This is a genomic window from Massilia sp. PWRC2, assembly GCF_049896725.1.
Lineage (GTDB): Bacteria > Pseudomonadota > Gammaproteobacteria > Burkholderiales > Burkholderiaceae_D > JAFCUW01.
Genome location: NZ_JAFCUW010000001.1, coordinates 631,698 through 745,613, shown reverse-complemented (window position 1 = coordinate 745,613; position 113,916 = coordinate 631,698). Strand labels below are relative to the sequence as shown.

The 113,916-nt window shown below is 60.8% G+C and carries 105 protein-coding genes and 1 tRNA gene (1 of these 106 cut by a window edge); 58 read left to right on the top strand and 48 right to left on the bottom strand.

The annotated features are described in order from the left end of the window. The first annotated feature begins 2 nt into the window (after window positions 1-2). From cysT to epsC, 7 genes are all read left to right on the top strand, one after another. On the top strand, window positions 3-872 hold the full coding sequence (cysT, locus tag ACP7BZ_RS03350) for a sulfate ABC transporter permease subunit CysT (protein WP_426110228.1): 870 nt from the start codon (window positions 3-5) through the stop codon (window positions 870-872). Further along, window positions 869-1,819, top strand: a complete 951-nt coding sequence (gene cysW / locus ACP7BZ_RS03345; protein ID WP_426110227.1) for a sulfate ABC transporter permease subunit CysW — start codon at window positions 869-871, stop codon at window positions 1,817-1,819. The genes cysT and cysW overlap by 4 nt, the downstream gene beginning before the upstream one ends. After that, window positions 1,816-2,889, top strand: a complete 1,074-nt coding sequence (locus ACP7BZ_RS03340) for a sulfate/molybdate ABC transporter ATP-binding protein (RefSeq protein WP_426110226.1) — start codon at window positions 1,816-1,818, stop codon at window positions 2,887-2,889. The genes cysW and ACP7BZ_RS03340 overlap by 4 nt, the downstream gene beginning before the upstream one ends. Further along, entirely contained in the window at window positions 2,886-3,842 is a 957-nt protein-coding gene (locus ACP7BZ_RS03335) for a CysB family HTH-type transcriptional regulator (protein ID WP_426110225.1), read from the top strand. Before ACP7BZ_RS03340 ends, ACP7BZ_RS03335 begins: the two co-directional genes overlap by 4 nt. Before the next feature lie 183 nt (window positions 3,843-4,025). Further along, entirely contained in the window at window positions 4,026-5,411 is a 1,386-nt protein-coding gene (locus tag ACP7BZ_RS03330) for a pyridoxal-phosphate dependent enzyme (protein ID WP_426110224.1), read from the top strand. After that, complete coding sequence (locus ACP7BZ_RS03325; protein ID WP_426110223.1) at window positions 5,408-6,601, top strand: trans-sulfuration enzyme family protein; 1,194 nt, start codon at window positions 5,408-5,410, stop codon at window positions 6,599-6,601. Before ACP7BZ_RS03330 ends, ACP7BZ_RS03325 begins: the two co-directional genes overlap by 4 nt. 41 nt (window positions 6,602-6,642) lie before the next feature. Continuing rightward, window positions 6,643-7,575, top strand: a complete 933-nt coding sequence (gene epsC / locus ACP7BZ_RS03320; RefSeq protein WP_426110222.1) for a serine O-acetyltransferase EpsC — start codon at window positions 6,643-6,645, stop codon at window positions 7,573-7,575. A 45-nt stretch (window positions 7,576-7,620) separates the two neighbouring features. Here the strand turns inward: epsC and ACP7BZ_RS03315 are convergent, their stop codons facing one another. From ACP7BZ_RS03315 to ACP7BZ_RS03295, 5 genes are all read right to left on the bottom strand, one after another. Continuing rightward, complete coding sequence (locus tag ACP7BZ_RS03315; RefSeq protein WP_426110221.1) at window positions 7,621-8,667, bottom strand: aldo/keto reductase; 1,047 nt, start codon at window positions 8,665-8,667, stop codon at window positions 7,621-7,623. Next, on the bottom strand, window positions 8,664-9,728 hold the full coding sequence (locus ACP7BZ_RS03310; RefSeq protein WP_426110220.1) for a quinone-dependent dihydroorotate dehydrogenase: 1,065 nt from the start codon (window positions 9,726-9,728) through the stop codon (window positions 8,664-8,666). Before ACP7BZ_RS03310 ends, ACP7BZ_RS03315 begins: the two co-directional genes overlap by 4 nt. A 48-nt stretch (window positions 9,729-9,776) precedes the next feature. Next, window positions 9,777-10,505: an arginyltransferase gene (locus ACP7BZ_RS03305; RefSeq protein ID WP_426110219.1), complete on the bottom strand. Its 729-nt coding sequence runs from the start codon at window positions 10,503-10,505 to the stop codon at window positions 9,777-9,779. A gap of 84 nt (window positions 10,506-10,589) precedes the next feature. Further along, window positions 10,590-11,357 (bottom strand): leucyl/phenylalanyl-tRNA--protein transferase, encoded by a 768-nt coding sequence (gene aat / locus ACP7BZ_RS03300; protein WP_426110218.1) that lies wholly within the window; start codon window positions 11,355-11,357, stop codon window positions 10,590-10,592. Window positions 11,358-11,360: 3 nt separating this feature from the next. Beyond that, a complete protein-coding gene (locus ACP7BZ_RS03295; RefSeq protein WP_426110217.1) occupies window positions 11,361-11,954 on the bottom strand; it encodes an NUDIX hydrolase in 594 nt (197 codons plus the stop codon). A gap of 168 nt (window positions 11,955-12,122) precedes the next feature. On the opposite strand from ACP7BZ_RS03295, the gene ACP7BZ_RS03290 reads away from it, so the two are divergent. Continuing rightward, window positions 12,123-12,199, top strand: a tRNA-Met gene (locus tag ACP7BZ_RS03290). A gap of 158 nt (window positions 12,200-12,357) precedes the next feature. Next, complete coding sequence (locus ACP7BZ_RS03285; protein ID WP_426110216.1) at window positions 12,358-12,762, top strand: DUF1851 domain-containing protein; 405 nt, start codon at window positions 12,358-12,360, stop codon at window positions 12,760-12,762. Between the two features lies 1 nt (window position 12,763). Here ACP7BZ_RS03285 and ACP7BZ_RS03280 read toward each other — a convergent pair whose 3' ends face one another. Both ACP7BZ_RS03280 and ACP7BZ_RS03275 read right to left on the bottom strand, forming a co-directional pair. After that, window positions 12,764-13,678, bottom strand: coding sequence for a DNA-3-methyladenine glycosylase 2 (locus tag ACP7BZ_RS03280; RefSeq protein WP_426110215.1), 915 nt, complete (start codon window positions 13,676-13,678; stop codon window positions 12,764-12,766). 51 nt (window positions 13,679-13,729) lie between these two features. After that, window positions 13,730-14,752, bottom strand: coding sequence for an XdhC family protein (locus tag ACP7BZ_RS03275; protein WP_426110214.1), 1,023 nt, complete (start codon window positions 14,750-14,752; stop codon window positions 13,730-13,732). A 50-nt stretch (window positions 14,753-14,802) separates the two neighbouring features. Between ACP7BZ_RS03275 and ACP7BZ_RS03270 the strand changes: the two genes are divergently transcribed. Then, window positions 14,803-14,937 (top strand): hypothetical protein, encoded by a 135-nt coding sequence (locus tag ACP7BZ_RS03270; RefSeq protein WP_426110213.1) that lies wholly within the window; start codon window positions 14,803-14,805, stop codon window positions 14,935-14,937. A 56-nt stretch (window positions 14,938-14,993) separates the two neighbouring features. Here the strand turns inward: ACP7BZ_RS03270 and ACP7BZ_RS03265 are convergent, their stop codons facing one another. The 11 genes from ACP7BZ_RS03265 to ACP7BZ_RS03215 all read right to left on the bottom strand — a co-directional run bounded on the left by ACP7BZ_RS03265 (window position 14,994) and on the right by ACP7BZ_RS03215 (window position 26,484). After that, a complete protein-coding gene (locus ACP7BZ_RS03265; RefSeq protein ID WP_426110212.1) occupies window positions 14,994-16,109 on the bottom strand; it encodes a M48 family metalloprotease in 1,116 nt (371 codons plus the stop codon). Window positions 16,110-16,125: 16 nt separating this feature from the next. Beyond that, window positions 16,126-16,584 (bottom strand): dUTP diphosphatase, encoded by a 459-nt coding sequence (gene dut / locus ACP7BZ_RS03260; protein ID WP_426110211.1) that lies wholly within the window; start codon window positions 16,582-16,584, stop codon window positions 16,126-16,128. 23 nt (window positions 16,585-16,607) lie between these two features. After that, window positions 16,608-17,834: a bifunctional phosphopantothenoylcysteine decarboxylase/phosphopantothenate--cysteine ligase CoaBC gene (gene coaBC / locus ACP7BZ_RS03255; RefSeq protein WP_426110210.1), complete on the bottom strand. Its 1,227-nt coding sequence runs from the start codon at window positions 17,832-17,834 to the stop codon at window positions 16,608-16,610. A gap of 24 nt (window positions 17,835-17,858) precedes the next feature. After that, window positions 17,859-18,374 (bottom strand): signal peptidase II, encoded by a 516-nt coding sequence (gene lspA / locus ACP7BZ_RS03250; protein ID WP_426110209.1) that lies wholly within the window; start codon window positions 18,372-18,374, stop codon window positions 17,859-17,861. A gap of 54 nt (window positions 18,375-18,428) precedes the next feature. Beyond that, entirely contained in the window at window positions 18,429-21,323 is a 2,895-nt protein-coding gene (gene ileS, locus ACP7BZ_RS03245) for an isoleucine--tRNA ligase (RefSeq protein ID WP_426110208.1), read from the bottom strand. 101 nt (window positions 21,324-21,424) lie between these two features. Beyond that, window positions 21,425-22,408 carry a bifunctional riboflavin kinase/FAD synthetase gene (locus ACP7BZ_RS03240; protein WP_426110207.1) on the bottom strand — a complete coding sequence of 328 codons (984 nt, stop codon included), beginning with the start codon at window positions 22,406-22,408 and terminating at the stop codon, window positions 21,425-21,427. Window positions 22,409-22,588: 180 nt separating this feature from the next. Then, a complete protein-coding gene (locus ACP7BZ_RS03235) occupies window positions 22,589-23,818 on the bottom strand; it encodes a tetratricopeptide repeat protein (RefSeq protein WP_426110206.1) in 1,230 nt (409 codons plus the stop codon). 70 nt (window positions 23,819-23,888) lie between these two features. Beyond that, window positions 23,889-24,323: an ExbD/TolR family protein gene (locus ACP7BZ_RS03230; protein ID WP_426110205.1), complete on the bottom strand. Its 435-nt coding sequence runs from the start codon at window positions 24,321-24,323 to the stop codon at window positions 23,889-23,891. A 65-nt stretch (window positions 24,324-24,388) separates the two neighbouring features. After that, window positions 24,389-24,817 (bottom strand): ExbD/TolR family protein, encoded by a 429-nt coding sequence (locus ACP7BZ_RS03225; protein WP_426110204.1) that lies wholly within the window; start codon window positions 24,815-24,817, stop codon window positions 24,389-24,391. A 3-nt stretch (window positions 24,818-24,820) separates the two neighbouring features. Further along, window positions 24,821-25,738, bottom strand: a complete 918-nt coding sequence (locus tag ACP7BZ_RS03220; protein WP_426110203.1) for a MotA/TolQ/ExbB proton channel family protein — start codon at window positions 25,736-25,738, stop codon at window positions 24,821-24,823. A gap of 86 nt (window positions 25,739-25,824) precedes the next feature. Beyond that, entirely contained in the window at window positions 25,825-26,484 is a 660-nt protein-coding gene (locus tag ACP7BZ_RS03215; protein WP_426110202.1) for an energy transducer TonB, read from the bottom strand. 481 nt (window positions 26,485-26,965) lie between these two features. Here ACP7BZ_RS03215 and ACP7BZ_RS03210 point away from each other — a divergent pair, with 481 nt between their 5' ends. Next, window positions 26,966-27,109: a hypothetical protein gene (locus tag ACP7BZ_RS03210; protein WP_426110201.1), complete on the top strand. Its 144-nt coding sequence runs from the start codon at window positions 26,966-26,968 to the stop codon at window positions 27,107-27,109. 33 nt (window positions 27,110-27,142) lie between these two features. Here the strand turns inward: ACP7BZ_RS03210 and ACP7BZ_RS03205 are convergent, their stop codons facing one another. The 3 genes from ACP7BZ_RS03205 to ACP7BZ_RS03195 form a co-directional block, all read right to left on the bottom strand. Continuing rightward, window positions 27,143-28,669: a SpoVR family protein gene (locus ACP7BZ_RS03205; protein WP_426110200.1), complete on the bottom strand. Its 1,527-nt coding sequence runs from the start codon at window positions 28,667-28,669 to the stop codon at window positions 27,143-27,145. 19 nt (window positions 28,670-28,688) lie between these two features. After that, window positions 28,689-29,957 carry a YeaH/YhbH family protein gene (locus tag ACP7BZ_RS03200; protein ID WP_426110199.1) on the bottom strand — a complete coding sequence of 423 codons (1,269 nt, stop codon included), beginning with the start codon at window positions 29,955-29,957 and terminating at the stop codon, window positions 28,689-28,691. Window positions 29,958-30,043: 86 nt separating this feature from the next. Next, complete coding sequence (locus ACP7BZ_RS03195) at window positions 30,044-31,966, bottom strand: PrkA family serine protein kinase (RefSeq protein ID WP_426110198.1); 1,923 nt, start codon at window positions 31,964-31,966, stop codon at window positions 30,044-30,046. A 595-nt stretch (window positions 31,967-32,561) separates the two neighbouring features. On the opposite strand from ACP7BZ_RS03195, the gene ACP7BZ_RS03190 reads away from it, so the two are divergent. From ACP7BZ_RS03190 to ACP7BZ_RS03170, 5 genes are read left to right on the top strand one after another with little or no spacing between them, the layout of a single operon-like run. Further along, window positions 32,562-33,569 (top strand): adenosine deaminase, encoded by a 1,008-nt coding sequence (locus tag ACP7BZ_RS03190; protein WP_426110197.1) that lies wholly within the window; start codon window positions 32,562-32,564, stop codon window positions 33,567-33,569. Between the two features lie 33 nt (window positions 33,570-33,602). Next, window positions 33,603-36,134 carry an ABC transporter permease gene (locus tag ACP7BZ_RS03185; protein WP_426110196.1) on the top strand — a complete coding sequence of 844 codons (2,532 nt, stop codon included), beginning with the start codon at window positions 33,603-33,605 and terminating at the stop codon, window positions 36,132-36,134. Window positions 36,135-36,186: 52 nt separating this feature from the next. Then, on the top strand, window positions 36,187-36,573 hold the full coding sequence (locus ACP7BZ_RS03180; RefSeq protein WP_426110195.1) for a group II truncated hemoglobin: 387 nt from the start codon (window positions 36,187-36,189) through the stop codon (window positions 36,571-36,573). Then, window positions 36,573-37,937, top strand: a complete 1,365-nt coding sequence (gene rmuC, locus ACP7BZ_RS03175) for a DNA recombination protein RmuC (protein ID WP_426110194.1) — start codon at window positions 36,573-36,575, stop codon at window positions 37,935-37,937. The genes ACP7BZ_RS03180 and rmuC overlap by 1 nt, the downstream gene beginning before the upstream one ends. Window positions 37,938-37,955: 18 nt before the next feature. Beyond that, window positions 37,956-39,488: an acyl CoA:acetate/3-ketoacid CoA transferase gene (locus tag ACP7BZ_RS03170; protein ID WP_426110193.1), complete on the top strand. Its 1,533-nt coding sequence runs from the start codon at window positions 37,956-37,958 to the stop codon at window positions 39,486-39,488. Window position 39,489: 1 nt separating this feature from the next. Here ACP7BZ_RS03170 and glp read toward each other — a convergent pair whose 3' ends face one another. The 3 genes from glp to ACP7BZ_RS03155 form a co-directional block, all read right to left on the bottom strand. After that, the gene (gene glp / locus ACP7BZ_RS03165; protein ID WP_426110192.1) at window positions 39,490-41,367 is read right to left on the bottom strand and encodes a gephyrin-like molybdotransferase Glp; all 1,878 of its coding nucleotides are present in this window, start codon (window positions 41,365-41,367) and stop codon (window positions 39,490-39,492) included. Between the two features lie 33 nt (window positions 41,368-41,400). Then, window positions 41,401-42,522, bottom strand: a complete 1,122-nt coding sequence (gene moaA / locus ACP7BZ_RS03160) for a GTP 3',8-cyclase MoaA (RefSeq protein WP_426110191.1) — start codon at window positions 42,520-42,522, stop codon at window positions 41,401-41,403. 363 nt (window positions 42,523-42,885) lie between these two features. Next, on the bottom strand, window positions 42,886-46,266 hold the full coding sequence (locus ACP7BZ_RS03155) for an Rne/Rng family ribonuclease (RefSeq protein WP_426110190.1): 3,381 nt from the start codon (window positions 46,264-46,266) through the stop codon (window positions 42,886-42,888). Between the two features lie 697 nt (window positions 46,267-46,963). Here ACP7BZ_RS03155 and ACP7BZ_RS03150 point away from each other — a divergent pair. The 4 genes from ACP7BZ_RS03150 to ACP7BZ_RS03135 all read left to right on the top strand — a co-directional run bounded on the left by ACP7BZ_RS03150 (window position 46,964) and on the right by ACP7BZ_RS03135 (window position 50,151). Then, window positions 46,964-47,944 (top strand): RluA family pseudouridine synthase, encoded by a 981-nt coding sequence (locus ACP7BZ_RS03150; RefSeq protein WP_426110189.1) that lies wholly within the window; start codon window positions 46,964-46,966, stop codon window positions 47,942-47,944. A 78-nt stretch (window positions 47,945-48,022) separates the two neighbouring features. Beyond that, entirely contained in the window at window positions 48,023-48,682 is a 660-nt protein-coding gene (locus tag ACP7BZ_RS03145; RefSeq protein WP_426110188.1) for an HAD-IA family hydrolase, read from the top strand. After that, window positions 48,682-49,065, top strand: coding sequence for a Rieske (2Fe-2S) protein (locus ACP7BZ_RS03140; RefSeq protein WP_426110187.1), 384 nt, complete (start codon window positions 48,682-48,684; stop codon window positions 49,063-49,065). Before ACP7BZ_RS03145 ends, ACP7BZ_RS03140 begins: the two co-directional genes overlap by 1 nt. 99 nt (window positions 49,066-49,164) lie before the next feature. Beyond that, window positions 49,165-50,151, top strand: coding sequence for a S49 family peptidase (locus ACP7BZ_RS03135; protein ID WP_426110186.1), 987 nt, complete (start codon window positions 49,165-49,167; stop codon window positions 50,149-50,151). 285 nt (window positions 50,152-50,436) lie between these two features. Here ACP7BZ_RS03135 and ACP7BZ_RS03130 read toward each other — a convergent pair whose 3' ends face one another. Next, the gene (locus ACP7BZ_RS03130; RefSeq protein ID WP_426110185.1) at window positions 50,437-50,736 is read right to left on the bottom strand and encodes a hypothetical protein; all 300 of its coding nucleotides are present in this window, start codon (window positions 50,734-50,736) and stop codon (window positions 50,437-50,439) included. Window positions 50,737-50,990: 254 nt separating this feature from the next. Between ACP7BZ_RS03130 and ACP7BZ_RS03125 the strand changes: the two genes are divergently transcribed. The 10 genes from ACP7BZ_RS03125 to ACP7BZ_RS03080 all read left to right on the top strand — a co-directional run bounded on the left by ACP7BZ_RS03125 (window position 50,991) and on the right by ACP7BZ_RS03080 (window position 63,136). After that, window positions 50,991-51,701 carry a pseudouridine synthase gene (locus ACP7BZ_RS03125; protein ID WP_426110184.1) on the top strand — a complete coding sequence of 237 codons (711 nt, stop codon included), beginning with the start codon at window positions 50,991-50,993 and terminating at the stop codon, window positions 51,699-51,701. Between the two features lie 496 nt (window positions 51,702-52,197). Continuing rightward, entirely contained in the window at window positions 52,198-54,114 is a 1,917-nt protein-coding gene (locus ACP7BZ_RS03120) for an SLBB domain-containing protein (RefSeq protein WP_426110183.1), read from the top strand. Window positions 54,115-54,166: 52 nt separating this feature from the next. Next, window positions 54,167-55,399 carry a GumC family protein gene (locus ACP7BZ_RS03115; RefSeq protein ID WP_426110182.1) on the top strand — a complete coding sequence of 411 codons (1,233 nt, stop codon included), beginning with the start codon at window positions 54,167-54,169 and terminating at the stop codon, window positions 55,397-55,399. A gap of 164 nt (window positions 55,400-55,563) precedes the next feature. Further along, window positions 55,564-56,706 carry a glycosyltransferase gene (locus ACP7BZ_RS03110; RefSeq protein ID WP_426110181.1) on the top strand — a complete coding sequence of 381 codons (1,143 nt, stop codon included), beginning with the start codon at window positions 55,564-55,566 and terminating at the stop codon, window positions 56,704-56,706. After that, window positions 56,699-57,919, top strand: coding sequence for an oligosaccharide flippase family protein (locus ACP7BZ_RS03105; protein WP_426110180.1), 1,221 nt, complete (start codon window positions 56,699-56,701; stop codon window positions 57,917-57,919). The genes ACP7BZ_RS03110 and ACP7BZ_RS03105 overlap by 8 nt, the downstream gene beginning before the upstream one ends. Next, window positions 57,916-58,974, top strand: coding sequence for a glycosyltransferase family 2 protein (locus ACP7BZ_RS03100; protein ID WP_426110179.1), 1,059 nt, complete (start codon window positions 57,916-57,918; stop codon window positions 58,972-58,974). The genes ACP7BZ_RS03105 and ACP7BZ_RS03100 overlap by 4 nt, the downstream gene beginning before the upstream one ends. Before the next feature lie 6 nt (window positions 58,975-58,980). Next, window positions 58,981-60,171 (top strand): glycosyltransferase, encoded by a 1,191-nt coding sequence (locus ACP7BZ_RS03095; RefSeq protein ID WP_426110178.1) that lies wholly within the window; start codon window positions 58,981-58,983, stop codon window positions 60,169-60,171. Beyond that, on the top strand, window positions 60,161-61,432 hold the full coding sequence (locus ACP7BZ_RS03090) for an O-antigen polymerase (RefSeq protein ID WP_426110177.1): 1,272 nt from the start codon (window positions 60,161-60,163) through the stop codon (window positions 61,430-61,432). The genes ACP7BZ_RS03095 and ACP7BZ_RS03090 overlap by 11 nt, the downstream gene beginning before the upstream one ends. Next, a complete protein-coding gene (locus tag ACP7BZ_RS03085) occupies window positions 61,422-62,156 on the top strand; it encodes a glycosyltransferase (protein WP_426110176.1) in 735 nt (244 codons plus the stop codon). The genes ACP7BZ_RS03090 and ACP7BZ_RS03085 overlap by 11 nt, the downstream gene beginning before the upstream one ends. A gap of 50 nt (window positions 62,157-62,206) precedes the next feature. Continuing rightward, window positions 62,207-63,136, top strand: coding sequence for a glycosyltransferase (locus tag ACP7BZ_RS03080; RefSeq protein ID WP_426110175.1), 930 nt, complete (start codon window positions 62,207-62,209; stop codon window positions 63,134-63,136). Between the two features lie 86 nt (window positions 63,137-63,222). Here ACP7BZ_RS03080 and wbaP read toward each other — a convergent pair whose 3' ends face one another. Beyond that, entirely contained in the window at window positions 63,223-64,710 is a 1,488-nt protein-coding gene (wbaP, locus tag ACP7BZ_RS03075) for an undecaprenyl-phosphate galactose phosphotransferase WbaP (protein ID WP_426110174.1), read from the bottom strand. A 534-nt stretch (window positions 64,711-65,244) separates the two neighbouring features. On the opposite strand from wbaP, the gene ACP7BZ_RS03070 reads away from it, so the two are divergent. Continuing rightward, entirely contained in the window at window positions 65,245-68,049 is a 2,805-nt protein-coding gene (locus ACP7BZ_RS03070) for a YjbH domain-containing protein (protein ID WP_426110173.1), read from the top strand. 59 nt (window positions 68,050-68,108) lie between these two features. On the opposite strand, the gene ACP7BZ_RS03065 is transcribed toward ACP7BZ_RS03070, so the two are convergent. Then, a complete protein-coding gene (locus ACP7BZ_RS03065; RefSeq protein WP_426110172.1) occupies window positions 68,109-68,465 on the bottom strand; it encodes a diacylglycerol kinase in 357 nt (118 codons plus the stop codon). Between the two features lie 105 nt (window positions 68,466-68,570). Further along, window positions 68,571-68,789 (bottom strand): hypothetical protein, encoded by a 219-nt coding sequence (locus ACP7BZ_RS03060; protein ID WP_426110171.1) that lies wholly within the window; start codon window positions 68,787-68,789, stop codon window positions 68,571-68,573. 314 nt (window positions 68,790-69,103) lie between these two features. On the opposite strand from ACP7BZ_RS03060, the gene flhB reads away from it, so the two are divergent. The 12 genes from flhB (at window position 69,104) to ACP7BZ_RS03000 (ending at window position 81,260) form a co-directional block, all read left to right on the top strand. Next, a complete protein-coding gene (flhB, locus tag ACP7BZ_RS03055; protein WP_426110170.1) occupies window positions 69,104-70,327 on the top strand; it encodes a flagellar biosynthesis protein FlhB in 1,224 nt (407 codons plus the stop codon). Next, window positions 70,324-72,426, top strand: a complete 2,103-nt coding sequence (gene flhA / locus ACP7BZ_RS03050; protein WP_426110169.1) for a flagellar biosynthesis protein FlhA — start codon at window positions 70,324-70,326, stop codon at window positions 72,424-72,426. The genes flhB and flhA overlap by 4 nt, the downstream gene beginning before the upstream one ends. Before the next feature lie 197 nt (window positions 72,427-72,623). Then, window positions 72,624-73,703 (top strand): dTDP-glucose 4,6-dehydratase, encoded by a 1,080-nt coding sequence (rfbB, locus tag ACP7BZ_RS03045; protein ID WP_426110168.1) that lies wholly within the window; start codon window positions 72,624-72,626, stop codon window positions 73,701-73,703. Beyond that, the gene (gene rfbA, locus ACP7BZ_RS03040; RefSeq protein ID WP_426110167.1) at window positions 73,700-74,593 is read left to right on the top strand and encodes a glucose-1-phosphate thymidylyltransferase RfbA; all 894 of its coding nucleotides are present in this window, start codon (window positions 73,700-73,702) and stop codon (window positions 74,591-74,593) included. The genes rfbB and rfbA overlap by 4 nt, the downstream gene beginning before the upstream one ends. A 2-nt stretch (window positions 74,594-74,595) precedes the next feature. Then, complete coding sequence (gene rfbC, locus ACP7BZ_RS03035; protein ID WP_426110166.1) at window positions 74,596-75,141, top strand: dTDP-4-dehydrorhamnose 3,5-epimerase; 546 nt, start codon at window positions 74,596-74,598, stop codon at window positions 75,139-75,141. Further along, entirely contained in the window at window positions 75,138-76,010 is an 873-nt protein-coding gene (gene rfbD / locus ACP7BZ_RS03030; RefSeq protein WP_426110165.1) for a dTDP-4-dehydrorhamnose reductase, read from the top strand. The genes rfbC and rfbD overlap by 4 nt, the downstream gene beginning before the upstream one ends. 204 nt (window positions 76,011-76,214) lie before the next feature. Further along, complete coding sequence (flhF, locus tag ACP7BZ_RS03025; RefSeq protein WP_426110164.1) at window positions 76,215-77,510, top strand: flagellar biosynthesis protein FlhF; 1,296 nt, start codon at window positions 76,215-76,217, stop codon at window positions 77,508-77,510. Beyond that, window positions 77,503-78,354, top strand: a complete 852-nt coding sequence (locus ACP7BZ_RS03020) for a MinD/ParA family ATP-binding protein (RefSeq protein ID WP_426110163.1) — start codon at window positions 77,503-77,505, stop codon at window positions 78,352-78,354. The genes flhF and ACP7BZ_RS03020 overlap by 8 nt, the downstream gene beginning before the upstream one ends. Window positions 78,355-78,373: 19 nt before the next feature. Continuing rightward, a complete protein-coding gene (locus ACP7BZ_RS03015; protein WP_426110162.1) occupies window positions 78,374-79,102 on the top strand; it encodes an RNA polymerase sigma factor FliA in 729 nt (242 codons plus the stop codon). Continuing rightward, window positions 79,084-79,830, top strand: coding sequence for a flagellar motor protein (locus tag ACP7BZ_RS03010; protein ID WP_426110161.1), 747 nt, complete (start codon window positions 79,084-79,086; stop codon window positions 79,828-79,830). Before ACP7BZ_RS03015 ends, ACP7BZ_RS03010 begins: the two co-directional genes overlap by 19 nt. Window positions 79,831-79,846: 16 nt before the next feature. Continuing rightward, window positions 79,847-80,605: a flagellar motor protein MotD gene (gene motD, locus ACP7BZ_RS03005; RefSeq protein ID WP_426110160.1), complete on the top strand. Its 759-nt coding sequence runs from the start codon at window positions 79,847-79,849 to the stop codon at window positions 80,603-80,605. 73 nt (window positions 80,606-80,678) lie between these two features. Continuing rightward, the gene (locus tag ACP7BZ_RS03000; RefSeq protein WP_426110159.1) at window positions 80,679-81,260 is read left to right on the top strand and encodes a hypothetical protein; all 582 of its coding nucleotides are present in this window, start codon (window positions 80,679-80,681) and stop codon (window positions 81,258-81,260) included. Window positions 81,261-81,467: 207 nt separating this feature from the next. Here the strand turns inward: ACP7BZ_RS03000 and ACP7BZ_RS02995 are convergent, their stop codons facing one another. The 3 genes from ACP7BZ_RS02995 to flgA form a co-directional block, all read right to left on the bottom strand. Then, window positions 81,468-81,932 (bottom strand): flagella synthesis protein FlgN, encoded by a 465-nt coding sequence (locus ACP7BZ_RS02995; RefSeq protein ID WP_426110158.1) that lies wholly within the window; start codon window positions 81,930-81,932, stop codon window positions 81,468-81,470. 6 nt (window positions 81,933-81,938) lie between these two features. Then, entirely contained in the window at window positions 81,939-82,241 is a 303-nt protein-coding gene (gene flgM, locus ACP7BZ_RS02990; protein ID WP_426110157.1) for a flagellar biosynthesis anti-sigma factor FlgM, read from the bottom strand. A 105-nt stretch (window positions 82,242-82,346) separates the two neighbouring features. Further along, window positions 82,347-83,036 (bottom strand): flagellar basal body P-ring formation chaperone FlgA, encoded by a 690-nt coding sequence (flgA, locus tag ACP7BZ_RS02985; protein ID WP_426110156.1) that lies wholly within the window; start codon window positions 83,034-83,036, stop codon window positions 82,347-82,349. A 171-nt stretch (window positions 83,037-83,207) separates the two neighbouring features. On the opposite strand from flgA, the gene flgB reads away from it, so the two are divergent. The 14 genes from flgB (at window position 83,208) to ACP7BZ_RS02915 (ending at window position 97,422) form a co-directional block, all read left to right on the top strand. Next, window positions 83,208-83,627, top strand: coding sequence for a flagellar basal body rod protein FlgB (gene flgB, locus ACP7BZ_RS02980; RefSeq protein WP_426110155.1), 420 nt, complete (start codon window positions 83,208-83,210; stop codon window positions 83,625-83,627). 2 nt (window positions 83,628-83,629) lie between these two features. Continuing rightward, window positions 83,630-84,031 (top strand): flagellar basal body rod protein FlgC, encoded by a 402-nt coding sequence (flgC, locus tag ACP7BZ_RS02975; protein ID WP_426110154.1) that lies wholly within the window; start codon window positions 83,630-83,632, stop codon window positions 84,029-84,031. Window positions 84,032-84,050: 19 nt separating this feature from the next. Further along, window positions 84,051-84,758 (top strand): flagellar hook assembly protein FlgD, encoded by a 708-nt coding sequence (locus ACP7BZ_RS02970; protein ID WP_426110153.1) that lies wholly within the window; start codon window positions 84,051-84,053, stop codon window positions 84,756-84,758. Between the two features lie 38 nt (window positions 84,759-84,796). Beyond that, window positions 84,797-86,329: a flagellar hook protein FlgE gene (locus ACP7BZ_RS02965; protein WP_426110152.1), complete on the top strand. Its 1,533-nt coding sequence runs from the start codon at window positions 84,797-84,799 to the stop codon at window positions 86,327-86,329. A gap of 36 nt (window positions 86,330-86,365) precedes the next feature. Next, complete coding sequence (gene flgF / locus ACP7BZ_RS02960) at window positions 86,366-87,106, top strand: flagellar basal-body rod protein FlgF (RefSeq protein ID WP_426110151.1); 741 nt, start codon at window positions 86,366-86,368, stop codon at window positions 87,104-87,106. Between the two features lie 65 nt (window positions 87,107-87,171). Then, on the top strand, window positions 87,172-87,954 hold the full coding sequence (gene flgG / locus ACP7BZ_RS02955; protein ID WP_426110150.1) for a flagellar basal-body rod protein FlgG: 783 nt from the start codon (window positions 87,172-87,174) through the stop codon (window positions 87,952-87,954). Continuing rightward, window positions 87,951-88,616, top strand: a complete 666-nt coding sequence (locus ACP7BZ_RS02950) for a flagellar basal body L-ring protein FlgH (protein ID WP_426110149.1) — start codon at window positions 87,951-87,953, stop codon at window positions 88,614-88,616. Before flgG ends, ACP7BZ_RS02950 begins: the two co-directional genes overlap by 4 nt. Before the next feature lie 11 nt (window positions 88,617-88,627). Then, window positions 88,628-89,749: a flagellar basal body P-ring protein FlgI gene (locus ACP7BZ_RS02945; RefSeq protein ID WP_426110148.1), complete on the top strand. Its 1,122-nt coding sequence runs from the start codon at window positions 88,628-88,630 to the stop codon at window positions 89,747-89,749. A 9-nt stretch (window positions 89,750-89,758) separates the two neighbouring features. Next, window positions 89,759-90,688, top strand: a complete 930-nt coding sequence (gene flgJ, locus ACP7BZ_RS02940) for a flagellar assembly peptidoglycan hydrolase FlgJ (RefSeq protein WP_426110147.1) — start codon at window positions 89,759-89,761, stop codon at window positions 90,686-90,688. A gap of 105 nt (window positions 90,689-90,793) precedes the next feature. Further along, a complete protein-coding gene (gene flgK, locus ACP7BZ_RS02935; RefSeq protein ID WP_426110146.1) occupies window positions 90,794-92,767 on the top strand; it encodes a flagellar hook-associated protein FlgK in 1,974 nt (657 codons plus the stop codon). Window positions 92,768-92,779: 12 nt separating this feature from the next. Next, complete coding sequence (gene flgL, locus ACP7BZ_RS02930; RefSeq protein ID WP_426110145.1) at window positions 92,780-93,997, top strand: flagellar hook-associated protein FlgL; 1,218 nt, start codon at window positions 92,780-92,782, stop codon at window positions 93,995-93,997. A gap of 251 nt (window positions 93,998-94,248) precedes the next feature. After that, a complete protein-coding gene (locus tag ACP7BZ_RS02925) occupies window positions 94,249-94,461 on the top strand; it encodes a hypothetical protein (protein ID WP_426110144.1) in 213 nt (70 codons plus the stop codon). Beyond that, on the top strand, window positions 94,461-96,014 hold the full coding sequence (locus tag ACP7BZ_RS02920) for a hypothetical protein (RefSeq protein WP_426110143.1): 1,554 nt from the start codon (window positions 94,461-94,463) through the stop codon (window positions 96,012-96,014). The genes ACP7BZ_RS02925 and ACP7BZ_RS02920 overlap by 1 nt, the downstream gene beginning before the upstream one ends. A gap of 1 nt (window position 96,015) precedes the next feature. Continuing rightward, window positions 96,016-97,422 (top strand): class I SAM-dependent methyltransferase, encoded by a 1,407-nt coding sequence (locus ACP7BZ_RS02915; protein ID WP_426110142.1) that lies wholly within the window; start codon window positions 96,016-96,018, stop codon window positions 97,420-97,422. Between the two features lie 12 nt (window positions 97,423-97,434). On the opposite strand, the gene fliR is transcribed toward ACP7BZ_RS02915, so the two are convergent. The 13 genes from fliR to fliF all read right to left on the bottom strand — a co-directional run bounded on the left by fliR (window position 97,435) and on the right by fliF (window position 108,767). Further along, window positions 97,435-98,253 carry a flagellar biosynthetic protein FliR gene (fliR, locus tag ACP7BZ_RS02910; RefSeq protein WP_426110141.1) on the bottom strand — a complete coding sequence of 273 codons (819 nt, stop codon included), beginning with the start codon at window positions 98,251-98,253 and terminating at the stop codon, window positions 97,435-97,437. A 13-nt stretch (window positions 98,254-98,266) separates the two neighbouring features. Beyond that, the gene (gene fliQ, locus ACP7BZ_RS02905; RefSeq protein ID WP_426110140.1) at window positions 98,267-98,536 is read right to left on the bottom strand and encodes a flagellar biosynthesis protein FliQ; all 270 of its coding nucleotides are present in this window, start codon (window positions 98,534-98,536) and stop codon (window positions 98,267-98,269) included. Between the two features lie 20 nt (window positions 98,537-98,556). After that, window positions 98,557-99,306, bottom strand: a complete 750-nt coding sequence (gene fliP, locus ACP7BZ_RS02900) for a flagellar type III secretion system pore protein FliP (protein WP_426110139.1) — start codon at window positions 99,304-99,306, stop codon at window positions 98,557-98,559. Window positions 99,307-99,312: 6 nt separating this feature from the next. Further along, on the bottom strand, window positions 99,313-99,870 hold the full coding sequence (gene fliO / locus ACP7BZ_RS02895; protein WP_426110138.1) for a flagellar biosynthetic protein FliO: 558 nt from the start codon (window positions 99,868-99,870) through the stop codon (window positions 99,313-99,315). Next, entirely contained in the window at window positions 99,867-100,283 is a 417-nt protein-coding gene (gene fliN, locus ACP7BZ_RS02890; protein ID WP_426110137.1) for a flagellar motor switch protein FliN, read from the bottom strand. The genes fliO and fliN overlap by 4 nt, the downstream gene beginning before the upstream one ends. Before the next feature lie 60 nt (window positions 100,284-100,343). Beyond that, window positions 100,344-101,324, bottom strand: coding sequence for a flagellar motor switch protein FliM (gene fliM / locus ACP7BZ_RS02885; protein ID WP_426110136.1), 981 nt, complete (start codon window positions 101,322-101,324; stop codon window positions 100,344-100,346). 41 nt (window positions 101,325-101,365) lie between these two features. Next, on the bottom strand, window positions 101,366-101,857 hold the full coding sequence (gene fliL, locus ACP7BZ_RS02880) for a flagellar basal body-associated protein FliL (RefSeq protein WP_426110135.1): 492 nt from the start codon (window positions 101,855-101,857) through the stop codon (window positions 101,366-101,368). A gap of 229 nt (window positions 101,858-102,086) precedes the next feature. Continuing rightward, entirely contained in the window at window positions 102,087-103,448 is a 1,362-nt protein-coding gene (locus tag ACP7BZ_RS02875; RefSeq protein WP_426110134.1) for a flagellar hook-length control protein FliK, read from the bottom strand. 41 nt (window positions 103,449-103,489) lie between these two features. After that, on the bottom strand, window positions 103,490-103,930 hold the full coding sequence (gene fliJ / locus ACP7BZ_RS02870; RefSeq protein WP_426110133.1) for a flagellar export protein FliJ: 441 nt from the start codon (window positions 103,928-103,930) through the stop codon (window positions 103,490-103,492). Between the two features lie 34 nt (window positions 103,931-103,964). Continuing rightward, window positions 103,965-105,386, bottom strand: coding sequence for a flagellar protein export ATPase FliI (gene fliI, locus ACP7BZ_RS02865; protein WP_426110522.1), 1,422 nt, complete (start codon window positions 105,384-105,386; stop codon window positions 103,965-103,967). A gap of 41 nt (window positions 105,387-105,427) precedes the next feature. Beyond that, the gene (locus tag ACP7BZ_RS02860) at window positions 105,428-106,039 is read right to left on the bottom strand and encodes a flagellar assembly protein FliH (protein ID WP_426110520.1); all 612 of its coding nucleotides are present in this window, start codon (window positions 106,037-106,039) and stop codon (window positions 105,428-105,430) included. Between the two features lie 55 nt (window positions 106,040-106,094). Further along, entirely contained in the window at window positions 106,095-107,090 is a 996-nt protein-coding gene (gene fliG, locus ACP7BZ_RS02855; protein WP_426110132.1) for a flagellar motor switch protein FliG, read from the bottom strand. 9 nt (window positions 107,091-107,099) lie between these two features. Further along, the gene (gene fliF, locus ACP7BZ_RS02850) at window positions 107,100-108,767 is read right to left on the bottom strand and encodes a flagellar basal-body MS-ring/collar protein FliF (RefSeq protein ID WP_426110131.1); all 1,668 of its coding nucleotides are present in this window, start codon (window positions 108,765-108,767) and stop codon (window positions 107,100-107,102) included. A gap of 252 nt (window positions 108,768-109,019) precedes the next feature. On the opposite strand from fliF, the gene fliE reads away from it, so the two are divergent. After that, window positions 109,020-109,379, top strand: a complete 360-nt coding sequence (fliE, locus tag ACP7BZ_RS02845; protein WP_426110130.1) for a flagellar hook-basal body complex protein FliE — start codon at window positions 109,020-109,022, stop codon at window positions 109,377-109,379. Window positions 109,380-109,435: 56 nt separating this feature from the next. Here the strand turns inward: fliE and ACP7BZ_RS02840 are convergent, their stop codons facing one another. The 4 genes in view from ACP7BZ_RS02840 to nirB are tightly spaced (at most 26 nt apart) and all read right to left on the bottom strand, a layout consistent with a single transcriptional unit that may run on beyond the window. Then, window positions 109,436-112,135 carry a molybdopterin-dependent oxidoreductase gene (locus tag ACP7BZ_RS02840; protein ID WP_426110129.1) on the bottom strand — a complete coding sequence of 900 codons (2,700 nt, stop codon included), beginning with the start codon at window positions 112,133-112,135 and terminating at the stop codon, window positions 109,436-109,438. Between the two features lie 10 nt (window positions 112,136-112,145). Beyond that, window positions 112,146-113,390: an NAD(P)/FAD-dependent oxidoreductase gene (locus ACP7BZ_RS02835; RefSeq protein WP_426110128.1), complete on the bottom strand. Its 1,245-nt coding sequence runs from the start codon at window positions 113,388-113,390 to the stop codon at window positions 112,146-112,148. 20 nt (window positions 113,391-113,410) lie between these two features. Continuing rightward, on the bottom strand, window positions 113,411-113,761 hold the full coding sequence (gene nirD, locus ACP7BZ_RS02830) for a nitrite reductase small subunit NirD (protein ID WP_426110127.1): 351 nt from the start codon (window positions 113,759-113,761) through the stop codon (window positions 113,411-113,413). Window positions 113,762-113,787: 26 nt separating this feature from the next. Further along, a protein-coding gene (gene nirB / locus ACP7BZ_RS02825; RefSeq protein ID WP_426110126.1) for a nitrite reductase large subunit NirB crosses the window boundary here: on the bottom strand, window positions 113,788-113,916 show its 3' end. The gene runs 2,403 nt beyond the window's last position; 129 of the gene's 2,532 nt are visible here — the last part of the coding sequence; the start codon falls outside the window, past its right edge; its stop codon occupies window positions 113,788-113,790.

Genomic DNA, 113,916 nt, shown 5'->3' with positions numbered 1-113,916 from the left:
GTATGCCCCCTGTTTCACTTTCCCCGCCCGCCGTGCGCGGCGCGCCGTTTCGCGTCATGCCCGGCTTTGGCCTGTCGCTCGGTTTCACGGTGTTTTATTTGAGCCTGATCGTGCTGATCCCGCTGTCGGCGGTGTTTTTCAAGACGTTCACCATGACCTGGGAAGCGTTCTGGCACGCCGTCACTTCGGAGCGCGTGGTCGCCTCCTATAAATTGTCGTTTGGCGCTTCGCTGATTGCCGCAGGCATTAATGTGATTTTCGGTGGCATCGTCGCCTGGGTGCTGGTGCGCTACAAGTTTCCCGGCAAGCGTTTTGTCGATGCCCTGGTCGATCTGCCGTTCGCCTTGCCCACCGCGGTGGCCGGCATTACCCTGACCGCCCTGTATTCGCAAAACGGCTGGATCGGCCGCTACCTCGAACCGCTGGGCTTGAAAATTGCCTTTACCCCGCTCGGCGTGGTGGTGGCACTGACGTTTATCGGGCTGCCGTTCGTCGTGCGCACGGTGCAACCGGTGCTCGAAGAAGCTGAACGCGAACTGGAAGAAGCCGCCGCCAGCCTGGGCGCGAGCTCGTGGCAGATTTTTGCCCGCGTGGTGTTCCCCACCATCATGCCAGCGCTGTTGACGGGCTTTGCACTGGCCTTTGCCCGCGCCACCGGTGAATACGGTTCCGTGATTTTCATCGCCGGCAATATGCCGATGGTGTCGGAAATCACGCCGCTGTTCATCATCACCAAGCTCGAACAATATGATTACGCCGGCGCCACCGCGATCGCCGTGGTGATGCTGCTGGCCTCGTTTGCCATGCTGTTGATGATCAACCTGCTGCAGGCGTGGACGCGCAGCCGCAGCGGTGGCGGGAGGAACAAATGAGCACCGTCGCCGCCGTCGTGCAGCCAGCCGTTGCCCTGAAAGCGCCCGTCAAACAGGTGCGCCGCGGCGAATTGCCGAGCAGCTCGAACGTGTTCGAGCCAGCCTGGATCCGCGTCTCGCTGATTATCGTTGCGCTGCTGTTTTTGACCCTGTTCCTGTTCGTGCCACTGGTGGCGGTGTTTGCCGAAGCCTTCAAAAAGGGCTGGCAGGCCTATCTGGCGGCGATCACCGACCCCGACGCCGTCTCCGCCATCAAGCTGACCCTGATCGCCGCCGTCATCGCCGTGCCCCTCAACCTGGTGTTCGGGATTGCGGCCTCGTGGGCGATTGCCAAGTTCGAGTTCCGCGGCAAGAGCGTGTTGCTGACCCTGATCGACCTGCCGTTTTCCGTGTCGCCCGTCATTTCCGGCCTGATTTATGTGCTGATGTTCGGCGCCCAGGGCTGGTTCGGGCCGTGGCTGCAGCAGCATGACATCAAGATCCTGTTTGCCGTGCCCGGCATCGTGCTGGCGACCGTGTTCATCACCTTTCCGTTTGTTGCGCGCGAACTGATTCCCTTGATGCAGTCGCAGGGCAATGAAGAAGAAGAGGCGGCGCTGGTGCTGGGCGCCTCCGGCTGGAATACCTTCCGCCGCGTGACGCTGCCGAACATCAAGTGGGGTTTGCTCTACGGCGTGATCCTGTGCAACGCCCGCGCCATGGGCGAGTTCGGCGCCGTCTCGGTGGTGTCCGGCCACATTCGCGGCGAGACCAATACCATGCCTTTGCAAGTGGAAATTTTATACAACGAATACAACTTCGCCGCCGCCTTTGCGATCGCCTCGCTGCTGGCCCTGCTGGCCCTGGTGACCCTGGCCATCAAGTCCATCATCGAATGGCGCCTGCACCAGTCGCAACACAACGACGACGATATCAATACCGCCAGCATCGAGGAGCACACCGCATGACGATCGAAGTCCAACATATCCGCAAGCAATTCGGCCAGTTCAAGGCGCTCGACGATGTCTCCCTGAATTTTCCCAACGGTGAATTGACCGCCTTGCTGGGCCCCTCCGGCTGCGGCAAGACCACGCTGCTGCGCATTATCGCCGGCCTCGAGCATCCTGATTCCGGTCAGGTGCTGCTCGACGGCGAAGATGCTTCCAGCCGCCACGTGCGCGAGCGCCAGGTCGGCTTCGTCTTTCAGCATTACGCCCTGTTCAAGCACATGACGGTGTTTGAAAACGTTGCCTTTGGCCTGCGCGTGCGGCCGCGCAAGGAGCGCCCGTCGGAGCAGCAGATCCGCCACAAGGTCAAGCAACTGCTCGAACTGGTGCAGCTCGACTGGCTGGCCGACCGCTATCCGCCGCAACTGTCGGGTGGCCAGCGCCAGCGCATCGCCCTGGCGCGCGCACTGGCGGTGGAGCCGCGCGTACTGCTGCTCGACGAGCCGTTCGGCGCCCTCGACGCCAAGGTGCGCAAGGAATTGCGCCGCTGGCTGCGCCGGCTGCATGATGAATTGCACGTCACCAGTATTTTTGTCACCCACGACCAGGAAGAGGCGCTCGAAGTGGCCGACCAGGTGGTGCTGATGAACAAGGGCAAAGTCGAACAGCTGGGCGCCCCCGCCGCCGTCTACAACGCGCCGGCCTCGCCCTTTGTCTATGGTTTCCTCGGTAACGTCAATCTGTTTCATGGCCGCATCCACGATGGCGTGCTGGCGACAGGGGACGCCAGTTTCAGCGTACCCGACCATGCGCTGGTGCAGGACAGCAAGGGCATCGCCTATGTACGTCCGCACGACCTCGACATCGATCGCGAAGCCGTTGGCGTCGATGGCATCGTGGTGCGCCTGCGCCGCGCCCATGCCATCGGTCCGCTGGCCCAGCTCGACCTTGAACGTGCCGACAATGCCGAGATGATCGAAGCGGTCATTCCCAACGAGCGCTTCCGCCAGCTCGGCTTGAAGGAAGGCGAAACGCTGGTGGTGCGGCCGCGCCGCATGCAGGTGTTCGTCGATCAGGGAGCGGCAATATGAACTTCCAACAATTGCGCTCGATCCGCGAAGCGGCGCGGCGCGGCTATAACCTGACCGAAGTGGCGCACGCCCTGTTCACTTCGCAACCGGGGGTAAGCCGGCAAATCCGCGAACTCGAAGACGAGCTGGGCGTGGTCATTTTTGAACGCAACGGCAAGCGCCTGACCGGGCTGACCGAGCCGGGCAAGGGCATTTTAAAAATCGTCGACCGCCTGCTGGTGGAAGCGGAAAACCTGCAACAGGCCAGCCTCGAATACGCCGGCCAAAAAACCGGCACGCTGTCGGTCGCCGCCACCCACACGCAAGCGCGCTATGCCTTGCCGAAGGCGGTGCAATCGTTTCGTAGTGCCTTTCCCGACGTGCGCATCGCGCTGCAGCAAAGTTCGCCCGAGCACATCGCCGAGTGGGTACTTTCCGGCAAGGCGGATATCGGCATCGCCACCGAAGGCTTGTCGCAGTTTCCCGACCTGGTGTCGTTTCCCTGCTACCGCTGGAGCCACCTGATCGTGGTGCCCGATGGCCATCCGCTACTGAACCACTCGCCCATCCGCCTGCAAGACCTGGCCCTGTATCCTCTGATCACCTACGACGTCGGTTTCACCGGACGCGGCCACATCGATGCGGCCTTCCTCCATGCCGGCCTGGCGCCCGATATGGTGCTCACGGCGATGGATTCCGACGTCATCAAGCAATATGTGTCGCTGGGGCTCGGTGTCGGGCTGGTGGCGTCGATGGCGTTTGACCACGGCCGCGACAAGGGCCTGCGGGCGGTCGAAGCATCGCACCTGTTCGCCCCCAATGTGACGCGGCTGGCGGTGCGGCGCGGCGCTTATTTGCGTTCTTATGCTTACCATTTTATCGAGCAGTTTGCGCCGGAATTGACGCGCGGGGTCGTCGATGCGGCCCTGCAGGTGGCGGCCGACAATGGCAACCAGGGCACGGCTCATCAATAACGCGCCACCAAAAAACTGCTAGTGTGAGCGGGCTGCCGCCCGTCGCCGGGCGCCCCGACCTGAGGACGAATTTCGCATAAGCTTGCACAAAAAAATTCGTTCGCCTGCTGGCCGCTGGCGCCTACCATCCGCACCTTTGAACGACGGCCGCCGCGCCCTTGTGCCCGTTCCCAGGAGAATGCCATGTTCAGCCCCAGCCCCAGTTCCACCCCCGCCCTGTATGGATTGATCGGCAACACGCCGCTCATCGAAGTGACCCGGCTCGATACCGGCCCCTGCCAGTTATTCCTCAAGCTGGAAGCGAACAATCCGGGCGGCTCCATCAAGGACCGCATCGGCCTGTCCATCATCGAAGCGGCCGAAGGCGCCGGCCAGCTGCGCCCCGGTGGCACCATCGTCGAAGCCACCGCCGGCAATACCGGACTGGGCCTGGCACTGGTGGGACGGCTGAAAGGCTACCGCGTGCTGCTGGTGGTGCCCGACAAAATGTCGACCGAAAAAGTGTTGCACCTCAAAGCGCTGGGCGCGGACGTGCGCATGACGCGCTCCGATGTCGGCAAGGGCCACCCGGCCTATTACCAGGACTATGCGGCGCGATTGGCGGCCGAGATTCCCGGGGCGTTTTTTGCCGACCAGTTCAACAATCCCGCCAACCCGCTGGCGCACGAAATGACCACCGGCCCGGAAATCTGGCGCCAGATGGACCACGATGTCGACGCCATCGTGGTCGGCGTCGGCTCGTCCGGCACGCTGACCGGGCTGACCCGTTACTTCCGGACGGTGGCGCCCGAACTGGCCTTCGTGCTGGCCGATCCGGCCGGTTCCATCCTCGCCGACTATGTCAACAGCGGCCGCGTGGCCGATACCAGCGGCTCGTGGGCGGTCGAAGGGATCGGCGAAGACTTTATTCCGGCGATCGCCGACATGCGCGGCGTGCGCCACGCCTATAGCATCAGTGACCGCGATAGTTTTGAGCATGCCAGAGCGCTGCTGCGCGCCGAGGGTATTCTGGGCGGCTCGTCGACCGGCACCCTGCTGGCGGCCGCCCTGCGCTACTGCCGCGCGCAGACGCGCCCGCAGCGGGTGGTCAGCTTTGTCTGCGACACCGGCACGCGCTACCTGTCGAAGGTCTACAACGACGGCTGGATGCACGACCAGGGCTTGCTCGAGCGGCCGCCGACGGGCGACCTGCGCGACCTGATCGGCCGCCGCTACGACCGCGATGAAGTGGTCAGCGTGGCACCCGACGACAGCCTGCTGGTGGCGTTTAACCGCATGCGCGCGGCCGATCTGGCGCAGCTGCCGGTGATCGAGCAGGGCCGCCTGGTGGGCATCATAGATGAATCGGATGTGCTGCTCGAGGTGGCGCCTAACAGCGCCCGCTTTGCCAGCGCGGTCGGCGCGAGCATGACGGCGCGGGTCGAAACGCTGCACCCAGGCGCCGGCCTGGCGGTGCTGCGCGCGACCCTTGACCGTGGCTTGACCGCGGTGGTGGCCGACGGCCCCATTTTTTATGGTTTGATCACCCGTTTTGATTTGCTCAACCACTTGCGCCGGAGCCTGCCATGAAGTCTGCCGACAAACCTGCCGACAAGCCTGCACTGCAGCTGGCCACCCGCGTGATCCATGGCGGCCAAGGCGTCGATCCGTCCACCGGCGCCATCATGCCGCCGATTTACGCCACCTCTACCTATGTGCAGTCCAGTCCCGGCGTGCACCAGGGACTTGACTATGGCCGCTCGCATAATCCCACCCGCTGGGCGCTCGAGCGCTGCGTCGCCGATCTCGAAGGGGGCGCGCAAGCGTTTGCCTTCGCGTCCGGCCTGGCGGCGATTGGCACCGTGCTCGAACTGCTCGATGCCGGCGCCCACATGGTCGCTGGCGACGATATGTACGGTGGCACTTACCGGCTGTTCGAGCGGGTGCGCCGGCGCAGCGCCGGCCTTTCAGTCAGTTACGCCGATTTGACGGACCCTGCCAATCTGCTGGCGGCCCTGCGTCCCGAGACGCGCATGGTGTGGGTGGAAACGCCCACCAATCCCATGCTCAAGCTGGCCGACCTGGCGGCGCTTGCCCGCATCTGCCGCGAACGCGGCATCATCGCCGTCGCCGACAACACCTTTGCCAGCCCGCTGTTGCAGCGCCCCCTCGAACACGGCTTCGATATCGTCGTCCACTCGACCACCAAATACCTCAACGGCCACTCCGACATCATCGGCGGCATCGCCATCGTCGGCGCCGAACCACACCAGCAGCGGTGGCGCGAGCAGCTCGGGTTTCTGCAAAATGCGGTGGGCGCAATTGCCGGGCCGTTCGACAGCTTTCTGGCCCTGCGCGGCATCAAGACGCTTGCCCTGCGCGTGGAGCGCCACTGCGCCAGCGCGCTCGCTCTGGCACAATGGCTCGAAGCGCAGCCGCAGGTCGAGCGGGTGTTTTATCCAGGCCTGCCGTCGCACCCCCAGCACGAGCTGGCGCGGCGCCAGATGGACGGTTTTGGTGGCATCATCTCGATCAATCTGCGCACCGATCTGGCTGGCGCCCGCCGCTTCCTCGAGCACTGCGCCATCTTTGCGCTGGCCGAAAGTCTCGGTGGCGTCGAAAGCCTGATCGAGCATCCGGCGCTGATGACGCACGCGTCGATTCCGCCGGAACAGCGTGCGCGGCTGGGGATTGGTGATGGCCTGATCCGGCTGTCGGTCGGCGTCGAGCATGTCGACGATTTGCGTGACGATCTGCGGCAGGCGCTCGCTGCCATCTGAAGGCCTTCTGCTGAAAGCTGTCAAATAAAAGGATAAACCGTATGGCCACGTTCGATATCGCCGGCATTGCGCAACAGTTACGCGCGGCGCGCATGGCATGGCGCGAAGCGCAAAGTGGCGTCAGCACGCCGGGCGGCCGCGAATTTCCTTCGCGCGACGCGGTCGCCGGCATCGTCGAGGCGCTCAAGGGGGTGCTGTTTCCGATGCGCCTGGGGCCGCCCGACCTGCGACAGGAAAGCGAGGATTATCACGTCGCCCACGCGCTCGACGGCGCTCTGCACGCCTTGTTAAAGCAGGTGGTGCGCGAACTGAAATACGTGGCCGCCCGCCGTGGCGATGGTGGCGCCGCCATCGATGCCGAGGCGCTGGCGGCGGTGCGCAGTTTTGCGGCGGCGCTGCCGGCCATCCGCACCCTGCTCGACAGCGATGTACTGGCCGCCTACCAGGGCGACCCGGCCGCGCGCAGTGTCGACGAGGTGCTGCTGTGCTATCCGGGGGTGCTGGCGATGATCCATTACCGGCTGGCGCACCAGCTCTATTTGCTGGCGCTGCCACTGCTGGCGCGTATCGTCGCCGAGCTGGCGCATGGCGCCACCGGCATCGATATTCATCCCGGCGCGACCATCGGCAGCGGCTTTTTCATTGATCACGGCACCGGCGTCGTCATCGGCGAGACCGCCGTCATCGGCGAGCGCGTGCGCCTGTATCAGGCGGTGACGCTGGGCGCCAAGCGCTTTCCGCTCGATACCGACGGCAGCTTGCAAAAAGGCTTGCCGCGCCATCCGGTGGTGGAGGATGACGTCGTCATTTATGCGGGGGCGACGATTTTGGGGCGCATCACCCTGGGCAAAGGTGCTGTGATTGGTGGCAATGTGTGGCTGACCCACGATGTGCCGGCGGGCGGGCGGATTGCGCAGGCGGAATCGCGTTCGGGGACGCCGGATAATGGTGTTGGTGGCGTTACTGGCGCTTGAGGCTCGGTCCATGGGGACAGACGCCGGCGCCAGTCCCCGCGCGCTTTATTGGCCCGGGTTGGGCAGGCGGGCGTGGATGGCATCGATCGCCGTGACCAGCTCGGCCGGCAGCACCAGTGCGGCCGCATCGATGTTTTCCTTCAGCTGCGCCAGGCTGGTGGCGCCGATGATGGTCGAGGCGACGAACCAGCGCGAATAACACCAGGCCAGCGCCAGTTGCGCCGGGCTCATGCCTTGCGCGCACGCCAGCGCCGCATACTCGGCGACGGCGGCCAGCACGGTGGGGCGCAGGTAACGGGGACTCCAGGTGGGCGGGAACAGGGTCAGGCGGCCGCTGGCGGCCGGATCGTCGAGGTATTTGGCAGTGAGCTGGCCGAACGCCAGCGGGCTGTAGGCCAGCAAGGCCACCTGCTCGCGGTGGCAAGTCTCGGTCAATAGCGCCGTCTCGTAGCCGCGCGCGGTCAGGTTGTACAAATTCTGGATGGTGGCGATGCGCGGCAAGCCATGCTGCTCGGCCGCGTGGGTGAAGGCGCTCACGCCCCACGCGCTTTCATTGGACACGCCAATATGCCGCAGCTTGCCTTGGTCGACCAGCCGCCCCAGCGCACCGAGGGTGTCTTCGACCGGCACGCAGGGGCGTTCGTTGGCCGGATCGAACACGCTGGCGCCAAAGATCGGCACGTTGCGGCTCGGCCAGTGCAGCTGGTAGAGGTCGATGTAATCGGTTTGCAGGCGGCGCAGGCTGGCCTCGACGGCGGCGCGCAGATTGGCTTCATCGAGATTGTGGGCAGCGCCGCGGATCCAGTCCTGGCCCGGATTGGGGCCGGCAATTTTGGTCGCCAGCACGATCTCGCTACGCCGTCCCGACTGCTTGAGCCAGCTGCCGAGGAAGCGCTCGGTGGCGCCCTGGGTGGCGGCGTTTGGCATCACCGGGTACAGTTCGGCGGTGTCGATAAAATTGATGCCGCGCTCGAGCGCATAGTCGATCTGGCGGTGGGCGTCCGCCTCGCTGTTTTGTTCGCCCCAGGTCATCGTGCCGAGGCAGACGTTCGATACCTGCAGGTCGCTGTTGCCCAACATCGTCATTTTCATGCGCTCACCTTTTGCGCCGCACCAGCAGCAGCGATGGCAGCGGCGCACTCGCGCACCAGTGCCGGACCCTTATAAATCAAGCCGCTGTAGAGCTGCACCAGGGCCGCGCCGGCCGCCATTTTTGCGGCAGCGTCGGCACCTTTCATAATGCCGCCAACGCCGATGATGGGAATGGCGTCGCCGAGTTCGGCGCGCAGGGCGGCAATCACGCGGTTCGACAGTTCGAACACGGGCGCGCCCGACAGGCCGCCGGCTTCCTGGCCATGCGCCATGCCGTCGACGGCGCTGCGCGCGAGCGTGGTATTGGTGGCGATGACGCCATCGATGCGGTGGCGCAGCAGCGCAGCGGCGATTTCCTTGACCTGCTCACCATCGATATCGGGGGCGATTTTCAGCGCCAGCGGCACGTAGCGTTGATGCTGCTCGGCCAGGCGCGACTGCGCCTGTTTCAGTTGCGCCAGCAGCGCGTCGAGTTCGGAGGCGCCCTGCAGCTGGCGCAGGTTCTTGGTGTTGGGCGACGAGATGTTGACGGTGACGTAGCTGGCGTAGGGGTAGACCTTGCGCAGGCAGGCGAGATAATCGTCGGCCGCCCGTTCGATCGGGGTGTCGGCATTTTTGCCGATGTTCAGGCCCAGCACGCCTTCCTTGTTCTGATAGAACTTCGAGGCCTGGACGTTGGCGACAAAGGCATCGACGCCGCCATTATTAAAGCCCATGCGGTTGATGATGGCGTTCGCCTGCGGCAGGCGGAACATGCGCGGCCGTGGATTGCCGGCCTGGCCACGCGGGGTGACGGTGCCGATTTCGATCGAGCCAAAACCCAGGGCAGCGAGGCCATCGATGTAGGCGCCATCCTTGTCCAGGCCCGCCGCCAGCCCGACCGGGTTGGGAAAGACGATGCCCATCACCGTGCGCGGATCGGCGGCCGGCCGCGGCAGCACGGCCGTCAAGCCCAGCGCGCTGGCGCGGCGCAGGGCGGGCAGGGTCAGGTTATGGGCCGTTTCGGGGTCGAGTGCAAACAGCAGGGGGCGGGCAAGGGCGTACAGCAAAGATGCGGGCATGGGCGGCGATCGAAGAGGAATGCGCCATTTTACCGAAAGCGTGCGCGCTTATCGATCGAGTAATCCCCATTGGCCATCGATGCGTGCTTCGAGCGGCCTGAAATTGGTTTTATAGGCCATCTTCGGGCTTTGTTCGATCCAGTAACCGAGGTAGACATACGGCAGGCCCAGCTCGTCTGCCTGGGCGATCTGCCACAGCACGTTGTAGGTGCCGAACGAAGCGCCGGGCACGTCGGGATCGAAAAAGGTATACACCGAGGACAGGCCGTCAGCGAGCACATCGATGATCGACACCATGCGCAAGGTGCCGTCGGGGTCGCGGAATTCGACCAGCCGGGTATTGACGCGGCTTTGCAGCAGGAATTGCGCGTACTGGTCGCGGCTGTCCTGGTCCATGCCGCCGCCGACGTGGCGGGTGCTCTGGTAACGCAGGTAGAGGGCGTAGTGCTCGTCGGAGAAGCCGAGGGTGGCGACGATGGCGGCCAGGCCCGCATGGCGGCTGGCGGCGCGCCGCTGGCCGCGACTGGGCTTGAACTCGCGCGCACGCACGCGCACCGGGATACACGCCTTGCAGCCATCGCACAAAGGACGGTAGGTAAAGATGCCGCTGCGCCGAAAGCCGCTTTTTACCAGCTCTGAATAGACGTCGGCATTGATCAGGTGCGACGGCGTGGCCACCTGCGAGCGCGCCTGGCGGGCGTCAAGGTAGCTGCACGGGTACGGTGCGGTGGTGTAGAACTGCAGCGTCGAGAAGGGCAGATCGTTCAGGTGCGTCATGCAGAACTCTCGCGGGGTGACGGGTTGCGCGGTGCTGCTGTGGCTTGCGCGGGCGATGCAGCCGGGGTTTTTACGATTTACGATTTACGTTTTCAGCAGATATTTTAACGAATCTTTGGGCGCAGAAGTAAATGGTGTGAGCGGGTCGATGGGGTGCCAGCCGGTGATGGCCGGCTGGCCGATCGCCACCCGCACGTGTTGCAGAAACTGTGCGCGGCTCACTGGAGCCGCCCCCAGTGAGGCCAGGTGCGAGGTCTCCTGCTGGCAGTCGATCAGCGCCACGCCGTGGCTGCGCAGGAAGGCCACCAGGTAAGACAGTGCGATTTTTGAACCATCGCTGACGCGCGCGAACATCGATTCGCCGTAAAACATGCGGCCGATGCAGACGCCATAGGCACCGCCGGCGAGCTGGCCGTCGACCCACAGTTCGGCCGAATGGGCATACCCCATGTCGAACAGCGCGCTGTAGCCGGCGATGATGTCGGGCGAGATCCAGGTGCCGGGACCGTCCTTGCGCGGCGCCGCGCAGGCGCGCATGACGGCGTCGAACGCGGTGTCGAAGCGCACCTGCCAGCGGCCGCCCTGCAGGCGGCTTTTTTCCACCTTGCGCAAGGTCTTGCGCAGGCTGTCGCTGATGTGGAAGTGGCCGGTATCGAGCACCATGCGCGGATCGGTGCTCCACCACAGGATGGGCTGGCCCTCGGAAAACCACGGGAAAATGCCGCGCCGGTAGGCTGCCAGCAGGCGCTGCGGCGACAGATCGGCGCCCGCTGCCAGCAAGCCCGGCGCGTCCGTCGTCAGGGCGCTGGCAACGTCGGGAAAAGGCGTGTTCGCTTCCAGCCAGGGAATCATCGCTTACGCTATATCGTGGGCCGCATCCGATGGTGCGCGCATCGGCCGGGTGATGTCATGTTCGTGAAAGCCGTAGCTGCCCCCTTCGCGCACTTTTTTGCGGTCGGCGAAAAACAGCTCGAGGGTGGTGCGGATGGTGGGGAAGGCCAGGTCGGCCCAGGGAATGTCGCGCTCGCTGAACAGTTCGACCTCGAGGCTTTCGATGCCGGCGGCGTAATCGAGGTCGACCAGCCGCGCCAGGTAAAACAGGTGGACCTGGTGCACATAGGCGACGTTGAGCATGGAAAACAGCGGCCCCAGCTCGATGTTGGCGCCCGCTTCTTCCACCGTTTCGCGGATGGCGGCGGCGCCCGTGGTTTCGGCATTTTCCATGAAGCCGGCCGGCAATGTCCAGTAACCGTAGCGCGGTTCGATGGCGCGTTTGCACAGCAATATTTTCAATTCGCCATCGTGCTCCCATACCGGCAGCGAGCCCACCACCAGCTTGGGATTCTGGTAATGGACGGTGCCGCAAGCGTTGCAGACGAAGCGCGGGCGGTTGTCGCCTTCAGGAATGATCAACGCGACCGGTTGGGCGCATTCGGAGCAAAATTTCATAGATAGCCGCAGAGAAGAGTTTTGCTTACTTTACACCGATTACCGCGCTTTCGCCGCATCGGCGCACGCTGCCAGGGGACTGATCTGGCGATTGCATGCTGCTATCGTAATTTAGCTGGAGATTGATATTGCCTAAAGACCTTGTAAGCCCTATAATAACGGCACAGACGCGGGGTGGAGCAGTCTGGCAGCTCGTCGGGCTCATAACCCGAAGGTCACAGGTTCAAATCCTGTCCCCGCAACCAATTTTAAAACCGTCGATACGTGCAAGCGTGTCGGCGGTTTTTTCTTGTTGGCTGCGCATTTCGGTGCCCGTTCGATTCCCCTCAATCTTTATACAAGCAGGCGTGACAATGACGGCGCCGCGCGGTCTATCCCGTACAAGCGATGGGAGGGCAGGGCGATGGCATCACTGGCAGAGATCAACGAATTTTGGGGCTGGACGGGTTTGCACGCCGTCGAAGTGCTGGGCGAGAACGATTTCGGCAACCTGATGCTGCGAGGCGCCGATGGTGGCTACTGGTGGCTGTGCCCGCAGGAACTGTGTTGCCAGCGGGTGGCGCCGCACCGCGCCGCGCTGCGGCAACTGTCATACAACCAGCAATTTTTGCAGCACTGGTATGCGCCCGAACTGACGGCGACGGCGCGCGCCGCGCTCGGTCCGCTGGCGGCCGGTCGCAAATACTGCATGACGGTGCCGAGCGCGCAGGGCGGTGCGGCCGACGCGGCCAACCTGGCGACGGCGCCGTGGTCGCTGCTGCTGCGTTGTTGCGGGGAGGTCGCTGAAGCGTTCGACGACGCGTTGTAGTTCAGGCGGCCGGTGCCAGGCTGGCCCACAACAGCGCCGCTGCCATCGTGCGGTGCGGCGCCCAGCGTGCCAGCAGCGCTTCGGTGCGCGCCAGGTCGGGTTTGCTGTCTTCGGCCAGCAGGCGTTGCAGGGCAGTACGGATGGCGACGTCGCCGTGCAGCGAGCAGTCGGCATAGCCAAAGCCGCGCAGCAGGGCGTAATTGACGGTCCACGGGCCGATACCCTTGATCGCCAGCAGGGCAGCGCTGGTGCTGGCGAGGTCGGCGTTCCGGTCGAGCGACAGCGTGCCATCGTCGACCAGGCGCGCCAGCCGCAGAAGCGTGTCGGCCTTCGCGCGCGAGAATTTTTGGCGCAGCAGCGCATCGATGTCGATACACGCCACCTCGCGCGCTTCCGGATAGCACCACAAGCGGTTGCTGTGGCGCACGCCCGCCTGCACAATCAGGCTGCGGCGCAGGGCAATGGCGAAGCCGAGATGGATTTGCTGGCCGATGATGGCCCAGGTCAGCGCCTCGAACACGCTGGCCGACTGCACCACCCGCAGCGCACTGTGGCGGCGTGCCAGCGGCGCCAGCAGGGGATCAGCGCGGGCCACTGCCAGGAACGGCGCCGGGTCGATGCGCAGGCCCAGCACATTGTGCAGGGCATCCTGCGCCATCGTCGCCGCAGCCGGCGTGATGGCTGCATCGGCGACGATCTGGCAGTGCGCGTGTGACGGCGTCAAGGCGATGTCGAGCAGCAGCGGTACGCCGTCGAGCAGCACCGCCTTGCGCAGCCGTTGTTCGCTGACTTGTCCGCTGACCTGTTCGCTGACCTGCTCGCTGACGGCTTCGACGTCGCGGCTGTGAAACGCCAGCACCGGACCGACGTCGTAGCCGGCCGGCAGCGGCAGCACCAGTTCCATGGTGGTGCTCATGTGGTGCTCATGTGGTGCTCATGGGCTGCTCATGGGCTGCTCATGTGCTACTCACGCGCGCACGCAGGCGGCGCTCGAAGCGTCGGCGCCGGCCTGGTTGAGCGCGGCCGCATGGTTGAGCTGCTGCGAGGCCGGCACGCCGTTTTTGACGGCCGTCATTTCAGCGAGGATGGAGATGGCGATTTCGGCCGGCGTCTTGCTGCCGATGTACAGACCAACCGGACCATGCAGGCGGGCCAGCTGGGCGTCGCTGACATCGAACAGTTTTAAACGCTCGCGCCGGCTGGCGTTGTTGGCGCGCGAGCCGATCGCGCCGACATAGAAGGCGTCCGATTTGAGCGCTTCCATCAGCGCCAGGTCGTCGAGCTTGGGGTCGTGGGTCAGGGCGAGCACGGCGCTGCGGTGGTCGAGTGAGGATTCGAGCACCAGGTCGTCGGGCATCATGTGCACCACGCGCACGCCGGCCACTTGCCAGCCGACACGGTATTCCTCGCGCGGGTCGCACACGGTGACGTGGTAATCCATGGCGGTGGCAACCTGAGCGACGAAGCGCGACAGCTGGCCGGCGCCGATAATGAACAGGCGCCAGCGGGGGCCGTGCACGCTGGTTAGCGCGGCCTCGTCCAGTTGCAGGACGACGCCGGGCGGGCACGGCGAGAGCGTCACGGCGCCGCTGTGCAAGTCGAGGCGGCGCGCCACCAGCTCGTGGCGGTCGAGCCGCTCGAGCAGTTCGGCGACGCCGCTGGCGACCCCGAGCGGCTCGATGGCCAGTTCGATGGTGCCGCCGCAGGGCAGGCCGAAGCGGTGCGCTTCGTCGGCGCTGATGCCGTAGCTGACCACTTCCGGCAGCGTGCGGGTGATGCCGACCCGGCGCACTTCGGCGATCAGGTCATCCTCGATGCAGCCGCCCGACACCGAGCCGACCACCTGGCCGGTTTCGCAGATGGCCAGCAGCGCGCCGATCGGCCGCGGGCTCGAGCCCCAGGTTTTAACCACGGTGACGAGCTGGCAGCGCAAGCCGGCGGCAATCCAGCCGGCCGCGGTTTTTAATACTTCAAGATCAATACTGTCCATGGGATCGCATATACTGGGGTTGACAGCCACGCACGCAACGGGATGAGCGAATGAAGAGCGACCATGATACAAAAAAAGCCGACGCGACGCCGAAGTTCGGCCGCCTGCTCATTGTGCTGGTGGCGGCGGTGGCGTTTTGCGGTCTGCTCACTTACGTGATGGGCACGCTGTTTCCCGACTTTTGACATGAACGGGGCCGGATCATTCGACCCGGCCCCGTTATTCTTGGACGGCGCAATGCTCAAGGCATCAGGGTCTTTTTGGTCGACTGCTTCGACTTGATTTCCGCCGTGGTTTTTTCCATCGCCGCCACCCGCGCCGGTGTGGCCGGGTGGTTGGCGACAAAGCCGTTGAGCACCGTCGCCGGATAGTTTGCCGCCAGCCGCTTCCAGAACGGCGCGGCGCCATCGATGTCGTAGCCGGCGCGCGCCGTCAGGTACAGCGCCAGACGGTCGGCGGCGATATCGGTGTCGGCGCTCATGGCCTTGATGCCGCCGCTGCCGATCAGCATGGAGGTATCCGGTTCTACCTTGACGAGGTTGTCGATGATGCCACCCACCGTGCCAGCGTAGCGCTGCGAAGCCGGGTGACCCAGCAGGCTGTGCGCCATGCCGGTGGCCAGCAGGTAGGCCAGTTCATCGTCGCTGCGCACGAACGCCAGCATGCCGCGGGTGACCATCACGCGGCTGCCGTCGTTGTAGGCATTGACATTGTCGGCGTTGCCCAGTTCGATGCCGAAGCCGCAGGCGCGGGTGACCGGGACCGTGATCGAGCGTTTGTCGCCATCGCGTTCGATGCCGATCGGCAGCGACGTAGTGGCCGTCAGCAGGGGGCCGAATACGCCACCGGCAGTGGAGGGGGCATTCGCGCCGGTCGGCAGCTTTTTGCCGCCTGCCGTCAACAGGCGGTCGCCGCGTTGCAGGCCAGCCTGGGCGGCGCCGCTGCCGGCCAGCACACCCGTTACCTGCAAGTGCTCGCCCATGCCAAAAGCGACGTGGGCCGCTTCGTTGTAGTCGCCCGGGTACGAGTAACGGTTCTTGGCAGTAAAGCCGAGCAGATTTCTGGCTTGCGCCTTGCACAGGTCGACGTTGTTGATCAGCAGCGGCGCGGCCACCCGGTACAGGCGGTCGAGCTGGCTGGCCATGCGGTTGAGCAGTTCGGCGTCCTGCGCCATTTGCGGCGTCAGCGCTGGCGCTGGCGTTTCTCCGGCCGTGGCGGTGGGACGCTCGGTTGCTGCCTGCGGGCGCACGGGCGGGGTGCTACAGGCGCCCAGCAACAGGGAAAAGCTGATCGTTGAAAGTGTGGCAAGGGCATATGACATGGTTGCGCCGCGGCGCAAGGCGTGGATATGCTGCATCGAAATTCTCCTGTTTTTATTGTTTGCCGGTGCTGCCGAAGCCGCCAGCACCGCGCTCGCTGTGCTGGCCAGCGTCGAACTCGTCAACGACCTCGAATGCCACCTGCATTACCGGCACGATGATCAACTGCGCCAGTCGTTCCATCGGCTGCAGGGTGAATGCCTGCTGGCCACGGTTCCAGGTCGAAATCATCAGCTGACCCTGGTAATCGGAATCAATCAAGCCTACCAGATTCCCCAAAACGATGCCGTTCTTGTGACCCATGCCTGAGCGCGGCAAGATCATTGCGCAATAGCCGGGATCGGCGACATGAATGGCCAGGCCGGTGGGGATCAAAACGGTCGCGCCCGCTTCGATGACGATGGCATCATCGATGCAGGCGCGCAGGTCGAGACCGGCGCTGCCAGCGGTGGCATAGGCTGGCAACAGGGCGTTCATGCGCGGGTCAAGGATCTTGAGCTGCAGAGTTTTCATGCGTGTTTCATTTCTATAGTTGTTTATCGGTGCGGGGTGCCCGGTGCGCCCAGGCGGGCAGCGATGTCGCCGATCAGCTGGCGCGCCAGGGTCAGCTTGCCGGCCCGCGGCAGCACCGTGTGGCCGGCGGCATCGAACACGATGACCGTGTTGTGATCGTCGCCGAAGGTCTGTGGTCCGATATTGCCCACGAGCAAAGGAATGCCTTTTCGCAGGCGCTTGGCGGCGCCGTAGTCGATCAGGTTTTCCGATTCGGCTGCAAAGCCGACGCAGTAAGGCCAGCCCTCCGGGTTGCTGGCGGCCGCCTGCGCCACGGCGGCGAGGATGTCGGGATTTTCGGCAAAGGTCAGCTGCGGCGCGCCGCTGGCGGTTTTTTTCATTTTATGGGGGCTGGCATTGCTCACCCGCCAGTCGGCAACCGCCGCCACCCCGATGAACAGGTGCTGGCCCGCCAACTGCCCCATGACGGCGTCGTGCATCTGCCGGGCGCTCAGGACGTCGATGCGGCGCACGCCCTGCGGCGCTGCCAGCGCGGTCGGTCCAGACACCAGCACCACCTCGGCGCCCGCTTCACGCGCCGCGCGTGCCACCGCATAGCCCATTTTGCCAGACGACAGATTGGTGATGCCGCGCACCGGATCGATGGCTTCGAAGGTGGGGCCGGCGGTGATCAGCACGCGCCGCCCGGCCAGTACCTTCGGCTGGAAGGCGGCCACCAGTTCGACCAGTAATTGGTCCGCCTCGAGCATGCGGCCGTAGCCCGTTTCGCCGCAGGCCTGGGCGCCGGCGGCGGGGCCGAACAGGGTGATGCCGTCAGCGCCCAACCGGGCGACGTTGCGCACGGTGGCGGGGTTTTCCCACATTTCGACGTTCATCGCCGGGGCGATGAACAGCGGCAGGCGGCGCGGGCGCGCCACGCACAGCGTCGAGAGCAGGTCGTCACACGCGCCGTGCGCCAGTTTGCGGATAAAGTCGGTCGAGCACGGCGCGATCAGGATCGCATCGGCGTCGCGCGTGAGGTCGATATGGGCCATGTTGTTGGCCACCCGCGCGTCCCATTGATCGGTATAAACGGTATGGCCAGACAGGGCCTGCATGGTGACGGCGCCGATAAAATGGCTGGCCGCTTCGGTCATCACCACCTGCACGCTGGCGCCCTGTTTGACCAGGGCGCGGCACAGTTCGGCTGCCTTGTAGCAGGCGACGCCGCCAGTCAGACCGAGGACGATTTTTTTGCCTGCTAAATCCATGCTGCTCTCTCCTTGGCTTGATTCCTAATTGCGATTGACGCGACGCAGCTCGTCGTAGACGAACAGCATCACGCCAATGCTGATGGCGCTGTCGGCGATATTAAAGGCGGGGAAGTGACCGACGCCAGCGAGGTGGAAATCGAGAAAATCGATGACGTGGCCGTAGACCAGGCGGTCGATGACGTTGCCGATGGCACCACCCATGACCAGCGCCAGCGCCCAGCAGAACAGGCGCTGGCCAGCGTGCTTGCGCAGCATGTAGATGATGAAGCCGACTGCGATGACGCCGATGGCGGTGAAAAAGTAGCGCTGCCAGCCACTCTCGTTGGACAGAAAATTGAAAGCAGCGCCGCGGTTATACGCCAGCACCAGGTTGAAAAAGCCGGTGACCGCTTTCTCCTGGCCCAGCACAAACATCTTGGTGATGGCAATTTTCGACAGCTGGTCGAACAGGATGACGATGGCGGCGATGCCGAGCCACGGCATCAGCGAGCCGCGGTGTTTGGAGGTCGAAAACGTGCTGGTTTTTTTAGTGGCCATGGGCGGTAAAGTGAAGGGTGGCTCGGTGGTCTGGGTAAAATATGCTCTGCTTGATCAGGCGAAACGACGGGTTTCGCCGGCGCCGAACAGGTTGCCGTAACAGCGCTCGCACAGACCCGGATGATCGGCATGGTGGCCGACGTCAGGGCGGTAGTGCCAGCAGCGTTCGCACTTCGGCGCGGTCGACGCGCTGACCACGATCGCCTGTTCTTCAACGCTGGCGACCTGTTCGACACGTGCCTGCGAGGTGATGAAGACAAAGCGCAAGTCATCTTCGAGGCTGGCCAGCAGATGGTAGGTGTCGGGCGCTGCCTTGATGGTCAGCTCGGCCTGCAGTGACGAACCGATGGCGCCTTGCCCGCGCAGTTCTTCGAGCTCCTTGGTGACATCGGCGCGCACGGCGCGCAGCTGCGTGTACTTGGCCAGCAGGGCGGCGGCGTCGTCCAGTTGCGGCAGTTCCCAGTAGGTCTGCGTAAAAATGGTGTCGTCGCTGGCGGCGTAGGCGGCCGGCGTGGCAAACGCCTGCCATGCTTCTTCGACGGTAAAGGTGAGGGTGGGCGCCATCACCCGCAGCAGGCTCTGGGCGATATGCCACAGCGCCGTTTGCGCCGAGCGGCGTGCCGGCGAATCGACGGCGGTGGTGTAGAGCCGGTCCTTGAGGATGTCGAGATAAAAGCCACCCAGGTCTTCCGAGCAGTAGTTTTGCAGGCGCGCGATCACCGGATGGAATTCGTAGCGCTCGTAGTGGGCCAGGATGTCGGTTTGCAGCGCCGCCATCGAGGCGATCGCGTAACGGTCGATTTCGAGCAGCTCGGCGGTCGGCACGGCGTGCGTGAGCGGATCGAAGTCCGAGGTATTGGCCAGCAAAAAGCGCACCGTGTTGCGCAGGCGGCGATACGATTCGGTGACCCGCTTGAGAATCTCGTCGGAGATCGACAGTTCGCCGCTGTAGTCGGTCGAGGCGACCCACAGGCGCAGGATGTCGGCGCCGAGGGTATCGGAGATTTTTTGCGGCGCCAGCGTGTTGCCCAGCGACTTGGACATTTTCTTGCCTTCGGCGTCGACCGTGAAGCCGTGCGTGAGCAGCGCTTTATAGGGCGGCACGCCATTGAGCATGGACGAAGTGAGCAGCGACGAGTGGAACCAGCCGCGGTGCTGGTCCGAGCCTTCCAGGTACAGGTCGGCCGGGAACGCCAGCTCGTTCTTGTGTGAGCCGCGCAGCACGGTCTGGTGGGTGGCACCAGAGTCGAACCAGACGTCGAGGGTGTCCTTGTTCTTGACGTACATGGCGGCGTCGTCGGCGCTGAGCAGATCGGCCGGTTGCAGCGTCTGCCAGGCATCGATGCCCTGTTGTTCGAACAGCTGGGCGATGCGCTCGATCAGCGCAGGCGTGTCCGGGTGCAGCTGGCCGCTTTCCTTGTGCAGGAAGAAGGCCATCGGCACGCCCCACTGGCGCTGGCGCGACAGGGTCCAGTCGGGACGGTTGGCGATCATGCCATGCAGGCGCGCCTGGCCCCAATCGGGGAAGAACTTGGTATTTTCGATGCCGGCCAGCGCGGTCTCGCGCAGGGTGGCACCGCCATCTTTTGGCGTCACATCCATGCCGGCGAACCACTGCGAGGTGGCGCGGTAGATGATCGGGGTTTTATGGCGCCAGCAGTGCATGTAGCTGTGATCGAACATTTTCACTTCGAACAGGGCGCCGGCGGCGGTCAAGGCCGCGCAGATCGGCTTCGAGGCTTCCCAGATGGTCATGCCGGCAAACAGCGGCAGGGTCGCCGCAAAGCGGCCGTCGCCCATCACCGGGGTGAGGATGGCGTCATCCTGCATGCCGTGTTCTTTGCACGAAATAAAGTCTTCGAGGCCGTAGGCAGGCGCCGAGTGGACCACGCCGGTGCCGCTCTCGGTGGTGACGTAATCGGCCAGGTACATGGGAGAGAGGCGGTCGTAAAACGGATCGGCCTGGTACAACGGGTGATGAAAACTGATGCCGGCGAGTGCTGCGCCGAGGCAGGTGGCGAGCACGGCGCCTTCCAGCTTGTAACGCGCCAGGCATGCTTCGACCAGCTCGGCCGCCAGGATCAGCAGCAGCGGCTTGCCGTCGCGCACGGTTTGCACCAGCGCATAAGTCACTTCGGCGTTGGCGTTGAGGGCCTGGTTCGACGGGATGGTCCATGGCGTGGTGGTCCAGATGACGACAAAGCCGTCACCCGGCGGCAGCGCCGGCAGGCCGAAGGCCCCCGCCAGCTGTTCCGGCTGGGCGAACGGGAAGCCGACATCGATGGCGGGGTCGCGCTTGTCCTGGTATTCCACTTCCGCTTCGGCCAGCGCCGAGCCGCAATCGAAGCACCAGTTGACGGGCTTTAAGCCGCGGTAGACATAGCCCTTGTCGAGCAAGGTGCCGAGTGCGCGCAGTTCGTCGGCTTCGTTTCCGAAGGCCATGGTCATGTAGGGGTTGTCCCATTCGCCCAGCACGCCCAGGCGGATGAAGCCGGCGCGCTGGCGGTCGATCTGTTCGTAGGCGTAGGCGCGCGCTTTGGTCAATACGTCGGCGGTCGGCAGATTTTTGCCATACAGTTTTTCGATCTGGATTTCGATCGGCATGCCGTGGCAATCCCAGCCCGGTACATACGGGGCATCGAAACCGCCCAGCGTGCGCGCCTTGACGATCATGTCTTTCAAGATCTTGTTGACGGCGTGGCCCAGGTGGATATCGCCATTCGCGTACGGCGGGCCGTCGTGCAGGATAAATTTCGGGCGGCCGGCGCTGGCCTTGCGCACGCGCTCGTACAGTTTCTTGTCCTGCCACTGCTGCACCCAGCCCGGCTCGCGCTTGGCGAGGTCGCCGCGCATGGGGAAGGCGGTGTCGGTCATATTGACCGGGTATTTGCTTTCCGGCTTTTTGGCGGCCTTGGGCGCTTTTTGATCGACAGGTTTGTTATCGGACATGATTTTTCTTTACATTAGAAACTGGTGGACGTTGCCGCATATTCATCCCGCTGTGCGTGGCTGCTGCGGCGCGCACCGGGTGATCGTCGTTCAGGACGGCGTCAAATTCGGTCGGTGGCAGTAATGGCGGTGGCGCTTGCGCCGGCCAGGTCGGCGAACCAGTCGCGCGCGCGCATGGCGTCGCCGTTGATGGCGGCGGTCAGGCTCGCCAGGTCGGTGTATTTTGCTTCGTCACGGATTTTTTCGAGGAACTCGACTTGCACCAGTTTGCCGTAGCAGTCGCCCGTGAAGTCGAACAGGTGCACTTCCAGCAGCACGCGGCCGGAATCGTCGACGGTCGGGCGCACGCCCAGGCTGGCCACTGCCGGCAGGGCAGTCGGGCCCAGACCGTGCACGCGCACGATAAAAATACCGGACAGGGCAGCGCGGTGGGCGACCCGCAGGTTGAGCGTCGGAAAGCCGAGGGTGCGACCGAGTTTCTGGCCGTGGATGACGTGGCCAGAGATGGCGTAATCGTGCCCCAGCAGCTGCTTGGCGTGCGGAAAATCGCCGGCAGCCAGCGCTTCGCGCACGGCCGACGAAGAAATACGGCGCTCGCCATGGGTGACGGTGGGCAGTGTTTCAACCTGGAAGCCGTGCCGCTGTCCCGCTTGCTTGAGCATGGCAACGGTGCCGGCGCGGCGGGCGCCATAACAGAAATCGTCGCCGACCATCAACCAGCGCACGTGCAAGCCTTCGACCAGTACGCGCGTAGTAAATTCTTCGGGCGACATGGCGGCAAACTGGGCGTTGAAATGCTCGACGATGACGCGGTCGATGCCGGCGCCTGCCAACGAGCCCAGCTTGTCACGCAGATTGGCGATGCGACTGGGCGCGCGCGCCATGTCACCGGCGCGGGCAGCGAAAAACTCGCGTGGGTGCGGCTCGAACGTCATCACGGCCGCTTCCACGCCGAGGCGGCTGGCGGCATCGCGCACGCGCGCCAGCAGGGCCTGGTGGCCGCGATGGACGCCGTCGAAATTGCCGATCGTCAGGGCGCAGGGCGCGCGCGCGCGATCATTGGGTAGTCCCCGGAATACCTTCATGTGATATCTGCTGCCTATTGCTGCAAGCTAAATAGTGAATTATACGGTCAAGTTGCGGCTTTCACACCCCATCCTGCCTTTGGGGCCGTTTGACAACGCCAGCGCGGCGATGAAATGACGCCGAAAAAAAAGCGCTGCCAACGGCAGCGCTCTTGATTGAGCCAGTCAATCCGGCTGCAATCAACCCATCGGGTGATTGATGGCCATGATCCAGTAGCGCGCCAGATCGGCAGTGCCGTCGGTGCCGCCCACGCCTTTGAGCGTGGTGAGTGCCTGCGCCTTCTTGCCGGCCACCGCCTGCGCTTCACCGAGGTGCAGCTTGGCATCTTCAGGATTGCGCAGACCGCCTGCCTTGATGGCGTCCTGCATCATCTGCAAGCCCTTGTCCGCCTGACCCGCTTGCACCAGGCCATAGCCCATCGCCAGCAGGCCATCCTGGTCCTTGGCCTTGATCAGCGCTGCTTCGTCGACTGCCTGGGTCTTGCGGTCTTCCGCCAGATTTTTTTCTGCCAGATCTTTCAGGCGCTGGTGACGGGGCGCTTCGGCGCCGACGCCGAGAATGCCAGCCTTGTAACCCTTGTCCAGCACTTTCAAGGCTTCAGCCGGCGCTTTTGCCTGCAGCACCAGTTGGGCCATCTCGACAAATTCGCTGGGCTTTTTCAGCAGGTTGTTGGCCAGCTTGAGGCGGTAGATATCGACCGTCAGGCGGTTTGAGTAGCCGGGCTTGGTGACCACGCGGTTGAGCAGGTCAGTCCAGTACGACACTTTTGGATACGATGCCGCCAGTTTTTCAATGGTACCAACGTAGCCAGCCTTGTCGCCTTTTTTCAGCTGGATATTCGCCAGCAGGCCCAGCTGGTCTTCGTTGAGCTTGCCGCCTTTTTCGATATTCCGCAGTTCCTGCTCAGCCTGTGCCAGGTTGCCGGAGACATAGTAATTTTGGATCAACAGCTGGCGCAACGCCGGGTTGTCGTGGTCCTTGAGCTGACGGTTGATGGCAGCGTTGGCCTTCGGGTAATCCTTGGCGCGGATGTACAAGCCAACCAGACCTTCCGAGAATTTGTCCTTTTCACCAGTCGACAGTTTGCCCGAGGCGATCAAGGTTTCAAACGACTTGGCGGCCGCTTCATTGTCGCCGGCAGCCGATGCCGCCGCCGCGCGCACGCGCTCGATCAGGTAGCTCTCGTTGGCGGTCTTGTTGCCGACATTGTCGGCGTCGCGCAATTTGGCAAGCGCTTCACGGTTCTTGCCCTGTTTCATCAAGGCCTGGGCGGCCTGCAGGGGATTGCCTACTTCAGGACGCAAGGTTTCTGCGGCCATGGCGGTCGACAGGCCGATGACAGGGGTAGCGGCCGTAAAGCCGAGAGCGGCCATCACGAGGCCGAGGTGCGCGAGACGGAATGTTGGCATTGTGTGGAATTCTTTCTTCAAAATGAGAAACGGCAGGGGATACCTGCCGTGTTCGTTCTACAAATTACGATTACTGAAACTGCTCGTTGCCGACCATGCCGATCTTGGTCACGCCGAGACGCTGGGCCGAAGCCATCACGCCTGCAACGTACTTGTATTCGACCAGCTTGTTCGGACGCAGGTGCACTTCCGGCTGATCGGCCTGGGCTGCCACGCTGGCCAACTTCGCTTCCAGCGCTGCACGGTCAGGCACAGCCACGTTGTCCCACAAAATCGTACCGTCGAAGTCGACGTCGATGGTGACGACGACAGGTTCGGTGGTCGGTGGCGGTGGATTGCCAACCGGCATATTCAGATTGACCGAATGGTTCTGTTTCGGAATCGTGATAATCAACATGATAATCAAGACCAACATAACGTCGATCAAGGGTGTCATGTTCATTTCCATCATTGGTTCCGGATCAGCGTTTGCGCTGCCGGAACCTGAACCGACGTTCATACTCATGGTGTGTCCTTTAGAAATGTCGGGGTCCCGCAGCGCCTGCTTGTGCAAGACGCTGCGGGAGGGGATTAGCCCTTGTCAGGCGGTTCGGTAATAAAACCGACCTTCTGGACCCCAGCACGTTGTGCCGTGTAAATCACCTTGCCGATGAACTCGTACTTGGTTTCCTGGTCACCACGTACATGGACTTCTGGCTGTGGCAATTTGACGGATTCCTTCTTCAGGAACTCGAACAATTCATCCGTGTTCGCCAGTTTCTTTTGGTTCCAGTACATATCGCCGTCTTTGTTGACCACGATATTGACGTCTTCCGGCTTGGTCTTGGCAGCCTGGTTGGTTTCGGTTGGCAGATTAATTTTCTGCAACTTCAACACGACCGGGCTGGTAATCAGGAAGATGATCAGCAGAACCAACATGATGTCGACTAGCGGCGTCGTGTTGATTTCTGACATGACTGCATCTTCTTCTCCGCTATCGGAGCCGACGCTCATCGACATAATTTATCCAATCTTTTTGGTCGCACCTGCCAGGCGGCCAGCTTCGCTGGTCGACATTGCGCCCGAGATCAACACCGAGTGCACGTCAGCCGAGAACGAACGGACGTCTTCCATGGCGCTCTTGTTACGACGCACCAGCCAGTTGTAACCCAGCACGGCTGGAACGGCGACGAACAGGCCGAAGGCGGTCATGATCAGTGCTTCGCCGACTGGACCTGCGACCTTGTCGATCGAGGCGTTACCGGTCATACCGATGTTGGTCAGCGCGCCGTAAATACCCCAGACGGTACCGAACAGACCGATAAACGGTGCGGTCGAACCGACGGTTGCCAGGAACGACAGGCCATCTTGCAGACGCGATTGCACTTTTTCAACAGCGCGCTGGATCTGCATGGTCACCCAGGTCGACAGGTCGATCTGCTCAAGCAGGGCGCCGTCGTGGTGCTGGGTGGCTTTGGTGCCGGTTTCAGCGATGTAGCGGAAAGGCGAGCCGTCTTTCAGGGCAGCCGAACCAGCAGCGATCGACGACGCTTTCCAGAATTTAGCCTGGGTTTCTTTCGATTGCTTGAAGATTTTCATCTGGTCGAGCAGTTTCGTGATGATGATGTACCACGAACCCATCGACATCAGCGACAGAATGATCAGGGTAGCGCGTGGGACGAAACCACCGGCCCAGACAGCCTGGATACCGAACGGGTTTTCAACTTCTTCTTTGGCACCTGGAGCAACAGCAGCCGGGGCAGCAGCGTCAGCAGCAGGAGCGGCAGCCGGCGCAGCAGCATCGGCAGCGGGAGCGGCAGCTGGGGCTTCAGCAGCTTTTGGCGCATCGGCAAACGCTGGTGCGGACACCAGGGCGCTCGCTGCGGTGAGGGAAAACAGGACAGCCGCCAGAACTGCGGACAAACGGGTATTTTTAAACATGCTTCCTCCAAATATATAAAATAATCAGTTCGCTGAACATAAAGACAACGAAAAATCACAGGTTGGGACGGTTGATTGTCCCGGGTTTATTCCAGCGTCCAGACATATTGCATTTGCATCCATGCCTTCTCAGGCTTGCCGTCGGTGGTGCCCGGCTTGAAGCGGCATTTGCTGATACCCGTCACAGCGGCCTTGTCGAGGTCACGGAAGCCGCTCGATTTCAGGATCTTCGAATCGGCAACACGGCCATCTTCGGCGATCAGGAATTGCAGCGTCACAGTACCGGTCTCTTCGTTACGCAGGGAAGCCTTCGGCCACTCTGGTTTTGCGCACGTATTGAAATCGGCTACTGCGGCAACGCGCGTAGGGTTCGGGTTGGCAGCCGGGGCAGGCGCTGCAGCAGCAGGAGGCGCTTTTTGCAGTTCAGTGGTGGCCGGTTTGGCCGCCGACGAAACGGCGATGGTGCTTTGCGGCGGCGGTGGTTGCTGCACGTTCACCTCGACTGGCGGGATGAATGGCGGCGGCGGCGCCTTCATTTCTGGTGGCGGTGGTGGGGGCGGAATTTCTTTCGGTGGGGGAGGCGCCTTCTCCTCAATGATCTTGGTCTCTACCGCTTCAGCCATCTTGGTGACCATGCGCTTGCCGAGACCGGTAATGATCCCGTAGGCAACCAGCACGTGCAAGAGGATGACAATGGTAATCCCAGTGACATTCTTCCCGGGCTGCTTATCATGCGAAAAATTCATGCCTGCTTTCTCCAATACCAACTCTTTTGTTCCTACTAAACCCACAAAACACGGCGGGACCTGCGACCGCGTCCGGGACATCGGCGAATTATACCTACGAATTCTTTTTTGCACATACATTTTTCATGCTGCAAACGTCTGTTATCTCACAGGGAAAATGATGTTTACCGCCCCCTAATTTACATGCTTCGCTGCGGTGCAGCATTCTTCAATATGCCCAAAAAAAGCGCTGCATTTCACGCATATTTGCACCAAACCAGTGCAAGTTAGGCGAATGTCAATTTTAAGAAACTTTCGCTAACGAAAAACCGTGATCGGCGTACAGACTACGGCCTGCTGGTGGCGATCTTGCCAACTATAGGGGGATTGTGAATGCCGTGTCGTACGTTTGAGTTCGTCTTTACCGCAATGCGGTGGCGACCCAGATAGCATGGGGCGATGGTGGTGACCTGATTTGATTTTTCACTACACGGCAGCCTGCATGGCGTCATTGCACCCGTTCGAGCTCACCTTTATCCGCACAGTGCAGGCCCGGCCGGGACGCCGCGCGCTGGCGGTGGCAGCGCTGTCAGTGACGCTTGCCGGTGCTTGGTGGAGTTTGGTGGTGCTTGGTGGCGCCCGGTGACGCTCACTGGCGCTTACCGTTGTTCCCCCGTGCTCAGTGACGGCTGCGCTTTTCGCGCCGCACTTCCAGGCTGCTGACCAGGTGGCCGTTCGGATCGACCGTCTCCAGGTGCACATCGAATCCCCACAAGCGCGCCACGTGGCGCAGGACCTCTTGCGCCTGCTGGTTAAGGGGACGGCGCTGAAACTGGCTGTGGCGCAGCGTGAGGGCGCGGTCATCGCGCGTGTTCACTTGCCAGACCTGGATGTTGGGCTCGCGGTTGCCCAGGTTGTACTGCTCTGCCAGTTGCTGGCGCACGTAGCGGTAGCCCGCTTCGTCGTGGATGGCGGAGATATGCAGCTTGTCCTTGCGGTCGTCATCGAGCACGGCAAAGAAGTGAAAATCGCGGATCAGCTTGGGCGACAGGTATTGCGCGATAAAACTCTCGTCCTTGAAGTTGCGCATGGCAAAGTCGAGGCTGCTGCGCCAGTCGCTGCCAGCCAGCGCGGGGAACCATTCGCGGTCTTCTGCCGTGGGCGCTTCACAAATGCGGCGGATGTCGCTCATCATGGCAAAGCCCAGCGCGTACGGATTGATGCCGCTGTAATACTGGCTGGTCGCCGATGGCTGGTAGACGACGTTGGTGTGGCTCTGCAAGAACTCCATCATGAAGCCATCGCCGACGATGCCCTCCTTATATAGTTGCTGCAAGATCGTGTAGTGCCAAAAGGTGGCCCAGCCTTCGTTCATCACCTGGGTCTGGCGCTGCGGATAAAAATACTGGGATATCTTGCGGGTGATGCGGACCAGTTCGCGCTGCCAGGGTTCCAGCAGGGGCGCGTATTTTTCGATGAAATATAAAAGGTTTTCTTCCGGTTCAGGGGGGAAGCGGGGCGGCGCCGCATCGGTGGCCTGCTCGTCGCGCCGCGGCACCGTGCGCCACAGGGCGTTCACTTGCGACTGCGCATATTCCTCGCGTTCCTTGAGACGGGCATTTTCCTGCGCCAGCGACAGCTTGGCGGGACGTTTATAGCGGTCGACCCCGTAGTTTTGCAGCGCGTGGCACGAATCGAGCAATTGCTCAACGGCGTCGATGCCGTGGCGCTGCTCGCACTCGGCGATATAGTTTTTGGCAAACACCATGTAGTCGACGATGGCATCGGCATCGGTCCAGGTACGAAACAGGTAATTACCTTTAAAGAAGGAATTATGGCCGTAGGCCGCATGGGCGATCACCAGCGCCTGCATGGTCAGGCTGTTCTCTTCCATCAGGTAGGCGATGCAGGGGTTGGAGTTGATGACGATTTCGTAGGCCAAGCCCATCTGCCCCCGCTTGTAACTTTTTTCCGTCGACAGAAAATGTTTGCCGAATGACCAGTGGTTGTACGACACCGGCATGCCCACCGAGGTGTAGGCATCCATCATTTGCTCGGCGGTGATGATTTCCAGCTGGTTCGGATAGGTGTCGAGGCCGAAGCTGGCCGCCACCCGGCGAATTTCTTCGTGGGCGTGCTCGATCAGGTCGAAGGTCCATTCGGACTGTTCCGGCAGGGCGCGCGGATGTTGGGGATCTCTGGGCATGCTGGCCTCGCTTCGACGTTTACTTTGGCTGCTTCTTGAACAGTTCGCGGAACACCGGGTAGATGTCGGCCGGCGTAACGATTTTCTGCATGGCGAAGTTGCTGTGATGGTCGCCCACTTCGGCATACTGTTCCCACAAATTTTGCTGCGGGCCATCGGTGATTTCGACATAGGTGTAGTACTGCACGCGCGGCATGATGGCGTTGATCAGCAGCTGTTTGCACAGCACCGAGTCATTGTCCCAGTTGTCACCGTCGGATGCCTGCGCCACGTAACTGTTCCAGTCGCCGCTGCCGTAGCGCTCGTTGATGATTTTTTGCAACAGGTGCAAGGCTGATGACACCACCGTGCCGCCCGATTCACGCGAGTGGAAAAATTCGTTTTCATCGACCTCGGCGGCAGCAGTGTGATGGCGGATGAAGACCACTTCGATCTTGTCGTACGCGCGCTTGAGAAACAGGTAGAGCAGAATGAAGAAGCGCTTGGCGGTGTCCTTGCGGCCTTCGTCCATGGAGCCGGAAACATCCATGATGCAAAACATGACAGCCTGGGTCGATGGCTTGGGCACCTTGATGCGGTTGCTGTAGCGCAGGTCGAAGGGATCGATGAAGGGAATCGCCAGCAGCCGCGTATGCAGGTGATGCACCAGTTTTTTCAGCTGCAGCACTTCGGGGTCGTCGAGGGGCACGCCGTCTTCGAGCAGGCGCGCCAGCGCATGTTCCACTTCCGTCAACTGTTTGCGCGACTTGCCACCGACGGCGATGCGGCGGCCCAAGGCGCCGCGCAGCGAGCGCAGCACGTGGATATTCGACGGCGTGCCCGAGATGTTGTAGCCAGCGCGCTGGTTCCTGAATTCCGGTGTCTGCGCCAGCTGGGTCTTGATCATATTGGGCAGCTCAAGATCTTCGAAGAAATAATTCATGAATTCTTCGCGCGACAGTTCGAAAATAAAATCATCTTCGTTGGGCTGTTCACTGTTGCCGGCCTTGCCGCGGCCGTTGCCGCCGCCGCTGCGGGGACGGTTGAACTGGTCGCCCTTTTGATACTCTTTATTGCCGGGATTGACGGTTTCCCACACGCCGCCATGGGCATGGCCAAAACTCGGTTCGTTGACGTCCTTGACGGGAATGGCGACCTTTTCGCCGTTTTCGATGTCGGTAATCGAGCGACCCTTGATGGCGCGCCCCACCGCGTCCTTGATCTGGCTCTTGTAGCGGCGCAGGAAGCGCTCGCGGTTGATCGCAGACTTGTTCTTACCCTGCAAGCGTCGGTCGATGAGATAAGTCAAGGTGCCTCCTGCTCAATGTCGCGGCGGAGCCGGCAGCACCACCGCCATGGCGGCGCTGCCGACAGCCCTATCTTAAACCTTTGCGGTCAAGACGACTTCCGCACACGCAGATACCACTCGCACAGCAAGCGCACCTGCTTGGCCGTATAGCCTTTATCGACCATGCGGGCGACGAAATCCGCATGCTTGTTGGCATCCTCGGCCGATGCCTTGGCGTTAAACGAAATCACCGGCAGCAGTTCCTCGGTATTCGAAAACATTTTTTTCTCGATCACCGTGCGGAATTTTTCGTAGCTGGTCCAGGCCGGATTTTTGCCGCCATTGGTGGCGCGCGCACGCAGGCCGAAGTTGACGATCTCGTTGCGGAAGTCTTTGGGATTCGAAATGCCAGCCGGCTTCTCGATTTTCTCCAGCTCGCTGTTGAGCGAATCGCGGTCGAACGATTCGCCCGTATCGGGATCGCGGAACTCCTGGTCCTGGATCCAGAAATCGGCAAAGGTGACGTAGCGGTCGAAAATATTCTGGCCATACTCGGAATAGCTTTCCAGGTACGCCGTCTGGATTTCCTTGCCAATAAAATCGACGTAGCGGTGCGCCAGGTGTTCCTTGATATACGACAGGTAGCGCTGTTCGGTCTCGGGCGCAAACTGCTCGCGCTCGATCTGCTGCTCCAGTACATACAGCAGGTGGACGGGGTTGGCCGCCACTTCGGTGTTATCGAAGTTAAACACCTTCGACAGGATCTTGAAGGCGAAGCGGGTCGACAGGCCATTCATGCCTTCGTCGACGCCGGCGTAGTCGACATACTCGTGCATCGACTTCGCCTTGGGATCGGTGTCCTTCAGATTTTCGCCATCGTAGACCAGCATCTTGGAAAAAATGCTGGAATTTTCCGGGTCTTTCAAGCGCGACAAAATGGCGAACTGCGCCATCATCTTCATGGTGCCCGGCGCGCACGGTGCATCGACCAGCGACGAATTGCGGATCAGCTTGTCGTAAATCTGGATTTCGTCCGATACCCGCAGGCAATACGGCACCTTGACGATGTAAATACGGTCGAGGAAAGCCTCGTTGTTACGGTTGTTGCGGAAGGTTTTCCATTCCGATTCGTTCGAGTGGGCCAGCACGATGCCATCGAAAGGGATGGCGCCGAACCCTTCGGTGCCCTTGTAATTGCCTTCCTGCGTGGCGGTCAGCAGCGGATGGAGCACCTTGATGGGCGCCTTGAACATTTCGACGAATTCCATCAAGCCCTGGTTACCCAGGCACAGGCCGCCAGAATAGCTGTAGGCGTCGGGATCGTCCTGGGCGTAGTCTTCCAGTTTACGGATGTCGACCTTGCCCACCAGCGAGGAAATATCCTGGTTGTTCTCGTCGCCCGGTTCTGTCTTGGAAATGGCGATCTGCTTGAGGATCGATGGGTAGCGCTTGACCACCCGGAACTTGTTGATGTCGCCATTGAACTCGTGCAGGCGCTTGACTGCCCACGGGCTGGGGATGGTGCGCAGGTAACGGCGCGGGATGCCGTAATCTTCCTCCAGCAGGGTGCCGTCCTCGTCCTCGTTGAACAGGCCCAGCGGCGACTCGTTGACGGGCGAGCCCTTCAGGCAATAGAAGGGCACCTGTTCCATCAGCGACTTGAGTTTTTCGGCAATCGACGATTTGCCGCCGCCGACCGGACCGAGCAGATACAGAATTTGCTTGCGCTCTTCCAGCCCCTGGGCGGCGTGGCGGAAGTAGGACACCACCTGCTCGATGACTTCTTCGGTACCGTAGAAGTCCTTGAAAGCGGGATACAGCTTGATCACCTTGTTGGCGAAAATGCGCGACAGGCGGGTGTCGGTGCGGGTGTCGACCAGCCGCGGTTCGCCAATGGCGGCAAGCATGCGTTCGGGGGCGCTGGCGTACGTTAAGGGATCCTTTTTGCACAAGGCCAGATACTCGGAAAGTGAAAACTCTTCTTCCTTGGTACGCTCGTAGCGAGCGGCGTATTTGTCAAAAATCGTCATTTGAGGTCCTTTTAAAGTGCGTGCTGACTCCCTGATGCTGGCAAAAAAACTTGCCCAGGCCCGACCACTGGCGTCTCTCCTTTTTTGCCGGCAGAAGATTTCGTGAAGTGAATTTTCCGAAACAAAATCTGCTGCCGACGATGTTATTTTTTGACCGAAATGCCGGTGATGTTTGCGCGTTTTGACAACGTCTTCTTACGCCTATGAAATTTATTATGTGCCTAATGGAAGCGGATGTCAAAACAATGTCGTGCGACTGTTTGCAAGCGACTTAAGTCATTGATTTATAATATTAAAATCGTGTTTCTGAGGCATTTTCCAAGGGGCATTTTAGAACGATTTACAATTTAATTGGCGGCCCGCTTGGGCGCTCGATTCGCGCTCGATTCGCGCCCGATTCGCCCGTGATCGCGCGGCGATTGCGGCTGGAAAAGCTTGGCCTGCAAGCGTTGCCGATTGCCCGCCAGAACGCTAATACCCGCGTGTGCGACACACATATGCATGCACGCAATTTGGTGGTGGCCTGACCGCCAGCGCCGCTTGCGCTACACTGGACCATCCTGCGTTTTTACGATGCCTTCTCGAGAGATCTGCCATGTCCCACCCCCAGCTGAACACCGTGTTGCGCCAGATGCCCAAGGCAGAATTGCACATACACATCGAAGGGTCACTGGAACCCGAGCTGATCTTTGAGATGGCTCAACGAAACGGGGTTGCTCTGGCCTATGGCTCGGTCGAGGCCCTGCGCGCAGCCTATGCCTTCGACAATCTGCAATCGTTTTTGGATATTTATTACGCCGGTGCCAGCGTATTGCTGACCGAGCAGGATTTTTACGACATGACGGCGGCCTATCTGCGCCGTGCCGCTGCCGACAATGTGCGCCATGCCGAGCTGTTTTTCGACCCGCAAACCCACACCGCGCGCGGCGTGCCGTTCGCCACCGCCATCGACGGCATCTGGCGCGCCTGCCAGGATGGCCCCATCAGTGCCACCATCATCATGTGCTTCCTGCGTCACCTGAGCGAGGACGAAGCCATCGCCACCCTCGAGCAGGCGCTGCCGCACCGCCACCAGATCATCGGCGTCGGCCTCGATTCGTCCGAACTGGGTCACCCGCCGGAAAAATTCGGCCGCGTGTTCGCCCGCTGCCGCGAACTGGGCCTGCACCTGGTCGCCCACGCCGGCGAAGAGGGGCCGCCGGCCTACATCGAGACGGCGCTCGACCTGTTACAGGTCGAGCGCATCGATCATGGCGTGCGCTGCCTCGACAGCGCGGACTTGACGGCGCGCCTGGCGCGCGAGCAGATCGCCCTGACCGTCTGTCCCTTGTCCAACATCAAACTGCGGGTGTTCGATCACATGGGCCAGCACAATCTGCTCGAACTGCTCGACGCCGGCCTGGCCGCCACTGTCAATTCGGACGATCCGGCCTATTTTGGCGGCTACCTGAACGACAATTTCGTGGCGGCCTTCGATGCTTTGCCGCTGGGCCTGTCGCATGCGCATCGGCTGGCGCGCAATAGTTTTGTGGCCGCGTTTTTGCCAGAGGATGCCAAACAGGCGCATCTGGCTGAACTCGACGCCTATTTTGCGGCGCTGTGATGCCCGCCCAGCCTTTATTGCACTGATCCCTCCATGTTAATTCAATCATTCCGCATGACCGCCCGCGACTGGCGCGCCGGCGAACTGCGCTTTTTGCTGGTCGCCCTGATCGTCGCCGTTGCCTCGCTGTCGGCGGTGGGCTTTTTTATCGACCGCATGCGTAGCAGCCTCAATCGCGACGCCCACCAGTTGCTCGGCGCCGATCTGCTGGTCAATGCCGATCTGCCCCTGCGCGCCGAGTGGCGCCAGGAAGCGCAGCGGCGCGGGCTGATCCTCGCCGACACCGTCACCTTTCCCAGCATGGCGCAGGCAGGGCAGGGCGAGCAGTCGAGCGCCCAGCTGGCATCGATCAAGGCGGTCAGCGACCGCTATCCACTGCGCGGCCAGCTGAAAATCACCACCAGTACCGAGGAGGCTGATGCCGGCCGCGGCCAGAAAACCACGGCGACGCCGGCGCCCGGCACCGTCTGGGTCGACCCGAATATTCTCTCTGGCCTGAAAACCACGCTGGGCGCCCCTCTTACCGTCGGTGATAAAACGTTTACCATTACCCAGCTGATCGCCGCCGAACCGGACCGCGGCCCATCGTTTGCCAACTTCGCCCCGCGCGTCATGCTGCCGCTGGCCGACCTCGCCGCTACCGGCCTGGTCGACAACGGCTCGCGCGTGACCTACCGCCTCTTGGTGGCGGCGCCGTCGAACAATGATCTGGCCGTTGTTGACGCCTATGAAGCGTGGCTCAAACAGCGCATCGAGGTCGACGGCGTCAAGGGCGTGCGCATCGAATCGCTGGAAAACGGCCGCCCCGAGATGCGCGCCACGCTCGACCGCGCCGACCGCTTCCTGTCTTTGGTGGGACTGCTCTCGGCCATGCTGGCCGCGGTTGCCGTGGCGATGGCGGCGCGCCGCTTCATGCTGCGCCACCTTGACGCCTGCGCCATGCTGCGCTGCCTGGGCTTGTCGCAAAACCAGGTCAGTGCCATGTACCTGATTGAATTCCTGCTCATTGGCCTGGCGGGCAGCCTGCTGGGGGTGCTGGTCGGTTTCGGCGCCCACTTCGTGCTGCTCAAGTTGATCGGCAGTTTTATCACCACCGATCTGCCACCGGTGTCGGTGTTGCCGGCGCTGCAGGGGATCGCCACCGGCATGCTGCTGCTGATCGGCTTTGCCCTGCCGCCGGTGCTGCAGCTGCGCAATGTGCCGCACAACCGCGTGCTGCGCCGCGAGCAGGCGCCGCCACAGGCGATGGCACTGGCCACCTATGGTCTAGGCATCGTCGCTTTTGTTGGCTTGCTGCTGTGGCAGGCGGGCGACCGCCAGCTGGCACTGCTGACGGCGCTCGGCTTTTTGGGCGGTTTTGCCCTGTTCGCCGCCGCCGGCTGGCTCGGCCTGGCGCTGCTGCGACGGCTGCGCGGGGCGATCGATGCGCAGGCCTGGCGCTTTGCCCTGAACGCCCTGCAACGGCGGCCCGGCGCCACCATCGTGCAGGTGGTGTCGCTGTCGCTGGGCTTGATGGCATTGCTGCTGCTGACGGTGGTCCGGGGCGACCTGATGACGGCCTGGCAGAGCGCCACCCCGGCCGATGCGCCGAACCGCTTTATTATTAATATCATGCCCGACCAGCAAGCGAGTGTGGCGGCCCGTCTGGCTGCCGCCCGCGTCGATGAGGCCGTGCTCTATCCAATGATTCGGGGGCGACTGACTGCGCTCAATGGCCAGGCCATCACGGCGGCCACCTATCCGGCCGAAGACGCCCGCCGCCTGGCCGAGCGTGAGTTTAATTTGTCGACCATGAAAACCATGCAGGCATCGAACCAGATCGTCGCCGGCCGCTGGTTCAAAGACACGCCTGGCCAGGCCGAAGCCTCGGTGGAGCAGGGCATCGCCAAGACGCTCGGACTCAAGCTGGGTGACCTGATGCGCTTCGATATCGCCGGCCAGATCGTCGAAGCGAAGGTGACCAGCCTGCGCAAACTCGAATGGGGCTCGATGCGGGCGAATTTTTTCGTCATCATCAATCCTGAAGCGATGAAGGCGACCCCGCAAACCATGATGACGGCATTTCACTTGCCGGCCGGCGCGCCCAATCTGACCAACACGCTGACCCGTGAATTTCCCAACCTCACTGTGATCGATGTCAGCGGCATCATCAACCAGTTGCAGGAAGTGCTGGGGCAGGTGGTGACGGCGGTCGAGTTTTTGTTCCTGTTCACCTTGGTGTCGGGGGTGCTGGTGCTGTATGCGGCGCTGATGGGTTCGCAAGACGAGCGCACCCGCGAAGCGGGCTTGCTGCGCGCGCTGGGCGCTACCCGCCGGCAGCTGGCGCGCTCGCAGTGGATTGAATTCGCCCTGGTGGGCGCGCTGTCGGGCTTGCTGGCGGCCAGCGGGGCGGCGGCGCTCGGCTGGGCGTTGGCGACGTACCAGTTTAAATTTGCCTGGGCTTTCAGCCCGCTGGTGTTCATGGCCGGTATTGCCGTTGGCGTGTTCTGCGCCATCGGCGGCGGCTGGCTGGGATTGCGCAACGTGCTGCGCCAGCCGCCGTTGCAGACCCTGCGCGGGGCTTAAGCCTCGGGAACAGGCACCTTCGGCGCCTGTTCCCGCCTGTTATGATGGCGGCATGTCCACACCCACACTTTATGACACCATCGGCGGCGCCACGGTCCTGCGCGACCTGGTCGACCGTTTCTATGACTTGATGCAGCTCGAGCCCGAATTTGCCGGCATTCACGGCATGCACCCCGTCCCCAACGACGGCTCGCGCGACAAATTATTGATGTTCCTCAGCGGCTGGATGGGCGGTCCCGACCTGTACGTTGAACGCCACGGCCACCCGCGCCTGCGCGCCCGCCACCTGCCCTACGCGATCGGCACCAGCGAACGCGACCAGTGGCTGCGGGCGATGGCCTGGGCCATGGAAGACGTCGGCATCGACGAAAGCTTGCGCCTGCGCCTGATGGAGTCGTTCTTTCAAACCGCCGACTGGATGCGCAACAAGGCCGACTGATGACCCACACCGAATTTATCGTGCTGGCCGCGCTGGTACTGGTCGTGCTGGTATTGCAGGGACTGATGTTGCTGCGCGCGCGTGGCAATCTTGACGCGGCTCGCGGTGCCAACGACAGCCAGTTCGAGCGCCTCGAACGCATGCTGCGCGGCGACTTGCAGGCCAGTGCCCAGGCCACCCGCCAGGAGCTGGCGGCCAACCTGGCGCACCACCACGGCGCCGCCGCGGCGCAGCTCGACGCCATGCGCCTGCACATCGGCCAGCAGGGCGCTGCCGGCCGCGAGGAGCAGGCCGCCGCCATGAAACGGCTGGCCGACTCGCTGGCGCACAGCCTGCATACCTTGAGCGAATCGAACGCCCGCCGCATGCTCGAAGTGCGGGCGACGCTGGAAACCAAGATCGGCGAACTGCAAACCGACAATGGTGCGCGACTGGAAGAAATGCGCAAGACGGTCGATGAAAAACTCCACGCCACGCTGGAGACGCGCCTGTCCGAGTCGTTCCGCCAGGTGTCGGAACGGCTCGAAAAAGTGCACCAGGGTCTGGGCGAAATGCAGCAGCTGGCGATTGGCGTGGGCGACCTCAAACGGGTGCTCACGAATGTCAAAACGCGCGGCACCTGGGGCGAAGTGCAGCTCGAAATGCTGCTCGAACAAATGCTGACGGCCGACCAGTACGCCAAGAACGTCGAAACGATTCCCGGCAGCGGCGCCCGCGTCGAGTTTGCCATCAAGCTGCCGGGCAGCGGCGACGCCGGCGTGCCCATGTGGCTGCCCATCGATGCCAAGTTCCCCAAGGAACAGTACGAACGGCTGGTCGACGCTGCTGACCGCGCCGACGCCGATGGCGTGCAAACGGCCGGGCGCGAACTCGAACGGGTGGTGCGCGGTGAAGCGAAGACCATTTGCGACAAATACGTGTCGCCGCCGCTGACCACCGATTTCGCCATCCTGTTTTTGCCGACCGAGGGCTTGTATGCCGAGGTGATGCGCCGCCCGGGCCTGGCCGACGATTTGCAGCGCACGCTGCGGGTATCGATTGCCGGACCGTCGACCCTGGCGGCCATCCTCAGCAGTTTGCAGATGGGCTTCCGTACGCTGGCGCTGGAAAAACGCTCGTCGGAAGTGTGGCAAGTACTGGGCGCGGTGAAGACGGAATTTGGCAAGTTCGGCACAGTATTGAGCAATACCCGGCTGACGCTGGAAAAAGCGGCGAAGAATATTGAGAACGCCGAAATGCGCAGCCGCCAGATGGCCCGCAAACTCAAATCGGTGGAAGCACTGCCCAGCGAAGCGGCCACGCTGATGCTGGGCGCCGAAGCGCCGCAAGCCAATACCGACGGCGACGGCGACAGCGACCTGTAACACCTGACCGGGACTGCGATGCGACAAAAAATTACCAGCGCGGCAGCAGCCGTGCTGCGCATCAGGGACGGCGCCACGGTTGCCACCGGCGGCTTTGTCGGTGTTGGCTTTGCCGAAAATATCGCGGTGGCGCTCGAACAGCGTTTTACTGCCACCGGCGCGCCGCGCGACCTGACGCTGGTGTACGCGGCCGGGCAGGGCGATGGCAAGCTGCGCGGTCTGAACCACTTCGCCCACGAGGGTTTGCTCAAATGCGTGATCGGCGGCCACTGGGGCCTGGTGCCGGGCCTGCAGCAGCTGGCCATCGACAACCGTATTGCCGCCTACAACCTGCCGCAGGGCGTGATCAGCCAACTGTTTCGCGATACCGCCGCCGGCAAACCGGGTCTGCTCACCAGCGTTGGCCTGGGCACCTTTGTCGACCCCCGTTACGGCGGCGGCAAGGTCAATGCGCTGGCGCAGGAAGATGTGGTGTCGCTGATGCACATCGATGGCGCCGAGTACCTGTTTTATAAAACCCGCAAAATTGATGTGGCCATCGTGCGCGGCACCACTGCCGACGAGGCGGGCAACATCACCATGGAGCGCGAGGCGCTCACGCTCGAAGCGCTGGCAATCGCCATGGCCGCCCACAATTGCGGCGGCGTCGTCATCGTCCAGGTCGAGCGCATCGTCGCCAATGGCAGCCTGCATCCGCGACGAGTCAAAATCCCCGGCATCCTGGTCGACTGCGTGGTGGTGGCCGAACAGCCCGAATACCACATGCAAACTTTCAGTACCCAATACAGCGCCGCCTTTGCCGGCGACGAGCGCGTGCAGGTGGCCAATCTGCCGCCGCTGCCGTTAGACGAGCGCACTATCATCGCCCGCCGCGCGCTGCGCGAACTGGGCGAGGGCGATGTCGTCAACCTCGGCATCGGCATGCCGGAAGGGGTGGCGCGCGTGGCCGCCGAGGCCGGGCTGCTCGACACGTTTACCTTGACGGCTGAAGCGGGCGCAATTGGCGGCATGCCCGCCGGCGGCCTCGATTTCGGCGCTGCCACCAATGCGCAGGCGATCATCGATCAGCCGTGCCAGTTCGATTTCTATGATGGCGGCGGCCTCGATGTGGCAGTGCTGGGTCTGGCGCAGGCGGACCGCGAAGGCAATCTGAATGTCAGCAAATTCGGCAACCGGCTGGCCGGCGCCGGCGGCTTTATTAATATCAGCCAGAATGCGCGCAAGGTGGTGTTCGTCGGCACGTTTACGGCCGGCGGCCTGCAGATCGCCGTCACCGATGGCCAGCTGCGCATCGTTCGCGAAGGCAGCACGCGCAAATTTGTCGATACCGTCGAACACCGCACCTATGCCGGCCGCTTTGCCTGGGCGCGCGGCCAGAGTGCCCTGTACGTGACGGAGCGCTGCGTGTTCAGACTATCGGCCGAGGGCATCGAACTGATTGAAATTGCCCCCGGCATCGACCCCGAACGCGATATCTTCGCGCAGATGGATTTCAGGCCCGCCGTCAGCGACCCGCTCGCTATCATGGACGCGGCGATTTTTACGCCTTAAATCAGACCAGGCCGTCGAACACGATGACGTCGACCAGGTCGCCGGCAGCCACATTGCCCTGCTCATCGTGCAGCACCACCATGCAGTTCGCTTCCGACATCGAGCGCAAAATGCCCGAGCCCTGGGCGCCGGTGATGGCCACCTGCTGCACACCGTCGGCGCCCACCGCCAGGATGCCGCGCTGATACTCGGTGCGGCCGGCTTTTTTGCGGATCGGGGCGGCCGAGCGTACTTTCATCAACGGCAGCGGTGCTTGCGCCCCCATCATCGCCAGCAGCGCATTGCGGGCGAAAAAGTAGAAGGACACCATCACCGCCACCGGATTGCCGGGCAGGCCGAACAGGAAGGCGCTGTGGCCATGCGAGTTGACCTTGCCGAAAGCGAGCGGACGACCCGGGCGCATGCCGATTTTCCAGAACGTGACGTCGCCCAGCTTGGCCATGATGTCGCGCGTGTAATCGGCCGCGCCGACCGACACGCCACCGGAGGTGATGATGGCGTCGGCGTTTTCGCAGGCAGTGCGCAATGCTGCTTCGAGCGCTGCCGGATCGTCGCGCACGATGCCCATGTCGATGATGTCGCAGCCGAGGCGGGTCAGCATGCCATACAGGGTGTAGCGGTTGCTGTCGTAGACGCAGCCGCTATCGAGCGGCTCGCCAATCGAGCGCAATTCGTCGCCGGTGGAAAAGAACGCCACCCGCAGGCGCCGCTGCACCGGCACTTCGGCAAAGCCGAGCGAAGCGAGCATGCCCAGGTCAGCCGGGCGCAGGATACGGCCACGCTGCAGCGCGGCGCTGCCGGCTTGTAAATCTTCGCCGGCAAAGCGGCGGTTGTCGCCGGTGCGGATGGCGCCGGCGTCGATGGTGATCGCTGTCTCGCTGATGGCTGCCACGTGTTCCTGCGGGATCACGCTGTCGCAGCCGGGCGGCATGACGGCGCCCGTCATGATGCGCACGCACTGGCCGGCAACTGGCACGGCGTCGCTGGGGCGGCCGGCGAACACGGTGGCGATCACCGACAGGGAGGTGGGGCCATCGGTGCGCAGGTCGGCGCCGCGCAGGGCGTAGCCATCCATGGCCGAATTGTCGTGCGCCGGCACGTTAATGGGAGAAATGAGGTCGGCTGCCAGCACCCGGTCGAGCGCCGCGCGCAGCGCCACTTTTTCGATGGCGGCAATCGGGGTGACGAACTGGCCGATAATCTGCTGGGCGTCGCGCACGGGCAGGGCGTCCGGGTCGTAAGCCGACAGGCAGCTGACCACATCTTTCAAGCGCGGCGGCCGCGTGCTATCGAAACTGTGCAGTTCGTCGAGCGTGTTGATGTTGCTAAACGCCGCAGCATCGTCGAACAGCACCTCGGTCACTTTCAACCCTGCGTACCAGCCATCCATCTTGCGGCCACCGTCGAGCAGATACTGCGACAGGCGCGGCAGCAGGCTGGTCTTGACGAGGCAAAACACGGGATGGGGCTGGCGCCGCTGGCCCGCTGCCTCGGTGACGGCAATGGCGAGGTCGGCGCCGTCCGCCTGCAGCGCGGTGAACAGGCGTGCCGCCAGGTCGAGCGGGACGAAGGGCGAGTCGCACGGCGCCGTCACCAGATAGTCGGTGGCGCAGTGGCGCAAGCCCGCTTCCAGACCGGCCAGCGGGCCGGCAAAGCCGGTCGTTTCATCGGGCCAGACGGGCACATCGAATGCGCGGTAAGCGTCGAGGTTCTGGTTGGCGTTGATGGCAATGGCCGCCACCTGCGGGCGCAGGCGCTCGAGCACGTGGCCGGCCATGGTCAAGCCGCGAAACGGCTGCAGGCCTTTGTCGACATGGCCCATGCGGCTGCCGCGCCCGCCTGCGAGGATCAGGGCGCTGATCTGTTTATTGTTGTGCATGCTGTGCTTCCGCGGTGAAGGCAAGGTTGTGGTTCATCCACCGATGTACGACATTTCCACCCGCTTGAGGCCGGGTTCGCTGCTGCTGTCGGTGTCACTGGTGTTCTGGGTCCGGGTATCTGAATAGCGGTCGCTGCGCTGCTGCCACAGGTGCGAGACGGCGCCGGCAATCTGCGCATCGCTGCGGCCGTCGCGCAGCAGGCCGCGCAGATCGTGGCCGCGGGTGGCGAACAGGCAGGTATACAGCTGGCCTTCGGTGGACAGGCGCGCGCGCGAGCAATCCTTGCAAAACGACTGGGTGACGCTGGAAATCATGCCCACTTCGCCGCCGCCGTCGCGGTAGCGCCAGCGCGAGGCTGTCTCGCCCGTGTAATTGGCATCGATGGCGACCAAGGGCATGGCGGCATGGATGCGCGCCACCACCTCGCTCGAGGGGATCACTTCGGCCATATTCCAGCCGTTCGAGGCGCCCACATCCATGTACTCGATGAAGCGCAGGATATATGGCGTGTTCTTGAAATGGCGCGCCATCGGCAGGATCTGCTGGTCATTCATGCCGGCCTTGACCACCATGTTGATCTTGATGGGGCCGAGTCCCGCTTCGTGGGCGGCATCGATGCCGCGCAGGACGTCGGCGACGGCGAAGTCGACGTCGTTCATGCGTTTAAAAATGGCGTCATCGAGGGCGTCGAGCGAGACGGTGACGCGGTTCAAGCCGGCATCCTTGAGGGCACGCGCCTTGCGCGCCAGCAGTGAGCCATTGGTGGTCAGGGTCAGGTCGAGCGGCCGCCCGCTCGGCGTCGGCAGCGCCGCCAGCATGGCTATGAGCCGTTCGAGGTCCTTGCGCAGCAGCGGCTCGCCGCCCGTCAGGCGGATTTTTTCGACGCCGTGGGCAACGAAGATGGCCGCCACCCGGGTGATTTCTTCGAACGACAGCAGGGCATTGTGCGGCAGATAGGCATAGTCCTTGTCGAACACTTCTTTCGGCATGCAGTAGACACAACGAAAATTGCAGCGGTCGGTGACGGAGATGCGCAGGTCGTGCAAGGGCCGGCCGAGGGCATCGTCGACCCGCCCGACGGGCGCTTCGAGCACGCTGGGCACGAGCATGTTGCTCTTGCGTTCTTGGTGTAGCAGGATAATTTTTTCTGACATGGCGATACGATAGCACGAGCTCTGTGACTGCACAGGGCTGCGGTTGATTGCCTGCGGCGCTGCGGGCAAGAGTGGGGGAGGCAACCCTGCAGCATAGCGAGCGCCGAGGCCAGCAGCAGGGTGCCCGTCCCATTTCTCCGAAGTCCCGCAAACGAAAAAAAGGGGAAGCCAGCGGCTCCCCCTTATCTAAGTACTCGCCAGTAAATTATTGTGATTTCTAGCTGCCATAAACGGCGCGCTGCTGCGTTGCTCACCGCTAGCAATGCCCGCATTGCGTCGCGGCGAGCGCCTTGCATCGCATCCGTTTCTGTTCGCTATAAATCCACAATAATTTCCCGGCGAGTACTTAGTCGACGCCGCCGCTTACTGGCGGGTATCGACCTGAATCAGCGGCTCATCGGCTTGCGGCGGCAGCGGCTTGCGCTGGCGCGGCACGCGCACGGGTGGCGCCACCTTGGCTGCTGCTTCCTGGGCTGCACGCAGCTTGTCAGGATCAGTGGCCGCCAGGGTCAAACCGGCTGAGCCGAGCATTTCGCTGAGATCGGCGACGCTCGCTGGCGCTGCCACCGCCACTGGTGCAGCCACCGGCGCCACATCAACCACCGCTTCCACCGGCGCTGGTGCCGTCATGGCCACTGCCACAGGAATGGCGACCTGCACCGGGCTGTCCACGGGCGCTTCGACTGCCAGCGGCGCTGCCGTCACCACCGCCACGGGGGTCACTTCTTCAGCCTCGGTCTGCACTGCCACCGGGATGGCAGTGGTGCGCTCGGCCACGGGTGCCGGCTCGCTGATGATGGCTGGCGCAGCTGCTGGGGCAGCTGCCACAGGAGCAGCAGCAAGAACAGGAGCAGCAGCAGGAGCAGGAGCAGGAGCAGGAGCAGGAGCAGGAGCAGCCGGAACAGGATCGACGTGCGTGACCGGCACCGCAGCAGCGGCAGATGCAGGCATCGGCACGCGGTCAGCCAGCGGCGTTGGCGCAGCCGGCGCCGGTGTTTCCACCACGGCCACTGGCGCAACGACAGACGCAACGACAGGCGCAGCGACCGCCGTAACAACTGGCTCGGCAGTCGTAACCACATACTCCGACACCGGTTCCGGCGCCGCCGCAGCAGCCGCAGCGAGTTCCTGATCCGCCACCGGCGTAAACACCGGCGCCGATGGTGCGCTGCTCTCACTTTCATGGTCGCCCGCTTCGATCTCGTTGCCTTCGGCATCCCGATCGCGGCGGTTGCGGTTACGGCCACCGCGACGGCGGCGACGGCGCGGTTCATCGCCGTTCGCATCGGTCTCGATTTCTTCGCCATTCGGGCCCGTGCTGGCGGTCTTGACGGCGCTGTCGTCAGCGTCGCCGACGGTGTCGACCACGGCCGCTGCCGGCGTGCTCACCTGCTCGAGTGCGCTGGAAGTGGCGACCACCGCGGGATCCTGCGGCGTCCACATGGTCTCAGGAATGGCTGGAACGACCTCTGCCTTCGCCTCGCTGCCGGCTTCGGCAACCACGGTGCGATAATCGGCGCGCTCGCGCGGCGGACGGGCGGCGCGCTCGGGGCGCTCACCACGTTCACCCCGTTCGGGACGTTCACCACGCTCGGGACGTTCACCACGTTCCGGACGCTCGGCGCGCTCAGGGCGCTCGCCACGCGGTGCAGCTGCTACGCCTGCTCCAGCGTCGGCGCTGGCGCCTTCGCGCGGCTCACGCGGTTCGCGTGGTGGCCGTGGTGCACGCGGCGGACGGCCGTTGCGGCTTTCGCCTTCGGCGGGACGGCTGAACTCGTCGTTTTTGTCGGCCTGCGCAGCGTTGCGCGGCGCGGATCCGCTGGCACCGGCAACAGCGGCGCCAGCTTCACGCTCGCCCTTGCCAGTACCATTGCCACCGGCATTGCGGCCACGGCCACGGGGATTGCGGCCATTGCGATCGCCACCATTGGCACGCTCGGCTGAGGTAGCAGGCTTGACTGGCGCGACTGCCGCAGGAGCGACCGGCGCCGCTGCAGGCGTCGCCTTCTTGCCCATGAAAAAATTGATGATCTTGTCGAGTATGCCTTCGGCGACCGGCGCGGCCACCGGAGCAGGCGCTGCCACCGGAGCAACGGCGGCTGGCTTGGCCTGCTCGCTGCGGTCGACGATCGGGGCTGGCTGCGCCGGGGTAATGGTCTTGACGACCGCTTCCTGGCGTGGCTTGACGTCTTCCTTCTGGCGCTTGCTGTAAGCCATGTCGGTGTCGGCCGATTCCGCCAGGTTGTAGCTGGCCTGGCTGTCTTCGAGGCGCGGATCGTCATGCTTGATGCGCTCGAGCTTGTAGTGCGGGGTGTCGAGGTGTTTATTCGGAATCAGAATCACGCCGATGCGGTGGCGGTTTTCGATTTTCAGCACTTCGCCGCGCTTTTCATTGAGCAGGAAGGCGGCAACGTCGACCGGCACCTGCACGTGAATGGTGGCCGAATTTTCCTTCATCGCCTCTTCCTGGATGATGCGCAGCACTTGCAGGGCGGACGATTCGGTATCGCGGATGTGGCCGGTGCCAGAGCAGCGTGGGCAAGTCACATGCGAGCCTTCCGACAGCGATGGGCGCAGGCGCTGGCGCGACAGTTCCATCAGGCCGAAACGCGAAATCTTGCCCATCTGGACACGCGCACGGTCGTGGTGCAGCGCGTCTTTCAGGCGCGTTTCGACTTCGCGCTGGTTCTTCGCCACTTCCATGTCAATAAAGTCGATGACGATCAGGCCACCCAGATCGCGCAGGCGCAACTGGCGGGCCACTTCTTCGGCCGCTTCGCAGTTGGTATTAAAGGCAGTCGTTTCGATGTCCGAGCCGCGCGTGGCGCGTGCCGAGTTGACGTCGACGGAAACCAGCGCTTCGGTGTGGTCGATGACGATGGCGCCGCCGGACGGCAGTGGCACCGTACGCGAGTACGCCGTTTCAATCTGGTGCTCGATCTGAAAGCGCGAAAACAGCGGCACATCGTCGCTGTAACGTTTTACACGGTGCACCATGTCGGGCATCACGTGGCTCATAAACTGGTGCGCCTGTTCGTAAATCTCGTCGGTGTCGATGAGGATTTCGCCGATGTCAGGCTGGAAGTAATCGCGGATGGCGCGGATAACAAGGGACGATTCCTGGTAAATCAGGAAGGCGCCATTGCCGGTCTTGCCAGCGCCTTCGATAGCGCGCCACAATTGCATCAGGTAATTCAAGTCCCACTGCAGTTCTTCGACATTGCGGCCGATGCCGGCGGTGCGGGCAATCACCGACATGCCTTGCGGCAGGTCGAGCTTGTCCATGGTTTCGCGCAATTCCTGGCGCTCTTCCCCTTCGACCCGGCGCGAGACACCGCCACCGCGTGGATTGTTCGGCATCAACACCAGGTAACGGCCAGCCAGCGAGACGAACGAGGTCAGGGCAGCGCCCTTGTTGCCGCGTTCTTCTTTTTCCACCTGGACCATGATTTCCTGGCCCTCGCGCAGCGCTTCCTTGATGCTGGCGGTGCGCACATCGACGCCTTCGCGGAAATAGGTGCGGGCGACTTCTTTAAATGGCAGAAAACCGTGGCGATCCTCGCCGTAGCTGACGAAGCAGGCTTCCAGCGATGGCTCAATGCGGGTGATAACGCCCTTGTAAATATTTGATTTGCGCTGTTCGCGCCCGGCGGTTTCGATATCGATATCGATCAGTTTCTGACCATCGACGATGGCAACGCGCAGTTCTTCTTGCTGCGTCGCATTAAACAACATACGTTTCATTTATATAAACTCCACGGCACGAGGCCGCATCAAGCCGTCTTGTCAGGACGGCGTGGGTACACGGGATGTACGCAGGGAAAGGAGTTGGAGGGTGGGTATGCCTGTTCGGATGGCACGGCAATAAAAAATGCCGGCATCACGGGGCGCGGTGGGGTCGATCGACATGCCGAGTGACGCATCGCCTGCAAGGTAGCCGCGGCGCGCCGGAGTAGGACCGGGGGCACGGGTTCCGCCAGGCGGTGAGCAAATCAACGGGCCTGACCGTCAGCGATCCTGCAAAAGCTTCGAACCACTGGCGCATTGCGCCATTATTCACAAGCCTTTGGGATGAGGCTTACATCGGGTCTGGCGAAAACGGCAAGCGTTATCGACGCCATCATCTGGCGAGCTGTCCAACAGGCTCAGCTTGCCAGTACTTATCCTTACAATTCCGAACTACCATTCCGGGCCAGTCGAACGCCAATCCGATTACAACAACGGTGCAACCTTGATTCGCCCACGACCGTGCGTACACGTTTTTCCATCGAATTTGCAATTTGGCGAGGCCGATGGAGACGCCCCTGTGTAAAATATCGTTTTAATTCTTACACCAGCAGAGGTTTGACCGCCGCCTGTCGATTATATATTCAAAATGAAGGACTTAGAGCGAATTTCTGGCGAGCAGGTTGAAAGCCGGCTGCGTGCAAGACAAACCAAGATGCCAAACGATCCCATTTCTCCTTCATCTGCGCCCATACAGGCGTATTTCGTCACCATCGGCGAAGAAGACGCCGGCCAGCGTATTGATAATTACCTGCTGCGCACGTGCAAAGGTGTCCCCAAAAGCCACATTTACCGCATCCTCCGTTCGGGCGAAGTACGCGTCAACAAGGGGCGAATTGATCAGTTATACCGACTCGTTGAGGGCGACCTGGTACGCATTCCACCGGTGCGCGTGGCCGAAAAAACGGCGCCGACCGCACCCGGCGCGGAATTTGCCATCCTGTTCGAAGATGCCCATTTGCTCGTCATCGACAAGCCCAGCGGCACCGCCGTGCACGGCGGCTCGGGCGTCTCCTACGGCGTGATCGAGCAATTGCGGGCATCGCGGCCGGATGCCAAGTTCCTCGAACTGGTGCACCGGCTCGACCGCGAAACCTCGGGCGTGTTGATGCTGGCGAAAAAGCGCTCGGCGCTGACCAATCTGCACGAACAGATGCGCGATGGCGTCACCGACAAACGTTATTTGACGATGGTGGCCGGCGACTGGAAAAACGCCCGCCAGCACATCAAGCTGCCGCTCCACAAATACACCACCGCCGAAGGCGAGCGGCGGGTGACGGTGCAGGCCGGCGGCATGGAATCGCATACCGTGTTCAGTTTGCTGCGCAAGTGGCCAGCGTTCGCCCTGCTCGAAGCGGAACTGAAAACCGGACGCACGCACCAGATCCGCGTGCATCTGGCATCATCCGGCTTTGCGATTCTCGGCGACGATAAATACGGTGATTTCGCGCTCAATCGGGTGCTGTTAAAAGCCGATAGTACGAGAGGGGCGCTCAAGCGCATGTTTTTGCACGCCCACCAGATCACCTTCATTCACCCCGATAGTGGCAAGTCGATAACCATAAACGCGCCATTACCCCCAGAGTGCGATCGTTTCTTGGTAAGCTTGGGCAAACCGCTGCAGGCAGTTCGATAATCGCGTCCGATTGAACGTCGCTGCGTAGCATCACAACCCACCCCCGGAAGGAGACGGCTGCCACAAGCGGCCGTGAACATGGCAAGAAAGCAATTTGACCTGATCGTATTTGATTGGGACGGCACCCTGATGGACAGCACCGCCACCATCGCGCGCAGCATCCAGGCCGCTGCGCGCGACCTTGGCTTGCCCATCCCCCGCGATGAGCAAGCTTCGCACGTGATTGGCCTCGGCTTGCAGGAAGCCTTGATGGCTGTCATGCCGGATATGGAACTGGCAATGTATCCCAAGATGGTCGAGCGTTATCGCTATCACTACCTGACGAAGGACCCGGAACTAGTGCTGTTTGCAGGCGTACGCGCCATGTTGACGGAACTTTCCCAGGAAGGGTATTTTCTTGCAGTGGCCACTGGAAAAAGTCGGGTGGGTTTGAACCGCGCCATGAATGCGGCGGGTTTGCTGTCGATGTTTGACGCTACACGCTGCGCCGATGAAACTTTCTCTAAACCGCACCCGGCCATGTTGCAGGAACTGACGCGCGAGCTGGGCCAGGATCTCAAACGCACGGTGATGATCGGCGACACCACCCACGACTTATTAATGGCCAGCAATGCTGGTGCCAGCGCCATCGCGGTCGAGTATGGCGCTCACCCGGTGGCCCATCTGCGCACCTGCGCCTCGCTGTTTTCCGCCAGCAGCGTGCCAGAGCTGCACCAGTGGCTTAGCGAGAACGCCTGATGGCAGGTGCTGCCGTCAATGCGCTGCCGGTGGCGGCCTCGGCCGATGTGCAGGACGGCGGCAATGGCGTGCGCTTTGCCGTCAAGGTCTATGGCGCCGACGGCACCGGTTTCGTCATCCGCTACCACGGCCAGTTGTATGGCTACCTGAACCGCTGCGCCCATGTGCCGATCGAACTTGACTGGGCGGAAGGCGAGTTTCTCGAATCGAGCAAGCGCTTCATCATGTGCCAGACCCACGGCGCCATCTATGAACCGAGCACTGGATTTTGCGCCGGCGGCCCCTGCAAGGGTGGGCGACTGCGCCCCATCGCCGTGCAGGAAGTCGACGGCCGTATCGTCTGGATACCGGACGAGGTGGTAAAGGCGCCGGCCACCGCATAAGCATCCTGTAGACTCCTCGATCAGTTCGGTCGACCCGATCGACCCGATCGACCCGATCGACCCGATCCACCCAATCCATCATCATCATAACGACGACTCATGAGCGAAAACAGCAAGCAGCCCGACAGCCTGCCCGCAGGCGCGGCGATCAACCCGGAGTGGGAGCGCACCACGCTGGAAAAACTGTTGATGGCGACCGTGCGCGAACAGCGCGCTGCGCGCCGCTGGGGCATCTTTTTTAAACTGCTGACCCTGGGCGTCATCATTTTCGCCCTCTGGGCCTATGTCGATGGCAACGGTGCCGACATGGAAAACATGGGCCGTCACACCGCCCTGATCGAAATTGACGGCGCCATCGAGAGTGAGGGAAGCGGCTCGGCCGACGTTGTGATCGCATCGTTGAACAAGGCGTTTAGCGACGTCGGCTCGGTTGCCGTGGTACTGCGCATCAACAGCCCGGGCGGTAGTCCGGTGCAGGCTGGCATGATCGTCGATGAAATGCTGCGCCTTCGTAAAGGCTATCCGAACAAGCCGCTGTATGTCGTGGTCGATGAAATTTGCGCCTCGGGCGGCTACTATATCGCGGCAGCCGCCGACCGCATTTACGTCAACAAGGCCAGCCTGGTGGGCTCGATCGGCGTGCTGATGGACGGCTTTGGTTTCACCGGCGCCATGGAAAAACTGGGCGTTGAGCGCCGCCTGTTGACGGCCGGTGAAAACAAGGGCTTTCTCGATCCATTCAGTGCGCAGTCGGACAAGCAAAAGGCCCACGCGCAAGCCATGCTCAATGAAATTCACCAACAATTTATCAGTGTGGTCCGCAAGGGACGCGGCAAGCGCCTGAAGGAAACCCCGGACATGTTCAGTGGCCTGTTCTGGACTGGCGCCAAGGCCATCGACATGGGCCTGGTGGACGCCCTGGGCAGCGTCGAGAGCGTGGCGCGCGACGTCATCAAGGTCGAGGACATCGTCGATTACACCACCCGCGAGGGATTGCCGGAGCGGGTGCTGAAGAAATTCGGTGCTGCGGTGGGTGCCGGCGCCGTCAAATCGGCGTATGGCAACGTCAAGCCACAATTGCGCTGATCGGTAACTTTTCCTAAGGCACCAAGGTTTTCCTTGCAAGCAGCGCCCCATGCTCTATATTGAACATGTAGTTCAATCAAAAGGGGCCGACATCGACAACACGGCAACACCACATATTTGGACCAGAACTACTTGCCGCATCGAGCATGCGGCTTAGAGCGAATTTTCATTCCTCGTTGGCACCTTCTCGCGGAGGGCCGGAAATGGCGGCGCAATGCCGCCATTTCCTATTGGTAAACGAGAAGGTGCGGCCACGGTGCGCTGATGGCGTGATGCAGGCCACGGCTAAACAGCATTGCTGCCCATCTTGTTAAGCACTGTATACAAGGGAGGATCGTTGGCCGCGATGGCATCGCCTTGGGCAAAGCCGCCAGCCTCGAGCCACTGTTGCAAACCATGTTGGGTATTGATCAGCCAGGCGGCGCGCGCCGGCTTTGCCACAGCAGACGCGCCACTCCAGCGCGCAAGCGCCAGATCGACGGCAAAGAGCGATGCATGCTCGAGTGCCCGCCGCGCATGGGCTTGCGCCGGCGTTGCTGGGAGCCTGTTGTCATCAGCGCCGTTGCTTTGGTGATCAATGGTCATAATTTCCTCAAATTCTTGGTTTCGATTCCTACCAACGGGGTAGGGTTTCACGCAGAGATTGCTAGGACAATTCCTAGCGAAAAGTTACTGTAGCAATCGCCACCACCGGCCCGCTTGACATATCTCAACTCCAATGCTTTCCATTAGACAAATATTTAATGACCGCCGATGTCAGAAATTGCCCGTAACATAACGCAATTTTTACCTTGTCAGTGGGGTGACGGCAAGGCTTGCCTTCTGTTAAAGTCTCGCCCATGAGTAAATTATCGCTGGATCGCATTCTGCAATCGCAAGGTTTTGGTACCCGAAAATACTGCCGCTCCCTGATCGAAGAGGGTGATGTGGCCGTCGACGGCACCGTTCACAGCAGCTACAAAACGGTGTTTGACACGAGTAATCTGACCTTGACGGTGTTCGACGAAGAATGGCTGGTGCGCGAGCGGGTCTATATCGCGCTGTACAAGCCGGCTAATTTCGAGTGTTCGCGCAAACCCAGTCACCATCCCGGCGTGTTGACCTTATTGCCGGAGCAATTCACCTGGCGTGACGTCCAGCCAGTCGGCCGGCTCGACCATGACACCACTGGCCTGTTGTTGATGAGCGACGACGGGCCGTTCATCCATGCGCAATCGTCGCCCAAGCGGCATGTGCCAAAGGTGTATCAGGCGACCACGGCCGAACCGGTGACAGATGCGCTGATCGAGCAGTTACTTGCTGGCGTGCAGCTGCATGATGAGCCGGCACCGTTAAAGGCGATCAGCTGCGTGCAGCGGGGCGAGTATCAGATCGAGATTGTGCTGGAACAGGGGAAGTATCACCAGGTCAAGCGGATGCTGGCGGCGGCGGGGAATCATTGCGGGGGGTTGCATCGGTCGGCGATTGGGGGGGTGGTATTGGAAAGCCTTAGGCTGTCCGAAGGCGAATGGTGCTTCTTGGGTAATCAGAGTCTGGCATTACTTGCCTGACCTGGTCGATATGGCATCACACCTGTCCTGACAGGGTATTGAATCCCCTCCATCGCTCTATGCGAAGCAGTGAGGTATTAATTTAGCATCATAACTGGAGCGTCCGAGACGACCCTTAACGCAATCACCGCTTCGAAGTGAGGTCAAAGATCGACAAGTGATGCAACGCAGCCAAGGGAATTTTGTCAGGCGCACTTAATCGCTTTAAAATTATGCGCCGGAATCCGGGCAATCGTCATGCATTGATACCCGCTGACGGCGATCAAGTGGACGAAACTTCCGATCCATGATGTTAAAATCCCGTCATTGCGCTGCACGCGTGCCGCTAAAATTTCGGCGTTTGCAAATTGACAGAACCGTCATTTATTTCGGTTCCGGCAATTAATATCTAATCCGAAAAAGAATTTTGTTCGCCATTGACAATACCATCGAAGGGCGATGAGCCCGGATTCACTTTGTCGCTGTTTGCGTAACGACACATCTTAAAAGAGAACGCATGAGAAAATCCTTGCAAGTCGCCCGAAAATTTAAGCAATTGGTATTATTATTTTCAGTTTTTTGTGTGGGTACACTTCCTGTTGCCGCACAAATGAATGACCCGCAGGCCGATGCGCGCGCGCCCCGGGGAGGCACTGTTACCGAAGCTGAAGCCGACCGTGGACTGCCAGTGATTGCGAATTTGCCTGCAGACCGAACGACAAAGTCCCAATTCAGCGAGCGCGCAAGCACCAATCGAACGCTGAAAAATATTCCTGCAGAGATATCCTCGAAAAATTCCTTCCTTGCTTACATCGAGATCGCTACCGGGGCCACTCTGGATGTTTTCGGGAGGAACCTTTTTACCGGAGTGCCAAGTACGTTCGCGCCGGTCGAGGGTGCGCAGGTCAATGGCGATTACGTGATCGGTAGCGGAGACGAGATTCAAATTCGCGGTTGGGGAATGATCAGTGTCGACGTCAATGTCACCGTGGATCGCAGTGGCGCGATTTACATTCCGCGCATCGGTGCCGTCAAGGTCGCCGGCGTTAAGTACCGGGATCTGCAGGGCGTCCTCAAACAGGCTGTGGGTAAAAATTACAGCAACTTCGATCTCAGTGCTAGCGTGGCGCAGACGCGGGCATTGCAGATATACGTAGTTGGCAACGCAGTTCGCCCTGGTACCTACACGCTCAATTCAATGAGCACCCTGCTCAATGCCATGTTCACATCGGGAGGTCCGAGTGCAAATGGCTCGATGCGCCGTATTGAACTCAAGCGCGCCGGCGTGACCATCACAACATTCGATTTGTACGACCTGTTGGTGCGCGGGGATAAAAGTCGTGACGCCAGTTTGCAAGATGGTGACGTGATCTATATTCCGGAAGTTGGTCCACTTGTTGCCCTCACGGGTAATGTAAAGACACCAGCGATCTACGAATTAAACGGTGAGGCATCCGTCGCCGACCTTGTCGGTTGGGCTGGCGGCGTCGAATCGGCCGCGGATATGCGGCAGATTATTGTCGAAAAATCTGTTAACAATACGTACCAACGCCTGGCGACCTTGCAAGCGGAACGCGGCAAGATGGGCGACGTTCTTTCCAGCCTGCCCGTCCGTGGCGCTGATGTCATTCGATTGTTTTCACCCTCTGCAGTGGCTGTGCAAACCAGGCTGGACAAGGAATTCGTCCGCCTGTCCGGCGAAGTGAACAAAAGTGGCGTTTTTGAAATAAAGAAGGGTGAGACGCTTCGCGAACTGATGTTCAGAATGGGCGGCACCACCGATGTCGGTTACATCTACGCGGCCCAGTTACGCCGTGAGTCAGTGCGCCGTGCTCAGCAGTTACGCCTTGATGAGATCGCCACCCGCTTTGAACGTGACGTGGACGCTGCTGCGACTGCACGACTGAGCGGTGCAACCGATCGCGAGACGATTGCTACACAAGCGGCGGAAACTGAAAGGCAACGCCGCTTGGCCGACAAGTTGCGATCGGTAAAAGCGGAAGGACGCATTGTTCTGGAGATGAGTGATCGAAACGCAGAGCTCAAGAATCTGCCTGATCTCGCATTGCAGGACGGCGATACCATATTTATTCCACGTAAGCCGGATACGGTCGACGTGTTGGGATCAGTCTTCCAAGGCGGCTCATTCATATTTAAATCGCGTCGTGCTGTGAAGGATTATCTAGAGCTAGCTGGAGGTGTAACGGCATCCGCAGATGCTTCTGAAATGTATGTTATCCGCGCCGATGGGACGGCCCGCGGTGGTAATGGTTGGTTTAGCGGAGTCAACAGTATTGCGGTAAATCCCGGAGATACTGTTGTCGTACCAGAAAAGATTGATCGAAGTAATTTGCGCCAGAGCATCAAAGAGTGGACTGCAATCTTTTACCAGTTCGGTCTTGGAGCAGCTGGGTTGAAAGTACTTCAAAATTAAATAACGTTATCATTTCCGCAGCATTTTCCGGAAGCGATGTGAGAGCAAAGCGATGTCCCAAAATATAGCAATCGGTTCCGACACACCAGATACGAGCGACGGCCTCCACGTGCTCGATCTACTCATTGTAGTATCGCAACAAAGATGGGTTATTTTATTCACAGTGCTCGTCGCTGTAGCGATTGCGTTATCGGTCGCCTTCTTGATGACGCCCGCGTATAGCAGCACTGCAAAATTTATTCCGCCTCAACAGCAGCAGAGTGCCGGAGTCGCGGCTATGCTAGGACAATTGGGAGGTCTTGCCGGTGCGGTTGGCGGGTTGGGTGCAAAGAATTCGGGTGACACTTATGTGGGCGTTTTGGAAAGCCGCACTGTTGCCGATCGGCTTATTGCGCGATTTGAACTGAAGGAGCGCTATAAAAAAAGTACTTTTGGCGAAAGTAGAAAGATGCTTTCCAGTAATACCACAATCGTAAATGGTAAAAAAGACGGGTTCATCTCTGTAACCGTTGAGGATCGTGATCCCCAATTCGCTGCAAACGTTGCCAACGCTTACGTCGAAGAACTGGGCAAACTGACCTCCACCCTTGCCCTTACGGAGGCATCGCAAAGAAGAGTTTTCTTCGAAAAACAGATGTCTGATGTAAAAAGCCAGTTGGCCGACGCCGAGGTGTCACTGCGCCGCATCCAGGAGCGTACCGGCCTGATTCAACCGGGTGCGCAAGTGACCGCAATTATTACCGTCGCCACTCAGTTGAAAGCGACAATCGCCGCGAAAGAGATTCAAATCAAGGCAATCCGTACTTTCGCCTCGCCCCAAAATCCGGAACTGCTGCGTGCAAATGCTGAGCTGCAAGGACTGCAGGCGGAATTGACGAAACTGGAACGTAGTCAATCGGGACGGCAGGGTGATTTAATGGTTCCAACTGGAAATATCCCCGAGATTGGTGTGGAATTCACGCGTGGCGCTCGCGACATCAAGTATTACGAAACAATTTTCGAACTGCTCGCGAAGCAGTTTGAGTTGGCGAAAATAGATGAGGCAAAGGAGTCCGGTACTGTTCAAATACTGGACCCGGCCATTCCATCCGAGCAGAGGATCAAGCCACATCGTTCTTTGATCGTGCTGGGCGGTATAGTTGTAGGACTGTTCGCTGGTTTATTTCTTGCGTTAGTGCGGCATTTTTATACCCAAGCCCGCTCAAATCCGGGTAATCGAGAGAAATGGCAAAAGCTCGCGCGTATCTGGAATCGCCGCGCCGTTCAAAACTCAACCGCTGACTGACGCATGCCGTGTGTAATAGGTATGCACTCCTGGCCGAAAAATTTAGGGTTCGTTTGGTGGACTTCTTCGGTTTTCGCATTACGTCCTTTTAATACACTGACACAAGACCGTCCAGCTTCGCAAGTAACCGGTTAAAATTCGCCCACTAGTAATGCACTATTCATATGATACCCAGATTTGTAACCGTTTTTCCGGATGGCGAAAAAGTCCATTTAGCTAAAGATGTTGGCCAAATTCCGTTCATTTTTGGACGAAACTATGGGTACGATGCTACGCTGGTGGTCGAGAGCACCGATCCATCTTTTGTGACGGACGTTCTTTCGCCTCATCTTGCAGTAGAAAAAATTTCGCCGCGCGGCCGGATAAAGGGGATCAGTCTGGCGGCGGTTTTGTATATTGCGCGTAATTCGCGGCGCATCGACATACTCAATCTCTACCATTTTTGCCTTCAAACCAAGTTGCTTGCGCTGCTTTATAGAATACGCAATCCGACCGGCTTCATATATGTAAAGTTAGACCTCGACATTGCTGAAGAACGCGCCGAATTGCTGCGACCAGCGAAAAGTGGAAAAATATTTCAGTTTTTCCGTAACATGCTGCATGAGCGCTTTTTCAATGCGGTTGATCTGTTCAGCGGAGAATCGAAAGAAGCGGTCGAGACTACAAAGCTCAGATTTCCAAAGGTGCAAGGGAAAATTGAACATGTCACCAATGGTTTCGACATGCGCAACCTGGTCGATTTGCCTGATCAAAAAGAGAATTTGATCATTACAGTCGGTCGAATTGGAACACATCAAAAAAACAATGAACTTTTACTCGAGGCCGTGCAAACGTTGACTCTGGGTGATTGGAAAATCGCGCTGATCGGACCTGTGAATGAAGAATTCAGGTGCATCTTCGATCATTTAATAGAAACTCGTCCTGATCTGCGTGGACGAGTGACACTGGTTGGGCCGGTCAACGAGCGTTCCGAGTTATTGAGTTGGTATGCACGAGCAAAGGTATTCGTACTGACTTCACGTTACGAAGGTTTCCCTCTCGTATTCAGTGAAGCACTCAGTTTTGGTAATTTTATTGTCACTACTGAAGTTTCAGGGGTAAAGGAAATAACAGTGAATCAGCGCTACGGTAAGGTGGTAGAACATTCTGCTCGGGCGATTGCGGAAGCCTTACAGGACTTCACGATAAAGGAATCTTTTAATCCTGCCTTGGCGGCCGAAATAAAACAATATGCGCGGATTACCTACGACTGGAATCTAATATTGAATGCTGTAAACCAGCATATTATCGAACATCGTCATGCTTAAATTTCTTTTCAAGGACAGCGTATATTATTTTTTTGGGAGTATTGCGTTTCAGGTATCGGGTCTGGTTGCCGTGATCTTGATGATGCGTTCTCTGAAAATTGAAGAATTCGGTGTCTACAGCTACTGCGTCGCACTAGTTGCATTGTTTGCATTTATCGCAGATGGCGGTCTGTCTCAATATCTGATCAAGAAAATTACGCAAAGCCCGCGAACCATGGTGGCAATTTACCGGGAAATGCAAGGCGCCCAAGTTTATATTTCACTGATCATCCTCCTATCGTTGTCAGTCTTTGCGTTTGCTTTCCATGCATTGGATGAGGCGTATATTATTTTCTTGCTCGGAGCTGGTGTTGTGATCAGCGGATACGTAACGCCGATGTTTTCCTTGATGATTGCACGCGGAGAAAAGAAGCAGATAATGAAGAAAGATTTTTATTTGGCGTTGGGGCGCTTAATTTTTGTCCTATTTGTCAGCAATTATTTTCCTTCGGTACTAGCATTCGCGTTTTGTAATCTGGCGCTGGCATCGATCTCACTGATTTACTGCTTGAATATCCGAGCAATACCCGGCAACGAATTCATGTTTGGCTTCTCCTTGAGGCGGGAAAGTATCAAAAGGGTATTGGTTGAAGGCTTACCTTTCACTGTGTTGATGCTGGCGAACGTACTCTACAACAGGGTGGATGTAATCATGCTGAAGCGCTTTGCCGGTGTGACGGAGGTCGGTATTTACAACGGTGCTGCTCAATTCGTTTTTCCATTCATGTTTGTCTCTTCGGTACTCGTATCAGCCATTTTTCCGCACCTTTCAAGGCATGCGGAATCCAGCCTGCTCCTTGGTAAAATGCGCAACAGTTCATTCTGGTTGATGACGTTGAGTGGACTTGCTTTGAGTTTATTTTTATTCTTTTTTTCCGACATTTTTTTTCGCATGATGTTCGCCAATAAGTTCAATGCTTCCATTGGTGTTTTCAAAGTACTGGTGTGGTATTTGTTTATCGTTTTTGCCTACGGAACGTTCAGCAATATTCTTGTTGTGAAAAATAAAACAATACTTCTGTTTTGGGTCACGGTAGGAACCTTGCTTCTGAAGATAGCGTTGAATTATCTGTTCATTCCGGGCTATGGAGCAATGAGCGCTGCAATGAGTACTCTGATTTGCGAGGCCCTTCTATTTGTGATTACGTTAGCGCTCGCGTGGAGGTTTTCATGAGTTCCAAGATTGCTCATTCGCCAGATGGGAAACCCAACGACGACAAGGTTTATGTAGTTCTGCTCAATTATCGTGGTTGGAGAGATACGCTTGAGTGTCTTGAGAGTGTTCTGAAACTCTCCCATGCAAACATGCAAATACTCGTCGTCGACAATGATTCGTGTGATGATTCGGTCGATCGCATTATTGCTTGGGCTGCTGGAACCCAACAATCCGATGTGGAAAACCTCGCGCTCGCTCCCATGAGTCGCCCGGCCTGCCGTAAACCCATCTCGCTCGTCATATTGTCGCCAGGCGAATCAATACCAGCTGGTGAGGCCCCCGCACAAATTGTGCTTATACGATCAGATAATAACGATGGCTATGCGGCTGGCAACAACCTGGGTATCGCATTGGCCCGGGCCGACCCTGACTGCGCATTTATCTGGCTACTGAACAACGATACAGTCGTTGCCACAGACGCACTTTCACAGTTGCTGATAGTGATGCACAGCGATCCACTGTTAGGTATATGCGGCTCAACACTGGTGCACTATCACAACCCTGCCACCGTCCAGGCGCTCGGTGGCGCACGATTCAATCGCTGGCTGGCGACCTCGTATCACGTGGGAGAAGGCCAGCTGTATTCGACGGAGCACGGGCAAAGCCGCAGCGTGCGGATCGACTATGTCGTTGGCGCATCGATGTTTGTTTCAAGAGCATTTGTGGAACATGCCGGTCCCATGTACGAAGGCTACTTTCTCTACTTCGAGGAAATCGATTGGAGTATGCGCCGCGGTCCTTATGGTATAGGCTATGCTCCGCTCAGTGTCGTTTTCCACAAAGAAGGTGGAAGTACAGGAATGAGCAAGCGCCAAGTCCAATTTGGTGTTGGCGGTGATTTTTATATGCATAGAAATCGGCTCGTCTTCACGCGTCGCAATTTTCCACTTGCTTTGCCCATCGTAGTCGCCAGGTTGTGCGGCGTTTTTTTGAAATCGGTGCTTGCAGGGCGGCGCGGAAGAGTTGCTATGTTTTTAAGGCCTGACTTCTGGTTCGGCTCGGGAAAGGTCTGATCAGCGATGAAAGTTCTTTATATCGCGCCGCTGATCCCTGCGATCAGTGGCAGTGGTGGTAAGCGGGCGGTGTTTAATCATTTACTCGACGTCGCTGCTGTTAGCGTGGCCGTTGACTTTGTCTGCATTGATGTTGAATCAAGTGGACAACGGACTATCGAAGGACTTCCTTCGAACATCCGTTCCAAGATATTTCCCCGCGCGATTGGCCGTGCCGGCGAGGGAATCCGCCAAAAAATAGCCGGAATGTTTCAGCTCATCGCAAGTCGCTTGCCGCGCAGCGTTGCCGTGGTCACATCGCCTGCCGCGTTTGAGTACATCACGAAGTTGGTGGCCGCCAATCAATATGAATATATTGTAGTTGAACATTTGAATTCGTTTGCGTTGGTGCGTCACCTGCAATTAAATGCGCCGCTGATATATGTTGCTCAAAATGTCGAGTCGGTGGTTCTCCGCGACCTGCGATTAACCTTCTCTCGATGGTCGTACAAATACTATCTTACCTGGTTAGAGTATCTGAAGACAGTTTGGATTGAGCGGGCGCTGCTTGCGCGTGCTGATCGGACCGTCGTGATCGGTAGCGCAGATTTTTCTTACATCAGGGGAGTTGCTGGTCCTGAAAAGACCCGGCTTTGGCCTGAACTACCGGTTGAAAAAGATTCTAAATGGCGGTTCACCGGGTCAAAGAAATTACTGTTTGTTGGCTCCGCTGCTTATTTCCCAAATCGTGACGCTCTTAATTGGCTTATCGATGAATTGCTGCCAGCATTGGAACAGATTGACGCTTCTGTAAAATTACTTGTCGCAGGAACTGGGCGAGATGCTTTCCCAGATAAGAGATTCCGAAATATTGAATTCGAGGGTTTTGTTTCTGATCAGCGTTTGGCAGAAATGCACATTGAGTGCGATTTATTTATATCGCCAGTAATTCTCGGCGCTGGAATCAAGATAAAAGTACTTGAGGCTGCGTCGTATGGGATGCCAATTGCTGCGACTGAGGAATCTTACAGAGGGATAGCATTCCTTTCAACGGCTTGTTGTTTTGAGCGCGAGAGTTGTTCTACTGCACAATTGATTTATGCATTGCTGACAAATCGTGACCAACTGACCTGCATCAGTAGTGCTACACTGATGGGACTGAAAAACGCGCATGCCTTGCGAGGTCCTCTAATTGAGAAAATATCCTATGAGTGCTAAGGCTATTTTTATTATTGCCGCTCGATTTCTGCCTTTAGTTTGGGTGCTTTATATTTTGACCATGACCATCGACGTGCACTTGCTTACCAAAATCAGTCTGGTTATCATTTCTTTGCTGTTCGTTGTATATCGCTTCGACCTGACGAACGTATGGGTCGCATTCAGTATGCCGTGGTTCATTATGCTGATTTTTGGGACTCTTGGTATTTCTGAATACAGTCGGGATGTTGACTCGCGTACGGTCACGACTATTGTTGCGTTATTGCTTGTTGCTGCTGCAATTATTCCCTCTAAACCTGTACCGACAGTTGGCAAGGCTGTCCCGATCGAAAGCGTACGACGATCCCATTTTATTGCCTTGTTCATTGTTTTTATATCGCTGGCTATTCTTAATGTCGCGGTTGCCGGGTATGTGCCGCTGATCAGTTTGTTGACAACGGGCGACAGCGGTTACATGAATTTCGGTGTAAAAGGAGTTTATGGTTTTTTCAATGCATTTTCGAATGCTCTCGGAGTTACCGCCTTTTATTTGTGGATGACCGTCGGCGGTCGTTTGTACCGTAATGTTTTTTTTATCATTCTGCTGATCTTCACGTTTTTCGTTACGCGTCAGAACATCTTGTCCTTGCTAATTGAAGCCTTTGTTGTTTACAACTTGCTGCGGGTACGAGTGAAGATGATCAAAGTGGTGGTAATCGTTGGCATAGTACTGTTCCTGTTTGGCGTACTGGGTGATTTAAGGGTCGGTAAGGATATCAGTGAGGTGGCAAAAATTGAGGCATCTTATCAATGGTTGCCAACAGCTGCCATTTGGCTGTATTCGTATTTTTATTTTAACCTTCTTAATCTTGATAATATCATTGCCGCGAGCACGGGTCCGTTGTTTGACTTGAGTTCATTTGCTCAACTCATTCCATCATTTTTGCGCCCAATCCCGGTTGAAGGAGAGGACTTGCTGGAAGTTTCATCGTTTACAGTGGGAACTTTCATATTGCCAATTTATCGGGACATCGGATTGGTTGGACTGATTACGATATTTTCACTAATGTGCTTCGTTGCCGTGGCCTATCGACGTATGCTGGTGGGCGATCGTAATTTCGTTGCCATTACAAGCTATGCTGTACTGCATTTTTGCTTCATGTTTTCATTTTTCGAGAATTTTTTCTTTTATTTGCCTGTCATCTTTCAGTTGTTCTTTTTGTTCGTATTTCGTCCAATTTTGTTTCCGAAATTAAAAAATAAGAATTCTGATGTCCAATAATATTGCCGTGTGTATCGCGACTTACCAAGGCGCGAAATTTATTGAGGCTCAATTGGCGTCGATTGTCTTGCAGCTGGCAACGGGCGATCATATTCTCCTTGCCGATGACGGTTCTACGGATGCAACAGTGGATATTGTTAGTAAGAACTTTCCGGAGGTGCGGATCGTTGCGGTGGAGCGGGTGGGTGGTGTGGTAGAAAACTTTGAGCGCGTGCTCAATGCAGCGCACGCCAGCGGCGCCGCGCTGATCGTTTTATGCGATCAGGACGATGTCTGGAATGCGGGGCGTCTCGAATTGATTCGTACCGTTTTGCGTGACGCTGATCTGATGTCGATGGATGGTGTTGTTGTCGACGATCAACTAAGACCTAATGGCGACACTATTGCGTCCACAGTTGGCGTTCGCCGCGGATTGGTTGCGAACTTGGCTAAAAACAGTTACGTTGGTTGCTGTATGGCCTTTCGGCGCCATCTGCTCGATATCGCGTTGCCGTTTCCACCGCGACTGGCATGGCACGACTGGTATATCGGCTTGATAGCCGAGTCGCTGTTCAAAGTAGCGCGACTCCCCGATATCACTATTCTTTACCGCCGCCATGGTGCGAATCACTCCCCAACCGGCGAGAAATCCGGCTACTCCGCATCCAAGCGGCTGTTCATGCGCATTCACATGCTGTTAGCTGTGCTGACCGCAGTATGGCGATATCTTATAAACGCCCGCTGACAGGCGTCAGATTGTCTCAGCCTTTAAACTCTCTCCGGAATGTACTCTCCATGCCAGCACCGCTACCACGCATTCTCGTATTACTCGCCACATATAACGGCGTGCAATGGTTACGCGAGCAAATTAATTCGATCCTGGCCCAGCAAGGCGTAGTTGTCGATCTGCTCATTGGCGATGATTGCTCAGGTGACGGCACGGCGACGTTTATAATCGAAGAGTGGGGCAGCAATCCCCGTATTACCTTGATTTGCTGGCCTTCGCCCAGTGGGTCGGCGGGGGCTAATTTTCGCAGACTGTATCGGCACGCCAATGCTGAGGCATATGATTTTGTTGCCCTCGCCGATCAGGACGATATCTGGTTTCCTGCCAAACTGGAAAATGCCGTTTTTATGCTTACCAAGGAAGATGCGCAGGGATATTCTTGCGCGGTTGAGGCCTTTTGGCCAGGTGGTCGGGTTAATGTTTTGGCCCAGAATCCGCATCTCCGCGATGCGGATTTCATCTTTGAAGGGGCCGGGCAGGGGTGTACGTTTGTTTTAACACGCAAGTTGTTTATTTGTGTTCAAGATTTTTGCGTCGCGCACCCTGATGAAGCTGACGGATTGCACTATCACGACTGGCTGATTTACTTGATTGCTCGTCGCCTGGGAAAGGGCTGGTGCTTCGATCGGCGTCCCCACATGCGTTATCGGCAACACGGAGGCAACGAAATAGGTTCGCGCGGTACTTTTGGTGCCGCGACTCGTCGACTGGCATTGATGAAGAATGGCTGGTACGCTGCTCAGATCATGGCTGCGTCAGCTGCTGCATCGGCTGTGCCGGTAAAAAGTGACACCATGGATCGTATTCGCATTTTACTCAGTGAGCATGACTCGCTTACCAGACGTGCCAAGATGATGTGTCTGGTGGCGAGGAGTGGCCGTCGCAAGCTGCATGACCGACTATTGCTGGTCTTTGTGGCCGGATGCGGCTGGATTTAATTTTAGATTAAACATTTCGCATTCTTGTCGGATTCTAAGAAAGTATGATATCCACATGTGGCGCAGTCGAACGTTGTGTTATTTTTTCAATATGCACCATTTTTTCCGAGGATAACCTTCACGGTCTTTATCAGGATGATGATGTCATTGAAGAGCGACCAGTTTTTGACATACCATGCGTCTAAGTACACTCTGGTGTCGTAGCTGACGTCATTGCGTCCGCTAATTTGCCACAAGCCGGTGATACCTGGTCTGGCTTCCAGATAGTACTCGACCTGGTTGCCGTAGCGCTCTAGCTCAGCACTTACCACCGGCCTTGGACCAACCAGGCTCATATCGCCCTTTACCACATTCCATAATTGTGGTAATTCATCAAGGCTGGTGCGACGTAAGAAATGGCCAATTGCAGTAATACGTGGGTCCTCTTTAAGCTTGAAATCACGACTCCATTCTGCACGCGCCTCTGCGCTACGCTCGAGCAGAGAAGCGAGTAGTTTATCTGCATTCGGCGCCATGGTTCGAAATTTATAGCATGCGAACGATTTTCCACGCTGGCCGATTCGCTGGTGGCCATAAAAAATCGGCCGTCCCGTGCGCGCGACATTTAGCGCTATCCAAAGCAGAATTGGCGAGCCAATGCATAACGCAAGAGATGCCACGACTAAATCGAACAGGCGTTTCATCAACTGCGGCAATCGGCGTGCTAAATTGTTACGCACCGTTAGTAAAAGCACTTCGTGCGCAAAGAAATGGTTTGCCTCCATACCGTACAGTGGTAAACCCCGAACTGCCGGTACAATTTGTAGAGCCTGAGTACTACGACTTAGTGTATGAATCAGTTCTTGGTATGTTTCAATACCTCCCTGTTCAAGCGCTAGTACTACTTGCGGATCTCCAAGGTAACTTAAGGTGTGCAAGGGGTCGCTGCCGAGGTTTATGAACGGCACAACCCTGCCAGCGCGGTCGTGGAATGTAAACGATGGTCTTGGGCGGTCATCAGGGATCAGAAAGCCGGTAATTACATAACCCATCATGGGTTCACCGTCGAAGGCGAGTGCGGTCTGTTGTGCGTTTTCCCCCCAACCTATAATAACGACCGGACGCAGCCATGCGCCGCACTTGATCAGAACTTCCTTGGCGGCGGCACGGCATAGCAGTAGCATGACAGGGGCAAGGCTCCAGTTGAGGAGAAATGCCGCCCGCGAAAATTCAAGTTTGCCGAGGGAGAAGATGGCTGAGTTGATCAACGCAAGTGCTAGTGTGACTACCAAAATTTCACGAACTTCGCTTGAAAATGGCTTTCGCTTGGTATAAGCGCCTTTCATTTCGAAAGCAACGAGTCCGAATGCCGTGAGTACCATGTACGCCTGAATTAAACCCAATAATTGGGCTGCGCTGCGCGTTTTCAGCACATAGTCCCAACTTTCAAGCCTGAGCAGTCCCGACAAGGCAATCGCGGAAATAAAAGAAAGAGTTAATGCAATGACATCGGAGGTTGCCAGGGACCAACGAACTAACTGTCGAGCTTGATACCATTTCTTTTCTGGGATGAGTACGGTTTCAATTAACTTCATATAATGACTGGCCTTCAATTCAAAAATTTCTGAGCAAGCTGACTTTCAAGCGATCAGCCGGGTCGTAGCGCCTGAGGACGCAGTGCGTTTGCTGAGCGAGGGCATGTAGCGACAAGAACACTACAAAAGGCGTTGGGCCATGATCGAAGTACGACATTGGCAAGTTCCGGTAGCGCAGAAGTTCAAGTTCGCCGAGCCCGCATTTTAGTGTTTTTGGATTGCGCAGGCAATCGCAATTTCAAATGTCTAAAATCATATAATTGACCAAAAAATACGCATGTACTGTCCATTTGAAAAATGCGATCGCTAATTTGGGCAGAATGTACTCTGCGTATTGGTTTGACGTGATTTTGCAGTCGTATTCATCTCGAAGTTGGGGACAGCAGTGGTAGACTACTCGCGCGCTAAAAAGCGAGGCAGATTCACTCTCCCTGAGAGGGGTCGATTATTGTGGCTAACAAACGACATGGCAGCGTAATAGTGAGAAAAATTGGAAGTGTAAGGCGCACCGTCGCCTATTCCTGGTGCGGTATCATGATGGCAACATCTGTCAATGCCTTGGCGGCAACTCCTACTCTGCAGGGACAGTCGGGTTACATCAATATGCCGAGCGCCTTGGTCGAGGCTGATGGTAGCTTCAGCTTGGGTTATAGCTACGATCAGCCTTACGGCGCGTTTTGGGTCACGAGTACTGTGTTGCCATTCTTGCAGGTAACTGGCCGTTATGTCTCCATCAACGGTATTCCGGGATTTTCAAACGTCACCGGCGAGTATGGCAGCGGGTACGGCCGCTATAAAGACAAGGTGGTTGATATCAAGGGCCGCTTGATCGAAGAGGGGGCCTGGTGGCCCGCGCTTGCGGTCGGGGCGACTGACATACTGGGCACTGAATTGTTCAAGGGGCAGTACGTCGTTGCTACCAAAACATTTGGGGCCAATCAAAACCTGGAAGCCAGTTTGGGTGTAGGGCACGGGCGTCCTACTGGCCTCTTCGGCGGTGTCAGATGGACGCCGAGCATCGCGCCCAGTTGGTCAGTAGTTGCTGAGTACGATGCCAACGACTATAGCAAGGATTTCCACGCCATTCAGACAACGGCGTCAACTCGCAGCAAGGGGCCAGCCGTCGGCATTGAATACCGCTGGGGATGGCTGGGTGCTCAAGTGGCGCGGCACCGAAATCATATTAGCGCCAATGCGTTTGTTTCGATTCCCCTGTCGCAGCGCGAATTTGTTGCCAAGCTTAGAGAACCGAAGCTGTTCGAGCAAAAAGATGCTCCTCCACGAGCAAGCTTGGCAGATTGGGAGAACAATGGCCAAGCCGGTGCTGCGCTTGTTCAGGCTCTTGTCGCTCAGGACTTCCGCAATGTGCGTGTCAGCTTCGACCAGCGAATTCTCCACCTGAGCCTCAACAATAATCGCATTTCGAATCTTGGCAGGGCAGTGGGGCGCGCAAGCCGTACGGCTTTGGCATTTGCGCCTGCCGGCACCCGCCGTTTAGTGATCACGTACACCAAAAATGAATTGCCACTGGCGACTTACGAATTTCTCGATCTGTACGCGCTGAGTAACTATTTGGGTGGCGCCATCGACCGCCAAGCGTTTCTAAAAACAGTGATCGTGCGGAGCGCAACGCCAGAGGATCAATTGGCGCTTGGTGATAATGAGAGTTTCTTGACCAGTCTGGTCGATGCCTCGCCAGTGGGCGTGGACATTGGTCATGACGGTAACGTGCTGCAGTTGCGGTCCGAGGACCGTGAAGCGAACCGCTTGAGGGTTGCACCAAAGCTAGGTTTATTTTTTAACGATCCTAGTGGCGCATTACGCTATGAAATTGCAGCCGCCGGCTACTACGATCGTCGTCTGGCGCCTGCGTTGTACTTGAACAGCGCGGTGACAGTCAAGCTGATCGAGACAATTTCCGGTGTGACACAAGAATCGAACAGCTTGCTGCCGCATGTACGAACTGATATTGCCGATTACAAACGTGGTTCGCGCCTAAAGCTCAACAAATTAATGCTCAATCAATATCTGATGCCGGCTGAAAACTGGTATGGCAGGGTGTCGGCGGGCTTTTACGAAGAGATGTTTCGGGGAGCTGGCGCCCAGTTGCTGTACGCACCGCGGGATACGCGCTGGGCTTCAGATATTACGGTAGATGCAATCCAGCAGCGCGGATTCTCCGGTCTTTTCGACGCCAGACCGTACCATACGGCGACGATACTTGGCGCGCTGCATTATCGGCTACCGTCAGATATTACGCTCACTGCGCGTGCAGGTCGGTTCCTTGCGAAGGATGTCGGTGTGAGATTGGAAGCAAAGCGCCGCTTCCTGTCAGGGATCGAAGTAGGCGCCTGGTATACCAAGACGAACGGTCATGATATTACCAACCCAGGCACACCCAGCAATCCCTATAACGATAAGGGAATTTTCGTCAATATATCCCTGAGCAGCATGCTGCTCAGCGACACCCAGGCGCTAGCCAGCATTGCTATTGCACCATGGACCCGCGATGTCGGGCAAATGGTGACCTCGCCTGGTGATTTGTACGACATGATTGAAAAACCGCGACGCGATATGTCGATCGGTGATGGTCTGGGCAACCTCGGTGAGCGACCCGACGAACAGGCGCTCGCTGCGTTGTACGTCGATCCGAAACCCTTGAGTAATCCCTGGCCGGCATTCCGTCTACGCGTCGAGCAGGCCGCTTCAACAACGCCGACCCTGCCCGAGTGGGCCGGGGGCAGTGCGGTGGCGGGCGCTGCTATCCTCGCCGGTGCCGCTCTGGACAAGCCGGCCGATCGCTTTGTACAAAAGCACCAGGAAAATGTCGCTATGCGCTCCTTCGGCAACTTTGGAAAAGCTATGCCGCTGGTACTGGTGGCCGGTGCCGGAGCAGCGCTGGCCTTCGGCGATGAGCGTGCCTCGAACATTGGTCTTATTTCGCTGGAAGCGGTGGCGGCATCCATCGGCGTTACCCAGGTAGGGAAATATGCAGTGGGACGCGCGCGGCCAGGCGCAGGGCAGGGTCCGTGGTCGCAGGTCGATGGCAACCGTGGAAATGCCTCGTTTCCATCTGGCCATAGTGCCGTGGCCTTCGCCGCAGTCACCCCGTTTGCGATGGAATACGATGCGCCGTGGCTGTACGGCGTAGCAGCGCTCAGCGCCGCTGGACGGGTGGCGGCGCGCCAGCATTTTGTCTCTGATACGGTTGCCGGTGGTCTGGTCGGTTACGCTGTTGGCGGCTGGTTGTGGCATTCGCAGCGGGAAAACCGGGGCTCGATCCTGTCGGTAACGCCAGGCGCAAAATCTGTCAATGTGGCCTGGAGCGGTACTTACTGAGCAGTAGATCGAGCATTGTCGATAGCCCGCGCATGGTTGTATCGTTGACGCGGGCTTTTTTACGAGCTGAAGCTGTCGATCAGAAAAGCGCTAAACACGGCAACGCTGGCGAAGCTGAGCATCAGCACAGCGCCCGCGGCGCAGTCTTTCGCCATGCCGATTGCCGCATGCTGCGCCGGATGCAAATGATCAATGGCAGTTTCGATGGCTGTGTTAAACAGTTCGGCCGCCAGCACCAGGGCGCATAGCGTCAATAGCACTGCCCACCATATGGGGGCCGGCTGACGCCACAAGAGTACGGCAAATATTGCGGCGCTGGCGATGGCTTGAAATCGAAAACTGGCCTCGGCGCGCCATGCGGCACGCACACCTTGCAGTGCAAAACCGAAGCGCCGGTGAAATGCTTGATTTTTCATCGTTCCATTGCGTTGTGCAAATATCGGTGCCCCGAGGCGAAAAAAAACGGCCGACAAATCGGCCGCTCTGTCACCTGAGTAACTGATGCGCCTGAGCGCAGCCAATTAATGGTGGGTGGTGGTGCTGTTGCTGTCCGACACGGCTACTGCGACTGCAGCGACGATGACGCCAGCGACAACTGCGGTCGTGACCGACACGCCAGCGATCGTGGTAGCTGCGACAGGCGCTGGTGCGACTGGGGCGGCAGCTTCAGCGCCGGTTTGTGCGAAGGCTTGAACCGAAACCAGGCTCAGGATTGCTGCGGTAGCGAGAAGTTTTTTCATAATTAGTCCTTTGAGTCGATTAGAAATGTTGCTGCGGTGTTCATTGGTGCTCTCGCATTATAACCACTAACTACCGTATTTCCGCAAGATTCTCTTTCTCGAATGAATGATTAAGGACTTAATTCATGTAGCGTCAGTAATGCGCGACAGCTTGGTAATAAAACAATCAGCCATCGATAAAGAACAAACTCGATATAGCCATACTTTTCCACCCTGTTCGAGCAATTGCCGGGCGGCACCATAATTCATAATGGTGTATGTCGTCGCTCGCCCAACCCTGGCGCGGACGACACGCACAGGGTGGTGGAGCAGACATGGCAGAAGAAAGCGACGCAGAAAAAACTGAACCGGCTTCACAGAAGCGCCTTGACCAGGCGCGTGAAGAAGGCGATGTGCCGCGCTCGCGTGAACTGGCCACGTTCGCCGTACTGATGGCATCTGGCGCCGGTCTGTGGATGACGGGCGCAAGAATCATGAAGAGCCTGAACAGCGCCATGGTGTCGGGCCTGGCATTGACGCGCGATCAGGTCTACAACCCCGACGTGCTGCTACGCCGCGTCGGCAGCGACATTGCCGATGTGCTTATCAACTGCCTGCCGGTGGCGTTTGCCGTCATGCTCGTCGCCCTGGCGGCGCCCCTGATGATCGGCGGCTTCCTGTTTTCTGCCAAGTCCTTCATGCCCAATTTCGGCAAGCTCAATCCCGCGCGTGGCCTGTCCAATATGATCTCGACCAACTCGCTGGTCGAATTAGTCAAAGCCATCGGCAAGACCATCGTGGTCGGCACCGTCGCCTGGCTGGTGGTGATGAGTCAGAAAGATGCGGTGATGGGACTGGCTGTGGAATCGGTGGGGGCGGGTAGCACCCATGTGATTCGGCTGCTGGGTGCGGCATTCCTGTTTATCGTCGGTGGTCTCGGTTTTATTGCCGCCATCGATGCGCCGTACCAGATGTGGCACTACGCCGACAAGATGAAGATGACGCGCCAGGAAATGCTGCAGGAGCACAAGGAATCGGACGGCAACCCCCAGATGAAGGGCAAGATTCGCCAGATGCAGCGCGAAATGTCACGCCGCCGCATGATGGCCAATGTGCCTACTGCCGATGTGGTCGTCACCAATCCAACCCACTACGCGGTCGCCTTGAAGTACGCGGACGGGCAGGGCGGGGCGCCGCGCGTGGTGGCCAAGGGGGCTGATGAAGTCGCCGCCAGAATCCGCGAACTGGCCCGCGAAAACGGCGTCGCCCTGCTCGAAGCGCCAGCGCTGGCCCGGGCCCTGCACCAGCATACCGAGATCGACGACGAAATTCCCGAAGCCCTGTACGCGGCCGTGGCAGAAGTGCTGGCCTACGTGTTCCAGTTGCGCAGTTATAAAAAGGCAGGCGGGCGCTATCCCGACCGGCCGACCCGGCTCTCGGTGCCGCGCGAACTCGATCCGCACGATCCGCTGTTCGAAACCAGGGCCAGCAAAGCCGCCAGCGCAACACCAGCCAATGATCATACCAATAACAATACCAATAACGGAGCCACGCCATGAATTCTTCGATCCGACTGCCCGCCTGGTTAAGTGCCCTCGGCAACAGCGGCAGCGCGCTGGCGGCGCCGGCCATCATCATCCTGCTGTTGTCGATGATGATCTTGCCGCTGCCGGCCTTCGTGCTCGACTTGTTCTTCAGCTTTAATATTGCGCTGTCGGTCATCGTGCTGCTCACCAGTCTGTACACCGTCAAGCCGCTCGACTTCATGGCCTTTCCTACCATCCTGCTGGTGTCGACCATGCTGCGCCTGTCGCTCAACGTCGCCTCCACCCGGGTGGTGCTGACAGAAGGCCACACCGGTGGCGCCGCCGCTGGCAAGGTAATCGAAGCGTTCGGCCACTTCCTGATCGGTGGCAACTACACGGTCGGTATCGTGGTCTTCATTATTTTGACGATCATTAATTTTACGGTGGTCACCAAGGGCGCCGGCCGTATCGCTGAAGTGGGCGCCCGTTTTGCTCTCGATGCCATGCCCGGCAAACAGATGGCCATCGATGCCGACCTGAACGCCGGCCTGATTGTCGAAGATGAAGCGCGCCGCCGCCGCCTGGAAGTGTCGCAAGAAGCGGAGTTTTATGGCGCCATGGATGGTGCTTCGAAGTATGTGCGCGGTGACGCCGTCGCCGGCATCATGGTCACCGTCATCAACGTCGTCGGCGGCTTGCTGGTGGGCCTGCTGCAGCACGACCTGGGGTTCGCCCAGGCGCTGCAAACCTACACATTGCTGGCCATTGGTGATGGCCTGGTGGCACAGATTCCATCGCTGATCATCTCCGTTGCCGCCGGTATCGTCGTCTCGCGGGTGGCCAGCGACCAGGACATTGGCGCGCAATTGACCAATCAGCTGTTTGCCAAGCCGCAGGTGCTGTACATCACCGGTGGCATCATCGGTGGTATGGGCTTGATTCCTGGCATGCCGAACTTGGTGTTTCTGCTGCTGGGTGGTGGCCTGGCCGCCATCGCCTACACCATCAACAAGAAGCGCGCCGCTGCGCCGGCGCTGGAAGAGGCGGCGGCGGCCTCGGCGGCCAGTGCTGCCGCTCCTGCCGCTGAACAGGAAGAAGCGAGCTGGCAAGACATCATGCCTGTCGATACCCTGGGTCTGGAAGTGGGCTACCGCCTGATTCCCCTGGTCGACAAGGCGCAGGGCGGCGAGCTGCTCAAGCGCATCAAGGGCATTCGCAAAAAATTTGCCCAGGAAGTAGGGTTTTTGGCGCCTCCCGTGCACATCCGTGACAACCTCGAGCTCAAGCCCTCGGCTTACCGCATCACCCTCAAGGGCGTGGAAGTGGGCAGCGGCGAGTCCTTGAACGGCCAGTTCCTGGCGATCAATCCGGGGATGGCCAGCGGCACCTTGCCGGGCATGGTGACCACCGATCCGGCGTTCGGTCTGCCAGCCACCTGGATCGACGCCAGCCTGCGCGATGAAGCGCAAAGCATGGGCTACACGGTGGTTGATGCCGGTACCGTGGTGGCCACCCACCTCAATCACCTGATTACCTCGCATGCATCGGAATTGCTGGGGCGCGCTGAAGTGCAGGCGCTGCTCGACCACCTCGCCAAGGAATCGCCGAAACTGGTGGAAGACCTGGTGCCGAAGGTGGTGTCGCTGTCGACCCTGCAAAAAGTGCTGCAAAATCTGTTGATCGAGGGCGTGCATATTCGCGACATGCATACGATTATCGAAACGCTGGCCGAGCACGCCGTCCAGATCAGCGACCCCAATGAATTGACTGCATTGGTGCGGGTGGCGCTGGGGCGTGCCATCGTTCAGCAATTGTTCCCGGGCGCCGCCGAACTATCGGTGATGACGCTCGATAACCGCCTCGAGCGGCTGTTGATGCAGGCGATGGGGGCCGGTGGCGATGGCAGTGGCATCGAGCCGGGCCTGGCTGACACCATCGCCCAGCAGGCGGGTAATGCTGCTGCGCAGCAGGAGGCGATGGGGCTAACGCCAGTGCTGCTGGTGCCGGCGCCTTTGCGTGCGCTGCTGGCACGCTTTTTACGGCGCGCGCTACCGCAATTAAAAGTGCTGTCGCACAGCGAGATTCCGGAATCGAAAACGATACGGGTGACCAGTCTGGTAGGCACTGGCTGAACATCGTTTTAGATTGCATGAAAGGCAGGCCATTGGTCTGCCTTTTACGCATTGGAGAGACAATATGCCGCTCGCCGGCCATGGCGCACCGGTATAATCGCCGCAGAAATCCTGTCTCATTATTCTTTGCCGAGATATAAGGTCAGGGCGCAATTTGATAAAATTGCCTTTATTTTAATTTTTCTGTCGAGAAACCTATGATTTTAGTAACTGGCGGTGCCGGCTTTATTGGTTCAAATTTTGTCTTACAGTGGTTATTGCAAAGCGACGAACCCATCGTTAATCTCGACAAGCTGACCTACGCCGGTAATCTGAGCAATCTCGACAGCCTGCGCGACGATCCGCGTCATATCTTTGTCAAGGGTGACATTGGCGACACCGCCACCGTCGGCGCGCTACTGCGTGAATACAAGGTACGTGCCATCGTTCACTTTGCGGCAGAAAGCCACGTCGACCGTTCTATTCTCGGCCCTGCCGCCTTTATTGAAACCAATGTCAACGGCACCTTCGGCCTGCTCGAAGCAGCCCGCGCCTACTGGTCGGCGCTGGCGGCGCCCGACAAAGCGGCGTTCCGCTTCCTGCACGTGTCGACCGACGAAGTCTACGGCACCCTGGGGCCCGACGATGCGCCATTTACCGAAACCACGCCGTACGCTCCCAACAGCCCTTATTCGGCCTCGAAGGCCGCCTCCGATCACTTGGTGCGCGCCTACCACCACACCTATGGCATGCCGGTGCTAACGACCAATTGTTCGAACAACTATGGCCCCTATCACTTCCCTGAAAAGCTCATTCCCCTGGTGATCACCAACGCCCGTGCCGGCAAACCATTGCCCATCTACGGTGACGGTCAGCAGGTGCGCGACTGGCTGTTTGTCACCGACCATTGCACGGCAATCCGCCGCGTGCTCGCTGAAGGCACACTGGGTGAGGTCTATAACGTCGGCGGCTGGAACGAGAAAGCCAACCTCGATGTCGTCCATACGCTGTGTGACATTCTCGACGAACTCGATCCGAAAGCGGCCGGCAGTTACCGCGACCAGATTACCTATGTCACCGATCGTCCCGGCCATGATCGCCGCTACGCCATCGATGCCCGCAAGCTGGAACGCGAACTGGGCTGGAAGCCGGCCGAAACGTTCGAGTCGGGGATCCGCAAGACGGTGCAGTGGTATCTGGACAATCAGCCTTGGGTGCAGAACGTGCAGTCGGGTGATTACCAAAACTGGCTCGATAAAAACTATGCGCAGCGCACGCTGGCCGAGGGAAACGTATGAGCAGCACCGTAAAACGCAAGGGCATCATCCTCGCCGGTGGCTCGGGCACGCGCCTGTACCCGGTCACCATGGCGGTATCGAAGCAGTTGCTGCCGGTGTATGACAAGCCCATGATTTATTATCCGCTCAGCACCCTGATGCTGGCCGGGATCGACGAGATCCTGATCATCTCGACGCCCCAGGACACCCCGCGTTTTCGCGAACTATTGGGCGACGGGTCGCAGTGGGGTATCAGCCTGACCTACGCAGTGCAGCCAAGCCCGGACGGCCTGGCGCAGGCCTTTATCATAGGCCGCGAGTTTGTCGGTAACCATCCGTCGGCCCTGATCTTGGGCGACAACATTTATTACGGCCACGACTTCCACAAGCAGCTGCATGAAGCCTCCAGCCGCACCAGCGGCTCGACCGTATTCGCGTATCACGTGCAAGACCCGGAGCGCTACGGCGTCGTCGAATTCGACAAAGAGCGCCGGGCAGTGAGCATCGAAGAAAAGCCCCTCAAGCCGAAGTCGAATTACGCCGTCACCGGCCTGTATTTCTACGACAAGCAGGTGTGCGATATCGCCGCCAGCATCAAGCCGTCGGCACGGGGCGAGCTGGAAATTACCGATGTCAACCGGGTCTACCTTGAACGCAACGAATTGACGGTCGAACTGATGGGCCGCGGTATGGCCTGGCTCGATACGGGTACCCACGAGTCGCTGCTGGAGGCCGGCCAGTTTATCGCCACCATCGAAAACCGCCAGGGCCTGAAGGTGGCTTGTCCTGAAGAGATTGCTTATCGTCAGGGCTATATCAACGCCACCCAACTTGAAACACTTGCCCAGCCCCTGAAGAAAAATGGCTACGGCCAGTACCTGCTGCGCCTGTTGAACGAGCAAATTTATTAAGCATGAAAATTATTCCAACTAGCATTCCCGATGTCGTCATCCTTGAACCCACCGTCTACGGCGATGCACGAGGGTTTTTCTACGAGAGTTTTAATGAGCGCAAGTTCAGGGAGCTGACTGGCTCTGACGCCCGGTTCGTGCAGGACAACCACTCGAAGTCCGTCAAGGGCGTCTTGCGCGGCCTGCATTACCAGCTGCAGCAAACCCAGGGCAAGCTGGTACGGGTGGTCGCTGGCGCCGTGTTCGATGTCGCTGTCGATATCCGCAAAAGCTCGCCCACCTTTGGCCAGTGGGTCGGCGTCGAACTCTCCAGCGACAATCAACGCCAGCTGTGGGTGCCGCCCGGCTTTGCACACGGTTTTGTGACTACCAGCGATAGCGCCGAGTTTTTGTACAAGACCACCGATTACTGGGCGCCCGAGTACGAGCGCAGCATCCTGTGGAACGACCCGGCCATCGGCATCGATTGGCCGATGGATGTCGAGCCGCAACTGTCCGCCAAGGACAAAGTGGGCAAGCTGCTTGCCGACGCCGAGGTATTCCCATGAAAATCCTCGTCACCGGCACCAGCGGCCAGGTCGGCCACGAACTGCAACGCAGTCTGCAGGGGCTGGGCGAAGTGGTCGCCGTCGACCGCGCACAGATGGACCTGAGTAATTTGCAGCAAGTGCGCGAGGTCATCCGCGCCGTCAAGCCGACTCTGATCGTCAACCCGGCCGCCTACACGGCGGTCGACCAGGCCGAGAGCGAACCCGCGCTGGCCATGCTGATCAACGGCGAGGCGCCGGCCGTGATGGCCGAAGAAGCCAGGCGCCTGGGTGCCGCCATCGTCCACTACAGCACTGATTATGTGTTTGACGGCAGCAAGACGGGGCCTTACGTGGAAACCGATCCCACTTGTCCCGTCAACCTGTACGGCGCCAGTAAACTTGTGGGCGAACAGGCGCTGGCGGCGTCCGGTGTGCCGCACCTGATCTTGCGCACCAGCTGGGTGTACGGTACGCGCGGCAAGAATTTTTTGCTCACCGTGCTGCGCCTGGCGGCCGAGCGCGACGCCCTGCGTATCGTGGGCGACCAGTTCGGTTCGCCCACCTGGAGTCGTACCATTGCCGACACCACCGCGCAACTGCTGGCGCGCCTCGACGCACGCGATGGCTTGCTGGCCGCCATGGCAGGCGGGCAGGGCGGGATCTATCACCTGACGGCGGCCGGCAGCACCTCGTGGCATGGCTTCACGGAGCAGATCGTGGCGCACCGGTCGGTGCTGCGCAAGCCGACCGTGACGGCGATTCGCACCGAGGAATATCCGCTGCCGGCCAAGCGGCCGCATAACTCGGTGATGGCGGGCGACAAGCTGGCGGCGCTCGGCATTCATGTGCCGAGCTGGCAGACTGCGCTGGGCTTGTGCCTGGGGTAAAGCTGGCAGCAGGGGGACTGGCACCCGCGGTGCCAGTCCCCCCTGACGCTTCAGGCAACGGGCTCATCTGTTCCAATTCGAATAGCGGGACTATCACCCGCCTTTTCCCTTGATGGTTTCCTAAGAGCATCGTCAATAATTGACCTGTGAGAAATGGCAGTGCCGCATGGGCGCGCACTGACCCCTTCAGCAGGAGCATGCTCGATGAACGTCAAAAAATTTACCGCCGCCACCTCGCGTGAAGCCCTGCGCAAAGTGCGCGAAGCGCTCGGACCCGATGCCGTGATCCTGTCGAACCGCCCGGTCGATGGCGTCGTCGAGATCCTCGCCCTGGCCAATGACGACGTCGCCTCGATTGCCGCGCCCGCCCACGGCAGCGCCATGGACCAGCCGGCCCCCCGCCTCGATCACGATGCGCCCGTCAGCTATGCCAACCGCCGCGCCGCGCCGATGCAAGCGGCCAGCGAGGCGGTCGACATGGCCCAGATCAGCGCCATGATGTCGAACGCCATCGCCCACGCCAAGGACAGCGCCGCCGCCGAAATGTCGGCCATGATGCACGAAGTGCGCGCCATGCGCGGCCTGATGGAAACCCAGCTGGCCGCCATTTCCTGGGGCACCACCGCCCAGCGCGAGCCGGAAAAAGCCCAGGTGCTGCGCGATATGCTGGGCGCCGGCTTTTCCGCCACCCTGGCCCGCTATCTGATCGAAAAAATGCCATCCGGTAAAGACCGTGTCGAAAGCATGCGCTGGATTAAAACCGTGCTGGAACGCAATCTGACCAGCATGGCCAACGAGGATGAAGTGCTGGGCCAGGGCGGCGTGTTTGCCCTGGTCGGCCCCACCGGCGTCGGCAAGACCACCAGCACCGCCAAGCTGGCGGCCCGCTGCGTGATGCGCCACGGCCCCGACAAGCTGGCGCTGATCACCACCGATGCCTATCGTATCGGCGGCCACGAGCAGCTGCGTATCTACGGCAAAATCCTCGGCGTGATGGTCCATTCGGTCAAAGACGAAGCGGACCTGCGCATCGCCCTCAAGGAATTGCGGAATAAACATACGGTATTGATCGATACGGTCGGCGTGTCGCAGCGCGACCAGATGGTCACCGAGCAGGTCGCCATGCTCAGCGAGACGGGCGCCGATGTCAAACGCCTGCTGTGCCTGAACGCCACCTCGACCAACGAAACCCTCAACGAAGTCGTGCGCGCCTACCAGGGCAGTGGCCTGGCCGGCTGCATCATGACCAAGATGGATGAAGCTGCCTCGATCGGCAACGTGCTCGACGTCGTCATCCGCCAGAAGCTGCGCCTGTTTTATATCTCGAATGGCCAGCGGGTGCCGGAAGACTTGCACCTGGCCGACCGCGCCATGCTGATCGATCGCGCCTTCCGCCTCACGCGCGACGGCGCCAGCCAGTTCGATGACAGCGATCTGCCCCTGCTGATGGCCCAGGCCGGCAAAATGCAGCACGGTCTGCGCGAGGTAAGCCATGGCTAATTTCGATTTCGACCAGGCCGAGGGCCTGCGCCGCATGCTGGCGGGGCCGCGGCCGCGCATCGTCACCTTCCTGTCGGCCCACGCGCAGGACGACAAGGGCGCCATGCTGGTCAACCTGGGCGCCTCGCTGGCGCGCGCCGGCAATGATGTGCTGATCGTCGACGCCTGCCACCACGACTACGGCGTCGCCGAACGCCTCGGCGTCTCGCACGGTGCCAGCCTGCTGCAGGTGGCGCGCCAGGAGTGCGCCCTCAATGAAGTGGTGCGCCAGGTACCGCAAGGGTTTTCGGTGGCAACCATGAAACGCAAGACCGGCGCCCAACACAGCGGCACCGATCACTGCGGCGCCGACGATGCGCGCCGGCTGGCGAAAAGTTTTGATGTGCTGGTCAAGCAAAGCGGCATGGTGATCGTCGACGGCGAATTCGGTCCCGACGGCAGCTTTCCGGTGCCGATCATGGACAGCGCCGAGATCGTCGTCCAGGTCGGCACCAGCGCCGTCTCCATCACCGCCGCCTACAGTTTGATCAAACGCCTGTCGCAACAACTGGGGCGGCGCCCCTTCGGCGTGCTGGTCACTGGTGCGACAGAGGCCGAGGCGCAGCTTGTATACGATAATATGTGTTCTGCAGCAAGCCGTTACCTGGCCGTGCAACTGACTTCGATGGGATCAGTGCCGGCCGACGAATACCTGCACCGTGCCGCCCGCCTTGGCCGCGCCGTCGTCGACGCCTTTCCGCTGGCCGGCGCCTCGGTGGCGTTTCGCCAGCTGGCGGGCCGTTTTGCCCGTGCAGGCATGCCACCACTTGGCCATGCAGGGGGACAGACCCGCTTTGGCGCTTAAGAAAACGTTCGCTTAAACAATGTATAACGTCAAAGGGAAAGCCGACAAGAACCAGCTGCTGACGGATAACATGCCGTTGGTGAAGCGGCTCGCCCACCACATGAAGGCGAAATTGCCGCCCAGCGTGGAAGTCGACGATCTGGTGCAGGCCGGCATGATTGGTTTACTCGATGCCATTTCCCGCTACGAGGAAACGCACGGCGCCCAGTTCGAAACCTACGCCGTGCTGCGCATCCGCGGCGCCATGCTCGATGAGCTGCGCAACAGCGACTGGCTGCCCCGCTCGATGCGCCAGAACATGCGCAAGATCGAGGCCGCCATGGCCAGCCTGCAGCAAAAGCTGGGCCATGCGCCCACCGAATCGGAAGTGGCGAAGTCGCTCAAACTGTCGCTGGCCGATTACCAGGACATGCTGGCCGATGGCGGCGGCCACCAGCTGGTCTATTACGAAGACTTTCATGACAACGAAGGCAATGACAGCTTCCTCGACCGCTATGCCGTGGACGACGACGATCCGTTGCGGGCCCTGCTCGACACCGACTTCCGCCAGGCCGTCATCGATGCCATCGATGCGTTGCCGCCGCGTGAAAAAATTCTGATGGGCTTGTACTACGAAGAAGAAATGAATCTGAAGGAAATCGGCGCCGTCATGGGCGTGTCCGAATCACGTGTGTCGCAATTGCACACCCAGGCCGTGGCCCGCCTGCGCGCAACTCTCCGGGAGCAGGCATGGACTGGGCCAGCGTAATCGGGCTGGCGCTGGCGCTGGCCGGCCTGTTCGTCGGCCATGCCATCGACGGCGGCAAGTTTGCCTCGCTGGTGCAGCCGGCGGCGTTTGCCATCGTTGTCATCGGCACCGCCGGCGCCGTCCTGCTGCAAAGCGAAGTGCCGACCTTTATGCGCGGCATGCGCATGCTGCGCTGGGTATTCCAGCCGCCGCCGAACCAGCGCCAGAAGCTGGCGCGCGATATCGTCAACTGGAGCCAGACCGCGCGCCGCGACGGCTTGCTGGCGCTCGAACCGGCGATGACGCGCGCCACCGACAAATTCGTGCAAAAGGGTTTGCGGCTGATGATCGACGGCATCCAGCCAGACAAGCTGCGCAGCTTGCTGGAAACGGAAATTAACGCCTACGAATTTTCCCAGCGCCAGGGCGCGCGCATCTGGGAATCGGCGGCCGGCTATTCTCCCACCATCGGCATCATCGGCGCCGTACTGGGCTTGATTCACGTGATGGAAAATTTGTCCGACCCGGCGCGCCTGGGGGCCGGTATTGCCGTCGCCTTTGTCTCGACCGTGTACGGAGTCGGCCTGGCCAACCTGTTTTTCTACCCGGTTGGCAACAAGCTGAAAGCCATCGTGGCTGAAAAGGTGGTGCAGTACGAAATCCTGCTCGAAGTGTTTTTTGATCTCGCCAGCGGTGACCATTCGCGCGTGATCGACGAGCGCGTGGCCAGCCTGCTCTCGCGCGATTAAGCGTCCCGGTACCGTCATGGCGCGCAAGCCCTACGTTGAAGATGCCGAAAACCACGAGCGCTGGCTGATTTCCTACGCCGATTTTATTACCCTGCTGTTCGCGTTTTTTGTCGTCATGTACGCGGTGTCGGTGGTCAACGAAAGCAAATACCGCGTGCTCTCTGATGCGCTCGGCAGCGCGTTCGGCGGCAGCGCCGCCGTCGGCCGGCCCGCGCCCAGCGCCCAGGTGGCGCCGCCGATTGTCCTGCCCAATCTGCTGGCCAGGCGGCGCGCCGAGGCGTTGCGGCGCGAACGCGAACGGCTCACCGCACTGGCGCGCGAACTCAGTTCGACGCTGGCGCCGCTGGTCAAGGAAGGCAAGGTGCGGGTCACCCAAAACAGCCGCGGCGTCAGCGTCGAAATCAATGCCAGCGTGCTGTTCGACTCGGGCGACGCCACCTTGACGGCCGACTCGCGCGAAGCGCTGGCGGCGCTGGCAGTGTTGCTGCGCAACGATCCGCACGCGCTGCAAGTGGAAGGTCACACCGACAACCAGCAAATTCGCCGTCCCGTGTTCCCATCGAACTGGGAACTGTCGGCCGCCCGCGCCGGCGCCGTGGTGCGCCTGTTCGCCGACGCTGGCGTGCCACCGGCGCGGATGACCGTGGTCGGTCACGGCGACAATATTCCGGTGGCCAGCAATGACAACGTAGAGGGGCGCGCGCGCAACCGCCGCGTGGCTGTGACTATTCTATCGGCCTTGCCTGATACCACGACCGAGATTCCGGCGCGCTGAGCACAGCCGTGGTGGCCAAGGCCGTTCCTCGGCGGCTCTTCGTAAAAATATTTGTAACGGAGCGCAAACCCGCTTGGCGCCGCGCACCGCCGCAGTGCACAATGCCGCCATTCTCAAGGTGGAGCAGTCGATGTTGAAAGCACTTCAAAAGCGCGGCAAAATGCTGGCCGTGGTTGCCGGCGTTGCCGCCCTGTTGGCGATGGGCGCCATGAACGCCGGCGCCCGTGCCCGTGATGGCGTGGTCGCTGTCATTGCCAGCAACATCGTGGTTGACACGCACGACGGCCAGTTGCTGGCAAAAGTTACCATCGACAACCACAGCGAGCACACCATTTACGTGCCGCGCGTGCTGGCCAATGAAGGCGAGCCGGAAGGCAATCTGTTCGAGGTGCGCGACAGTTCGAATGGTGATCCGCTCGACTATGTCGGCATGCTCGTCAAGCGGGCGCTGCCGACGAAACATGATTATGTTGCCATCAAGCCGCATGGCCAGTTGTCGACCCGCTTCGACATCAGCCACGCCTATCGCTTCATGAATGGCCGCCACGCTTACCAGATCAGTTTTAGCGGCGCTTTCGTCAATGATGTCAACCGGCTCGACCAGCGCACGCCGCTCGACGTGGCCACCGCCATGTTCGCGCACGTCGGCCAGTAAGAACCTATCCCGGTAGGTAGGAGGAAGCGGATTGCGATGCATGGCAGCCGAGGGCAAGGCGCGAGGATGACGCATGGCGAGCCATGCTAAGACGAGTAACGCAGCCATCGGTTGCCAGGCGCGCAAGCAGCGACTCCGACCTACCGGGATAGGTTCTAAGCCCGTCCGTCAAAGCACGGCGGCGTGTCGCTTGCTATTCAAATAAGATCAACCGACCACATAACGCCGGGACGGTCCGCCCGCGGTGGTTTGCCCGTTGGCGCCATAAAACCCCGCTTCGCTGCTGCCGGCCGGCGTGCGCATGGCGTTCAGGGCCACCTGGGTCATGGTCAGCTGCTTGTTGATCAACATGCCATTGACACGGTTGAGTTCCTTGGCGGCGCGTGTGTGGTTGAGCAGGTCGGTCCACTGGGCGCGCGCTTCGGCGCCAGCTTCGAGCAGCCAGGCTTCCATCCCCGTTTCGCTGGCGGCAAAGCCGACGCTGCCGAGCGCCAGATGACGGCGGCTGGCCAGCGCTGCCGCCTGCTGCACCAGTGCCGATTTTTGCGGCGTGATTTGATCGAGCCCATCGCTGTCCGCGCTGACGAGGAACTGTTGTTCCTGTTGCATCAAGCCGATCAGGGAGCCGATCGTCTGTTGTTCGTCAAGCAAGGTGGCAAGGGGACTGGTCATGGTAATTTAACGTTTGCGAGAGTGCAGCAGGTCGCGGACTGTTTCCAGCAGGCCGTCAGCCACCTTCTCGGAGTTGACTTGGAACTGGCCATCGGCGATGGCCAGCTTGATGCGTTCGACTTTCTTGGTATCGAACACGGCGCCGGCGCCGTTGGTACCGGCCAGGGCCTGGCCCTGCGACGACAAACGCACGCTGTCGGTCGCCGGCTGGCTGGTGGCCGCCGCGCGTTCGGCACTGCGCGCGCCGGCAGCCGTGCTGCTGGCCGTGGGCAAGGCGGGGGTGCTTTTGGGGGTGTCGTTAATTTTCACAGCATCTTCCTCTTTGACCGGTGCCATGTTCTAAATGCACGCACCGCGATATGTCTAAGTAACGGCGTGTAAGTCCGAAACTTTAGCGCACATCAACGAGCGAAGTTAGAAAACAACCTCTACCAGCCCCCCTGATTGCGCTATGCCACTAATGATGGCGCCAGCCGGCGTGCGTACCTGCACCACCTGGCCGGCACCGGCGGTGCCGATGGCACGGCCTTCGGCCGAGACCTTGAAGCCGGGCCCGTTCGATACCACCCGCACGATCTGGCCCTGCTGTACCACCGGCTTCGATTTCAAACCATCGAGCCGCAGCGGCGCGCCGGACGGCAGCGACATGGTACTGCTGCGGCCGATTGCCTGCGCCATGTCGGTCACCACGCCATTCGGCAGCGCCGCCAGATCGCCGCGCAGCATCACCAGCTGCGACTGCTCGATGGGCTGGCCCTGGCCGAGCGGCACGGCGGCGGCAACATACTCGCCCGTTACCATCACCTTCGCCTGAATATACACTTTCCACGCCGTCGGCGCGCTGCAGCGCAACCCCACCGTGGTATTTCCCCACACCCGCGCACCCGCTTGCAGAAAGGCTTCCGGGGCGGGGCAGGGCGCCAGCTGCATGCGGGTGTCCAGCGCACGCACCTCGACCTTGACTTCGCCGGGCAGGGCGGCGCCTTGCTGTTGCAAAAACTGTTCGGCAAGGCGGGCCAGTTGCCCCAGATCCTGGTGTGCCTGTGCCTGTGCCAGGGAGGCGCTCAGCAGGGCGGCGCAAAGTACGGTCAGTCGAGCATGCATGATGGGAGGCCGGGGGGCAGCGGATGGTGGAATGGTGCTATTTTAGGCTCCATGATTCCCCGGTGAAACATCGAATAGCCGCCGTTTGCCCATGCTGCTCGTTCGATTGGCCCACCTTGCCTCTACGTATGATTGGTCCTGTTCTCATAAGTGCACCCACCCGGAGCGGACATGGTTAGCAAACTCGACGATTATCTGCGGTTCAATGAAGCGGCCCTCAGCCTGCGCTCCCAGCGCCAGCAGGTGCTCGCCTCGAATATTGCCAACGCCGACACGCCCAACTACAAGGCCCGCGACATCGATTTCGCCAGCGCGCTGGCCGGGGCACTGAACAAGAGCACGCCAGCGGCCGGCGCGCTGGCGGCCAGTTCGCCCCAGCACTTGCAGGCCGCCGCCAGCGGCAATGCCCTGGCCGATGGCACCCCCTTGCTGTACCGCCAGAACGCGCAGGGTGCGGCTGACAACAACACGGTCGACATGGACGTCGAGCGCAACCAGTTCGCCGACAACGGCGTGCGATACGAGGCCGGCATCACCATGATCAACCACCAGATCCGCAATCTGATGGCCGCCATCCAGGGAGGCCAGTAAGCATGTCGCTGTTTAATATTTTTAATGTGTCCGGTTCGGCCATGAGTGCCCAGGCCCAGCGCCTGAACGCCACCGCCAGCAACCTCGCCAATGCCGACAGCGCCACCGATGCTTCCGGCAAGGCTTACCGCGCCAAGCAGGTGGTGTTCGAAGCGGTGCCGCTCGATGACGGCTCGACCGCCGTCAAGGTGGCGCAGGTGGTGGAAGACCCGTCACCGCTGCGCCAGCAGTACGACCCCAAGCATCCGCTGGCCGACGACAAGGGCTATGTCTCCATGCCCAACGTCAACGTCGTCGATGAAATGGTCAACATGCTGTCCGCTTCGCGCTCGTACCAGACCAACGTCGAGACCATGAACGCCGCCAAGACCATGTTGCTCAAAACCCTGACCATCGGCCAGTAACCTTTTAGATCTGACTCCCATGACCACCATCGATACCAGCACCGTTAGCACCGACCTGATGGCCACCATGAATGCCAAAAAGGTCACTTCGACCGATGGCACGGTGGCCGCCGACACCGATAAATTCATGACCCTCCTGGTGACGCAGCTGAAAAACCAGGACCCCATGAATCCGCTCGACAATGCGCAACTGACCAGTCAGCTGGCGCAACTGTCGACCGTCACCGGGGTCAACAAGCTCAACACCACGCTCGAATCACTGAAGTCGAGCTACCAGTCGACCGAGGCGATGCAGGCAAGCAGCATGATCGGCCACAGCGTGCTGGTCGAGGGCAATTACGTCGACCTCGCCAAGAGCCAGGGCGTGATGGGCGTCGACATTGCCACCGCCGCCGATTCGGTCAAGCTGATCGTCACCGACACCAGCACCGGCCAGGACATCGAGACCATTGACCTCGGCGCCAAGGCGGCCGGCACCTATCCGCTGCTGTGGAACGGCGTGCCCGATGCCACCAAGCTTGACGCCAACGGCAGCCCCGTCACCGTCAAGGATGGCCGCTACCTGATCCGCGTCGAGGCCACTGCCGGCGGCGAGGCTCTCAAGGACGCCAAGGCGCTGTCGCTCGACACGGTGGCCAGCATCACCTCCAACGCCGCCACCGGGGTCAAGCTCAATTTGCCCACCAAGGGCATCGTCACGATGGCTGACATCAAGCAAATTCTGTAAGCACGCGCCCCATATCCCCTATCTAGCAGGAGTACATCATGTCTTTTCAACAAGGTCTTAGCGGTCTGAACGGCGCTGCAAAATCGCTCGATGTGATCGGTAACAATATCGCCAATGCCAGCACGGTCGGTTTCAAGGGCTCGCAGGCGCAGTTTGCCGACGTCTATGCATCGTCGCTGCAGGGTTCGCTGGGAACGCAGGCGGGAATTGGCGTGAAGGTCTCGCAGATCGCCCAGCAGTTCACCCAGGGCAATGTAGAGTCATCCAATAATCCGCTCGATATCGCCATCAACGGTGCCGGCTTTTTCCGCACCACGGTGGCCGGCGCCGTCCAGTATTCGCGCAATGGCCAGTTTTCCCTCGACAAAGAGGGTTATATGGTCAATGCCCAGGGCGCCAAGCTGACCGGCTACCAGACCGGGCCCACCGGCAACCTGCTGGCTGGCTCACCCTTGCCCATCAAGATCAGCACGGCCGACCTCAAGCCGGTCGCCACCACCGCCGTAAAAACCGAGCTCAACCTCGATTCGCGTGAACTCAATCCGGCCAAGACGCCCTTCGATGTGAATGACACGGCCAGCTACAACAAGCAGATTCCGATCGACGTCTACGATTCGCTGGGCAATGCCCACGTGATGAGCTCGTATTACGTGCGTAACGGTGCCGGCACCTGGGATGTGTATGTGGCCAACGACGGCATGGAATTGAATAACCTGAAAGTGGCCGCCGCCGCCCAGGGCACCACCGCGCCCTTTACCGCCGTCAACAACGCACGCGATGCCTGGCGCACCGCTGTGCAGGCAGTGCCGGTCAATGCCGCCACCGTCGCCAGCGCGCTGGCCGCCTATGCCACCGCGGCCTCGGCAATGGTGGTGGCGGCCGCCGCCAATCCGGCCATCGGCAACGCCACCCCTGCCCAGCAGGCAGCCATCGCCAGCGCCGCCACCATTTCCGGTGGCGTGCTGGGTAACACCCCTGAGGATGTCGACAAGGATATTGCCGCCGCCGTTCAGTTGCAGCCAGTTAAAGTTGGCACCCTGAATTTTGACGCCAAGGGTACCCTGTCGGCCACCACCCCGCCGATGCTGGTCGATTTGACCATCTTCCCCCCCACCGGCGCCGCCAGCGTGTTGCCCGTCTCGCTCACCTTCACCGGTTCGACCCAGTACGGCGCCGCCACCAGTGAAAAGCAATCGATCCAGGACGGCTACACCGCCGGCCACCTGCAGCGCTTCTCGGCCAGCGCGGACGGCGTCATCCTCGGCCAGTACAGCAACGGCCAGTCGCAGGCACTGGGGCAGATCGTGCTGGCGAACTTCGCCAATCCGAATGGTCTGTCGCCTTTGGGCAACAATGCATGGGCCGAAACTAGCACCTCCGGCAACGCCCTGGTCGGCGCGCCCACCTCGGGCAGTCTCGGCACGCTGCAGTCGTCGGCGGTGGAAAACTCCAACGTCGACCTGACGGCCGAACTGGTCAACATGATCACCGCGCAGCGGGTCTATCAAGCCAATGCGCAGACCATCAAGACCCAGGATTCGGTGCTGCAGACGCTGGTGAATTTGCGCTAAATTTAGTGATTTGTCGCCGCGCCGAAAGGGCACAGCATGGACCGTCTCATTTACACCGCCGGCAGCGGCGCCAAACACATCCTTGAGCAGCAGGCCACCACCTCGCACAACCTGGCCAATGTCAGCACCACCGGCTTTCGTGCGCAGGTCGACGCCTTTCGCGCGGTGCAGGTCGAGGGCGGCACCTTGCCGACCCGCGCCTTTGTCGTCAACGCGACCAGCGGCACCGATTTTTCGTCGGGGGCCCTGCAGGCGACCGGGCGCGATCTCGACGTCGCCATCCGCGGCAAGGGTTTTATTGCGCTGACCATGGCCGATGGCAGCGAAGCCTACACCCGCAGCGGCGCCCTCAACATGAATGAAAACGGCTTGCTGACTGGGATCGGCGGCAATGCCGTGGCGGGCGACGGCGGCCCTATCTCGGTTCCGCCCGACGTCACCGTCGCCATCGGCGGCGACGGCACCATTTCCACCATCGAAAAAGGCACCAAGCCGGGCACCCCGACCGTGCTGGGGCGCTTAAAACTGGTCAACCCGGCGGAGGCGGACCTGGTGCGCGGCGACGACGGCCTGTTTCGCCTGAAAGATGGCAAGCCGGCCGAGGTCGATCCGAATGTGTCGGTCGCTGGCGCCATGCTTGAGGGCAGCAATGTCAACCCGATCGACTCGATGGTCAGCATGATCTCGCTGGCGCGCTCGTTTGAAATGCAAATGAGCATGATGAAGAATGCCGAGAACAACGCCGCAAAAGCGACTCAGATCCTTGCTTTGAGTTAACGCGGTGCGCCGTATAGTAACGATGTGCATGGCGCCTTTCGTCAGCCACGTTACTGGAGAAGCACATGATTCGTTCCCTTTTTATCGCCAAGACGGGCCTGGAAGCACAGCAGACCAATCTGGACGTAATCAGCAATAACCTGGCCAACGTCAGCACCAATGGCTTTAAACGGTCGCGCGCCGTGTTTGAAGACTTGCTTTACCAGAACGTGCGGCAGCCAGGCGCCCAATCGTCGCAACAGACCGCGCTGCCGTCGGGCATGCAGATCGGCACCGGCGTGCGCACCGTCGCTACCGAGCGCATCCACACCCAGGGCAACCCCCAGTCCAGCGGCAATTCGAAAGACTTGATGATCAACGGCTCGGGCTTTTTCAATGTCCTGATGCCCGACGGCACTGCCGCGTACACCCGCGACGGTTCCTTCCAGAGCGACAGCAACGGCCAGCTGGTCACGTCGTCCGGCTTTGTCATCCAGCCGGCCATCACGGTACCGGCCAATGCGCTGTCGATCACCGTCGGCCGCGATGGCGCCGTCTCCGTCACCACCGCCGGCACCAATGCGCCAACCCAGATCGGCACCATCCAGGTGACCACCTTCGTCAATCCCGCCGGCCTCGAGTCGAAAGGCGAGAACCTGTATGTGGAAACGGGTTCGTCGGGCAGTCCGAACACCAACACTCCCGGCACCAACGGCGCCGGCGTGATTTTGCAAGGCTATGTGGAAACCTCGAATGTCAACGTGGTGGAAGAGATGGTCAATATGATCCAGACCCAGCGCGCCTACGAAATCAACAGCAAGGCGATCACCACCTCCGATCAGATGCTGGCCAAACTGTCGCAATTATGAAATCGCTTATTTTGCTCCCAGCCGTCCTGGCCGCTGTGGCTACCCTGCTGCTGGCCGGCTGCGCCACCACCCCAACGACCATCACCCAGCGCAGCGCGCCGGTGCGGCCGGTGGCCAGCGAGCAGTCGCTGCCGGCCAACGGCGCCATTTACCAGGCCTCGACTTTCCGTCCCATGTTCGAAGACCGCAAGGCGCGCCATATCGGCGACTTGCTGACCATCGCCATCGTCGAGAAAACTGCCGCCGTCAAGGCCGGCGCCAGTTCGGGCAACAAGACGGGCGCCGTCAGCGCCGGCATTCCCGGCCCGCTGCAGGGACGTTTCGGTGCCACCATCGCCGCCACCACCGCCAACAAGTTCGCCGATGGCGACAACCAGAGCGCCAGCAACACCTTCACGGGCAATATCGGCGTGACGGTGACTGAAGTGCTGCCAAATGGCAACCTGATCGTGTCGGGCGAAAAGCAGGTGGCGATGAACAAGGGCGTCGAATTCATCCGCTTTTCCGGCATGATCAATCCTGACACCATCCAGACCGGCAACACGGTGTCGTCCACCGTGGTGGCCGACGCGCGCGTCGAATACCGGACCAACAGCCAGATCGACCGCGCCGAAATGACGGCGATGGCGTCGCGGTTCTTCCAGTCGCTGTTGCCATTCTGATGGAGGCCTCCATGAAGCGCGCGCCATTGTTCTCTGTTGCTTTTGCCCTGGCCCTGGCCCTGGCGGTGGTACTGGGCGCGCCAGCCGCCCGCGCCGAACGCCTGAAAGACCTGGCCAGCATCGGCGGCGTGCGGACCAACCAATTGTCCGGCTACGGCATCGTGGTGGGCCTGGACGGCACCGGCGACCAGACCACGCAAACACCATTTACCGTGCAGTCGATCACGGCAATGCTGCAGCAAAAGGGCGTCAACCTGCCAGCTGGCACCAGCCTGCAATTGAAAAACGTCGCTGCCGTGATGGTGACGGCATCCTTGCCGGCGTTTGCCCAGCCCGGCCAGACCATCGATATCACCGTGTCGTCGATCGGTAACGCCAAGAGCTTGCGCGGCGGCACCCTGGTGATGACGCCCCTGCAAGGCGCCGACAACCAGGTCTATGCCATGGCCCAGGGCAATGTGCTGGTCGGTGGCGTCGGCGCTGCTGCAGGAGGCGCCGCGGTGCAGGTCAATCACTTGAGCGTGGGCAAGATTTCAGGCGGCGCCACCGTCGAGCGCGCCGTGCCGAACAGCCTGGGTGCCGACAATATGATCCGCCTGGAACTCAACAGCACCGATTTCCTCACCGCCAGTCGCGTCGTCGAAGCGGTCAACAACCACTTCGGGCCCGGCATCGCCACTGCGCTCGATGGCCGCGTCATTCGCGTGCGTTCGCCGTCGTCGTCGGACCAGCGGGTGGCTTTTCTTGGCATTCTCGAAGGACTCGACGTCAGCCCGGCCACCGCGAATGCCAAGGTCATCATGAACGCCCGCACCGGCTCGGTGGTGATGAACCAGGCTGTCACGCTCGAAGCGTGCGCCATTTCGCACGGCAACCTGTCGATCACCATCACCCCGGACACCCAGGTCAGCCAGCCCGAGGCCGGTTCGCGCGGCCAGACCGCGGTGGTGCAGACGGCCAATATCGAAATCAAGAAAGACCCCGGCAAGGTGCTGCTGGTCAAGGGCGGCGCTTCGCTGGCCGAAGTGGTCAAGGCCATGAACGCCATCGGCGCCTCACCGCAGGATTTGCTGTCGATCCTGCAGGCGCTCAAGGCCGCCGGCTCGCTGCGCGCCGAACTCGAAATCATTTAAGGGGCGACCATGGAAGCTGCCACCAACGACCTGTCGTCCCGCCTGGCCTTCGATACCCAGGGCTTGGGCAACCTCAAGCAGGCGGCCAAGGCCGGTTCGCCGGAGGCGCTCAAATCGGCGGCGACCCAGTTCGAAGCGATGTTCATCAACATGATGATGAAGAGCATGCGCGACGCCACCCCGCAAGATGGCCCGATGGACAGCCAGCAGACCAAGACATTTACGTCGATGCTGGACCAGCAGACCAGCCAGAACCTGGCCAAGCGGGGCATGGGCCTGGCCGATGTGCTGGTGCGCCAGCTCGGCTCGCAGGCTGCCAATCTGCAGGCGCAGAGCCAGGCGCTGGCCATCGGCAGCGATGGCAGCGCCATGCCGGCACCGAAAAGCGCCGAAGCGATGATGAGCACGCCCGGCGCGCTGGCGACCACTGTTGCCAGCAGCGGCCTGTCGTCCGGCATCAGCGCCTCGGGGCGGGTGCAGGCGCCGCACGTGCGTGCATTCCAGGACCAGGTTGGCCCTGACGCCGAGGCGGCCAGCAAGGCCACCGGCATCCCTGCCAAGTTCATGATCGGCCAGGCAGCACTGGAGACGGGATGGGGCAAGCGCGTGATCAGCAATGCCGACGGCAGCAGCAGCCACAATTTGTTCGGTATCAAGGCCGGTGCTGGCTGGACCGGCAAGGTTGCCACCGCCGTCACTACCGAATATGTCAACGGCGTCCCCCACACCAGGCTGGAAAAATTCCGCGCCTACGATTCTTACGCCGACAGTTTCAAGGATTACGCCAAGCTGCTCAGCGACAATCCGCGCTACGAAAAAGTGCTCGCCAGTGCGGGCGACCCCAGCAAGTTCGCGCACGGCTTGCAGAAAGCGGGTTACGCCACCGATCCCCTGTATGCTGCAAAATTGAGCAAAATTATCAGTCATTCGCTGGGCTAGGCGGCAGCGCGCCATCGGCCGCCACCCGCAGTGGTTACTTTGTCAAGTCAAGTTATGGCCGATGCTGCCGTTACCAGTGTCATCGTAGTCTAGGAAAATATCATCATGGCTGGAGATCTCCTCAACATAGGCAAGTCCGGATTGTTTGCCGCTCAGGCAGGCCTGGCCACGACCGGCCACAATATTTCGAATGCCGCTGTGCCAGGCTACAGCCGCCAGACGGTGGTGCAGGCCGCTGCCACCGCGCAAAACTTCGGCTATGGCTTCATTGGTAGCGGCACCCAGGTCACCGACATCAAGCGTTTTTCCGATTCGTTCTTGAACGCTCAGGTGCGCGGCGCCCAGGCCACCAGCAGCGCGTTGACCGCTTATGGTGCCCAGGCCGGTCAAATTGACAACATGCTGGCCGATACCGGCAGCGGGCTGTCGCCGGCCCTGCAGGATTTTTTCAAGTCAGTACAGGACGTCAGCTCGAGTGCCGGTTCGGCTACCTCGCGCCAGGCTTTCCTCTCGAGCGCCGACTCGCTGGCCTCGCGCTTCCAGAGCATGAGCACCCAGCTCAGCGATATCAATAGCGGCGTCAACACCCAGATTAGCGCCAATGTCGCCACCATCAACGCCTACGCCACCCAGATTGCCACCCTCAATGAGCAGATTGGCAATCTGTCGACAGCGGGCTCGACGCCGAATGACTTGATCGACACGCGCGACCAGCTGGTGCTCGATTTGAACAAGCAGGTCAAGGCCACCGCTGTGGCGGGGGCCAACAACAGCGTCACCGTGACCATCGGTTCCGGTCAGCCGCTGGTGGTGGGTAGCCGTTCCTACCAGCTGGCGGCAGTCAACAGCCCGAGCGATCCCACCCGCACGGCTGTCGCCTATGTGACAGGCGACCGTAGCACCCTGCTGGCCGATTCTTCGCTCACCGGTGGCGAACTTGGCGGCCTGATGGATTTCCGCAATTCGACGCTCGACGGCGCCGAAAATGCCCTCGGCCGCGTCGCCATCACCCTGGCAGCCGCGTTCAACACGCAGCAGGCACTGGGCGTGACCACCGCCGGCGCGCCGGGCAGCAATCTGTTTGCCGTCTCCAAGCCGGCCGATGGCATCAACCGCAATGCGCTGGCCGACCCCGTCAATCCCAGCAAGGTCGACGTCGCCATCACCGACGCCAGCAAGCTCACCACCAGCAATTATTCGGTCGACTATGATGCCGCCAAGGGGGCCTTCACCGTCATCCGCTCGTCCGACAAGCAAGCCACCGTGCTGCCGGCCTACACCCAGCCGGGTCCGCAAAGCGCCACCGTCGATGGCGTGACGTTTACGATTTCCGGCAAACAGCTGGCCGGTGACAGCTTCGCCGTGGAACCGACCGCCACTGGCGCCGCCAATTTCAAGCTGCTCACGCACGACGTTGGCGCGATTGCGGCTGCCGGCCCGTTGGTCGCCAGTGCCACGATCGGCAACAAGGGCAGCGTCAAGGTGGGCGAGGCCAGCGTCAGCACGACTTTTTTGACGGCCCCGCCGGTGATTCCCACCACGCTGACGTACCAGGTCAACACCAAGGAGCTGACCGGCTTTGCTACCGGCCAGTCGGTGACGGTCACCACCGCCACTGCCACCAACACCTATACTGCCGGTACCACGCCGATTCCCTACGTCGACGGCGCCACCTACAGTTTCGGCGGCGTTTCCCTGTCGATGTCGGGCACGCCGATCGACAAGGATACTTTTACCATCGGCAAAACGGCGATCGGCGCCAACGACAACCGCAATATCCTGGCGATGGGCCAGTTGCAGTCCGCCAAATTACTCGACGGCCAGTCGGCAACCTTGCAGGGAGCCTTTGCCCAGATGGTCAGCACGGTTGGCAATAAAACCCGCGAAGTGCAGGTCAATAACGCCGCCGCCACCGCCTCGCTGGCCCAGGCCACTGCCATCCAGCAGAGCGTGTCGGGCGTCAACCTCGATGAAGAAGCGGCCAATCTGCTCAAGTACCAGCAAGCCTACCAGGCGGCCGGTAAAGTCATGCAGGTGGCCAGTACGTTGTTCGACACCTTGCTGTCGATCAGCCGCTAACCAAGGATTGCCATGCGCATCAGCACAAATTCGATGTATGCCACCTCGACCGCCCAGCTCGGCACATTGCAGAGCCAGCTGGCGAAGACGCAAATGCAGCTCTCGACCAACAAGCGCATGCTGACGCCGTCGGATGACCCGATCGCTTCGGCGCGCGCGCTGGAAGTGACGCAGTCGCAATCGGTCAACGCCCAGTTCGCAACTAACCGCGCCAATGCGCGCTCGTCGCTGTCGCAGGAAGAAGTGGCTCTGAAAGGGGTGGAGTCGCTGGTTCAGGATGTGCAGAGCATTGCCGTCGCCGCTGGCAGCGGCACCAATTCGGCCTCCGATCGTGCCACCTATGCCGATGAGCTGCAGGGCAGGCTCGATGACCTGGTGGCGCTGGCCAACAGTTCCGACGGCAACGGCGGCTACCTGTTTTCCGGTTACCAGTCGGCCAGCCCGCCCTTCGTCACCAGTGGAACCGCGGTTAACTACAACGGCGACGCCGGTCAGGTGCAGTTGCAGGTGGCCGGTGCGCGCAAGCTGCCCATCAACGACGCCGGCAGCGCAGTGTTCACCAGTATTCCGACTGCCAATGGCACGTTTGCGACGGCGGCCAATGGCGGCAATACCGGTACCGGCGTCATCAGTAACGGCAGCGTGGTCGATCCGAGTGCGCTCACCGGCCGCAAATACAGTCTCGATTTTGCCGTCAGCACCACCGGCGCCACCACCTACACCGTCACCGACCAGAGTGCGCTGCCGCCGACGGTGAGCAGCGCGGTGGACTATGCCGCCGGCCAGCCGATCACGGTCGCCGGCATGCAATTCGATATCAAGGGCACGCCCGGCAATGGCGACCAGTTCACCGTGGCGCCGAGCGAGCGCCAGTCGCTGTTTACCACCATGAGTAAGCTGATCGACACGCTGCGTGCGCCCGCCACCACCGACAAGCAAAAGGCTGCGCTCGACAAGGGTGTACAGGACAGCATCGGCAACCTGGCGCTGGGCCTCGACAATGTGCTCAGTGTCCACTCCGCGGTTGGCGCGCGCCTGAAAGAGCTCGACACACTCGATTCGGTGGGCAGCGACACCGACCTGCAATATGCCGCCACCCTGTCTGGCTTGCAGGATCTCGACATGGTCAAGGCCATCTCGCAGTTCACCCAGCAGACCCAGACCCTGCAGGCGGCGCAAAAGACCTTTAATTCGATTTCGGGGTTGTCGCTGTTTAATTACATCAGCTAAGCGTCGATTAAAGCGGCTTTCATTGCCGCTATTGGCATTGTGGTATTAATTAATGTCACGATATTCGCTGGCGTCGATTAGTTTATACTATAGCGGTCATTTCGATGCGTGCGCCGGTTGCGCCGGTATATAATCGGTCTGATCGAGGCACTGCACCGATCACTACTGCTGTTCCCCGTGGTAAGCCCCAATTTTTCTGGTCCGCCCTCATTGGTGACGGTGGCCGCTCCTATTCCAGAATAGAATAATGTATGGTCAGTAAAAAATTCTCGGCGCTGGTCTGCGCCATCCTGGTGTTGCCGGCAACGGCGCATGCGTATGTCGATCCTGGTACCGGCGCTTACTTATTGCAACTGCTAATTGCTGTATTTGGCGCGATCATATTTTACATATCGCGGCCGCTGGAATTATTTCGATTGATTCGGTCTTATTTCACAAAAAAATCGAAAGAGAATAAAGAATAATGCAGCGTCTGGGTGCTGCTCTGGGCCTGGCGCTGTTGTACGCGTCGGCTTATTTTTTGCCATTACTGAACCCCTATGCGCTGTACTTCGTACCAGCGTTTTATGATTTCGTTCTTTTCCCTTCCTTGATCAGCGTGCTGGTGCTGGTGCCGCTGTTTTTGTACATCAGCAGCGCCAGAGTGACGATGCGCGCGCGTCGCGTCAGCGTGTTTTGTGGTGCGGTGCTGCTGATTTTTATCGCCGCCAAAAGCCTGCTCGATGCAGCAGGTTTTCCCTGGACCAGCTTGCTGACGCTGTACAACCGTGGATCCGCTGTTGAACAGCTGCAATTTGCGCGTTGGGCCCGGCTGGCCATTGTGGGCCTGTCGATGCCGGCGGCGGCGTTTGGAGTGTTTCTGCTGCGCCAGCGCTTGCCACAGTTGCTGCGTTTCCTCTCCACGCTCGGTTACGCTTTTGTTTGCCTGGCGATCTACCGCTGCGCCAGCGGCGAGCTGCAAGTCCATCCGTTGCAGCGCGCTGTTGCCCAGGCTGAAGTGGCGCCGCTGCCGCCGGTGGCGCGCCGCGTGGTGTGGGTCATCTTCGATGAAATGGATTACCACCGCAGCCTCGGCACCGAGGCGTTCGATTTACCCAATTTTGCCCGCCTGCGTGATCGCGGCGTCACTGCCACAGAGGCTTACACGCCGGGGCGCGACACCTTGTATTCAGTGCCCGCCTTATTATCCGGCATCGCCGTCAAAGGCATCGAGCTCAGTCGCCGACAGGCGCTCTCCCTCACTGCCGTTGACGGTGCGTCAGTGCCCTTCGATACGGCACACAGCGTATTTGGGCGCTTGCCCGGTGGCGTGCAAAGCGCTTCGGTACTGGGTTTCTACCATCCGTATTGCCGAATATTGACGGCACTGCGCGCCTGCCACAGCAGTTATCTGGGCAATGCCGGGCGCTGGTTCGACAGCCTGGTATTTTTTAGCGATGCTGGCATGTCTGTTCTGCGGTTCTTGAAGTGGCCGATTCAATACATGCCTGAAGTACTGTTGCGAGCGGTCGATCCGATGTACCGCGCCACCGATACCACCCTGGCCCTGCTTGGTCCAACGCTGGCTGACTTGCACAGCGCGTTCGACTTCATTCACTTGAATGTGCCGCACCTGCCGAATGTGTATGCGCAACGCCTGCTGCGTCAACAGGCGGTGGATCAGGGCGCCGCATACCGACAGAACCTGCAATTAGCCGATCGCGTGCTTGGCACCATTGTGACCACCTTGCAGGCGCAGTCAGGCAGTCAAAAAATCTTGCTGATTGTCAGTTCCGACCATTGGTTGCGTACCGCCTCCAGCACGGCCGCTCCGGTGCCGTTCACTGCCTGGCTGGTCGGCGCTGGCGTCGACCAGGCGCAGGTACTGACAGCACCTTTGAGCACGGTTCATACGGCGACGCTGGCGATCGATTTTCTTGATGGCACACTCGACTCACAGGCAGCCATCGCCAACGCGCTCGCCGCCAGTCCATTTTCCCCAACCTGGCTGGCACCGGACAACTACCGCTATTATTAATATGAAAAAAGTCTCATGGCGTGACCCATCCGGTTTCGTGGCAAAAAAAGATGGTCGCATTTTCCGCGCCGTCGCCAGCGGCAGCGCGGCACAGGTGCAGGCGCTGATGGATGCACCGTGGTACCGCGATGGCGTCGAGCGCGGCTGGTTCCCCGCCTCCGCCTGGGTCGAAAACAATGGCGCCGGTCTGCTGCCGGCCATCGATGCGCGCTGGCTGGAACACCGCTCTTTGCAGTTTCCCGTCTATCCCCATGAAATCACCGCCTTGCAGCTGTACGATGCCGCCAAGCTGACTTTGGCCATCGCCCAGACTGCACTAGCCAATGGCTGGATGATCAAGGATGCGTCGGCCTGGAATGTCCTGTTCGAGCACGGCCGGCCGTGTTTTTGCGACATTCTCTCGTTCGAACCAGTGGACGACACGGGCATCTGGCAAGCCTACGCCCAGTTCTTCCGGCATTTCATCATCCCCCTGCTGATCCACCGCGCTACAGGGGTGCAGCCGGCCGCCTGGTTTGTGCTCCATCGTGATGGCGTCGAGCCGGCCGCGGCGCGGCCCATGCTGGGCGGATGGCGCGCCTGGCAGCAGCCAGCGCTCGAAGCGGTTACCCTGCCCAGTCTCTTTGCCCACGCTGGCAGCGGCGCTGTCGGCGGCCGCAAGCCGAGGCCGGTGCGCAGCCGGGAGCTGGCCAGGTTTGTGCTCACGCGTACCTTGGGTCGTCTTGAAAAACACATCGACAGGCTGATGCCTGTGCCGCGAGGGCGCGCCAGCAAGTGGGAAAATTACGAAGCGGATCGCGATCATTACGTTGCCGCCGACGTTAGCGCCAAGACCGCCTTCGTTACCGCCATGCTCAAGCAGCCTGGCCTCGGGACGGTGCTTGACCTGGGCTGCAATGCCGGCGAATTTAGCAAGGTGGCGGCAGCAGCGGGCAAAACCGTGGTGGCCGCCGACTTCGATCCGGGTGCGCTGTCACGCCTGTACGCGCAGTTGCGGAAGCAGCAACTGCCGATCGCACCCATCCTGCTCGACATCGGCCGACCAACGCCAGCGGTAGGCTGGATGAACCAGGAAGTGGAAAGTTTCATGGACCGCGCGCGCGGCCAGTTCGACTGCGTGATGGCACTCGGCCTGGTGCACCACCTGCTGGTGTCCGAACGGGCCAGTCTGGGCATGATCCTGGCGTTTTTCCTGGCGCTCGATCCGTCCTTCCTGCTGCTGGAGTGGATAGCGCCGGACGATCGCCGCTTCGCTGAAATCGCCGGTATGAATGAAGCCCTGTACGCCGGCCTGTCGCAACAGGCGTTCGAAGAGTCCTTTGCCCAGCACTATGTGATGGAAGCGAAGGAAACCCTGGCAGCGGGCGGACGCACCATGTATTTCTTTAGCAAACGGCCTGCGGGCTGATCGTTGCCGCCATTAAGGCGCTGGCAGCACCGGGCGCCCTGGCGTGCGCGCCGCCGCCGCCCGCCCAATGTTACGGCTCGCTTCGATGCCCTGGTTGAACCAGTTCTGGATCGGCATGTTCAGGTAGGGCAGGGTGACGCCCAGCATCAAAAAGCCCACCGTCAGGGTCACCGGGAAACCCACGCCAAACAAATTGAGTTGCGGCGCCGCGCGCGTCAAAATGCCCAGCGCGACGCTGGTGATCAAGAGCGCCGCGACGATCGGCAGCGACAGTTGCAAGCCGGTGGAAAAAATCTTGCCGCCCCAGCGCGCCAGTTCGAGCGGGGCACCGACCGCCATCGGCGTGGCCGAGATGGGCATGCTGACAAAACTTTCGGCGAGCGCCTCGAGCAGCACCAGGTGGGCGTTCATGGCAAGAAATGCCATGGTGGCGATCAGGGTCAGCATCTGGCTGACGGCCGACGAGCGGCCCGCCGTATTCGGATCGAAAAAACTGGCGAAGCCCAGGCCCATGGTCAGGCTGCTGATTTCACCAGCCATCTCGATGGCGGCGAACACGACGCGCATGGTAAAGCCCATGGCCAGGCCGATCAGCATTTCCTGCACCAGGATCAGCATGCCCGGCATCGACATCGGATCGACCGCCGGCAACGTGCCCAGCGCGGGCGCCATGATGGTGGTGAGCACCACACCGAGCGAGATTTTCACCGACACCGGCACCGCGCTGTTGCCGAACAGCGGCGAGGCGGTGATCAAGCCAAGCACCCGTGACAGCGGCCACAGCAATGCCGCCAGCCACGCGTTCAGTTCGACGCTGGTGAGAGTGATCATGGGCAGTGCGAAGTTAGCCGATCAGGCCGGGAATGCCATTGAAGACTTGGCGCATATAGTCGAGCATGACGGCCAGCATCCACGGGCCGGCCACGATCAGGGCGACAAAAATGCCGATCAGCTTGGGGATGAAGGACAGGGTCGCTTCATTGATCTGGGTGGCGGCCTGAAAAATGCTGACGATCAGGCCAATGATCAGGGCCACCAGCAGCAGCGGCGCGGAGACCATCAAGGTCACTTCCATGGCATTGCGGCCCATGGTCATGACGGATTCGGGAGTCATGGCGTGGCTTTCTTCATCGATCAGTAAAAGCTCTGCGAGAGCGAGCCGAGCATCAGTTGCCAGCCATCGACCAGCACGAACAGCATCATCTTGAACGGCAGCGAAATCACCGCCGGCGACATCATCATCATGCCCATCGACATCAAGACCGACGCCACCACCATATCGATGATCAGGAAGGGGATGAAAATGGCGAAGCCGATCTGGAAGGCCGTCTTCAGTTCACTGGTGACAAAGGCGGGAATCAAAATGCGCAGCGGAATGTCTTCGGGACCCTGCAGCGCCGGCGAGCGCGAAATCTTGACGAACAGGGCCAGGTCGGCCTGGCGCGTCTGCTTGGTCATGAAGGTTTTTAAGGGTTCCACCCCTTTTTGCATCGCTTCCATCAATTCAATCTTGTTGTCCTGCAGGGGCAGGTAGGCGTCCGTATAGATTTTATCGAAGGTGGGGCCCATCACGAACAGCGTCAAAAACAGCGCCAGTCCCACCATCACCTGGTTGGGCGGCGCCGACTGCGTGCCGAGCGCCTGGCGCAGCAGCGACAGCACGATGATGATGCGGGTAAAGCCGGTCATCATCAACAGTGCCGCTGGCAAAAAGGTCAGCGCCGTCATCAACAGCAGGGTTTGCACCGGCAGGGTGTAGGCGGTGCCACCGCCGGCAGCCTGGGTACTGGTAAACGCCGGGATGCCGGGGGCGGCCAGCGCCAGTGCCGGCACGGCAAGGAAGGCCACGGCAGCGGCCAGCCGGATCAATTGCAGGATTTTCATGACGTTCTATTTCGTATTGCGTTGGTCGATGGTTTGCTTGAGCCAGTCCGCAAAGCTCGATGTGCCGGCCGCTGGCAGCGGCCCGGCGGCGCCCTCGGCCTGGCGCGGCATGGTCGCCAGCGCATTGACGCGGCCGGGCGAGGCGCCCACCACGATCCACTGGTCGCCCACTTCGACGACAACGATGCGTTCGCGCCCGCCCAGGCTGAGGCCACCGACCAGGCGCACAGGGGCCGAGCCGCCGGCAGTCCGCGGGCCGTAGCGCTTCATGGCCCAGGCCAGCAGCGCCAGCAGGCCGAGCACGACGCACAGCGCAAAGATGGTTTGCAGCAGGCTGCCCGCGGCAGCGCCGGCGAACGGCTGGACCGGCGCGGCCGCTGGCGCCGGCTTCGGCAGCACAGTGAGCGCAGCTGAAGCCGCGCTGGCGGCCGGCAGCGCGGCCGCAGCGCTTGAGGGGGCCGGCAGCGCTGCCGCAGCGCCGGCTGCGGCCGGCTGCTGTGCATGAACGGCGCCCGCCAGCAGCAGCGCTGCCAGCGCCCCGGCAAGTATCCGGCGACCCCTCATTTGTTGAGTTTTCTGATCCGCTCGGACGGCGTGATAATGTCCGTCAGGCGGATACCGAACTTGTCATTGACCACCACCACCTCGCCCTGGGCGATCAGGCAGCCATTGACCAGCACATCCATGGGCTCGCCCGCCAGACCGTCGAGCTCGACCACCGAGCCCTGCGCCAGTTGCAGCAGGTTCTTGATGGCGATCTTGGTGCGGCCCAGTTCCACTGTCAGCTGCACCGGGATGTCGAGAATGAAATCGATATCGTTGGGGGTCTCGGTGCGGGTGCCCTTGGTGGCAAAGTCCTTGAACACGGCCGCGCTGGCGGTCTGGCTCTGCAGCGCTTCGGCTTCCGCCTTGGCCTGCTCGGCAATCGCCGCGCCCCAGTCGTCGTCCATGCTTTGGTCGTCTTGATTGTCGGACATCTTGCTCTCCTCTGTTACTACAGTCTTGCAACGCGCACGCCGTCGGCGCGCAGGTCATGGTTATTTAAGGGATTCGCTATTGGCCAGCAATTTTTCCACCTTCAATGCGTACTGGCCATTCAAAACGCCATAGGTGCAATCCATCACCGGCACGCCGTCGACCGTGGCCTGGATCTGTTCGGGCACGTTGAGCGGAATGATGTCGCCCACTTTCATGTTGAGAATATCGTCGAAGGAGGCGCGGCCGGTGCCCAGCGTGGCCACCAGTTCCACTTCAGCCACCTGGATCTGCTGGGTCATCAGGCGGATCCAGCGCTTGTCCACTTCCAGTGCCTCGCCCTGCAGGCTGGAGGTGAGGGCATCGCGGATCGGCTCGATCATCGAATACGGCATGCAAAAGTGGATCTGGCCGGAAACCGAACCGAGCTCGATGGTAAACGTGGACGACACCACCACCTCGTTGGGGGTGGCGATGTTGGCGAACTGGGTGTTCATTTCCGAGCGGATGTATTCGAACTCGACGGGGAACACCGGTTCCCACGACTTGGTGTAGGCCTCGAACACGATATCGAGAATGCGCAGGATGATGCGCTGCTCGGTCTGGGTAAAGTCGCGTCCTTCGACGCGCGTGTGGAAGCGGCCGTCGCCACCGAACAGGTTGTCGACCAGCAGGAACACCAGGCCCGGATCGAACACCATCAGGGCGGTGCCGCGCAGCGGCTTCATGTGAATCAGGTTGAGGTTGGTCGGCACCACCAGGTTGCGGATGAACTCGCTGTACTTGGATACCCGCACCGAACCCACCGACACTTCGGCGCTGCGACGCAAAAAGTTGAACAGGCCGACGCGCAGCAAGCGGGCAAAGCGCTCGTTGATGATTTCGAGCGTCGGCATGCGGCCGCGCACGATGCGTTCTTGGGTGGCCAGGTTGTAGGTGCGGACACCCGAGGATTCTTCGGGCGCGGCAGCGTCGTCCTGGTCGCCGTTGACGCCCTTGAGTAGGGCATCAACTTCTTCCTGTGACAGGAAATTGTCGGCCATGAATTGTACGTCCGGTAAAAATTACAACTACGCGATAAACACTACTGGATGATAAACGCCGTGAACAACACGTCATCGACTTTTTGCGGCTCGCCCTTGGGCGTGAACGGCTCCTTGACGGCGGTAACGATTTCCTTGGCCAGTTGCTGCTTGCCCTCGACGGTGGAAATCTCCGATGCCTTCTTACCCGACAGCAGCAGCAATATACGGCTGCGCACCTTGGCCATATTCACTTTCATCTCTTCGGCTTGCTTGGCGCCCTGCACCTGCAAGGTCATGGCGATCTGCAGATACTGCGGTTCGCCTTCCGGCTGCAAATTAACAGTGAACGAATCGATTTGCAGATACTCCGGTGTCTCCACCTTTTCTACCTTGTGCTCGGGCGCTGCGTGCTCGCCCTTGGGCTTCATCAGGAACCAGCCGGCGCCACCACCACCGGCGAGCAGCAAGACGGCGGCGATGATGATGATCTTCTTTTTCGATCCGCCTGCCGGTACCTCGCCTGGGGCTGCGGCTTTTGGTTGAGCTTTCATGGATGCATTTTACTTTCTAGGGTGCTGGTACGGCGCGAATGGTGCTCGCCAGTATTATGTCATTATCGGCAAAAAATAAGGCGGGCCATGCCCTGAAAAGAGACGTTTAATGCGCCCATCTCCAGCATGCTGCAGGCCACCGGCCCGCAGTTGCTGTTCGAATGCTAACGCAATGGCCGTTTTGTGTTGCGCTGGCGAAGCCGCGCCTGGCTCAGGCAGCTCATGCAACTCAGGCGAAGGTGTCGACGGCGCCATCGGCGCTGAGAATGCGGCCGCGCCGCACGGCGGGCTCGGTGCTGCTGCCGTTGGCATCGGCGCCGAAGCGGCCGCGTCCGCCCCGGCCGTTACTCTGCTCTCCCTGCTGCGCCTGGCGCTGCTGGGCACCGTCGTTGACGCTGGCGTTGCCCAGCGCGATGCCGCTTTCACCCATCATGTCGCGCAGCCGCGGCATGGCTTGTTCGAGCGCGGCGCGCACTTCCGGCTGGGCTGACGAGAACGTCACCTGGGCCATGTCATTGCTCACGCTGAGCACCACCTGCACCGGACCGAGGTCAGGCGGATTGAGGGTCAGGGTGGCGGTCTGCTCCTGGCCGGCCGCCATCCAGACAATTTTCTGGCCCACCTGGGTGTCCCAGGCGGCGCTGCCGACGCGGGCGGACAGACGGTCAGGCGGCGCGATGGCCGCCTGCGCCGGTGCCAGCGAAGCTTGTTGCAGCGGTGCCGACAGTGGCGCCGCCGCCGTGGCACTGGCCAGTTCGCGCGCCAGCGGCAATTCGGCGCGCTCGCCAGCGCGGCCGGGCGCAGCGTCGACGTGCGCCTGCAGCACACCGCCGAAGGCCGCGCCACTGTCCGCGGCGGCAGCCAGCGGGGCGCTGTTGTCGGTGCTGGCGGCCACCTTGGCCGTGCCTGCCGTCGCGCCGGCGGCGCCATCGGCGACGGCGCTGCGCGCGCTGGCACCGGCACCGGCGCGCGCATGGTCGAACATCTGCGCCAGGTTGTGGGCGCCATCGCGCGAGGCGGCCAGGCCGGCGCCGCCGGCGGCCAGCAAATCGGCCTGCAGCGCCACCTGGTCGGCCCGCTTGCCATCGACGGCACTGCCGGCTGGCGCTGCCACCGGCGCGGCTGGCTGATTAAAACTGGCGACGATGGCGATCAGCCCGGCCATCGGGCTGGCGCCGGCGAGGTCGGCGTGGGGGTCTTGGGCGCTGTCGCTGTCAGTATCGCTGGCGGGGTCGCTGCCGCTGCCGCTACCTTTACCGCTGGCGGCGCGCGCGCCCTGCTCGGCCGCCGGCGCTGTGGCGGTCGGTGCTGGCGTGGTCGACGCGTTATCGGTGCTGGCGCTGGCCGCATTGGTGGCGTCGGTCGCAGCGGGCGCGCTCTGCTGGCTGCGCGCGGCGCCGCTGGCCGGCGCTGGCGGCGCGCTGCGCACGCTCTGCGCTGCCTGGGCATCCTGCTGGCGCTGCTGCTGCTGGCGCGCCAGGGTCTGGGCAAACTGCGCGCCGTCGGCCGCATTGGCGCCCTGGCGGTTCGGTGCCGCGCTGGCCGGCGCCGCCGGCGGGCTGGAGAAAACGGGGAGTGTGGTGTTTTGCATGATCTGTCAGTGGTCAAGGGGAGGAGCCGCCGGCTGCTGCTCTATTTGCGGTAATACGCCTGGCGGGCCGCGTGTTCGTCCATCTGCTTCTGGTCGCGCTTGTTTTCGGTGTGCAGGGCATCCTGCGCCGCCCGCTCGCTCAGGGTGCGAAACGACAGGCGCTTGCGCTCGCATGCCTGCCAGTTCAGTTTGGCCAGTGCGCTTTTTGCTTCGGCGTGCTTGACGACCTCGCGCTGGCCGTTGATTGCATTGTCGAGCTTGCCCATGAAGGCGACGAAGTTATGGTACGCCAGTGGGGTAATGCCATTCATTTGCGCCGCTTCCAGTTTGGCCGCATAGTCGTCGCGGTAGCCGTGCAACATGGTCAACTTTTGCTGCGCTTCCTCCACTGCGGCGAGTTCAGCGCCCAGCTTTTTGGCGGCGTTGTCGGTCGCGGTCTGGGCCAGGCCGATCAGGGTGGCAAGGGCGGAGAGGTTGGCCATGGTGAAAAGTATACAGCGCGCAGTTGACGTTTGATCAGCCGAACAGAGCGGTCAATTGGCCCAAGCTCATTAACATGTCTTCCTTGTCGCCGATTTCCTGGCACAGGAAGGTTTCGATCTTGTCATGCAGGGCAATCGCCTGATCGAGCACCGGGTCGCTGCCCGACACATAGGCGCCCACGCTGATCAGATCGCGCGAGCGCTCATAGCGCGAGTAGAGCTGTTTGAGTTTGCGAGCGGCCTGCTGGTGGCCGCTCGAGGTGATGCCGTGCATGGCGCGGCTGATCGATTGTTCGATGTCGATGGCGGGGTAGTGGCCCGCTTCGGCCAGGTGGCGGTTGAGGACGATGTGACCGTCGAGGATACCGCGGGCAGCATCGGCGATCGGGTCTTGCTGGTCGTCGCCTTCCGACAGCACGGTATAAAAGGCGGTGATCGAGCCGCCCCCTTCAACGCCATTGCCGGCCCGTTCGACCAGCACCGGCAGCTTGGCAAATACCGACGGCGGATAGCCCTTGGTGGCGGGCGGCTCGCCAATTGCCAGGGCGATCTCGCGCTGCGCCATGGCGTAGCGGGTCAGCGAATCCATGATCAACAGGACGTTCATGCCCTGGTCGCGGAAATGCTCGGCGATCGCGGTGGCGTAGGCGGCGCCCTGCAGGCGCATCAGCGGCGGGCTGTCGGCGGGCGCGGCCACCACCGCCGAACGCGCGCGGCCCTCCGGTCCCAGAATCTGTTCGATGAATTCCTTCACCTCGCGGCCCCGTTCACCGATCAGGCCGACGACGATGACGTCGGCCGTGGTGTAGCGCGCGATCATCCCCAGCAGCACCGATTTGCCGACGCCGGTGCCGGCGAACAGGCCCAGACGCTGGCCGCGGCCGACCGTCAGCATGGCGTTAATTGCCCGCACGCCGACGTCGAGGGTGTCGGTGATGGGGGCGCGGTCGAGCGGGTTGACGGGGCGCGCGTTGATCGGCGCCATTTCGTCGCTGTTGAGGGGACCGAGGCCGTCGAGCGGGCGGCCGGCGCCATCGACCACGCGGCCAAGCAGCTTGAGGCCGACCGGCAGATGGCGCGCACGGTCGCTGGGCCGGCGCCGTGGATGCAGCACGCTGCCCGGACGCGGGATCGATGGCTCGACCGGGAACACGCGCGAACCGGGCACCACCCCTTCGACGTCGGACTGCGGCATCAGGAACAGGCGTTCGCCGTCGAAGCCGACCACTTCGGCGTCGATGCGCACGCCGCTGGGCATGGGGATGGTGCAGGCGCTGCCCACCGCCAGGCGCAAACCGACGCACTCCATCACCAGGCCGGCGACGCGGGTGATGCGGCCCGATACCTGCATCGGCTCGACGAAGTTGACCAGCGAATCGCAGTCGCGCAGATACGATTTCCAGCGCGCCGTGTGCGGATCATGGTCGGCCAGGCCGCTGGCGTAGGTGGCGTCCATGCCGCTGCGGCCGGGAGGCGCTTTCGGCACCATGCTCATACTCAGGCGAGCCAGTCGATGTCTTTGCCGAGCGCGTGCGACAGGCGCTCCCAGCGCGCGCCGACGGTGGCGTCGATCTGGTTGGTGGCGGTGTCGATGCGGCAGCCGCCGCGCGCCATGGCGGGGTCGCGCGCGAGGCGCCAGCCGCCCTTGTCGAGTTCTTCGCCGAGCACGCCGCTGACCAGTTCCGCGTCTTGCGGATGCAAATGCAGCACCGCCGGCTGCTGCACCACCGGCAGGTAATCGATCGCTTCGCGCACCACCCCGAGCACCAGTTCGGGCTTGATCTCGAGGGCGCTTCTGAGCATGGTTTTGGCCAGGTGCAGGGCCAGTTCCAGCACGTCGGCGGCGATGCTTTCGTCGGCTGCCGCCAGCGCGCCGGCAAACTCGCCGGCGATGCTTTGCAGGTGCTCCAGTTCGACCGCCGCTTCGGCGCGGCCGAGCGCCAGGCCGTCGGCGTAACCGGCGGCGTGGCCGGCCTGTTCGCCCAGCACGCGGGCCTGTTCGGTGATCTGCGCCAGTTCTTCGTCGGACGGTCCGGCGTAGACGGGGGTGGGAACCAGGGCGGCGCGGGCGGCGAGTGTACTGGGACGGTTGTCGCCGAACGAGTTCATCTCCCAGCGTTGATAGGCGGTCTGCTGCTCCTTCGGCACGCCGGGTTTGGGAAGGTCAGACAAACGAATCCTCGCCTTTTCCGCCCAACACGATCTGGCCTTCGTCGGCCAGGCGGCGGACGATCTGCAGGATCTGCTTTTGCTGCGCCTCGACCTCGGACAGACGCACCGGGCCTTTCGATTCGAGGTCTTCGCGCATCATCTCGCCGGCGCGCTGGGACATGTTCTTGAAAATTTTCTCGCGCAGGTCTTGCGAGGCGCCCTTGAGGGCGATGATCAGCATGTCCGACTGCACTTCGCGCAGCAGCAGCTGGATGCCGCGGTCATCGATGTCGATCACGTTATCGAACACGAACATCTCGTCCATGATCTTCTGCGCCATGTCGTTGTCGTAGTTCTTGATGTTGTCCATCACCGAACCCTCCTGCTCGCCGCTCATGAAGTTGAGGATTTCGGCTGCCGCGCGTACCCCGCCCAGCGATGACTTCTTGATGTTCTCGTTGCCCGACAATAGCTTGGTGAGGACGTCGTTCAATTCGCGCAGCGCCGCTGGCTGCACGCCGTCGAGGGTGGCAATGCGCAGTACTGCATCGTTGCGCAGGCGGTCAGTAAAATGGCCGAGGATTTCGCAGGCCTGATCGCGCTCGAGGTGGACCAGGATGGTGGCGATGATCTGCGGGTGTTCGTTGCGAATCAGTTCGGCCACCGACGAGGCGTCCATCCACTTGAGGCTCTCGATGCCGGAAGCGTCCTTGCCGCCGAGGATACGCGAGAGCAGCACCGACGCCTTGTCGTCGCCCAGCGCCTTGGTCAGCACCTGGCGGATGTATTCGTCCGAGTCGAGACCGACGGTGGAATTGAGCGCAGTCTGTTCGACGAACGATTCGAGCACCGTCACCACCTGCTCGTGCTGCACGCTTTTCATGGTCGCCATGGCGGCGCCGAGCTTGAGCACTTCGCGCGGGCCGAGAAATTTCATCACCTCGGCCGCTTCCGCTTCGCCGATGGCGAGCATCAAAATGGCCGCCTTCTGTATGCCGTTATCGTTCATGCGAGCCTGCTATTCATTTGCGCCTACCCATGCCTTGACGACGTTGGCCACCACGCGCGGATCATCCGTCGCCAGCTTTTTCGCCATCATTAAATTATCGCGATAGCCGCTCTGCACCTGCACAGCCACTGCCGCTTCCTGTTCTTCCAGTTGGTGTTCGATGGCCTCTTCTTCGGTCTCGACGACCACCGGGGCGGGGTCGGCCGTGAGCTTGTCGATCTTGCGCATCAGTGGCCGCAGCAGGGGGCTGAGGAAGCGGAACCAGAGGAACAGCAGCACCACGGCAGCGAGCATGAACTTGCCGATTTCCTTGGCCATGTCGATGTTGCTGCTGTCGCGCCACCACGGCGTCGCCGCCGGCGGATCTTCCGGCCGGTCGACGCCATCGAACGGTGCGTTGGTGACGTTGAGGGTGTCGCCGCGCTCCTTGTTAAAGCCCATCGCTTCGCGCACCAGGTCATTGATCTGCGCGACTTCGGCGGCCGTCAGGGCCTTGATGGTGACCTTGCTGGTCTTCGGGTCGACCAGCCGGCGGTAATTGACCACCACGCCAACCGACAGGCGCTTGATGCCGCCCATCGGTTTTTGTTCGTAGCGTACCGTCTTGTCGACTTCAAAATTGGTGGTGCTGTCCTTGCGGGTGGGGCCAGCGGCGGCGGCGGCCGGTGCAGCCGGGGCGCCAGCGGTGATCGGTGCGGTGGCCGCGCCCGGCGGCTGGTTCGACAGCGCACCGGGCACGCCACTCGGGTTGCCAGCGGCGCCGGCGCCCGCTTCGGACGACTGCTGGCTGCGGATTGCCTGCGGTTCCGGCGGTGAATTCGGTTTGTAGCTTTCGGCGGCGGTGTCGGTCTGGGCGAAGTCGACATCGGCGGTGGCTTCGGCGCGCACATTGCCCTTGCCGACCAGCGGCTCGATCAGCGACTGCACCTGGTTGACGATACCCTGCTGCAGCTGGACCACGTATTTGAGCTGGTTCGGGTCGAGGTTCTTGCCGGTGGCCGATTTGTTTGAGGTGTCCGACAGCAGGTTGCCGGCCTGGTCGACCACGGTGACGCTGGCCGGCGCCAGTTCCGGCACGCTGGAGGCGACCAGGTGGACGATGGCGCTGACCTGGGCGGCATCGATGGTGCGCCCGGTCTGCAAGTTGAGCAGCACCGAGGCGGTGGGTTTTTGCTGGTCGCGCACGAATACCTGCGGTTTCGGCAGCGCCAGGTGCACGCGCGCGGTCGATACCGCCGCCAGCGACTGGATCGAGCGCGCCAGTTCGCCCTCGAGCGAACGCTGGTAATTGACCTGTTCGAGGAACTGCGACACCCCCAGCTTCTGGTTTTCCATCAGCTCGAAGCCGACATTGCCGCCCTTCGGCAAACCCTGCGCGGCCAGTTTGAGGCGCACGTCATGGACCACGTTCGACGCCACCAGGATGGCGCTGCCGCCTTCGGAAAACTTGTATTTGACGCCCATCTGGTCGAGCGACGCGGTGATTGCGCCGCCGTCCTTGTCGCTGTAGTTGGCAAACAGGACACGGTATTCGGGCTGCTGGCTCCACATCCATACCGCCACCATCACCGCCAGCACCACTGCGCCGACCACGCCGAGCAGGATGTTGCGGCCGAACGCCGTTTGCAGGAAGCTCTGCGGTTCGGTGGGGAGGGTCAGGGTGTCCGCTGCTGCCATGGTAAGTGCATTTTCGAGGGTGCCCGCCGGGAAGGGCGGCGTCCAAAGGGGTGGCGATGTCCCGCGCTACAGTAACGGCGCGAGGGCTTGACCCATATTATGGTTGCCGCACGACAAAATCAATCCCTTAAACAGAGCGGCAATTGGCGTTCTGCTCGGCCGAAATTGGCGCGCCGGCACTGCTATTGTGTAAGCCTGAGTCAGCTTGTACACATTGTACTCTCGTGACAGCAAGCAATGAAGGAGCGAACCATGAGTATCAGCGCCATCGGTGGCATCGACAGCAGCCGCATCCAGGCGATGATGGAGCAGTTGAAGGCGGCCGCCAGCCGGCCGGCGGCCAGCGCCATGGCGCCGGCCGCGCTGGCAGAGACGGGCGGCGCCAGCAAGGTGACGTTTTCGGACGCCCTCAAATCGTCGCTGGAGTCGGTCAACGCCAGCCAGGTCAAGGCCGAGCAGCTGGGCCAGGCGTTCGCCGCTGGCGACGACAAGGTCAATTTGTCGGATGTAATGATCTCGATGCAAAAGGCCAGTATTAATATGCAGGCGACGGTGCAGGTGCGCAACAAAGTGGTGGCGGCGTACCACGAAATCATGAATATGCAGGTGTAACTCGCCAGGGGGGCTGGCACCTGCGGTGCCTGTCCCTTGTGTGCGTTGCCGGCGCTTCAAACTGGGCCAAACAGCACCGTCGGTGCCAGTCCCCCTGCTGCTGTTGCTGCTGCTGCGGTCTGCAGGATCTGGCGGATCTCCGGCACGCATGAGCCGCAGTTGCCACCCGCCTTGACGCACGCCGTCACCGCTGCCACCGTCGTCAACTGCGCGCGCGCGATGGCGGCGGCGATGGTGTTGCGCCCCACCCCAAAGCACGAACAGACAGTCGGCCCGGCGTCCTGGCCGGCCGTCAGCGCCTGCCCGCTGAGTAAGCCGGCGCGGTCCTGCGTCGACAATGCCCCCTGGTCAAACAAACTGGCCAGCCAGGCGCGCGAGGGCAGGTCCGGCCGTGGTGAAATGAACACGCACTGGGCGATGCGGTCATCGACCAGGTGTACGCCGCGGTAGATATTGCGCGCGCGGTCGTGGTAATCGATCCAGTCGGCGTCGACCTCGGTCACCCCCAGCAGCTGGCGCGCCCACGCCGCGTGATCGGCAATGACGGCGCGTCCGGCCAGTTCAAAACGGCTGAACGAGGCGCCGCGGATTTTGGTCCAGTGGGTCAGCAAATCAAGCTGCGGCTCGCCGCGGGTGAGGACAAAGCCATGCCAGGCGACGCCGAACGGCGTCACCCGCACCGGCGTGTGCTTGAACTCCGGCTCGCCCGAGATGGGGTCGACCGCCGGATTGCAGACGGCGCCCACACGCGCGTCCGACGCATTCTGGCCGTTCCAGTGGATCGGCACGAAAATGCCGCCACGGGCGATGCCGCCGCCGTGCTGCACCCGCGCCACCATCGCGCCCCAGCGGCTGGCCACCCGCGCCAGTTCGCCTTCGCGCACGCCGCAGGCCAGCGCGTCCTGCGGATGCATGTCGATAAACGATTCGGCCGTGTGGCCGGCCAGCCGCGCTGCCTTGCCGGTGCGCGTCATGGTGTGCCACTGGTCGCGCACTCGGCCCGTGTTAAGGGCCAGCGGGTAGTCGTCGTCGACCGGATTGGCCGGCGCCCGCGGCACGCTGGCGATGAATCGTCCCTTGCCATCGGCATGGGCGAAGTGGCCATCGCCAAACAGGCGTGCCTGTCCCAGCGGCCACTGCACCGGCGCCAAGGCGTCATACGCGGCGCTGCTCATGCCTTCGAGGCCGGCGAGCGTAAAGCGGCGCGTGTTGGCGCCCTCGTTGGCGGCCATCGACAGCCGCGCATGTTCGTCGAAAATGGCTGCCGGGCCGGCGAAATCGAAGCCCTGGTAGCCCATTTTTTGCGCCACCTGGCACAGCACCTGCCAGTCGGCGCGCGCCTGCCCCGGCGCTGGCAAAAAGGCGCGCTGGCGCGTGATGGTGCGCTCCGAATTGGTCACGCTGCCATCTTTTTCTCCCCAGCCCAGCGCCGGCAGCACGATATCGGCAAACGCCATGGTGTCGGTGCTGGCGACGATGTCGGACACCACCACCAGTTCGCACTGTTCAAGCGCGCGTTTTACCTGGTCGGCGTCGGGCAGGCTGACCAGCGGATTGGTGGCGATGACCCATACCGCCTTGACCTTGCCCGCCTCGATATCGCGGAACAGGTCGACCGCCTTCAGGCCGGGCCGTTCGGCAATCGCCGGCGAACCCCAGAACTGCTGGACGATGGCGCGGTGGCTGGCGTTGTCCAGTTCCATGTGCGCCGCCAGCATGTTGGCCAGCCCCCCCACTTCGCGCCCGCCCATGGCGTTGGGCTGGCCGGTCAGCGAAAACGGCCCCATGCCGGGTTTGCCGATGCGCCCCGTGAGCAGGTGGCAGTTGATGATGGCGTTGACCTTGTCGGTGCCGCACGACGATTGATTGACCCCTTGCGAGTAGGCGGTGACAACCCGCGTCGTGGCGGCAAACGCCTGGTAAAACGCCAGCACGCTGGCGACGTCGATGCGGCAGGCGAGGGCGACGGCGGCGGGGTCACTCGGGCCGGCCGCGGTCAGCGCCGCCGGCAAACCGCTGGTGTGGGCGGCGACGTAATGCGCATCGGCGTGGTCACTGGCGGCCAGATACGCCAGCAAACCATTGAACAGCCAGACATCGGTGCCCGGCCTGATCGCCAGGTGCAGGTCGGCCCCTTCGCAGCTGGCGGTGCGGCGCGGGTCGATCACCACCAGTTTAAAATCGGGGCGCGCTTCCTTGATGCGGGCGATGCGCTGGAACAGGATCGGATGGCACCATGCCGCATTCGAGCCGGCCAGCACCACCATGTCGGCCAGTTCGAGGTCGTCGTAGCAGCCGGGCACGATGTCTTCGCCAAACGCGCGCTTGTGGCCGGCCACGCTCGACGACATGCACAGGCGCGAATTGGTGTCGATATTGGCGCTGCCGATGTAGCCTTTCATGAGCTTGTTGGCGACATAATAATCTTCCGTCAGCAGCTGGCCGGAGACATACAGCGCCACCGCATCGGGACCGTGGCGATCGATGATGGTTTGAAAACCGCTCGCCACCCGCGCAATGGCGTCGTCCCAGTCGATGCGGCGCAGGGCGCCGTCTTCACGCACGGCTGGATACAGCAGGCGCTCGTCGAGGCTGAGCGTGTCGCCCAGCGCTGCGCCCTTGACGCACAGGCGGCCGCGGTTGGCGCAGTGGCTGGTATCGCCTTCGATGACGACGCTGCCGTTGGTGGCGCGGGTGGCTTTGACGCCGCAGCCGACGCCGCAGTAGGGACAGCTGGTGAGAACGGCAGTATGCATGGGGACCTTGTCAGGCGGCGCGGCTGCACAGCGCTTCGCCGAACAGCAGCTGCTGGCGGATCGGGGCGATGTTCACGCGTTGCCGGATTAATTCAGAATACCAGGGACCGTCGCTGACGTCGCCGTACAGCACTGCGCCGGTCAGCACATCGCCCTCGACGATCAAGCGTTTGTAGATGCCGCGACGGGGGTCGCGCAGCACCAGGTCTTCGCTGCTGGCGGTGCCGGAAAAATCGCCCACCGAATACAGTTCGATGCCGGTCACTTTTAAGCGCGTGGGCGTCGACGTTTGCACGTAGCGGCGGTGACCGCTGCGCGCCAGGTGGGCGCCGGCCACCTTGGCCTGCTCCCACAGCGGCGCCACCAAACCGAAGGTGGCGCTGCGGTGCTGCACGCATTCGCCGACCGCGTAGATGCGCGGATCGTAGGTTTGCAAGGTGTCGTCGACGACGATGGCGCGCTCGCAATACAGGCCGGCCTGCCGTGCCAGTTCGATATTCGGCCGCACCCCCGCCGTCATCACCACCAGGTCGGCGGGAATGGCCGTGCCGTCCTTGAAGCGCACCGCCCTCACGCGGCGTGCGCCAGCGATCTCGGTGGTCTGCGCTTGCATGCGAAATTCGATGCCGCGCAGCGTCAGCGCCTGTTGCAGCAGACGTGCGGCGTTCTTGTCGAGCTGCTGGTTCATCAGGGTGTCGCTGACGTGCACCACGGTGACATGCATTCCGCGCCGGTGCAGGCCGTTGGCCGCTTCCAGTCCCAGCAGGCCGCCGCCGATCACCACCGCGTGGCCGCCGTGCGCGCTGGCGGCCAGCATGGTGTCGACATCGGCGAGATCGCGAAAGCCGATCACCCCCGGCAGCAGGTGGCCCGGTACGGGAAGGATGAAGGGGGTCGAACCGGTGGCCAGCAGCAGCCGGTCGTACCAGACTTCGCGGCCGGATTTTGAGCGCACCAGGCGGCGCTGGCGGTCGATGTGCACCACCGGGTCGCCGCTGTAAAGGGTGATGCCCTGTTCGAGGTACCAGGCGCGCGAGTGAATGACGATGTCTTCGCGCGCCTTTTCGCCCGCCAGCACCGGCGAGAGCAGGATGCGGTTGTAATTGGTGTGCGGCTCGGCGCCGAACACGGTGATGTCGTACAGTGCCGGCGCCAGCTTGAGCAGCTCTTCGACGGTGCGCATGCCAGCCATGCCGTTGCCGACCACGACGAGCGACTGGCGCGGCGGCACCAGCACGGGCATGGTCGCAGTCATGGTCCCGGTCGTGGTGCCGGTCATGGTCCCACCGATGGACCGACCCATACCGTACCGTCGCGCACGCAGGCGCGCCACGGCCGCACCGAGTGCTGCGGCGCTTCCAGGCATTCGCCGGTGCGCAAGTCAAAATGCTGCTTATAGATGGGCGAAGCGACCACCAGGCGCTCGCCGAGGTTGCCGACCAGCCCGCGCGCGAGCACGGCGGCGTGCGAGTTGGCGTCGTAATTGCCGATGGCGTAGACCTCGCCATCGACGCGAAACAGCGCCACCTGGGCGCCGTCGACCAGTGCGCACACGCCGCTGTCGGGCAGGATGTCGTCGAGGGCGCAAACGGCGGTCAGGGTGGGCGTGAGCGGGCTGCTGGTCATGGTGTCGCTTTCGATGAAGGTGGGGGTCACGCCTGGCTGACGATGGGGATCACGCGGCGCTGCTTTTCTTCAAAGCTGGCCGGGCGGATCTGGCCGCGCTCGGACAGGAACACGACATTGGCGTCGACTGCGTCGCTGTTGACGAAGTGGCGGAA

Coding starts and splice junctions, on each gene's coding strand:
- cysT (WP_426110228.1), top strand. CDS start 3: ATGCCCCCTGTTTCACTTTCCCCGCCCGCCGTGCGCGGCGCGCCGTTT.
- cysW (WP_426110227.1), top strand. CDS start 869: ATGAGCACCGTCGCCGCCGTCGTGCAGCCAGCCGTTGCCCTGAAAGCG.
- ACP7BZ_RS03340 (WP_426110226.1), top strand. CDS start 1,816: ATGACGATCGAAGTCCAACATATCCGCAAGCAATTCGGCCAGTTCAAG.
- ACP7BZ_RS03335 (WP_426110225.1), top strand. CDS start 2,886: ATGAACTTCCAACAATTGCGCTCGATCCGCGAAGCGGCGCGGCGCGGC.
- ACP7BZ_RS03330 (WP_426110224.1), top strand. CDS start 4,026: ATGTTCAGCCCCAGCCCCAGTTCCACCCCCGCCCTGTATGGATTGATC.
- ACP7BZ_RS03325 (WP_426110223.1), top strand. CDS start 5,408: ATGAAGTCTGCCGACAAACCTGCCGACAAGCCTGCACTGCAGCTGGCC.
- epsC (WP_426110222.1), top strand. CDS start 6,643: ATGGCCACGTTCGATATCGCCGGCATTGCGCAACAGTTACGCGCGGCG.
- ACP7BZ_RS03315 (WP_426110221.1), bottom strand. CDS start 8,667: ATGAAAATGACGATGTTGGGCAACAGCGACCTGCAGGTATCGAACGTC.
- ACP7BZ_RS03310 (WP_426110220.1), bottom strand. CDS start 9,728: ATGCCCGCATCTTTGCTGTACGCCCTTGCCCGCCCCCTGCTGTTTGCA.
- ACP7BZ_RS03305 (WP_426110219.1), bottom strand. CDS start 10,505: ATGACGCACCTGAACGATCTGCCCTTCTCGACGCTGCAGTTCTACACC.
- aat (WP_426110218.1), bottom strand. CDS start 11,357: ATGATTCCCTGGCTGGAAGCGAACACGCCTTTTCCCGACGTTGCCAGC.
- ACP7BZ_RS03295 (WP_426110217.1), bottom strand. CDS start 11,954: ATGAAATTTTGCTCCGAATGCGCCCAACCGGTCGCGTTGATCATTCCT.
- ACP7BZ_RS03285 (WP_426110216.1), top strand. CDS start 12,358: ATGGCATCACTGGCAGAGATCAACGAATTTTGGGGCTGGACGGGTTTG.
- ACP7BZ_RS03280 (WP_426110215.1), bottom strand. CDS start 13,678: ATGAGCACCACCATGGAACTGGTGCTGCCGCTGCCGGCCGGCTACGAC.
- ACP7BZ_RS03275 (WP_426110214.1), bottom strand. CDS start 14,752: ATGGACAGTATTGATCTTGAAGTATTAAAAACCGCGGCCGGCTGGATT.
- ACP7BZ_RS03270 (WP_426110213.1), top strand. CDS start 14,803: ATGAAGAGCGACCATGATACAAAAAAAGCCGACGCGACGCCGAAGTTC.
- ACP7BZ_RS03265 (WP_426110212.1), bottom strand. CDS start 16,109: ATGCAGCATATCCACGCCTTGCGCCGCGGCGCAACCATGTCATATGCC.
- dut (WP_426110211.1), bottom strand. CDS start 16,584: ATGAAAACTCTGCAGCTCAAGATCCTTGACCCGCGCATGAACGCCCTG.
- coaBC (WP_426110210.1), bottom strand. CDS start 17,834: ATGGATTTAGCAGGCAAAAAAATCGTCCTCGGTCTGACTGGCGGCGTC.
- lspA (WP_426110209.1), bottom strand. CDS start 18,374: ATGGCCACTAAAAAAACCAGCACGTTTTCGACCTCCAAACACCGCGGC.
- ileS (WP_426110208.1), bottom strand. CDS start 21,323: ATGTCCGATAACAAACCTGTCGATCAAAAAGCGCCCAAGGCCGCCAAA.
- ACP7BZ_RS03240 (WP_426110207.1), bottom strand. CDS start 22,408: ATGAAGGTATTCCGGGGACTACCCAATGATCGCGCGCGCGCGCCCTGC.
- ACP7BZ_RS03235 (WP_426110206.1), bottom strand. CDS start 23,818: ATGCCAACATTCCGTCTCGCGCACCTCGGCCTCGTGATGGCCGCTCTC.
- ACP7BZ_RS03230 (WP_426110205.1), bottom strand. CDS start 24,323: ATGAGTATGAACGTCGGTTCAGGTTCCGGCAGCGCAAACGCTGATCCG.
- ACP7BZ_RS03225 (WP_426110204.1), bottom strand. CDS start 24,817: ATGTCGATGAGCGTCGGCTCCGATAGCGGAGAAGAAGATGCAGTCATG.
- ACP7BZ_RS03220 (WP_426110203.1), bottom strand. CDS start 25,738: ATGTTTAAAAATACCCGTTTGTCCGCAGTTCTGGCGGCTGTCCTGTTT.
- ACP7BZ_RS03215 (WP_426110202.1), bottom strand. CDS start 26,484: ATGAATTTTTCGCATGATAAGCAGCCCGGGAAGAATGTCACTGGGATT.
- ACP7BZ_RS03210 (WP_426110201.1), top strand. CDS start 26,966: ATGGCGTCATTGCACCCGTTCGAGCTCACCTTTATCCGCACAGTGCAG.
- ACP7BZ_RS03205 (WP_426110200.1), bottom strand. CDS start 28,669: ATGCCCAGAGATCCCCAACATCCGCGCGCCCTGCCGGAACAGTCCGAA.
- ACP7BZ_RS03195 (WP_426110198.1), bottom strand. CDS start 31,966: ATGACGATTTTTGACAAATACGCCGCTCGCTACGAGCGTACCAAGGAA.
- ACP7BZ_RS03190 (WP_426110197.1), top strand. CDS start 32,562: ATGTCCCACCCCCAGCTGAACACCGTGTTGCGCCAGATGCCCAAGGCA.
- ACP7BZ_RS03185 (WP_426110196.1), top strand. CDS start 33,603: ATGTTAATTCAATCATTCCGCATGACCGCCCGCGACTGGCGCGCCGGC.
- ACP7BZ_RS03180 (WP_426110195.1), top strand. CDS start 36,187: ATGTCCACACCCACACTTTATGACACCATCGGCGGCGCCACGGTCCTG.
- rmuC (WP_426110194.1), top strand. CDS start 36,573: ATGACCCACACCGAATTTATCGTGCTGGCCGCGCTGGTACTGGTCGTG.
- ACP7BZ_RS03170 (WP_426110193.1), top strand. CDS start 37,956: ATGCGACAAAAAATTACCAGCGCGGCAGCAGCCGTGCTGCGCATCAGG.
- glp (WP_426110192.1), bottom strand. CDS start 41,367: ATGCACAACAATAAACAGATCAGCGCCCTGATCCTCGCAGGCGGGCGC.
- moaA (WP_426110191.1), bottom strand. CDS start 42,522: ATGTCAGAAAAAATTATCCTGCTACACCAAGAACGCAAGAGCAACATG.
- ACP7BZ_RS03155 (WP_426110190.1), bottom strand. CDS start 46,266: ATGAAACGTATGTTGTTTAATGCGACGCAGCAAGAAGAACTGCGCGTT.
- ACP7BZ_RS03150 (WP_426110189.1), top strand. CDS start 46,964: ATGCCAAACGATCCCATTTCTCCTTCATCTGCGCCCATACAGGCGTAT.
- ACP7BZ_RS03145 (WP_426110188.1), top strand. CDS start 48,023: ATGGCAAGAAAGCAATTTGACCTGATCGTATTTGATTGGGACGGCACC.
- ACP7BZ_RS03140 (WP_426110187.1), top strand. CDS start 48,682: ATGGCAGGTGCTGCCGTCAATGCGCTGCCGGTGGCGGCCTCGGCCGAT.
- ACP7BZ_RS03135 (WP_426110186.1), top strand. CDS start 49,165: ATGAGCGAAAACAGCAAGCAGCCCGACAGCCTGCCCGCAGGCGCGGCG.
- ACP7BZ_RS03130 (WP_426110185.1), bottom strand. CDS start 50,736: ATGACCATTGATCACCAAAGCAACGGCGCTGATGACAACAGGCTCCCA.
- ACP7BZ_RS03125 (WP_426110184.1), top strand. CDS start 50,991: ATGAGTAAATTATCGCTGGATCGCATTCTGCAATCGCAAGGTTTTGGT.
- ACP7BZ_RS03120 (WP_426110183.1), top strand. CDS start 52,198: ATGAGAAAATCCTTGCAAGTCGCCCGAAAATTTAAGCAATTGGTATTA.
- ACP7BZ_RS03115 (WP_426110182.1), top strand. CDS start 54,167: ATGTCCCAAAATATAGCAATCGGTTCCGACACACCAGATACGAGCGAC.
- ACP7BZ_RS03110 (WP_426110181.1), top strand. CDS start 55,564: ATGATACCCAGATTTGTAACCGTTTTTCCGGATGGCGAAAAAGTCCAT.
- ACP7BZ_RS03105 (WP_426110180.1), top strand. CDS start 56,699: ATGCTTAAATTTCTTTTCAAGGACAGCGTATATTATTTTTTTGGGAGT.
- ACP7BZ_RS03100 (WP_426110179.1), top strand. CDS start 57,916: ATGAGTTCCAAGATTGCTCATTCGCCAGATGGGAAACCCAACGACGAC.
- ACP7BZ_RS03095 (WP_426110178.1), top strand. CDS start 58,981: ATGAAAGTTCTTTATATCGCGCCGCTGATCCCTGCGATCAGTGGCAGT.
- ACP7BZ_RS03090 (WP_426110177.1), top strand. CDS start 60,161: ATGAGTGCTAAGGCTATTTTTATTATTGCCGCTCGATTTCTGCCTTTA.
- ACP7BZ_RS03085 (WP_426110176.1), top strand. CDS start 61,422: ATGTCCAATAATATTGCCGTGTGTATCGCGACTTACCAAGGCGCGAAA.
- ACP7BZ_RS03080 (WP_426110175.1), top strand. CDS start 62,207: ATGCCAGCACCGCTACCACGCATTCTCGTATTACTCGCCACATATAAC.
- wbaP (WP_426110174.1), bottom strand. CDS start 64,710: ATGAAGTTAATTGAAACCGTACTCATCCCAGAAAAGAAATGGTATCAA.
- ACP7BZ_RS03070 (WP_426110173.1), top strand. CDS start 65,245: ATGATGGCAACATCTGTCAATGCCTTGGCGGCAACTCCTACTCTGCAG.
- ACP7BZ_RS03065 (WP_426110172.1), bottom strand. CDS start 68,465: ATGAAAAATCAAGCATTTCACCGGCGCTTCGGTTTTGCACTGCAAGGT.
- ACP7BZ_RS03060 (WP_426110171.1), bottom strand. CDS start 68,789: ATGAAAAAACTTCTCGCTACCGCAGCAATCCTGAGCCTGGTTTCGGTT.
- flhB (WP_426110170.1), top strand. CDS start 69,104: ATGGCAGAAGAAAGCGACGCAGAAAAAACTGAACCGGCTTCACAGAAG.
- flhA (WP_426110169.1), top strand. CDS start 70,324: ATGAATTCTTCGATCCGACTGCCCGCCTGGTTAAGTGCCCTCGGCAAC.
- rfbB (WP_426110168.1), top strand. CDS start 72,624: ATGATTTTAGTAACTGGCGGTGCCGGCTTTATTGGTTCAAATTTTGTC.
- rfbA (WP_426110167.1), top strand. CDS start 73,700: ATGAGCAGCACCGTAAAACGCAAGGGCATCATCCTCGCCGGTGGCTCG.
- rfbC (WP_426110166.1), top strand. CDS start 74,596: ATGAAAATTATTCCAACTAGCATTCCCGATGTCGTCATCCTTGAACCC.
- rfbD (WP_426110165.1), top strand. CDS start 75,138: ATGAAAATCCTCGTCACCGGCACCAGCGGCCAGGTCGGCCACGAACTG.
- flhF (WP_426110164.1), top strand. CDS start 76,215: ATGAACGTCAAAAAATTTACCGCCGCCACCTCGCGTGAAGCCCTGCGC.
- ACP7BZ_RS03020 (WP_426110163.1), top strand. CDS start 77,503: ATGGCTAATTTCGATTTCGACCAGGCCGAGGGCCTGCGCCGCATGCTG.
- ACP7BZ_RS03015 (WP_426110162.1), top strand. CDS start 78,374: ATGTATAACGTCAAAGGGAAAGCCGACAAGAACCAGCTGCTGACGGAT.
- ACP7BZ_RS03010 (WP_426110161.1), top strand. CDS start 79,084: ATGGACTGGGCCAGCGTAATCGGGCTGGCGCTGGCGCTGGCCGGCCTG.
- motD (WP_426110160.1), top strand. CDS start 79,847: ATGGCGCGCAAGCCCTACGTTGAAGATGCCGAAAACCACGAGCGCTGG.
- ACP7BZ_RS02995 (WP_426110158.1), bottom strand. CDS start 81,932: ATGACCAGTCCCCTTGCCACCTTGCTTGACGAACAACAGACGATCGGC.
- flgA (WP_426110156.1), bottom strand. CDS start 83,036: ATGCATGCTCGACTGACCGTACTTTGCGCCGCCCTGCTGAGCGCCTCC.
- flgB (WP_426110155.1), top strand. CDS start 83,208: ATGGTTAGCAAACTCGACGATTATCTGCGGTTCAATGAAGCGGCCCTC.
- flgC (WP_426110154.1), top strand. CDS start 83,630: ATGTCGCTGTTTAATATTTTTAATGTGTCCGGTTCGGCCATGAGTGCC.
- ACP7BZ_RS02970 (WP_426110153.1), top strand. CDS start 84,051: ATGACCACCATCGATACCAGCACCGTTAGCACCGACCTGATGGCCACC.
- ACP7BZ_RS02965 (WP_426110152.1), top strand. CDS start 84,797: ATGTCTTTTCAACAAGGTCTTAGCGGTCTGAACGGCGCTGCAAAATCG.
- flgF (WP_426110151.1), top strand. CDS start 86,366: ATGGACCGTCTCATTTACACCGCCGGCAGCGGCGCCAAACACATCCTT.
- flgG (WP_426110150.1), top strand. CDS start 87,172: ATGATTCGTTCCCTTTTTATCGCCAAGACGGGCCTGGAAGCACAGCAG.
- ACP7BZ_RS02950 (WP_426110149.1), top strand. CDS start 87,951: ATGAAATCGCTTATTTTGCTCCCAGCCGTCCTGGCCGCTGTGGCTACC.
- ACP7BZ_RS02945 (WP_426110148.1), top strand. CDS start 88,628: ATGAAGCGCGCGCCATTGTTCTCTGTTGCTTTTGCCCTGGCCCTGGCC.
- flgJ (WP_426110147.1), top strand. CDS start 89,759: ATGGAAGCTGCCACCAACGACCTGTCGTCCCGCCTGGCCTTCGATACC.
- flgK (WP_426110146.1), top strand. CDS start 90,794: ATGGCTGGAGATCTCCTCAACATAGGCAAGTCCGGATTGTTTGCCGCT.
- flgL (WP_426110145.1), top strand. CDS start 92,780: ATGCGCATCAGCACAAATTCGATGTATGCCACCTCGACCGCCCAGCTC.
- ACP7BZ_RS02925 (WP_426110144.1), top strand. CDS start 94,249: ATGGTCAGTAAAAAATTCTCGGCGCTGGTCTGCGCCATCCTGGTGTTG.
- ACP7BZ_RS02920 (WP_426110143.1), top strand. CDS start 94,461: ATGCAGCGTCTGGGTGCTGCTCTGGGCCTGGCGCTGTTGTACGCGTCG.
- ACP7BZ_RS02915 (WP_426110142.1), top strand. CDS start 96,016: ATGAAAAAAGTCTCATGGCGTGACCCATCCGGTTTCGTGGCAAAAAAA.
- fliR (WP_426110141.1), bottom strand. CDS start 98,253: ATGATCACTCTCACCAGCGTCGAACTGAACGCGTGGCTGGCGGCATTG.
- fliQ (WP_426110140.1), bottom strand. CDS start 98,536: ATGACTCCCGAATCCGTCATGACCATGGGCCGCAATGCCATGGAAGTG.
- fliP (WP_426110139.1), bottom strand. CDS start 99,306: ATGAAAATCCTGCAATTGATCCGGCTGGCCGCTGCCGTGGCCTTCCTT.
- fliO (WP_426110138.1), bottom strand. CDS start 99,870: ATGAGGGGTCGCCGGATACTTGCCGGGGCGCTGGCAGCGCTGCTGCTG.
- fliN (WP_426110137.1), bottom strand. CDS start 100,283: ATGTCCGACAATCAAGACGACCAAAGCATGGACGACGACTGGGGCGCG.
- fliM (WP_426110136.1), bottom strand. CDS start 101,324: ATGGCCGACAATTTCCTGTCACAGGAAGAAGTTGATGCCCTACTCAAG.
- fliL (WP_426110135.1), bottom strand. CDS start 101,857: ATGAAAGCTCAACCAAAAGCCGCAGCCCCAGGCGAGGTACCGGCAGGC.
- ACP7BZ_RS02875 (WP_426110134.1), bottom strand. CDS start 103,448: ATGCAAAACACCACACTCCCCGTTTTCTCCAGCCCGCCGGCGGCGCCG.
- fliJ (WP_426110133.1), bottom strand. CDS start 103,930: ATGGCCAACCTCTCCGCCCTTGCCACCCTGATCGGCCTGGCCCAGACC.
- fliI (WP_426110522.1), bottom strand. CDS start 105,386: ATGGACGCCACCTACGCCAGCGGCCTGGCCGACCATGATCCGCACACG.
- ACP7BZ_RS02860 (WP_426110520.1), bottom strand. CDS start 106,039: ATGAACTCGTTCGGCGACAACCGTCCCAGTACACTCGCCGCCCGCGCC.
- fliG (WP_426110132.1), bottom strand. CDS start 107,090: ATGAACGATAACGGCATACAGAAGGCGGCCATTTTGATGCTCGCCATC.
- fliF (WP_426110131.1), bottom strand. CDS start 108,767: ATGGCAGCAGCGGACACCCTGACCCTCCCCACCGAACCGCAGAGCTTC.
- fliE (WP_426110130.1), top strand. CDS start 109,020: ATGAGTATCAGCGCCATCGGTGGCATCGACAGCAGCCGCATCCAGGCG.
- ACP7BZ_RS02840 (WP_426110129.1), bottom strand. CDS start 112,135: ATGCATACTGCCGTTCTCACCAGCTGTCCCTACTGCGGCGTCGGCTGC.
- ACP7BZ_RS02835 (WP_426110128.1), bottom strand. CDS start 113,390: ATGACTGCGACCATGCCCGTGCTGGTGCCGCCGCGCCAGTCGCTCGTC.
- nirD (WP_426110127.1), bottom strand. CDS start 113,761: ATGACCAGCAGCCCGCTCACGCCCACCCTGACCGCCGTTTGCGCCCTC.